Origin of the sequence: Sutcliffiella sp. NPDC057660 (assembly GCF_042800035.1) — a bacterium.
In the GTDB taxonomy this organism is placed as follows: domain Bacteria; phylum Bacillota; class Bacilli; order Bacillales; family Bacillaceae_I; genus Sutcliffiella_A.
Window position 1 is genome coordinate 171988 of record NZ_JBHVHV010000002.1, and the last position, 114681, is coordinate 286668.

Genomic DNA, 114681 nt, shown 5'->3' on the forward strand with positions numbered 1-114681 from the left:
TGATCTGTTTGGAATCAATGGTGAGCGTTAATGCGCCGTTTTGCGGTTTTCTTGTTTCTCCAATGTCCATGGAGGCTTGGAATTTAAGGTGGGAGACCATTCTTTCATAGATGTCGAGTGAAATCTCCTCCTGTTCATAAAGATAATGGTCTACCCTGAACATGAGGGTTGCGGAAGATTCCAAAGGCTTCATGTGGATGTCGGAAACGCGAAGCTTAAGGGCTTGACGAACGAGGTCTTCACACTTTTGTTCAATATTCATTTTTCACCTCGATTATTTTTTTGCGGTACGTTTCTCCTCTCCTAATTTTTTCTTGCTCTTATGATTTCTACAAATCTCGAGCGTTTCCTGCAAGTTTTTTATTTTTTTCAAAAAAAAATACCAGACCGTCTATACGGCCTGGCTTTATTGATTTATTTCAATAGTTTCAGTGATTCACGAATGAAGGCAGGAAGATCGTCAGGTGTTCTGCTTGATACCAACTGCTCATGGCATACGACCACTTCTTCATCATGGAAGTTGGCTCCTGCATTCTTCAGGTCCACTTTAATGGAGGTGTAGCCGGTTATATCCCGCCCCTTTAACGCCTCCGCTGTAATCAGCAGCTGCGGCCCATGGCAGATTGCAAAAACAGGCTTCTGGTCATCCATAAATGCTTTGGCAAACGTAACAAAACGATCATCACCTCTTAAAATATCAGGTGAGAAACCTCCGGGAATAAACAGAGCATCAAATTCATCTGGCGTCACATCGTCAATCCCTGCATCTGATGTCACTTCCGTATCATCAGTTTTACCTGTCAAGGTTTCCCCCTTCGACTTTTCTATCACAGTCAGGCTATGTCCCGCTTCCTTGAAGGCTTTTGCCGGTTCTGTGTATTCCGAGTCCTCGAACATATCCGTCATCACTACCGCAATTTTTTTACTCATATCTATCGACTCCTTCGGCTATTAGTTACATAGATAAAGTACCCGTCCATCATCAGAATAAACTTAGATTTTTACATCGGGCATGAATTGCTCGTACACCGCATCTTTTGTAATAGGATAGATTTCCTGTTTAGCGATCTCATTAATGATCATCTGATTTCGCATCACAACAAATTTTAGAGTAGATAGTTTCCCAGCCGTTTCTTTCGTCATTAATCTCAGCATTTTATTATTACCCTTTTTTTCCTGAATTTCTTACTTTCACAAAAAAAGGACAGAAAAGTTTCTGTCCTAAAAGTATTATGTGCACGAAAGGAGAAGGAAGTTGTACACCATACATTCTATGTGATTTTTTTAGAACTGCTTGGTCATCTATCTTCTATAAAACGCACATTTTTTAAGAGGCCGGTAGAGATAGAGTAACAAGAGTACCTTCGCCTTCCTTGCTTTCAATGGATAAGTGGCCATTATGCTCCTGGATGATTTTATAAGAAATCGTTAATCCGAGGCCCATCCCTTTTTCCTTGGATGTGAAAAAAGCATGTCCAAGAAGCTTCTGGTTTTCCTCACTTATACCCATCCCATTATCGCGAATTTTAATTGTTATATAATCTTCGCTTGTTTCAAGGGAAGATATATCGATTACGCCTCCGTCCGGCATTGCCTCCATCGCATTTTTGATAAGATTGAGGAATACCTGCTTCAACCCATTTATATCACCTTTAACCAGGGTTGACTCGTCAATGTTATTCAAATGAATATGTATATTGTTTTTCAATGATTCATTACTAACTAAATCGATCACATACTGAATCGCATGCGTCAGTGGGAAAATCACCAATCTCTTTGTATGCGGCTTGGAAAGTATCAGCATTTCACTAACGATGTCATTGATTCGATCAATTTCCGACAGAACCAGATTTACATGATCCTTGTTTGTTTTTCCTGATTTCTGGATAAGCTGGATGAACCCTTTTATCGCAGTTAACGGATTTTTTATTTCATGCGCAATACCCGCGGATAATTCCCCTACTACGGACAGTTTTTCCTTAGTTACCAGCAGATGTTCCGCCTTTTTTAAGGAAGAAATGTCTCTCCCGATGGTTACAAGCGCTCTTCTTTTACCATCAGGATAGAATAGAGGAACCTTGATGACATCAAAGGTCTTCAGTTCTCCACAAGGAATCGGAAATGATTCCTCGTCCCTGGTGATTTTACCTTCTTGCCATGTCCGCTCATCCGTTTCTGTGCAATAGGCAAACGCTTCTTTGAAATGAGGAGAATATTCACCAAGTTCCAGATCCGTTTTGCCCTTATAATCGACATTTAGCAGTTCATATAAGGAAAGGCCATATTCATTTGCCAGCAGCCACCTGCCATCTCCATCTTTGAAACAGACAAAGTCCGGCATATTATTGATGAGGGTCAGGAGCTCGTGTTCTTTCTGCTCCAACTGCTTCAGTGCCTCATGTTTTTTTATGATCAAGTATATAAGTACGGCGGTTATGATGATGAATAACCACCCTTTTAACATATTTACATATTCTGCCATAACGAGATTATTATTTTGCCGTAGGCTGTACAGCCAATAATCAGTCAGGGTAACCCAAAGGATTCCAAAAAGTAGATAGATTAATGGCAATAGCCGTAGCCATTTATTTTTCATACAATACCCCTATTATCATAGATAGTCTATTTTTGTCAGGTTCCGCTTCTTCGATTTCAATAAGTGTTTCCTTTATTATAAAGGTTTCCTTTAAAAATAAACACAAAGTCCTTGTTGGGAAAGTAACCCCACAAAACACCGTTTAATTCGACATTTTCATTATACACTTTCCCAAGTGCCATTTTCCATCTTCACATTAAATCGAACCTCCCATGCCAAAAGCCTGGCAGGTTTAGAAGGATTCCTACAGGGTATATATACCATATATAAAAACAGTGATGAAAGGATGAGGATGAACATGATCGAAGACAAAGATGTCAGAGTGGAACGCAGAGAAACAAAAGAAGATAGAGGATTAGTTGCATCCACATTTATCAAATATACCGCATACTTGGTAATTTTCTTTGGTATCATCTGGTTTATCATTTCTTATCTGCTGCCTATGTTCCAATAATATTATTAACTGTAAAGAAAAAGACTGGAAAGGTCCATATGACTTTTCCTGTCTTTTTTGCATATTTAGTAGAATGATTTGCCTACAATCACTAGTAAGATAAACAATACTAAAATTAACACAAAGTTGTTTCCATAACAGCCACTCATCTATCCACACTCCTTCCCGCAAGTGATACTATATACTATGAAAGGCTATTCCTATGTGTATAGACAAGTGTTCTTAGTATCCAACATTTTTACTAGGATAAAATCAAAAAGCACAGGAATTCCCTCGATGGGCCTGCGCTTTTCCCTCTTGACCGTGACTAGTGTGCATGAAACAGCATGGGGGCCATGATAGCGAGAACCGTAGCTGCAACCCCAACAAATAAAAGTAGTACATAGGTGATAAACCTGGCATTATTTTGATAGAGCATGACGCAGAGTAAATAGAGGAAGGCCGATATCGCGATAAATACGAGTGCCTCCACCCTGGTGTCCCATCCATGCTTTTCCAGCTCAAGCTGCAGGAATGTCTGCAAAATAAGGCCGCCAAAAATAAACAGACCTATCCAATAAGCGAGTGTGTTACGTTTCATCCTACTCATTCCTTTATTTTTCTCTATCTCTACTGTACCACACCAGCCAGCCTCAATAGAAGTGATACCCTACACTTATAGTGCCGTTCCTGAAAATTGGGGCATCTGCAATGTAATGGATTTTATTCTTTCTCCATTCAGATCCAGCGCCCATAGCTTGAAATTGGCTTGTCCTTTTGTCCAGCTTTGGTCTTGAATAAAAAGCACCCGATTGGACTGGTGGAAGAATGTCGGTTCTGTAATAAAAGTTCGGAAGCTTGTAACTGGCTCCACCTTATCCCCATTAATATCCATCGTATATAATTCATAGATGGTTTGTGATTTTTTCCGGGGATTCGCACTGCCAGCTGAAAAGGCGATAAGAGACCCGTCAGGAGAAATCCTTCCACTGTAGATAAGATCTGAAATAACACCCTTGTTCGGCTTTACCATTTTTGCTTCCTTCTGTTCGTTATCGTATACAAAGTAGTTTGAAGTCGTTTTCCCTTCTTCTCCTTCATCCACCTGTACAAATCCAATCTTTTTCCCGTCCTCGGTAATGGACAGGCTTCGTTTCTTTAAGCTTTCCGTCTCCGTTAATCGTTCTTTGTTTTCTCCTGTTACCGAAATGGAATATAGGTCCACATTTACAGGGCCTTCCTTTGGACCGACACCTCCACTATTGTAGCTTTTGGCCCCCAGATAGTAGATTTTTTTGTCATCCTCGGAGAAAATGGCGTCAATGATAAGCTCCTTGTTTTCCGAGAGCCTCATGAGCTCACTGCCATCCCTGCTCATGATATACAGCGACTGCTTCAAGTTTTCCGTTGTTTTCTCTTGCGATAAGAATAGAAGTTTCTCTCCATTCCTGGAGTACCTTGGATGAACATGACTTTCATTCTGCCTCGGGTAGGTCAGCTGCACAACTTCAGTGCCATCAAGATTTGCTTGATAAAGTGCTCCATCTCCACTTTGATAGAAAGGAAAAACTATCTTCTCATCATCCGGTGACAAGGTAACGGTATCTCCAAAACCATGGTCGATCGGAATCCAGGATCTAGTAAACCGTTCCGAGAAAAAATACATGAGCACCGATATGATTATGACAAACGCAATGAGAGATATAGTAAATAGCTTCAATGTTTGTTTTTTCAAGAGAATCGCCATCTTTCATTTTTTTCTCTGCCTAGTTTACCCAAAACCATGGAAATCCTTACAAAAAAAATCTTTAACAGAGGTGCCTGTTAAAGATTGTTCCGGTTAATTTGCTATCTTGATAATTTCAGAAAGAATGATTTCCAGTGTATTAGGAGCACTGTCTTTCTCCATATTCCCTACAAGTAACTCTTTTTCATTCTGCAATTCCTGTATTTTGGCCGCTAGGGATGTTTCGGTAAGCTCTTCCTCTAGCAATACTTTGGCAAAGCCTTTTTTCTCAAACGAGTTGGCATTGAGAATCTGATCGCCTCTGCTTGCTGCACGGGAAAGCGGAATAAGAAGCATAGGCTTTCGCAATGCCAGAAATTCAAAAATGGAATTTGCTCCCGCCCTTGAAATAATATACTGGGAGGCAGCCAAAATATCAGGCAGTTCGTTTGAAATATACTCGAACTGCTTATAGCCTTTTATTTGGAGCAGGTTTTCATCGACATTTCCTTTTCCGCAAATATGGACAATTTGAAAATTCCCTGTCAACGAAGGAAGTATCTTTCTTACCGTTTCATTGATTTTCTTCGCACCTAAACTTCCACCCATTATTGTAAGAATCGGTTTTGGCTCATGAAAGCCTAAAAGCGCTTTTCCTTCTGCTGCTCTGCCTTTGAACAACTCTTCACGGATAGGTGACCCGGTGAACAGAACCCGGTCCGACGGAAAATGCTTTAACGTTTCATCAAACGTAACAAACACCTTTGTTGCAAACTTGATTGCAATTTTATTTGCAAGACCAGGTGTGATATCCGATTCATGGATGACAACCGGGATCTTCAGCATCTTCGCAGCGACTACCACCGGAACTGTCACGAAGCCACCCTTGGAAAATACAACCCTCGGTTTCTCTTTTCGCAGTACAAAATAGGCCTCCATTGCCCCTTTCATAATTTTCAATGGATCGGAAAAATTCTTCCAATCAAAATATCTTCTGAGCTTCCCGCTTGAAATGCCGTGAAAAGGGATATTTTCCTTTGTAATGATATCCTCCTCTATGCCTTTTCTAGATCCGATATATGTAATGTCCCAGCCTTTTTCCTTCAGCTTGTTCATAATGGCAATATTGGGGGTAACGTGGCCGGCAGATCCTCCACCAGTAAAAACGATTTTATTTTTTTTCATCCATTCATCATCCTTTTTTACATTCCTCTTAAGTCTCTACCCTATATTATTATCGAAATGCACCAGAAAGGCAAAAATATTTTCAAACATGGAAAAAGCCCAGAAAGCGGTGCTGTCCGCTTTTTAGGCTTTTCTACCTATTTAGTGCTTCGCTTGGGCTGGGTGTGGAAGGTCATGTGATAAGGCAGCTGTTGCAGCGTTTTGGTTACATTATCAAGCCTTTGCTCGATCCTGTGCAGCAGATAGAACGTCACAACAATCGGGAATCCCACTTCACTGATCCACGTCCACCATTGTTCCATATATAAACCTCCTTTCGTTTATTTTACAGTGTTTAACACTTTAAACACCGCTGTTGATTTCCGCACTAGGCTGCGCTTTCCGCGGGGCGTTAGTGGAGCCTCCTCGCCTTCTGTGGGGTATCCACTAAACGCCGCTTCCCGCAGGAGTCTTCGCCTATTGCTCCAATCAACAGCTAGATTCTTAAAAATCCACTCTAGTATTTAACAGTGATACTCATGAAAAAGATTTACACCTTGAGAAATGAAGATATAGTGAGGACATTATGCGTTACCTGTCGCCCCTGTTGATTGGAGTGCAGGGTGTGAGACTCCTCGAAAATGCAAGAATTTTCTTCGTGCGAAGTATCGCTGCCGCAGCCTTCCTTGTCCTGCGGGAGATAGCGGTAGACTTGAGACCCCACAGGCAAGGCCGAGGAGGCTCCAGCACCGCCCCGCGATCGCTGCCACCTGGAACGGAGATCAACAGGTAGTTAAACAGAACGCACAGGATAGCATTTCTGTAAAAGAAAGGGCCTACTGATGTAGACCCTTCCCTTTGGATTATGCTATTTCGATTTCGGTTACGTTACGCTCAATGACTTTTGCCCCAACAGCAGAAACCAGATTCCCGCCACTGGAAGTGAAGACATCGGCTGCAATAATGGAAGCCATCGCAGTTGCCAGCTCTTCACCTGTCACATCTGAACGAGGATCATCGACCGTGATTTTCACGGATTTTTCTTCCTCATTTAAGAAAAATAATTCCAATGTGAACATTCCCATTCCTCCTTTCCATTAGTTTCATAGGGTTACCCTAAGTGTTGAAGCTCGTTACGCTTGACACTTGCAACAGGTGTGTTCTGTAAGCCAGAAATCGCAAATCCAGCTGCCAAAAGACCGTCTGCCGTAGCATCCACCTTGATATTGTTGTAGTTCTTCGTACGATACTGCATCTTGCCGTTCTCATCATCCCCAAGCTCATACACCAGACGCAGTTGGGAATTTTCAATAGTTACTTCCGCCATTTTCTCACCCCCTTTCACCTCTTATATAAAGGGAAAAGAGGAGAAAGTAGCGCCTTCAAAAAAAAAACATAATAAAAAGACTTATTCAGTCAGGGGGAATAAGTCTTCTCCATGGTGCACAATATGCATTTATGATACCGACTGCTTGAACTCCTGCTTCGCCTTTTTCTTCGCGATCTTCAGCAGCCCTGATTCATTGTAGCCCACAATCAGTTTATTTCCGTTCGTTATGATAGGTCTTCTAAGTAGTTTCGGCTCATCGATCATCAGCTTGATTAACTCCGAGAGGGATAACTCATTTACATCTATCCCAAGATCCTTGAATGTCTGACTTCTAGTTGCAAGTATTTCATCAATTCCATCTGTCGTTAAGGAAAGGATTTTCAGCATTTCTTCATAAGACGGCGTTTCTCTGAAAATGTGCTTTTCACGAAAATTGACATTGTTGCTGGTTAGCCACTTTTTTGTCTTACGGCATGATGTACAACTTGGGTAGCTGTAAAATACGATTTCATTCATCACGATTACCTCCCAGTAAATTTTTTCGAACAGAATATATTCTATGTTGCATTTATTGTACATCATTTGTATAACATTTGTATAGTACTTCGTTCAATTAATTTAGATATATTTTTCTCTATAATTTTTGTAAGGTTTGTCCCCCAGTCAGAAAGGCAATACATAATATAGGGATTCCTTGAGAAGACAACCCTATTTGACCGATCGGATCTTTCTAATGGCTGAATAATATCTAGATAGATAGCGAAAAATGTATTTATTATGTAATCGTCACAAACTAGAAACAAACGCTTATTTACAAGTAAAGTATTGGTACATTATAATAAGTAAGTGACAAGCATATGGATAAGTGCGTAAGGAGGGGATACATATGGATCGTATGTACCGTGTAATGGGTTTCTGGACAGGGATATTTGCTGTTATGTTCTACCTTGGACACATGACTCAAACGTCTTTACTATTCTTTGGACAAACGGTATTCTTCATTTTATTAAGTTACTTAAAGCTATCTGAACGTATGTACATTTATATCTTTGGTGCATATTTAACAATTTTCTTCGTCGGCTTTACGTATTGGACAACATTTATGATGGTACCAGGTGCTGAAACTGGCGGACATTAAGCCGTAAGCTCTTTGCCATCACAAAAAGCGATGACCCCTGTCATCGCTTTTTTTCGTTGTCATCGACTATTCCAGTCCATGAACCGTTACTATTCTTTTCATGGATCAGGACATGGAATCCATGGCTCCAGCCTGAATCCAAAATCAAATTTCTTATGGCCCTGTTTCTTTTGCTTTGTTCGGAAAAAGGGTTGGGATCGAAGTTATCCTGCAGGTATTCCAGGATACCTGCTGAGACGAGGAATTCCCCTTGATGTTTTGTGAGAATCGAAAACATGCCCTCGTACGTTAAAGCATGATTCAAAGCATCGAGGTGAATGTGTGCCGTCAAATCCATTTCACTCGGATGAAGAAGCGGGTCTCTGATCATCTTATGCTGATAATAGCCTCTCAAGCTTCCCTCGTAGTGCTCAGGCTGCATCAGCTCTTGGAAGCTATACCCGTAATCCACTGTAATGATGGAGCCCTTGGTAAGGAAGCAGGATAGCTTCTTTGCATAATTCATCATGGCTAAAGGGATTTCCATGCGCTGCCCTTCCTTCAACTCCAGGTCGAAGCAGGTCAGATATTGCTCGATTTCTGGTGAGGACGGACTGTCTGTGCTTTCCATCAGCTCCCCACCATCATCAACACTAACAAATACCTCCAACAGGTGCCCATTCTTTCTTTCCACCACATGAACAGGAAACGCATCAAATAGTTCATTGGAGAAGATGATTCCTTCCATCTGCTTTTCCGGCATTTCATCCAAGGATGAAAAGTAAGAAACACCGCTTTCTCCCGCCAATACCTCTTGTTGACACTCTAAGTGAAATGGACTGGACTCTATCATTCTATAGGAGACCGTATGATAGAACTCCTCATCCAGGAGCTTCACTTCCTCTAACAGCTGCTTGGCAAACCTTCCTGTTCCACCACCTATCTCACAGATAACCGGGGCAAGGGCATTTTGTTTAAAATAACGGACAAATAATCCGGCAAATACCCTGCCATATATATCCGAAACATTACTGGAGGTCAGAAAATCCCCTTTTGCACCCACCTTGTTCTTGTGCTTCATATAATAACCAAACTCAGGGTGGTACAGAACTTCTTTCATATACGTCGCATAGCTGATTTTCCACCCTGAAGAATTTCTTATTTTATCTAGCAGGAAATCCGGAACCATGATTAAAAGCCGTTCAGGAAAGGATTACTGTCCATTTCCCGTTCGATGGTAGTAGTCATTCCATGACCTGAAAGGACTGTCGTCTCCTCAGGCAGCACCAGAAGCTTATCATGTATACTTTTAATCAGCCTGCTGTGATCACCGCCTGGCAGATCTGTTCTTCCGATGCTTCCTGCAAAAAGGGCATCTCCGGCAAAAACCACCTTGCTTGCCTCATGATAAAAACTGACACTTCCTGGTGAATGTCCAGGAGTAAATAACACATCAAGCGTAAAATCGGAAATGACAAGCTTACCTTCAACCCCAATCAATTGATCAGCAGGCTGTGCGGTGATAGCGCCAAGTTGAAAGAACTGCGAGCCGTTCAGGCTTGGATCCATCAACCAGTTTTTCTCTTTCTTATGCAAGTATACAGGAACCTTCCAATGATCGCGGACAGCATCCACTGCTCCGATATGGTCAAAATGTGCATGTGTCAAAAGAATGGCTATCGGCTTCCATCCTTTTTCTTCTATGTATTGGATCAATGCTTCGCCCTCACTCCCAGGGTCGATGACCAAGCATTCTTTTTTTGAATTTATCAATAGGTACGCATTGGTCTGTAATGGCCCAAGCGGCAACTGCATCCATTTCATTTTTTATTCACACCTTTCTTGAAGTATCCTCCCAACTATTTTACACTATAGAAAGAAGCTTGAGAAATGAAAGGATACGTGCCTATGAAGTCGATGTTTGGATTGGAAATACAATGCGCCGATGATACTCCACAATACTTTCAGAATCTTTTGTTGCAAATTAAACACACAGCGAGCATCTTTGATGTGGACGAGAATTTATTGATTACCGACTCCGCGATGGAAGCGAAGCTGGTCAAAAACATGTTGAAAGATCGATGCCTGCTCGAAGAAACCTACATATTATCCTTATTGGAGAATCCTGCTCCATCCTCTCTCTTTACTGACTATGGGTTTGTATCGGAAAAAGAAAACCACTACCTTTATCAGGCTATGACAGCTGCTTTTCATATCAAAAGCGGGAAAGTGGAGGATATCAACATGGCGCTCATTCAAATGGATGAATCAATCATCGCCGTGGAGGAACAATATAAAAAACTGTATTTCATTGATAAAGAAAGCAGGGAATATATCCTTAAGGTCGCAAACGCATATGACATAGAAGTGTCATTTTTGGACCTCGACAAATAGTGGGAAAAGATTTAAAATATAAAAAGAGTGTAATGTCTTATTACATACTTTTTTTATCGCCATTTCGTATAAAAATGAAATGATTCCGAAAGGAGCGTTAACATGCCATTAGTCATTATCTTTGGTCTAGTAACGATATTGTGTTTATTCGCTGTCGTTCGTTCTTTGCGTGAGAAGAACTTCCTAGCACTGCTATTCGCTTTAGGTACAGTTGTTGTATTCGGAGCATTTACGGTAGCTACCCTGATCACATCCGGTTACCCTGTAGCCCACTAATCTAATGAGAGAAAGAGTACTTCGCAAATTTGCGGGGTACTCTTTTTTTTGATAACACACTAATCCCGATCTGAATATACTGAAACTATCTGAAATGTAAATAGAATCAGCGTATAAATTAATGGCATTTTATACAAAATTACAGTAGGAACATGACATTGAATTCTACTTATTCCAGAGAGGGGCGTGAAGGGAGATTGGCGGTAAAAACAGTTTGTGGTATTTGTAATGGGTCCGGTAGGATAAAGCTCGGTTTCCTGCCTATTATGAAAAAATGTTCGAGATGCAATGGGTGCGGTAAATTGAAACGACCTATTTCGTTCTAAAGGGACATTCTCAGTTGATGTGATCTGAAGGTTACATCGCCCCATTTTCTAACAGTAAAACGCCTGGCATTCCTTTTGGAAATCCCAGGCGTTTTTTCTTTAACGTTGTGACCTTTTGGCTGCAACGGCAGCAAGTTTGTCCTGCATTTGGACCTTTTTATCTCGGCGGTCATCGATACGTATATTGGTTGCCACACGATGTAGCCCTTTTTGAAAAGGAGCCTCATGTATTGCCAGGATCACGTTAAAAAGTTCCGGCAAATCCCCTTCAATAATCGTGCTCATCGGAGTCAACTGGTAATTGATTTTACCTTCTTCTTTGTAGCCCTCCAAAATTTCCTGGATCTCGGCCACATAATCACTTACACTCGGTCCTTCTGTTCCAATTGGAATGACGGTTACGTCCACAATTGCCAAAATGATCCCACCATCCTTGTTACGAATATTTAACTAAGTCTATCATCTCTTTTTCTGGAATGAAAATCAACTGTTCCAATTGATAACCGTACAGACAAAATAGCCCGTTTGGAGAAAATTTGATCGGTTTGTTTTCGAGCTTTTCTAACAGAACTTCCTTTTCCCCCTCTACCACATGGAAGGAAATAAATTGGAACGAATCCGAAAGCCCTTCTACAGTTCCTCCACTTGCAGGAATAAAAGTATAAAACAGATTGGAGGAACTGACATATTCATAAAACGGTGTAACATAATTGGAGTACATGGATAATAAGGGTGCCTGGAACTGATGCACATTTTTGAAATTGATTGTATCTAGAAAATTGTATTGTGCCACCAGTTCACTTTCCATGTTACTGGTCATTGTCATCACTAAGTTTGAAAGTGAAGTAAACATTATCACATTCTCCATGAGCTGTTCTGTTTGATCTGTCAGCACATCATATGCAAATAATGGAGCAGTTAAGGATGGTTTATCCTGATCCCAATTTATGTAGCCGACTTTGTTCTCTCCAAGCCATTGAACAAATGGGTTGGCGAAATTCTTCTTTGTCATTTCTTTAGTTGAGACATCCAACAGATATCCCTCAAAGGTCCAGTCTTCATGAAAGGAGGATACAGCGATATGTTTGTTGGTATAAGGGTTCCACGAATACACCAAATCTTGGGAGTCAGGGAATTTCCACTGGGTGACAAGATTTCCGGAAGCATCCACGACACTTATGTGTCCTTCCGTGAAGGATGGGGCAGTTTGGATGACGAACAATTCATAGGTGCTGTTTGCTTCCACAGTCATAATCGGTGTATCTGAGGTATAGAAAAGGGTACTTTCTCCTGATCGGACATTGAAGGTATGGACCTCATACTTTCCTGAGGCCTCCATAATATATAAGACCGTTTCATCATTCAGCCATTCCACTACAGTACTGAACGATTCGAAAGGAGTTTCGATTTGTTGGATATCATCTATTTCGTAAGGAACAGGATTTTCTTTCACCACTCCCTCTGATATTGAAGGGGATTCCACTACTTCCTTTGGTTTCTGAGATGGCTGGCACCCAAATAGAAGACTACATATTACACTTAAATAGAACATTCTTTTTTTCATTCCAGCCCCCCTAAAATTTCCTTTTCTTCTATTACGATTATGAGGCAGGAATAGTTTCAACACAAGTATAAAAAGGGATGAAAAATTAATAATTTTTTTAAAAGAAAAAAACATATCCTCCATATAAGGATACGCTGTCGAAAGATTAAACTATATATAGAGCGAAGCCAGACAAATACCAAACACTTTCAGATAGATGTTTCCAAACTGCGAGAGGGGCAATGGGTTAATCCCCTTTCCAAGCTCAAGGGTAAAGCCAGGCTTTTTAAACTCCTGGATAAACCAATCTTTATAACCTGCATGACTGTCCACATACCGCACGCTTTTATAGTTGCTTACCCGTTCAAACTCCTCGGCCATTCTTTTTGCTTCAACCGGTTCGAATCCTTCATAGCCCCAGTAGAACTCTTCCCCTTGCGTATGAAACGCTACCACCATGTCGAAATTTTCTCTTTTCGTCAATTCCGCCATTGCCACCACTTCCGGTTCCGTCAGTGCATCATCACCTGGGTAATCTCTCGGCGCAGGGGCTTTAGGCTCTTTACGCTCCTTTTCAATCTCCCACTTTGCCGGAAATTGATTATTCAAGTCCACTCCACGAATATTGGCCTTCCACCCTGTAAAATCCGGATAATCCCGATTGATGGCCGCCGCTTCCTGATGATACCGCTCTTCCTCTGATGGTCCCAAAAGTACCAGATCCACTCCATCAGGATTGACCATCGGTACGATAGAAAGAGTCACCTGTTCGAATAATGGATAAACCGGCACCCCTCTCAGCGGCTGGTTATTTGTTAGTGCTAACAGATAATCATTTAGAAAAGTCATAATCACAGAGCTCGTAATCCACTCATTTGCATGAAAGCTCCCATTCCAATGTATTTTCTTTTTCCCTTTACCCAGCTTCAGATGGTAAAGTGGCTTTTCCATGACAGATTGTCCGATAGTGGAACACTCAAGAAAAGGATAAACATCAAGTAAGTGGTTTAAGTCCTCCGTGAATACGTCGGAATCATATTTACGAGTGGAGTCTACGATACGGTCCGTCAATCTTTTCGGGACATCAATCGTATCCCCTACGTTTAACTTGGTAAGATCCTTATTGTGATTCACTAAATAGAGGGCATCTAATCCAATATGAAGACTCCTTGCAAGACTATATGCGGTATCTCCACTTTTGATCTTATACGCTTCCTTTACAAACCCGGCAATCGCAACTACTGAGGCTTGCTGCAGTTTTTCTGCATTCAGCTTTTTATTAGCCTCTGTCAAAAGCCCGAGCCGCACTCCAAATAGCTGACTGTAGTACCAAAGTGTATCTCCTCGCCTCGGATTCACCTTCAATGAAGTGAACCTGTTTTCTATTAATCTGTTTTTACCTTTAACTTGTTTCATCACTGTCCGTCACCATCCGGTCCATGTCGAAATAAACCTATTCGCTAATTTGTTTCTACTACTGTATGAGAGGCTTTCATCCGCTAGAACAGATATTTGGCAACAAGAACGGAATGTTTCATAATCTGCGTATTACTCCTGAAGAGTAAAAAACTCAGAATTAAATCATTCTGGACAAACGAAAAACCCCGACAAAGCGGATGCTTCATCGGGGTTCGATTTACATTATTCTTTTATTTTTGTTTGATCCATTTGAATGGAAGTTCCATCGTAGAATCTCAATAGGTCTCCATAGATAATCTGATCGGAGTATTGAAGTTCTTTTTTGGCTTTCTCCATGTAAGGTTCACATGCTTCCTGATCGACTTCTTCCTCAGACTCTTTATCATAGCAAGCATTTTTCGTGTAAATGACTTCATCTGTCACGAAGCTTCCATCACGGAACACTACAAACTCGCTTCGGTCCTCAGAGAATAAGTCTTCCCCAAACTGGATATCGTTCTTCGTTTCCATACCAAGTAAATGTTTGATTGTAGGCTTAAGGTCGATTTGACCACTTACCGTATCAAATTCCTTCGGATTCTTATCCGTTACACCTGGAATGTGTACAATCATCGGTACACGCTGCAATTGTGCGTTTTCAAATGGACGAATTTCTTTTCCAAGATATTGCGCCATTGCATCATTGTGGTTCTCAGAAATTCCATAATGGTCACCATACATGATGATGACGGAGTTTTCATAAAGTCCAGCCGCTTTCAATTCATCAAAGAAATGCTTGATGGACTGATCCAAATAATTTGCTGTTGGGAAATAGCGGTTCAATGTACGGCTATTAGAATCAAACTCATCAACAAGCTTATCCTCTTCATCCAAGACGAATGGGAAGTGGTTTGTTAATGTGATCATTTTCGCATAGAAAGGTTTATCCATTTCCTTCATATAAGGAACGGACTGCTCAAAGAAATCCTTATCCTTGAGTCCCCAACCAACTGAATTCTCTTCGGATACTTCATAGCTATTCACATCATAGAAATTTTCGTAGCCTAATGCGTCATACATTACGTCACGGTTCCAGAAGCTTTTATTGTTCGCGTGGAACACTACTGGGTTATAGCCTTTTTCCTTTAATACATTCGGTGTAGCAGTATGGTAGTCATTTGTACCATGCGTAAAGAACACTGCTCCACGGCCAACAGGATATAGCGAGTTATCTAAGATGAACTCTGAATCAGATGTTTTACCTTGCCCTGTCTGGTGGAAAAAATTACTAAAGTAATAACTTTGATCTTTAATTTCATTTAAGAATGGTGTAACAGGCTTTCCATTGATTTCTCGGTCAATGACGAAACTCTGAAGGGACTCCATTTTTACAACAATGACGTTTTTACCTTCAGCAATCCCGTAGAAGTTGTCATTTGGAGCTTTATAATTAGCATTGATATAGTTCTGAATTTCTGCCAGTTCACTTCCATCCGCAAGTGCACGTTGCGCGCGTGTCTTGGATTGAAGGACAGCATCATACACGTGGTAATTGTAAGTTCCAAGGTTTTTCACTAGAATTTCACGGTCGAACGTACGTGTCAATAGCTGTGGTCTTTCCGTTTCCGCCAACCCTAGGTTGAACAGGAAAATACCTACAATGGAAAGGAAATACATTTTTCTTACTTTCGGACGCCATGTTGCAAAGCTTACGAATGCAGGAGTCCATTTGGAAAGTACGATAAGAATCACCACATCAAGGAACATAAGCACGTCTGCGGGGTACATCAATCCTGTAATACTTCCACCAAGATCACTCATGTTACCGGATTGGAACAATAGTGGGATCGTGATGAAATCGTTGAAGAATCGATAATATACCGCATTTGCATAAAGTACAAATGAAATGATAAAGCTTGTAATGATTAAATATCGCTTGGCACCCTTTTCACCAAAGAAGAGCGCGATACCGGCTATCAGTAAAATAAAGCTCAATGGGTTGATAAATAGGATAAATTCTTGTTTAACGGATTCAATGGTAATGTTAAATGCTGTTTTATATACAATATAGGTTTTTACCCATAGCAGAACCACTGCAATCAGGATAAAAGGAACTTTTGATTTAAAAGCTTGCTTCATCTTTTTACCTCCTTATAACGAAAGACAGGGAAGCTCTTTTATTTATCTTCTTCATTATCTTTAGAAATTATATCTGTTGTTTTTAAAGAAAAAATGACTACGACATATCTTAAAACTTTTTTAACAAAAAATCAATGGATAATTAATACTGTGAGAAAAAGGGATAGATAGAATAGTAGTATTTAGGCTATTCAACTTACTATATACATAGACGTTGAACAAGCATAAAAGTTTCATCTTTTTCCGAAGTTTATATATTTAGAATTTTCAAACAAAAAAGAAGACTTCCTCAAGAAGCCTTCTTTTGCACGTTATTTCGCTTCTTTCTTTATTAGTTACCCTCTTTTAGAAAGATTTAAACGAAAATGATTTTAAATTTTTGTTTTTGCCAGATAAGCCGCTCCTATTACCCCTGCATCATTCCCCAAGGTTGCCGTCGCAATTTGGACACCAACTTTTGTTCTTGGGAACAGGAATTGATCGAAGTGCTTGCGCAATGGATTTAATAGTGCCTCACCGGCCCGTGATACTCCACCGCCGATTACAATCTTTTCCGGATTCAGCGCATTTGCGAGGTTTGCCAGTACAAGCCCGAGTGGTGCTGTCACCTGATGAACAACCATGGAAGCGACTTCTTCTCCCTCATTAGCAAGTTCAAAGACGACTTTTGCAGTAAGGCCTTCTTCTTTTGCCACTTTGGCAAGCCTGCTTTCCGGATGCTTCTCCACTTGCTCCTTGGCCTTACGAACAATACCTGTTGCAGATGCTATTGTTTCGAGACAACCCGTCTTCCCGCAGTTGCATGGTGCCCCGCCTTCCGGGATGACGGTTATGTGGCCGATTTCTCCGCCGGCCCCATTGATGCCATGGACAATATCACCGTGTGTAATGATGCCTCCACCAACACCAGTTCCCAGGGTTACACAGATAAGATCTTTCGAGCCTTCTCCAGCACCCTTCCACATTTCGCCTATTGCAGCAAGGTTTGCATCGTTATCGACTACCACTGGTAAACCCGTTTCCACTTCCAGCAGGTCTTTCAGGGGATAATTTTCCCACCCGAGGTTTACTGCTTCATAGATTAGCCCTGTTGCCATATTTACCGGACCCGGTGCCCCCATGCCGATTGCTTGAAGCTTGGACTTCGGCTCTTTCAGTTCATCCAATTTTTTATCAATCGCTTTTGCAATATCGGTTGTAATGTTTTTCCCTTTTTCACTGATGTCTGTGACAATTTCCCACTTGTGAACGATTTCACCATATTGGCTGATAAAAGCCATCTTAATTGTTGTTCCACCTAAATCGACGCCAACTAACCATTTGCTCTCCATATTTTCCACCTTTTCTTTATTTTTGTTTGGATATTTCCTGTTTTAGCAACATTATCGCTGTCCCGAAGCTTTGTGCATCCAGGACACCCGAGTGATAGAGCTCTCTTACTTCGTCCTCCATCATCTCCAGGTCCCCGATTTTGTCCCCTGTATAGATGTATGTACCATATCTTTTTAGAAGCTGTCTTATATCTAGAATCGATTTCATATTTCCACCTATTCTCCTTGCGAAAGAAGCGCTTTCTTCTATATAAGTATAAAGGATTCGCTTCGTTCGTCAAGAAATACAAAGATGAGAATGTCATAAAGAAGTTGTTTTTGTATTCCTAAATGTAGCCCGTTGATTTCCACTCCAGACACAAGATTCAACGGGGAAGGATGGGAGCCGTAGGATAAGCGAATGCCTGGAACGGAGACCAACAGGGAGTTTAATGTTGACACTTCATCTTTAGCCAAGCTCTAATCACAAAGCAACAATCTTTACCAAATGAAAGATAACTAAACAAAAAAGCCGCGATAACGGCTTTTTTATCTATCAGGATCTTCAGGATGCAAGATGGTGGGTCTTCTATTCTTTAATGGCATCGGTGCCCTGATCAATACATCCCTCATTCCGCGGTAGTTGAAGGGAATGAATGGCCACATATATGGCACATTGAAAGACTGCATCCGGAGAAGCAGCAGGATGAAAGCCAGCAGACCGATCATGAAGCCAGGTATACCGAATAATGCAGTCAGGATAATCAGGACAATCCGAACCAGTCGATTTGCCAGGCTGAGTTCATAGCTTGGCGTGGAAAAGGTTCCGATTGCAGCAATGGCCAGGTAAAGAATGATCTCAGGTACGAACAATCCCACTTTTACCGCAACATCCCCTATTAATATTGCTGCCACCAGACCGAGCGCCGTTCCGAGCGAGGTTGGTGTATGGATGGCTGCCATCCTCAGCATGTCCATCCCAAGCTCAATGATGAGGATCTGGGCAATCAACGGGACGGTTCCCATTTCTGATGGTCCGATATAGGACAACTGCGGTGGCAGAAGCTCCGGATTCAAGGCAAATAGATACCATAAAGGCAATATGAAAAGGGATGCCCACACAGCAAGAAACCTTACTAGTCTTAGATAAGCACCAACCAATGGCTTGTTGCGGTATTCCTCTGCATGCTGGAGATGATGCCAGAATGTGCAGGGAGTAATGATGACACTTGGAGAACCGTCCACAATAACCAGTACATGTCCTTCATACAGATGGGCCGCTGCAGTATCGGGTCTTTCCGTATAGCGTACGGTCGGATATGGGTTCCAATGTCTACCTCCGACGAATTCTTCTAGTGTTTTTTCTGCCATCGGCAAGCCGTCCGTATCAATCTTCTTTAGAGCATGCTTGATGCGCTCGACAATATGAGGGTCCGCTATCTCCTCCAGATAACAGAGACTGATATCCGTCTTTGACCGGCGGCCCACTTGCAGATATTCCATCCGGAGGGAGCTGTCTCTTACTCTTCGTCGAATGAGTGCACAGTTGAAAATGATGGTCTCGACAAATCCGTCCCTTGATCCCCGGACCACCCTTTCCATATCCGGCTCTTCCGGACCCCTGACAGGATAGGTCCTGGAGTCGATCATAATTACTTCCGGCACACCTTCCACAACAAGTGCTGTCGGTCCGGATAGAACCTGGTCGACCACCTGCTCCAGATCGTCTGTTTTGCCCAATTCTACATAAGGAATATATTTTTGGAGTAATTTATCAAGCGGATGCTCTTCCAGCTCCTCCGGTTCCAAGTCGGAAAGGAATTTCATCAGGAAGAGCATGATGTCATCTTTTCCAAATCCATCTACCAGAAACAGGCCGATTTTTCTGCCTGCATAGTGGAGGTCAAGAAATATCAAATCAAAGCTTTTATCGACAGCCAGTCTATTTTTCAGATAAGCGATATCCTCGTCAAAATTCCCGGTCATCTTTTTTGTGCGTTTGGTCCAAGTCAACGTCTGTTCCTCCTCGCTGCAACTATCTTTTACATTTTTTACTTATTCGAAAAAAAAATACCAAATATTAAAAACTAATTAACTGCTTCTTAATCCGTTCATAAAAAAATAGACAAGCTCATAAGTTGGTAGAAAGTCTATTTTTTGGAGGAGCAAGATGAAAAAACTTTATATAGTAGGAATTGGTCTTTTATTCGGTTTGGCTGCTATTGCCTTCTTGCTTTTCATTTTTCATCAGAAAGCCGTTGAAAGCATTATCTTCTTTCCGATTGACCCAACCATTCAAATAAAAGAAGCAGATACAAGTTTGCATCTACTTAATGAAAAGGATAACGACGAATATGTGGTAAACTGGGAAGTTTCATCAGATACTGGTAAGCCGGTCTATCTTAGACAGGATATTTCTCTGTTATTTGCTGATGGAAGATTAAAAGCCGTCTTATCCGATTGGAAGGATAACAGTAACGAGTTGACACAATATGCCACCTATTCAGGTGAGGACAGCAGTCATTTTGTGGCGCTTACGTTTCATCATGGGGAAATTCATCATAAGGATGAAACGATTACGAGTACCCATAGAATGAGCAAGGACCAGTTATATGTGATCGACTCTTCCTTCAGTCCGCTGCAATCATTCAAGGAAGACGAATCAGAAGAGCAAAGGGAATGGAAAGATGTATTGGACAAAGTGACTGCTCAGCAGCTGGAATACTCTTGGGAAAAGGCTGTTGATTTCTTTGATATTCCTGTACAGAATTATGACTTGTATTCTTTGGAGGAGATAATTGATCTTCAGGAAAAAGGATTGCCGGGAATAGATAATGCCCGTTCAAAAGAGGTAGTCGGGAGGCTTTGGGAGGGATTATACAAGGAGTACTTCCTTGGAATAAAAACAGCGGCCGGAACTACCATTCCACCGATAGATAGCTCCTTGCCACTGATATTGATTTCCAAAGACTATTCGCATTTGCTCGTTTTATTCGAAACGAGAGAAGGAGAATCCGTCAAGCTCATTCAGAATCTAGGGATTGAATGATTTCGGAACGGAGATTTTGATAATTTGCACCATCCTCCTCAATTTCAATGGCACGTTCAATAGAAACGAGCGCTTTTTCTGTTTTCTTCAATTCCAGATAAACCAAAGCCAGATTATAGTGAGCTTCATGGAAGTCCGGCTGTAAGGAAGTAACGGAGACGAGCCGTAACTCTGCCTCTTCCAGCCGCCCTTTTTTAATATCTATAAAGGAAAGATAGAAAAGCACTTCCGGATATTCCTCCTTCTGCTCTTCAAGCGGAAGAAGTATATCATAAGCTTCTTCATACTCCCCGTTTTGAAGTAGCGTTTCTGCTTCGGATATCCTAGTATACGGATTCTCGTTGTTATAGCCGTAATCGAGCATGTAAAAGGTGATGGCGCATGCCAATAGAAGACCTATAACCCTTTGTAGGAGTTTTACATGTTTCGGCAGATGGACAATTGCCGATGCAAGGAATCCACCAACCAGCCCGCCGATATGCCCTGCATTATCAATCCCTGGAATAGCGAATCCTATTGTAAGATTGACCCCTATCAACACCAGGATATTCATCCCCATGGTGCGGAGAAAGAGCTTAGGGTAGGCAATACCGACAAAAAGCAATGCCCCGAAGCAGCCAAAAATTGCACCCGATGCCCCTGCTGAAATGGATGGTGTATAGACAAAACTTGCAAGTGAGCCTGCAAAGCCTGCAAAAAGATAGACAAACAAGAAACGGACATTACCATAGATTCTTTCGACTGCAGTTCCCAGATAATAAAGTGCAAGAGTATTTAGCAGCAGATGAATAATCCCTATATGCAGGAATATAGGTGTAAAAAACCTCCACCACTCCCCTTCAAGAATCAATGGGTTAAATTTCGCCCCATATTTGATGAGTGTCTCGGTATTCTGACTTCCTCCATTCATTTCCAGGAAAAAGAAGACGATCAATTGTATCGCAATAAACAGATAAGTGAATAATGGCTTGCCGAACTGGAATATTTCCTTTTCTTTCTTGATTGCCCGGGCGGATGCATCCAAAACAAGTTGTTTTAAAGGATAAAGAGCTTCCTCCTCTTCATTTTCCACTTCAACCTTTACTTCTTTTCCAATCAGATTGGAAATTCTGTTGCAGGAATGCTCAAAATTCCCTTCATGGACTATAACGCTATTGACCGTGGCATGATTCTTTTCCAGAGGCTCCTGCACCCGGAATTCCCAGTCATCCACTGGGGGATAGGTGGAAACATATATATTGACAGCTGCTAGCTTGCTTTTTCTTAGCTGCTTCCTGAAATTTGCAACCTGGAATACGGTCTTTTCCATATCCCGCTGAAGCCAAGTGCTCCAATCGAGATCATAGCGGTATACTCGTATGATCGGGGCTTGTTTATTTCCCAGTCCCTCCAGCCACACTTCCTTATGGTCGGGGGAGATATGTATGATTCGATATTCATGCGTTACAACCAAGCTATAAAGTAAATGCCAAAACACAAAATCCAGCTTCAACGGCACACCTCCTCATTGATTACCATTTTATATGCTAGGAATTAAAAAGTAAAAATATTAACTACTTATACAAAAAAAGAAGATACCTATATTTATGAAGGCATCTTCCTTTTAGAAGCTTGTTTTTACTATCAGTATATATTATTGTATGTGAAACCTCGAGGTGATTGCCGAGAGAGATTGTGACAATTCATTCAGATGTTTTCCTATGAGATGATTGCCTTCCATCTGCTCGATTTGATTTTCACTGGCAGCTAGCATTTCATCTGAGCTTGCAGAGGTTTCCTGGGAAACGGATAAAAGTCCTTCTGCAGAGTGTTCAAGCTCAGGTAGAATATATTCCAGTTCTTTAAGTTTTCCTTGCATGACCTTCATGTTTTCATTTACTTCGCCAATTTCCTTCATTAGCTCATCAAAAGAGAGCTTTGATGAATTCGCCAGGGTCAAGTTTGATTTCATTTTTGATAGCATTTCGTCAAACTCCTCGGTTGCACTTACTGTTACTTCTTCCATGTGATTGATGGACTGTGTGATTTGCTCTGCAGCGTGGGAGGACTGTTCCGCAAGCTTTCGGATTTCCTGGGCCACAACAGCAAATCCTCTTCCCGCCTCTCCTGCTCTTGCCGCTTCAATGGTGGCATTCAATGCCAAAAGTTTTGTCTGTTCAGACACACCCTGAATAAGCCCCACTAGATTGGATATTGAGGTTGCATAGTTTTTCACATGCCTGATTGTAGTGTTCAACTTATCAAAATCCTTTTCAAAGGTGGCAATCGTGCCGATCAACTCCTTCATAGAATGCTCACCACCCCCTGCGGACCTGTTCATCGTTTTGGAACTGTGGATTACCACATCCATGTTTTCCATTGTCTCTTCAATTTTATACTTCATATCCCTGAAACAGTTCACACTGTCCTCTGAACTGCTTGAAGTCTGTTCTGCGCCTTGCTTTACCAAATGTATGGCAGAGACGAGCTGTTGACTGGATGCAAGGGCATGTTCGGAGGATGATTGTAGCTTTCCACCGGTTTCTTCAAGTTCCACTGTTGTACTCTTTAGTTCATGCACCATACTTCTCATCTGGTCGATCATTGCATTATAGCTTTTATGCAAGGAAAGAATCTCCGGTACTGTCGTGTTTATGTCTGCTGCTCGTTCAAGCTTCCCTTCCCTCACCTGCTTCATTGTTTCTCTAAGTAAGGAGAGGGGTTTGGTCAAGGTTCTGACAAAGAGGAAAATCAATAACGTAAAGATGACCAGACTGATAGCAATGACAATCAAGGTGAAATGAGCCATTTTATCCACTGGTCCCAAATAGGTCTCTGTTGGAATCAGGATTGCATAAGTACCGCCAATTTCCTTCATCGTCCTATATGTAATGGTGTAATCCTTCCCATCCAATTCTTTATGTAAAAGACCGTTCCCGCTTTTCTCCATGTGGGAAATGAGGGAACCTGATAATTCGGGAACCCTTTCCTTACTTACTTCAAAAGGGATGGGTTGCTGTTCTTTTATGTAGAAGAATTCAGAGAGGATTCCGTCTTTCATAAGCTTTTCCTGCTGATCCCTGATATTGATCTGAAGCTGCTGCATAAAATAGTTATCATCACTGACATAGAGGAATTTGAGGTTTTCCGCAATATGCCCCATCAGTTCTGATTCCCTGATAAATCTATTTTCCATCGTCTCCATGGTCATTTCTTTTGCCTTCACATAGGAGCTGATGCCGACCGATAGAATGGATCCTATTAATAACAAAACAACCAGAACAAATAATCGTGTGCCCAAATTTACTTTCTGGAAAGCCAGCTGAAACCAGACTTTCATCTTTTTATGTATTTTTTTTGTGTTTTCCAAGGTGAACCCCCCGTAATATCCAAAATGCTAACAGGATAAATTATACAGTTGGAATATTAATCTATTGTTAAGATAGTGTAAGGTTTCAAAAGTTTACATCAACAAAAAACTACCCACTAAACCACTCCATGTTAAGAGAGGATTGACAGGTAGTCCATCACTTTAATTTCCAGCCTGAATTTTCACCCACGAAAAACCGTTTGCAGGAAGCGATCCCGGACAAAAGGGATGTCCATTCCAAAGGCCACCACAAACCTTCTGATCGGACTTATTCCAAGAATGGAATTCAAGATCCGGTAGCGGTTCTGGTAGATCGCATAAGCTCCTGCTATGATAAAAACTAATCTGATTAAATATCCCATTATCATCCCTCCTGCTATTATGATGCTTCAAATAAAAGAAAAACATGCCTAATATTAGACATGTTTTTCCTCTTAATATTAGATTCTTTTAAACACCGCTGTTGATTTCCGCAAAAGGCTAGATTCTTATTAAATCAGCACTAGACATTAACAGGGCCTAATATCAAAAGACTTTCTCTTTGATGCTAGTAAGCACTTGAACGGAATGATGAAACTGTTCTTTTTCTTTCTCATTCAACTCTATTTCTACCACTTGACGGATACCGTTTCTATTAACGATTGCCGGGACACCTATATAAATATCTTTGCTGTCATACTCCCCTTCCAAGTAAGCAGAGACTGTCAGGATGGAGTTCTCGTTCCGTAGTATCGCTTTTGTCAGACGGACAAGTCCCATGGCAATTCCATAATAGGTGGCACCCTTGCGTTCAATGATCTGGTAGGCAGCATCCCTGACATTTACAAACAGTTCCTCGAGGTCTTCCTCTTTATACTCTTCTTTTTCTTTCATCAATTCAAGGATCGGTTTGCCACCGATGTCCGCCTTACTCCAAACCGGGAGCTCTGTATCTCCATGCTCCCCGATTATGTAGGCATGAACATTTCTGGCGTCGATTTGAAAATAGTCTCCCAGAAGAAATCGAAATCTTGCAGTATCCAATATGGTCCCGGATCCGATTACCCTTTCTTTTGGCAATCCGGAATACTTCCATGTAGCATAGGTAAGGATGTCAACGGGGTTGGTTGCTACAAGGAATATGCCGTCGAATCCATTTTCCATTACCTTATCGACAATACCCTTGAATATTTTGGCATTCTTTTCGACCAAATCCAACCTTGTCTCACCAGGCTTCTGGTTCGCACCTGCACATATCACCACAATATCCGCATCCCTGCAATCCTGATAATCACCATACCATATCTTCGTCGGAGCAGGAGCGAAGGCAAGACCATGATTCAGGTCCATGGCATCTCCTTCCGATTTTCCCTTATTGAGGTCAATTAGGACGAGCTCCTCCGATATATTTTGATTCAGCATTGCAAATGCATAACTTGAACCAACGAATCCCGTACCAATCAAAGCGACTCTACTGATTCCATTTCTCAAACCAATCTCCCCATTTCTTATCAAGGATTAACTATAACTTTATTTTACACCAAATGTTTGTGAAACACTGAGCAATATGTTTCTATAATGTGTCATGTAGGTTTATGAAGCAGCGAGTATCGCGGCCAGAAAAGAAACGCATACGATGGACCCGATATTCACCATGTCATTATTTACAGCTCGATATCCTTTCACCAGTTCCGCTGGCTCTCCACAATGATAATGACTTTCCACGGTCCTTCCACAGAATGAGCATTGATAGGAAGCCTGAATCGAAGCGCCAAGATAGGTATCAACAAAACAGCCAAGTATTCCAAGTAGGGTAATTAGAAAGGCTGTGCCAAGCGATATCTCTGCCCAAAAAATGGAAGACACAGCAGCAATGAGTCCAGCTCCTGCAACAGAAGCTCCCGTTCCCAGAAGACTTATGGCCCCTGAAGTACCCCTGCCCACTCTTCTAAGGGTAAGAATAGAAACAGGATCCTGCTTGCTAAGCGTGCCGATTTCTGATGCCCAGGTATCTGAATTTGCCGCTGCTATCGCTGTTACAAACCCGATCAACCATGCTTCAGAGGGATAGAGTAAGAAGCCCAAACTAAAACCTGCAGGAACCATCCCGTTTGCAAATACTTGAAAGATGTCGCGCCGTGACCCTTTTTCCAGGATTTCATCCACATTTGCCTTGCTCTTCTTTTTATACCTGCTCCACAGACTCGAGGTTACAAAAAAGATACCGATCAATAGAAGCCCATAGCCTTTGAACCCGGCAGCAATCATGATGCCGATGATGCATGTGCCGATTGCGCCTGACCTTGAAAGTGCCTTGGCTTTATACCCCAGCCCGGCAAGCAGGAGGATTCCCGCGAGCAGCACCGCGCTATTCTCCAACAGTACAGTCATAAGTTGTTTCATCCGTCATTATTTTGCTTACAGGAATATCAAATGTTTCATGTTCCAACTCTTCTTTTACCTGTTCATAGAAGGCCAAAGAGACAGTGGTCCCGTTGTAATCTGTTAAAAATCGGTCATAGTAGCCTCCACCAAACCCGATCCGGTAGCCCTTCTTATCAAAGATGAGTCCCGGTACGAGAATGAGATCCATTGTTGATTTTTCACAAGGGATGGTGCGAGTGGGGTCTGGCTCCCTTAACCCAAAGTAGACAGTCTCCAGTTCATCGAATCCTTTCATTAGAAAGAATTCCATGCTTTTATCCTTGGGATGGCATTTTGGAACAGCGACCAGTTTCTTTTCAAGCCAGGCCTGTTCGATAATTGGGATGGTGTCCACTTCCGGAACCCTCGAAACTGTCACCCCCACTATCTGTGCTTTCTTCCATTCAGCCGATGAAAAAAGTGCTTGATGAATTTTTCGGGATTTCTGGTCGTAAGAATCTTTAGCAAGTCCAGACAACCATTTTTTCATTTCTTCCCGCTGTTTTTCTTTGCACATATCAGAAAACGCTCCTTACCATTATCATTTCTCTCTATTAAGAATATAACAAGAAACACGACTTTCTTCTAATGGAGGAGAGAAAAAGATGCAGGATTTACCGTCTATTTTTCCACCACTGAAAAAAGACTGGCATTCCGAAAAAAAAGGTGATATTATAGTAAGGTCTGAATTGAAAGCTTTATATGTTTGGAGGGATAACGATGCGCGTAAACGTAACTTTAGCTTGTACTGAAACTGGTGATCGTAACTATATCACGACTAAAAATAAACGTAACAACCCAGATCGTCTTGAGCTTAAAAAATACAGCCCAAGATTGAAAAAAGTAACTGTACACCGTGAAACAAAATAAGCAGCAGGATTTTCCTGTCTGCTTATTTTTTTTGCCTAAACTTAAGATCCCGCTTTCACCAGCGTTTTGCTCTTGCTGTTTTTTGCGGAGAAGGATGATCCCCTGATATATCGAACATGTGAGCCAACCCACAGCTTTGGCAGGACATCTTCCTCCTGCAGCGAAACCTGCACTTTTCTCTCGAGCATATCATACTGCGCTTGGCGGTAGTCCTCATGGCTTCCAATATCCTTCCAATACCCCTTCGCCTTGAATCCATACAGCCCCATATTGTTTTCCATAAGTTTCGGGAAAAGCTCCTTGCTGAAATCATATTCCCTGTTTTTCTCCATCAGGCAAAGTACAATGGGATCCACAATATAGATACCGGTATTCACCACTCTGCTGAACTCCTGATCCTTCTGCGGCTTTTCCAAAAAACGCTTTATTTTACCATTAAGATCAGTTTGGATGATGCCGAATTTGGCAGGATTTTTCACTTCTTTCATAAAAATGGTAAAAAGTGATTTATTGTGAAGATGGAATACCAATCCATCAATCAGGTCAAAGTCCGTCAGTGCATCCCCGCTTATGACAATAAATGGCTCATCCAGCAGGTGTTCCGCGTTTTTCACACTCCCGGCAGTACCAAGTGGGGCATCCTCCAATACATAAGTAAGATTCACTCCCCATCTCGAGCCGTCCCCGAAATAGTTCATGATTTTGTCCCCAAGGTATTGAAGTGTGACGATGATATCGGAAATGCCATGTTTTTTCAGTAGTTCAATACTATATTCCATAACAGGTTTATTAAGCAAAGGTACGAGTGGCTTTGGCATTCTTCTCGTAAAAGGATGCAGGCGTGTGCCCCTTCCACCGGCCAGTATAACTGCCTTCATACATAATCCCTCCTATTGGACGGAAGAAGTAGTGATGGTGCTTTCGTAGATGTACTCTGTTTCTCGTCTTACATCTTCCCAATCGTATTCTTTCAAAGCTATCTCTCTTGCATTCTCCCCAAGTTTTTTTCCGAGTTCAGGATCCTCCAATAATTTAGCAATCTGACCTGCTAACTGCTCGACGTCTCCGGGATCGAAATACAGCCCCGAGTAATTATCGTCCAGTATGCTTGCAAGGCCACCTGTTCTAGAGGCGACAACAGGCTTTGCTGCAACCATTGCCTCTAGCGCCACTATTCCGAACGGTTCGTAATGGCTCGGTACTACCATCAGATCGCAATACTTTAGCATCGTATTTTTTTCCTGCTCATACAGAAAGCCTACAAAAATAATCGACCTTTCCAATCCCATTCTGATGACCCGTTTACGGTACGTATCCAATAACGGACCTTTCCCTCCTACTACAAATAGACAATCCGGGTAATCCTTCAAAATGATGGCTGCTGCATCTATAAATATATCGAATCCCTTTTCCGGTACCATTCGACCAAGAGCAAGCACGAGGCGCTGATGGGAATACCGCTCCAAGAGCAGCTTGATGTTTTCACTTTCCTCGATTTCTTCCACCTTATTCACACCATTCGGGATAACCGCAAGCTTTTCTTTTCTAAATGCAAATTCACGCTGCAATTCCTTTTCCATATAATCGCTGCAGACAATCACCCTATCCGAATAGGAAATAAGCTCCTCTTCCTGCTTGATCGTCATTTCCTGGAGCAGAGTAGGATATTGCCCGTTCCGTCGTCCTGTTTCAGAAGCATGTATCGTTGTTATGAGCGGAATAGATAGAATATCCTTGATGCTTCTTGCTGCAAGCCCTACCATCCAATCATGCGCATGGATGATCGTAAAACCCGATTCAACGTTCAGTTCCATCGCTTTTTCCACCATATTCATATTGAATCTCGCTACATACAGATGAAAATCATCCAAGGTTTGCTGAAATTCCTTTATTCGATGAACATGGATGCTCTTGATCTTTTCATAATTCGGCGCACCGATAAAGCTCGGTGTCAATACAGACACATCATGCCCATCCGTTGTCAAAGAGTTTGCAAGCTCCCAAACGTGCTTTCCAAGTCCCCCTACCACAGACGGCGGAAATTCCCAGGAAAGCATCAGGATTCTTTGCTTACCGGTCTTTTTTTCTACGCGTATCAAATGATTATGACTCCGGATGGCAGAATAGAATAGGTCCTTCCTATCCACTTGTGGAAAAGTTGCTTCTTTCTTTTTCTGCAGATTGAAGATTGCCTTTTTGTTCATCATTCCTTCTTGAAATAAGGTAAGTTCATTAGTTCTAATTTCAGAAGGAATGACCCATTCCATCCAACTGCTCGCCACAACTTTCCTCATAAACACTTCCAGGAAATCCGGTAATTCCAGCCATTCCACTCCGATTTTGCCCAGGGAAAGGGTAACATTCAAATTGGACGGATGAAAAGTTTCATTTGCAGATGCTAGTAGATCTTCCACTAGTTGTATTGCATGTTTTTCCAGGTATTGATGTGCAACCGTACTCTCATACCACATTCTGGTTGCTGGATTTTTCATCCCTTTTTTATAAAGCTTGATGCCTATCGGTCCGCGATAATTCTCCCATACCGAATAATTCTTAATCTCATCCCATCTTCTTTCATATACAACATCACTCATGGGGTCGAGATAATTTAAATCCCTGGAGAAGCCAGTTTCCCCAAACATCAGATCCTGAAGGACCGTTCCTTCATCCCGAACTTTTGAAATGGCAATCAGTTTTCCGCTTTCCACCAAGCCTTTAAGAAGCAGGTTGGTACTTTCTTCATATAGCGCCAGCAGCTGAGTGAGCTTGTCAGATTGTTCTTTATGGAAGGAGAAGAGCGCCTTCTCGTCAGGGAGGGATGTATTGGCGATCTCCTGTTGAAGGAACGCCGATCTCTTTTGCAGATAGGAGGAGTAACGCCGCATTAGACGTTCATTGGAGAAGTTTTCTAGTAAAGAAGGAGAAAAGGCAACCGTTAACGGCATAGCGAAATCACCTTTGTGACTGTGTAAGAACAATGGAAGATATAAAAGGGTAAGCTGTTCGAAAAAATCGACTTCCGATTGAGAATCCTCCTGTTCCACGGAAGGAAAGTCGGCTTTGATCACCATGGAAAAATATATTTTTTTCATTCTACTTCCCTCCCACATTTTCATAATAGGTGTATGTAGAAAACTGTGAATACCCAGCTTTGCTATCCATCTGAAATGATATCCACCCTGTCTTTTCACAGTTGCAAGCTCTTTGTTTCCCATTGAGTCTTGCGCGTTCTGATTGCAGAATCGGGAAAAATTCTCCTCCAGAACCTAAACCAACCTCGACAATGATTTCATTCAAATCATGTATAATCTGTACTGTTAGACTATTAGAACCTTCTTCTACCACTATATCGAGATACTGCCCATAAAGGCTATTATTCTGAAAGTTTTCCTTCCATCCAATTATTCGGATCGTCACAGGCAAGGACTGATCATTTTTCCCTTTGTACATGTGAACAAAGGACTTGCGCCAGGAGGCGAATTGCCATTGAACAAACAGCATGCCATGTTCATCACATCCAATGTGGAGGAATTCTGTATGGGGTTCAGACATTTTCAACTATTCCTCCTAACGTTCATGGCCCTAGCTTTCTTTCATCATATCATGTGAAAATTCTTTCCCACAACCACCCTTTTTTGTCGTCTTTTCAGTTATTGTGTTAATTTTTCAAAGATTGGTGTAGTTTTTTATGACCGTACCTTAAAAGAATTCACAAATATGTCATATTTAAAAGAGGAAATTGTCGAAGAGGTATGTTGCCATGCTTTTGTGTATGTTATAAAAAAGAGAGAGAAATTTAGATGAGGTGACAACATGTTAATCGCAAGCATTCTACTAATAGCCATCGCTGCCGGGCTAATCGCCCTTTCATTCTTTGTAGGCGACAAATATTCCGAGCTTCAGGAAGAAGTGGAACAACTGTCCTTGGACGTTGTACAGGATAAATACAAGCTTGAAAGAAAGATCAAAGTGTTGGAAGAAGAGCTTCTAATTGGAGCAGCACCCTTACATAATAAGAAAGTCCAAGAAAAGAAAGCTGCCCATCAGGATGTCAGCCAGGAAGATGTAACCATCTCCCTTTTCAAAAAAGGATACACTGCTTCCCAAATCTCCCAATTCACTTCCACTTCCATCGAAAAAGTGGAGAGTGTACTACAGTCTGCAAAACTGAAAGGGAATGCAGTCAATGAAAACTAATTTACGTGCATTTGCAGTTGGAATCATTTTTGCAACAGGAGTAATGGGAGTCGCTTATTCTATTGTCAGCTCTGATACTTTAGGAGAATCGGATGTCAAAGCTTATGCTAAAGAGAACAATATGCATCTATTGACAAACGAAGAATACCAGGAGCTTCTTCCTTCCATTGAAGAAGAGAAGCCTGAAGAACAAAATACTGAACAAAGCCCTCCTGACGAGGAGCAGCAAAAGCCGGAAGACGAAGCCCCAGTGGAAGAGTCAAACGAACCTTTTGATGTAAATATACCGGATGGAATGGCAACCTATGAAGTTTCTGAGCTTTTGGAAGCTGAAGGTGTCATCAAGGACGCAGATGAATTTGATGCGTTCCTGGAAGATCGCGATATTGCCACTCGTGTAAGAGCAGGTACTTTCACAATGAAGAAGAACATGAGCTATGAAGAAGCTGCAGGAGTTCTGATTCGCCAATAATCATAGAAAAACGAGGATGATGCTTGATTGCATGATCCTCGTTTTTTTGTTTCTATCCAATAGTATATAGATGGTTTCTGATTCATTCTCCAAGAAACCAAGGATGTAAAAAAGTCATTACAGGAATGCTTTTTTATTGCTTCACCAATTATTTCACATTCTAAAATTGGCGAGAAAGATGACGGGATTTTGGTTCTTTAGGACCAATCAACGCCACCCCAAGAGGACTGCAACTTTTGCAAAAGAACAATTTGGCCGAGATGATACGTATCGTGCATCATGACACTGCTGAGTAAATGCTCAATAGAGTACCTGTCAGCTGCATATGGAGCTTTTAACTTTTCATCCTCAAGGTCCGCAATGACCGTTTGTAATTTATTCATGACTTCATTAAGGCGTTGCACTGTCTGGGCCCAGCCAATTTCGTCTTCCGGATTCCCCGGATTTCCAAAGGTTTCTTCGTTATCTTCTGCCTTATGCGGATTCTCCGTGCCCTTAATTCGATGGATTACGTCCTCATTCCAAAATATCAAGTGGTTGACAATCTGCCAAATCGAATTGCTGTTTCCCGAACTTGTCCATGCTGCCACATCTGCGGTGACTCCATGAAGTGCCTGATCCACGGATGCAAACCAATTATTCTCATGCCAATGCATGTCGAGTTGTTCTAAGAACATTTTGGTTACAATTTGCATACAATCAATCTCCCTCACTATTTAGAATTAAATAAAATACAAGAGAATATTTGTTTTTCGACTGTGGCCAAATAATGAAAAAATATTCTCAATGACATACTCCATTCCTCTATTTTGAGAATACAACTAATTCATGATTACTATGACTATTCGGCTCACCCAGCTTTTTTTCCTTCATCATGACAAAAAAGCACCCTATTGGGCAGACTTTTTAAGTGTCTACACTTTAGGGTGCATTATATTTTTCTGATTGGCCAATTGGCTAAAACTTCATTAATTTGGAGAGATTATTTTCCTAATTTCAGAAGTCTCAATGAATTGATGATGACGATCAATGTAGCTCCCATATCAGCAAGGATTGCCATCCATAAGGTCAGAAGGCCCGGAATAATCAACAGCAATGCTAAAATCTTCAACCCTAGTGCAAGAAGGATATTTTGCTTGATAATGGCTAGTGCTTTGCGGCTCAGCTTAATGGTATATGGCAGTTTTTCAAGATCATCAGCCATGAGAGCAATGTCTGCCGTTTCCAAAGCAGTATCTGTTCCTGCTCCACCCATCGCAATACCTACCGTTGCAGCCGCTAATGCGGGGGCATCATTTACTCCGTCGCCAATCATCGCAACTTTACCGTATTGAGCGCGAAGTGACTTGATTGCTTCAAGTTTATACTGTGGTAGCAACTCAGCCTTCACTTCGTTAATACCTACCAGTTTCCCGATCGCTTGGCCAGTTGCCTCATTGTCGCCCGTTAACATAATTGTTTTTCTGATTCCGATACTTTGTAGCTGTTCAAGTACCCGTTTACTGCTATCCCGTACCTGATCTGCCACTGCAATCAACCCAATGATGTGTTTACCGGTCCCGACAAGCATGACTGTCTTCCCTTGTGTCTGCAGGTCCCTTACCTGCTCATTGATAGTAGGAGACACATTCATCAACTCAACAAATAGTGATGGACTTCCGATAAAATAAGTCTCATTTTGAATGGATGCATTAGCTCCTTTGCCGGTTATCGATTGGAAGTCTTCTGCCAGGTAGTCAGCTTGAGAAATACCTTGCTGTTCCGCTTTCCTGATAATAGCGGATGCAAGGGGATGCTGCGAGTACTTTTCAATGGCCATGCTTATGCCTAGTATCTCTTTTACTGACTTTTCGTTAAAGGTCAGTATATCGGTAACCTCAGGTGTCCCTTGGGTTAATGTTCCTGTTTTATCAAATGCAATGACATTCAACCGGCCAGCTTCCTCCAAATGAATGCCGCCTTTTATCAAAACCCCCATTTTTGCTGCGTTTCCAATCGCTGTTACAATGGCGACAGGGGTAGAAATGACTAATGCACACGGACATCCAACCACCAATACCGCCAATCCCCGATAGATCCATTCGGACCAATCTCCTCCAAGAAACAAGGGAGGAATCAGGACAATCAAGAGGGCAATGACCATGATTGCAGGAGTGTAGTATTTCGCAAATTTATCAATGAAGGCTTGGGTAGGTGCCCGCTCTGCCTGGGCCTCCTCCACAAGATGGATGATTTTCGCTATCGTGGTGTCTTCCACCCGTTTGGTTACTCTTACTTCAAGCGCCCCTTCTTCATTTAAGGTACCGGCAAAAACTTCATCCCCAGCGGCTTTCAGGACAGGGATCGACTCGCCGGTAATGGTGGATTGGTTAATGGAAGACTGCCCTCTTACCACTTCTCCATCCATGGCAATTTTCTGTCCTGGTTTGATGAGGAGAATATCATTGATCCGAATATCCTCTACATCCAATTCCAACTCCTGCGTCCCTCTTCTAACGATTGCTTTTTTAGGGGCAATATCCAAAAGGGAACGGATTGATTCCCGGGCCTTATCCATGCTATAGCCTTCAAGTGCTTCACTAAGAGCAAACAGGAAAACAACTACCGCCCCTTCGCCCCATTCCCCAATGATGGCTGCACCGATAATGGCAACGGTCATCAGAGTCTTCATATCAAATTCCAGCTTGAACAGATTCCGGATCCCGACTTTAAATAACGGGAATCCACCTACCAAGATGCTAATCCCAAATAAAAGAATGGTTGAAAAATACTCTTCCCCGTACCGATACACGGATATATAGCCTAATAAAAGAAAGAACAGCGAAATCATCGTATTCCGGTTTTCTTTCTTTTGCCAGAAAGGGATTTTCGGCTCCTCCTCCCTTTTCTGCTTCTCGGGTATCACTTTTATTCCATCAAAAGCTCCTGCTGCTTCCAGCTGTTCGACGGACGCGTCCCCGTAAACCGTAATCTTAGAAGCACCAAAATTAAGCTGCACTTCTTTTACCGTCTGGATATCACGGATATTTTTTTCGAATTTAGCCGCACAATTCGTACAGGAAAGTCCCTGCAATCTATATGTCTCTTTGCTATTTTGTAATGCTTTCTCCTCCATGAACTACACCTTCTTTGGAATGTATTAATGCAATGGAAACCAATTGATGAATATGGTCGTCAGCCAATGAATAAAATACGAGCTTGCCTTCCTTGCGAACCTTAGCCAGGTTCATACCTCTCAGCAATCTCAGATGGTGGGAGGCCGTTGCAGTGGAAGACCCTATGATATTCGCCACATCACAAACACATAATTCCTTCTCCAGGGTCAATGCATAAGCAATCTTTATTCTTGTGGAATCGGAGAGTGCCTTGAATAGCAACTCCACTCCACTGACTTCCTCCACCCTATTTTTGAGGATGTCTACTTTCTGCTCGTCATAGCAAAATGTCTCACAAGTATCTTTTTCCATTGTATGAATAAACTTTTCTGTCACGGTTCACCCTCCTATTCAAACGTTCATTTGAATGTTTATTATAGTTTTATCGTATGTGATGGCATGAAAATTGTCAATGATTATTCAAACGAACTTTTGAATAACTAAAAAATATGACACCTTCCCCTTTAGTATCCTGAAGAGGGGAAGATGTCATCCACTTTAACTTTTCTTTAAACCAGGTAAAATAAGAAACCTGACACCGTACTCATACTAATTACAGAAAGAACAAAAGCTGCAACAAGTTTCTTTTTGAAAATCGAGTTCAGCAGGGCTAATTCCGGTAAGCTTGCGCCAGCCGAACTGATAACCAGCGCCATGACAGGACCGAGGGCCATTCCTTTTGCAATCATCATTTGGGAAATCGGAATCATCGTGCTTAAGCGAATATATAATGGTATCCCGATTATCGCTGCAATCGGTACCAGCCACCAATTATCCCCACCGAAATATTGTGTAATAAAGCTCGTTGGAACAGTCCCATGGATGATTGCACCGATAGCAGCTCCGATAATCAGATACGGGTATACTGTTTTCATTAACAAAAGGGTTTCAGAGACCGCTTGTTTGATACTGAATACTTTGTTTTCAGGATTATAGCTTTTCAGGATGACACTTTTCACTTGCTTTTCAAAGCCCAATTTGCCAAGTGTCAAACCTATCACCACAGAAAGAGTGGTGGTGATGATGGTGTAGAATAGCGCGACCTTCCACCCGAGAAATGCAGTCATGATCGTGAGTATTGTAGGATCGAGCACAGGTGAAGCAAAAAGGAAAACCATGACTATTCCAAAGGGAACCTTCTTCTGGAGCAGCGTTACAACAACAGGAATGGTGGAGCAGGAGCAAAATGGTGTAATAAAAGCGAACAGCACTGCAAGGAAAGATCCGAGCCATACATTGGGATGATTCATCCACTTTTCCATTTTGTGATAAGGGATGATCATTTGAACAACGGAAACCAGGAATGTAACCAGAATAAACAATACAGTAAGCTCAAGCGCAATATACAAAAAACTTGAAAGTACTTCTTTCCACATAATAGACACCTCTTCTTTGAATTTATTTATTTGCATTTTGCAAGTATTCGATGTGTTAAAAGCAAGCTTTTCACTTGCTTAGGAGAAAGGTTTGCAGCACATATTACTTTTGCCCATAGCTTCGTTCAGTACTCGCAGGGATCTGATTACCTCGTCTTGTTCTTTTTTATTTAAGTGGGAAAAGACATTCTCCAGGTAATGCTTCATTTGATCGTTGATGCCTTCTTCCACCTGCTTCCCTTTGGTAGTCAAGGATAGATGGTATACTCTTTTGTCTACTGCCGATTGGCTTTTTTCCACGAGTTCCATTTTTTTGAGTGTCTGGATCTGTCTGCTGAAGGTTGTGATGTCCATTCCGATCGTATCCGCCACCTCCTGCATGGAAGGGAGATTCTTTCGTGCAATTTCATAGAGGATATGACTTTGAACCATTGAGATATCCAGGTTGTCGACTGTACAGCAATTTTTGTTCAGCATGCCGAATCGGCGCATGGTGACTTGTAGCATTGCTCTTATATCTTCCATTATTTTCACCTCTTACGTTTATTATAAGATATTATTTGCATTTTGCAAGTATTGTTTTGTTGGTTTTTTGAATATTTTTTTTGCATCTAAATGGGCATGTTTGTTTGAAGATTTTTGTCGAAAAATGCGATTTATCGATATCCCAAGAGTTTTCGTTGATATATGGAAAATTTCATTGATATATAATTATTTTCATTGATATATGGGGCAAATTCGTGGATAAATCCTTATTTTTGTTGATAAACGAACTTTGAGGGACAGCTTATCTAATAACTCCCGAGAACAATAAATTAAAATTACCTATTTTTAATAAAAAATGGAAACTTTTCTATAAATTTTTTCGTATTTATATTAGATAGATGATCAGACTGCTTTAGGTGGGTTGCGTATGGAGAATGATAGCACGAAAACAGAAGTCTTCTCATGGATTAAGTCTCTTATGGCTGTAGTGGTGCTTGTCATTGTATGCCGACAGTTTCTTTTTACACCAGTCACAGTAAATGGTGGTTCCATGAGTCCCACATTCCATCATAATGACCGGGTTATGGTGATGAAAATGAGTGAGATCGAACACTTTGATATGATAGTCTTTAAAGCGCCTACTTCAAGCGATAAGCATATTAAAAGAGTGATCGGGATGGCAGGAGATAGGCTGAAGGTAATGAATGATCAGTTATACATAAATGATGCGCTTGTGGAGGAACCATATTTAAATGAAAACAAGGCGTCTTCGCCTTTTACATTGACCGAGGATTTCGAAGTGGTGGTTCCGGAGGATTGTTTGTTTGTCATGGGTGATAACCGATTGCATAGCGGTGACAGCAGAATGTATGGATTTGTACCGGAGGATGATGTTTTCGGGGAAGTGAAAGTCCGCTTTTACCCTTTAAGCGGGGTCGGCCTGCCTGAATAGGAAAACGAGCAAGACATATTTGTCTATGCTCGTTTTTATTTATTATCTTCTTTATTTTCCAGTCTCAGCAAATGTCTTGATGCGATCGCCAATTTCATCACGTACTCGTTGGAAGAACTTCCATTTTTCTTCTTCTGTTCCTTCCGCTTTAGCCGGGTCATCGAAGCCCCAGTGCACGCGCTCCTTGTTAGGAGGAGTTGCCGGACATACATCAGCTGCATGACCACATAGTGTTACAACAAGATCTGCCTTTTTCAGGATTTCTGGATCGATCGTGTCGGACGTCTGGTTAGTGATATCCACGTCCACTTCATTCATCGCTTTCACAGCACTCGGATTTACACCATGTGCTTCAATACCCGCACTGTAAACATCCCATTCATCGCTCAAATATTTTTTCCCCCAGCCCTCTGCCATTTGGCTGCGGCAAGAGTTACCTGTACATAGGAAGTAGATAGTTTTTTTGGTCATGATGAAAAACTCCTTTAGATTATATTTGATAATTTATTTAAACAGAAAGTCTCTGTTTTTAACCGATAATCAATAGCCAGAAATAAAGGCCAAGCAAGGTAATAAATAGTGTTGGTATGGTTAGGATGATACCCACTTTGAAGTAGTATCCCCAAGAGATCTTCACACCTTTAAGGCTTAATACATGTAGCCATAAAAGAGTTGCAAGGGAACCAATCGGTGTTATCTTTGGACCTAAATCTGATCCGATTACGTTCGCATAGATAAGTGCATCTCGAATGACACCATCTGTCGCTGTATCCTTGATAGCTAAGGCGTCTATCATAACAGTAGGCATATTGTTCATGAAGGACGATAGTATAGCTGCAATAAAGCCCATGGAGATCGTTGCTACAAACAGCCCTTCATCTGCCGCCATCTGGATGAGATCTGTCAGGACATTCGTAAGTCCTGCATTACGAAGACCATATACAACCACATACATACCAATCGAGAAAAATACGATGGCCCATGGTGCCCCTTTGACAATTTCCTTAGTATGAATGGCAGGGCTTCTTCTACTGACGATTAAAAAGAAGACCGCTACTGCTGCTGCTACAAATGAAACTGGAATTCCTGCAAACTCACTGATGAAATATCCAACAAGAAGAACTGCTAAGACAGCCCAGGATAGTTTAAAAAGCTTAAAGTCTTTGATGGCTTCCTCCGGCTTTTTTAACACGGACATGTCATAGTCCTTTGGTATGCTTTTGCGGAAAAACAGGTAAAGAACTGCTACACTCGCACTAAGGGCAAAGAAGTTCGGGACAATCATGTGAGAAGCATACTCCACAAATCCGATGTCAAAGAAATCTGCAGAAACGATATTAACCAGGTTACTTACTACAAGCGGTAAAGAAGTCGTATCTGCAATGAACCCACTCGCCATAATGAATGGCAGGATCATCTTTTCCTTAAAGTTAAGGTTTCTTACCATTGCCAGTACAATCGGAGTCAGGATCAGCGCTGCTCCGTCGTTGGCAAAAAACGCTGCAACTAGAGCTCCAAGCAAGGTAATATAAATGAACATCCTTAATCCGCTTCCTTTTGCGAAACGGGCCATATGAAGTGCGGACCATTCAAAAAAGCCAATCTCATCAAGAATCAAGGAAATGATGATGAGTGCGACAAACGTCAAGGTCGCATTCCAGACAATACCGGTTACATCATATATATCCTGTAGGGAGACAACTCCAACTAGCAACGCCAAGAGTGCTCCAGCGCAAGCTGACCACCCAATGGATAATCCTTTTGGCTGCCAGATGACGAATATTAAAGTAAGTAAAAAAATCGATGATGCCAATATGATTTCAAACAAGCATAAAACCCCCGTCTAATTACAAGTTATTCTAAGTCCTTTTCTCTCCAGCTCCAGCATTTTCTCCTCTAGCTTTGGTACATGCTCCAAAATGGAACTGACCATCTCATAGTGGGCATGGCCGCTATTTAGTGAATACATAATCCACTGGCCCTTTCTGGACTCCTTTACAAGCCCTATGTCCTTGAGCTTCTTCAAGTGCTGACTGATGGAGGGTTGACTCATCTGAAAGATCTCGACAAACTCACAAACGCAGCAGTCATGATCCTGGAGCAATGCCACCATGGATAGCCTTGTTTTGTCCCCTAGCAGTTTAAGGGTTGAAGCCGCCTCTTCCATTTTCAAGACAGTTTGCATAGTTTCACCAACCTTTGGAAAAATAGATATATAATAAATCACTTATATAACAATATGCTTATATAATAAAACACTTATATATTAGTTTCAACCTTTCTATTGTAAAAAAAACGTAAAGATTAATTGCGGAATAAACAGATAGTTGATACACTAAAATTAAGAAAGCGCTTCCAATAAGCATATGACCGGGAAAGGTGATGGCTGTGTGATGATGGATTATCAATACAGACGACGAGCTTTTCAAAACCTGCATGTGGAACAAGAAGAGGCTAAAAACGAAATGAAACAGCATATCAAGAAAAGCAAAACAATGATGGCTTACCTATCTTCATTTTTTTGCTTTTTTCATCACACTTCGTAAAAGGAGCCTTTAAACGCTCCTTTTTATTATGCTCATTTTTATTTTAGAACTACTAAAAAAAGAGTGAGACAATTTCGTCTCACCCTTTCTACACATTAATGCCCCGAGGGAACAGATAATCCGACTCTGTTAACAAGTGCTTCACTTTCTTCATTCAGCCCGATTATCGTAACCTTCTTGCCTAAGCGTTGATATTTTAAGAACGTTTTGGAAATTGCCGTAACGGCTGATTGATCCCATATATGTGTGTTGCTGAAGTCAATCACGATTTCTTCCGGATCGTTCTGATAGTCGAACAAGTCAACAAAATGACTCATTGTTCCAAAAAACATCTGTCCTGTAATTTTGTAGACCATTCTGTCGTTCTCCAGGAGTATAGTTGCTCGGATTTTTGCCATTTTCCAGCCGAAAATCAACGCACTCAACACAACCCCTGCCCCCACACCTTTTGCAAGATCATGCGTATAGACAACAATGGCTACTGTAACAACCATTACAACTGCATCTGCACGCGGTATCTTGTGCAGTTCTCGGATAGACTGCCAATCAAACGTTCCAATGGAAACCATTATCATGACACCAACCAAGGCGGCCATTGGAATTTGGACCACTATGTCACCTAGGACCATGATAAGGAACAATAAGAAAACCCCGGCAACAAATGCTGAAAGCCTTCCTCTTCCGCCTGACTTCACATTGATGACAGATTGCCCGATCATCGCACACCCGGCCATCCCGCCAAAGAATCCAGTGACAACATTCGCGATACCTTGTCCTTTCATCTCACGGTTCTTATTACTCTTTGTATCTGTCATTTCATCTACGATTGTTGCTGTTAACAATGACTCCAATTGACCAACAATCGCCAGTGTAAATGCGTATGGCAAAATGATCATGAAGGTTTCCCATGAAAGCTCCACCATAGGGACATGGAACATTGGTAATGACCTGGTTATTTCCCCCATATCACCAACTGTATTTAATCCGAATCCTCCTCCGAATACTACAACCGCAGTAATGACAACAATTGCAAACAAAGCGGAAGGGATTGCTTTTGTAAAGCGAGGCAAGATATAGATGATTGCCAGTGTTGCTGCAACAAATGCGTACATCACCCATGTTGCATCTACAAACTGCTCTAACTGAGCCATAAAAATTAAAATTGCCAAGGCATTCACAAATCCAATAATTACAGCTTGTGGTAAAAAGGATATAAATTTACCCAGCTTAAATATACCCATCAATATTTGAATGATTCCGGTAAGGACGGTCGCAGCAAATAAATACTCCAGTCCATGGTCTGCCACTAATGTAACCATCAATAGGGCCATTGCTCCGGTTGCCGCAGAAATCATCCCTGGTCTGCCACCTGTGAAAGCGATAACCACGGCAATACAGAAGGATGCATATAGTCCTACCATCGGGTCAACACCCGCAATGATAGAGAATGCAATTGCTTCTGGAATAAGGGCTAAGGCTACGGTCATCCCAGAAAGAATATCCCCACGCACATTACCAAACCATTCTTGTTTTAAAGTTGCTATGTTCATAGCACACCTCTTCCCTGTTATTTAGTTTTTGTGACTTTCTACTCTCAAGAAAGTCGGGTCCGTTTGCAACAGGGAAAATCATAACATATTTTTGAAAAGGTGAAAATCACGACGAAAACGGAAACAAACTAATATATATCTCTCTATCTCTATATTTCTCTCTTTCCCATCATTTTTCGTATATTCTTCAAAAAAAAAGACAAATTTCATTTCCAAAATAAAAGCTCTGTCTATGGAGTTAGACAAAGCTTTCCGTTTCTATTCATTCAATTCATAGTGTCGACCTTTTACAAGATAGAGTATGTTTTCCGAAATATTCGTTGTATGATCTGCCATTCTTTCAATATAACGGCATATGAAGGATAGCTGCGTAATCTGCGGTATCATGTCTGGGTAATCCTTTGTCAGCTTCAACAACTCTCGGATGTTTTCACCATATAGCTCATCAACCCGATCGTCCATCTCAGCAACTTGCTTTGCCAATATGACATCTTCATCATAATAAGCCTTTAATGAAAGTGATAGCATTTCAGTTGCGATATTATGCATTTTGACAATCTTTTCAATCGGGATAAGGTCCTCTGACTTTTCGCCGATACGAATGGTTGACTTTGCGATGTTAACTGCAAAGTCCGCAATCCGTTCCACATCCGTAGAAATTTTAATTGCGACAATGATTCTTCGCAGGTCCACTGCCACCGGCTGTTGTTTTGCGATTAGGAGGATTGCGAAATCATTTATTTCTTCATCAAGACGGTCTGCTTTATAATCATCTTCAATAATCTGAAGCGCTTGATCTATATCCTTGTTAGTAAGGGTATTGATGGACTTTCCTAATGCAATTTCCGCCAAGCTTCCAAGTTCCAATAGCTTATCTCTTAACGTGTTCAAATCTATTTGAAACTGTCCACGAACTGTCATTGTACTCTCCCCTTACCCGAAGCGACCGGTAATATAGTCTTCTGTACGTTTATCAGACGGGTTGGAGAATAGCTTATCCGTTTCGGTGTATTCTACCACTTCCCCGCTCAAGAAAAATGCTGTTCTATCAGAAATACGAGCTGCCTGCTGCATGTTGTGGGTCACGATTACGATACTGTAATCCTTTTTCAGTTCCTGAACCAGCTCTTCCACTTTTAATGTAGAAATCGGGTCAAGTGCTGAGGTTGGTTCGTCCATGAGGATCACGTCCGGCTCAATAGCAAGGCACCGTGCGATACATAGACGCTGCTGTTGTCCGCCGGATAAGCCGTATGCATTTTCGTTTAAACGATCTTTGACCTCATTCCAGATTGCAGCTCCACGCAAGCTTTTTTCCACGATTTCATCAAGGACCTTTTTATTGCGGATTCCATGAATTCTCGGTCCATACGCAATATTATCATAGATGGATTTTGGGAATGGGTTTGGTTTTTGGAATACCATTCCTACATTTGTTCTTAATTCTTCCACTTTATATGATTTGGAGAGGATGTTTTTATCTCTATATAAAATATCACCGGAGATCCTTACACTTGGCACAAGTTCTACCATACGGTTCAACGTTTTGATATAGGTTGATTTACCACATCCGGATGGGCCGATGATAGCTGTTACTTCGTTCTCGTAAATTGGCAGGTTGATGTTTTTCAAAGCCTGATCTTCACCGTACCAAAGGTTTAAATCTTTTGTATGATAAACTATTTTTTTGTCTGTTGGAGTGTTTGCAGTTGAAGAAGTCGCATTCTTCGATTCACGTTCAGGTACCACAACTTGCATGGATGATTCCTCCTCTAAGATTAAAATCTTCTTTGAAATTTATTTCGAATAATAACCGCAATAGAGTTCATGACCAATAAGATGAACAGCAATACGACAATCGTTGCTGCCGCCAGGTTTGCGTATTCTGCCACAAGGGCCGCGTCAATTGTCCAATAGTAGATCTGCATCGGAAGCACCGTAAACTTATCAAAGATTCCTTCTGGAAGTGGAATCAATAATGCAGGGATTCCTAATACAACCAGCGGAGCAGTTTCCCCGATTGCACGGGATAACGCTAAGATGACTCCTGTTAAAATACCCGGTATAGAAGCAGGCAAAACGATATTCTTGATGGTTTGCCATTTCGTGGCACCCATTCCATAGGATGCTTCCCTTAAATATCCAGGTACAGCACGAATTGCTTCCTGACTGGCTACTACTACGATAGGCAGAACCAGTAATGCCATGGTCAATCCACCAGCCAGAACAATGTTTCCAAGACCTGCTGCTCTTACGAAGATGGTCAACCCTAAGATACCAAAAACGATCGAAGGAACTCCGGCAAGGTTAGAAATATTCATCTGTAAAAATCGTTGAAGGCGGCCTTTTTTGGCATACTCTTCTAAATATATCGCTGTCCCTACTCCGAGGAACAAGGTAATTGGTGCAACAACAAGCATGAGCCATAAAGTTCCCATTATTGCTCCCATGATACCAGCTCTATCGGCCATGGTAGATAATTTATTCGTAATAAACTGAAGATCGATCCAACCCATACTTTGTGAGATAACACGGTAGAATAATATGATCAGAACAACAAGACCGATTAATGTGGCAAGTAGGAAAATGGATCTCGCAAAATTGTTTACAGTCAGTCTTGAGTTCATCTTTTTTTGCACTTGTGCTGCATCAACATACTTCATCTTAATATTCCTCCCTATACTTGCGAGAGATATACTGAGCGATCAGGTTCATAATCAAAGTAAATACAAACAAGGTCATCGCTACAGCATACAAACTGTAATATAAAGTTGAACCAGCTGGTGCATCTCCACCGGTTACTTCGACAATATAAGCAGTCATCGTTTGCATTGATTGTGTTACATCAAACGTAAAATTCTTTGTACTTCCACTTGCAATCGTTACAATCATCGTTTCACCGATTGCACGTGATATGGCAAGAACAAAGGAAGCGACAATTCCAGACATGGCAGCAGGAACGACAACCTTCCATGCCACCTCAAGTTTCGTAGATCCAAGAGCTAGCGCTCCCTCTCTCATTGCATTGGGAACTGAGCTCATGGCGTCTTCCGATAAGGAGGCAACCATTGGAATGATCATGATCCCCATTACAATACCCGGACTGAGAATATTTGTTGGTTCCAAACCAGGAATGATTGCTCTTAATAGGGGTGTTACAAAAGTAAAAGCGAAAAAACCATACACGATTGTCGGGATTCCGGCAAGAACCTCCAAAATCGGTTTTAATATTCTTCTGACTTTATCAGAAGCATATTCACTTAAAAATATTGCTGACATTAATCCGATAGGAATTGCTACAACCATTGCGATGAGTGACGAAATGATCGTCCCTGTTAATAATGGCAAGACTCCGAACTGCGCATTTTCACCCAAAGGCTTCAAAACCGTACCTGTAAAGAATTCTAGGAATGGTACTCTTTTAAAGAATTCCACTGTTTCAAATAATAAAGTAAATATAATACCAATAGTAGTAAAAATGGAAATTGTTGCAATCACCAAAAGGAATTTTGGCACAAAAGCCTCAATAAGCCTGTTTGTGTTGAGAGTGGACTTATTCTGTTGAATCATCTCTCTCACATTGATATTTTCTTTCTGATTTGCCAATTTGAAATACCCCTTTCATCCCAAAACAGGGTTCATCCATAGCCTGTTTTAGTGCACATGGGAAGATGAGCAGCATCATAGCTCCCCATCTCCCCGAAAAATTTACTTTAAGCCTTCTAATTCTTCAACAGATTTCTGAATCTCTTCATCAGTTAAAGGAGCAAAACCTGTCTCACTTGCTACTTGTTGTGCATTTTGCATTGTGTAGATTGCATAATCCAGAACCTGAGGCTTTTCTTTCGCCATTCCAACATTCAAGTATGTGAATACTGGACGCGTGAAGTTGGCATAGTCTCCATCTTCAGCAATTGTGTCAAGAGACGGTTCCACCGGTCCGTTACCGAAGTCGACTTTCACTGCTGTTAATTTATCTTTGTTGCTTTCATAATAGCCATATCCGAAAAATCCAATTGCATTTTTATCTTTAGAAACAAGGTCTACTAGAGTGGAGTATTCTTGTTGTAAGTTTGTTCCTTCAGCTAAATCTTTTTCTTCAAGGATGTTTTCCCAGAAGAACTCGTATGTTCCGTGGTTTTCATTTGGTCCATATGTCTTGATTTCTTCATCCGGGAAATCAGAACGAACATCAGACCATTTTTTCTTGTTTCCTTCGGCTAAGAAGATGTCGATAATTTCTTGCTCAGTCAATTCCTGAGCCCAGTCATTTTCTTTATTGATAACGAAAGTTAAACCGTCAAGTGCAACTTTCATTTCTTTAACTTCCATACCTAATTCGTCAGCTTGTGCTGATTCTTCATCTTTAATTTGACGGGAAGCATTGTTGAAGTCTGTACCATCTTCCACCAGGAATTTCTTGAATCCTGCAGATGTACCAGCACGGCTCACTTCAACAGATACACCCTCTTGAGCTTCTGTCATGTATTTTTCAGCCATTACTGACATGAAAGGAAAAACTGTTCCAGATCCATCAATTACTACACTACCTTCAAGTTCTTCTCCACCTTCAGCGGATGTACCCTCTGAAGATCCATTGTTTGAGTTACCGCATGCTGCAGCAAATACTGCTAGTGATGCTACGATCGTAAGTAATAAAAAACGTTTGAAGCTTTTCATTTCTTAATTCCCCCTAAGGTTTTTGTTTTTTGATGTTTCTGTTTATCTAGCCCTACGAGTTTTATAATATAATCAACGTATTAACCACGTATGAACCAAGTGTAAAGGTTTTGTAAATCTCCTCTTTTTTGATGAAATTTGGGGAATAATAGCGATTTTTGTGAGGTATTAGCTATTGAATTCTGGTTTTCTAGGTAGAATGCAATAAAAAAAGCACTCGCAATGAGTGCTTTTTTCAATCTATTCGGTGTCTTCCTGGTTTTGTTCTTCATCTTCTGGTAATGTGCCATCTTCAGTTGTGATGGTGTTCTGCTCTTCTGGGTTATCCAGACCATTCGTCCGCTTCTCCTTGAGTTCGAAATAAGCTTTCATTATTTCGTCTCCGATTTCAGTACTGATTCCTCCAGTTACATTGAAACCGGTGGAAGCATAAGGAACCATGATAGCAAAGGCAAGTTCAGGATTATCGTATGGCGCATAGCCGATCAGATTAAAGTTAAGGGTATCATGCCCTACTTTTTTCCCGCTTGCCAGCGTTTGAACATATCTTGACTCTGCCGTACCGGACTTACCGGCTGGCTTGTATTGCTTCATTTTGGAACCTCTTGCAGTACCCTGTTTTCCATTATACACTCGAATGAAACCATCCTGGACGCGCTTGATTTCCGCATCTGTCATATCTACTCTGTTAAGGATTTCCGGCTTGAATGGCTGCAGGACAGGTCCTAATCCATCCTCTTCAACAGGCTCCCTTACTTCTCTTACCAACTGAGGCTTTACACGGTAGCCTCCGTTGGCGATGGTGGATACATATTGTGCTAATTGAAGTGTGGTATAGTTGTCATACTGACCAATTGATAAATCCAGCAACAAACCTGGCAGAGATTTGTCTCCACCAATTACACCTGTGGATTCATTAGGTAAATCTATTCCAGTATTAACACCTAAACCGAATTGTGCAAAATAGCTTCTTAGCGTATCATACGCTTCTGGTTTTACGTATATTGCTTCCCCTGGCCTGTAATTAGCCCCTGCAATTGCCAGGGCGGTCTTGAACATATACACGTTGGAAGACCTTTCAAGCGCTGTCCAATCATTAATATTCCCCATATTTAAATAGGAACCTTTTTTCAGTCGGTCTGGGCCCAGATATAAAGGGGTATCCAACTGGTAACTTCCCGGCTGTATTACTCCATGCTCAAATCCAGCTAATACAGTTGCTCCTTTTACGGTGGATCCTGGCTCAAATGCTGATTGGAATGTTCCAAGTGCATGGTCGAGCACTTCCGTTTTACCATTCTCATCTTTGACTAACTGTTTTCCTGCAAGGGTTAGAATTTCGCCTGTCTTAGGATCCATGACTACTGCATAGGCACGATCCAGGAATTCAGCCTTTGCAGCAGGGTTTGCTTTTGCTGCAAGCATCTTTTCGACTAAAACTTTTTCAACGATTTGCTGCAGTTCCATATCTATAGAAAGAACGAGGTCTTTTCCTCTCTGTCCTTCAAACACTTTTTCCTGGCGAAGCAGATTACCTGATGAATCTGTTACATTTTTGACTCTCGCCTTTTGTCCTTGTAGTACATTTTCATACTCGGCCTCAATTTGACTCATCCCTACACGGTCATTCCGGCTGTATCCTTTTGCAAGGAATTCCTGCAGACGCTCACTTGGAATCCCACTTTCCGTATCTGACACCCTTCCCAAAATGGAACGCAGCGTGTCACCGAACACATACTGGCGGTCCCAATCCGTCATGATATCGACACCCGGAAGATCCCCGAGACTTTCACTTATGATGGCATATTCTTTTGCTGTTACATCTTGATTTTTTACAATTTGCGGGGTAAGAGGGTAGCCTTTGATCAGTTCACGGAAAATGGCAAGGACTTTCATATCCTCTTCAGATTCTGTAATCTCCTTCAAATGATCTTCAGTAATTCGATCCAATTGAATCTGATAGAGGTCTTGTTCTTCGATTTCTCCGTCTTCCACCTTTTTCATATCGGCATCAGTGATCAATTTCTTTGCTTCTTCAGGATGGGTCAGGATCCAATAATCCTTTTTGTCCCGCTCCTGAATTTCCTTCGTATCAAGCGTGATGACTTCGGATAATTGCCTTGCAATCTCCAACTGCTCCTTGGAAGAGGTGGATTGCATCCTTGTATATGTAATCGCATTTAATGGCGTATTATCCACCACCACGTTATGGTTGCGATCAAATATTTTTCCTCTTGGCGCCAATGTATTTACAGTAACATTCTCTTCTCTATCCACTTCCTTGCGATAGTCCTCTCCAAACACGATCTGGACAAATCCTAAGCGAAGTATTAGGGCAGAAAACAACAAAAATACCACAAAAAACAAAAGATTCAACCTATATGGAACATAATTCTTTTTCTTCTTTTTTTGTTTCTGATTGGTCATACCCTACACCTTTTCATCTGAAATTTTTGCATAAAAAGCAACAGACACCTATTAGTAATCTCCCTAGGTGTCTTTGTCTATCTTTATTGTATAAGAAATCACTTAAAATATCTATTAATAAATGGTACTAAGGCTTAGATTCTCCCTCACCATCCCTCAAAGTTGTCACAATTGGATGCGGTTCCTCTTTTACGACTGGTTTAGTCGGCTCCAATTCAATTTTTCTCACAAAAGGATAAATCATCGCATGACCAGCCCCGATGATACACATGAGGATCGGTATACTTTTTTGCTGATCAAAAAATAGGACAGCTATCAGGAAAAGTATAACGGAAACAGCCCTGCCTCCATTCAGGAAAATCTCGCGGACCACAATATACTCTATGCGCATTTCGCCAGCCTTCCAGCTTCTGCCGATCACGTCATATGTCAGCGAGACGTATGGCACCAATAATAATGGATACGCGATCGCAATCGTCACCGCATAGAAGAGAAGTTTCACATATGTAAGCTCGAATACAAGAAAGAATATCGCCCCGTACAAGATCAGCCCACCAAACAGGATGGCTTTTTTCCTGTGATGCTTCTTGATAAGCCTTGTGGCAAAATAGTAGGCAACAAATGCTACAGCCGAATTCAACAACCCAAAGGTTCCGAGTGCCATTTCACTGTTCGTTGTGATATACACCAATACGGATACAGCAAAAATGAAGGTACCCTCCCTTATTCCTTGAAAGAAATGGGCATTGGTAATATATCGCCAATTGTCATTGTTTCTTCTTTCCTTGATGATCCGTTTCAGTTCGTAGCTTCCCTCTGCCCCTCTTCGCTTAATAAATAAGCTTAAGATGACCGCAGCAGAAAATAGGACCAGGGAAATTGTAAAAATGACCGTGTACCCAGTAAACTTCTCCAAAGTGGAAATGATGTACCCGGCAGCAAACGGCCCTATCATCCCCCCTACAGATGTCAGGATCCCTAAAAAACCGTTGAAAAAATCCCGGGTTTCCGGTTCCGTAATTTCAAATGTAAGGACATTAAAGGCAAGCCAATAGAATCCGTAGCCGATTCCAAGTAAGGAACCGAGCATCAAAAAATAGGTAGATGCCTGATCTCCGATAAAGAGTACAGATAAATAAAAAAGTGCTAAGAATACGACTCCTAAACGTAGCACTATGACTCGGTCGATTTTTTTTGCCCACCTCCCCGCCAGGATAAATGTCAGAGGCTGAAAGATGACCACTGCCAGGTTATAGAAGCCCAAATCGCTGAACTCTCCCGACTGCTTCCACAAGTAAACATTTACAAATGTGTTCGATAAAGCGATGCTTAGTGAATAGAGTCCGCCAATGACCAAGAGCAGCAGCAAGTCTTTATTCACTTCCACATCGCCAATTAACTTTTTTAATGCAACCATATTACCCTCGCTCCTTTATCTACGTTTATTGTGGCTTTATGGGGAGGTAATATGTATTGTTTTTAGGTGTCTTTAGTCATCACTGGAATCTGCTTTGTTATTTATGATGTGCTTTCTACTCGGATTCCTTTTTCAAATAGCCCTTCAATCACCTTATGATGATTTTTTAAATATAACCTCACTTACAGATGAATCAGTTCGTAGTAATCCTTTATTTAAGTTTTCTTGTCCTTTATCGAAGTACCTGTAAAAGAAAAATAAGCGGAGTTTTTCCGCTTAAAAGCAGAAGTGTAGCCTGTTTCGAGGGAAATAAGGGGAGTTTTTCCGCTTATGCACAGAAAAATCACCCATTTTCGAACTTTTCGAGTCATTAGGCGGAATCTCTCCGGCTATTTCGGCCTTTTTTAATAGTAATTACTTTTTAAGCGGAATTGTTCCGTCTAACTATCAGCTATAGTGCTTAACCTGATCCTTTCATCCACTATATTTTCAATCCACTTGCTTAGAAACAAAAAACTCCCGCCCACAATGGACGAGAGTCATCAAACAATAATTATTTCGCTTCGTTATAAAGCTTTCCAACAACATCCCAGTTGATTACATTGTAGAAAGAAGAAATGTAATCCGGACGGCGGTTTTGGTAGTTCAGGTAGTAAGCATGCTCCCAAACGTCAAGACCTAGAATCGGAGTTTTGCCTTCCATTAATGGAGAGTCCTGGTTTGGTGTGCTTGTCACTTCAAGCTCACCGTTGTTTACTACTAACCAAGCCCAGCCAGAGCCGAAACGAGTTGTAGCAGCTTTAGTGAACTCTTCTTTGAAGTTTTCAACGCTACCGAATTTGCTAGTGATGGCATCTGCCAATTCACCAGTTGGAGAAGTTGAGCCGCCTGGAGTCAGGATGTTCCAGAAAAGGCTATGGTTCGCGTGTCCACCACCGTGGTTGCGAACTGCAGTTTGGATTTCTGCAGGAACAGCTTCCATGTTGGAGATCAGCTCTTCCACACTTTTGCCTTGAAGTTCTGCTTTGCCTTCAAGAGCTGCGTTAATACCAGTTACATAAGTATTGTGGTGCTTTGTGTGGTGAATATTCATCGTTTCTTTGTCGATATGAGGCTCCAATGCGTCATAAGCATAAGGTAATTGTGGTAATTCGTATGCCATAATTATCTCCTCCTAATTTGTTATGTAGATATAAATCAGGGTTGGCTCTCCATCCCATGATTCATTATTTTCAGATTACCAAAACTTGTAGAATCTTTCAATTAATCTGCCTTAAACTTGTCACATTTATTTAAATCGATAGTTCCTGTGAGAGTCGATACATGCTCTCATCTATATTATGGGGCAAGGAAAAGACCTCATCAAAGGAATAATCAACGATACGATTTTGTTCCATACCGACTGCGCGTCCACCTTTACCTTCTATCAGCAATTCAACGGCACGTCCTCCAAGTCTGCTCGCGAGCACGCGGTCAAATGCCGTCGGAGTACCGCCTCGCTGAATGTGACCCAATACAGATACGCGTGTTTCAAGGTTTGTTTCCCTTTCAATAAGCTTCGCGAAGTCCATTCCATTGCTTACACCTTCTGCCAGGACGATAATGGTATGCTTTTTGCCGCGCTTTTGTCCGCTTTTGATTCGACCTACGACGTCTTCGAGTTTGAAATCTATTTCCGGAATAATGATTGTTTCCGCTCCTCCGGCCAAGCCCGCCCATAATGCAATATCACCGGCATGGCGTCCCATTACTTCGATAATAAAGGTACGTTCATGCGATGTGGCTGTATCCCTTATTTTATCAATCGCATCAATGACAGTGTGCAAGGCAGTATTAAATCCGATCGTATAATCAGTACCCGCAATATCATTGTCGATGGTTCCTGGCAGTCCGATACATGGGAAGCCGTGTTCAGTCAGTTTCTCTGCACCACGATAGGAACCATCTCCGCCAATGACAACCAGTCCCTCCACACCATGCTTGTTGAGCTGTTCTATTCCTCTAATCTGACCTTCAACCGTTTTGAATTCCTCGCTTCTTGCCGTATAGAGGATGGTCCCGCCACGGTGTATGATATCCCCCACCGACCCGAGCTCCAGCTTCTTGAAATTGCCGCCCATCAGACCAGCATACCCCTGATATATTCCATACACATTTAAATTGTGATAGATTGCTTTCCGCACTACAGCACGGACCGCCGCGTTCATACCAGGTGAATCCCCGCCGCTCGTCAATACCCCGATCGTTTTCATTGTCTTCACTCCCTATAGTTGAACCTATCTTTCCATAACACAAAAGCTTGCTGGTTAAACAAAGATTAGTATATCCATATTAAACCATTCCATGATGGTAAAATGCCAATGTTAAGGTAGCAGAGTGAAATCCAATTTATTTTAAATAAAGAAAAGGAAACAAAGGATCATCACCATTTGGATCAATCCTTTGGCAAGAACACTGCTGAAAAGTCCTACAACAGAACCGAAGCCTATTTTAACCGCGGCCTTCCATTCCTTTTTGTTGAATAGCAGTTCCCCAAGTATTGCCCCCAAAAAAGGGCCGAGAATAATGCCCGCAACCGGTATGACAAATGGGCCAGCCAAAAGACCGATTGTACTTCCCCAAATAGATGCTTTGCTTCCGCCGAACTTTTTGACTCCAAGCAGGTTTGCAAAATAATCGGCAACAAATAGAAGTACAACAAACAAAGAAGTAATGATCCAAAACCAGACATTCAGCTCTTCAAAGGAAAAGAACACCCCATATAATAGAAAGCCTCCTACAATGAATAGCACACTTGGGATGATCGGGTAGATCAATCCTACAAATGAGACTACAAACAGTGCAATAATGATGATCCAATAGACGATATCCATATTCATCCTCCATTCTGATAAAATGCAAGAAAAGCCGGACCCCCTAGAGAGTCCGGCATTTTCTAAGTTACTTTCTATTATAGCGTTTCGTGGTCCTCACCTAAAACTGCTTCTGCAATATTTACGGCATGATCTCCGATTCGCTCTAAGTTGCTCACGATATCCACAAAGACAATACCAGCTTGACCTGTGCACGCACCCTCATTCATACGTAAAATATGCTTTTTACGCAAAGTACGTTCCATTTTATCGATTTGATCTTCCTTCAGTCTTACTTCGTTTGCTAAATCTTTATTATTTGAATTTAGAGCTTCGATTGCTTCTTTTACTGTTGTAACTGTTAAGGCAAACATTTCTTCCAAGTCCGTATCTGCAGATTCAGTCAATTCCACTTTGTTGGCAATCTGGAAATCAACCAGTTCCACGATGTTTTCGAAATGATCTCCGATACGTTCGATATCTCTTACTGTATCCATTAATACGGAATGTTCTTCAGATTCGTTATCGGATAGGGAGCTGGAAGAAAGCTTGACAAGATAATCGGTAATCTTGCGGTCAAGATTATTAATAGCATCCTCGAGTTGGTACGCCTGCTCCGAGTGCCTTGTAGTTCCTGTTTTAAGGTAGTTCTGAGTCTCTTCCAATCCAGCTATAGCAAAACCGCCCATCCGGACAACTTCCTCTTTAGCTTGTCCCAGCGCCAGGGATGGAGACTGTTCAATAAAAATAGGATCCAGGTGCTTCGGTTTATATTCCACTACGCTGTCTTCACCAGGAATAATCTTGGTTACAATCAGCGCCAGCAATCCGATGAATGGAAACTGGATAATTACGTTGGCCACGTTAAATGTACCGTGAGCAAATGCGATCGTCATTTCCGGATTCAGATTCAGTGACTGCTGGAACAAAATGATCAGTTTTTCGAATGGAGTTAATAGTATAAGAACAATTGTAGTACCAATTAAATTGAATAGTACATGGGATAGCGCTGCTCTTCTCGCTGCTACAGATGCACCTATGGCAGCTAATACAGCAGTAATGGTTGTTCCAATGTTGTCACCGAATAGTACGGGTAAAGCGGCATCCAATTTGATAGCTCCTTGCCCAAACAGTTCCTGAAGAATACCAATGGTCGCACTTGAGCTTTGAACCAAAACAGTAAACACTGTTCCAACCACAACACCTAAAATTGGGCTATCACTCATGGATACAGTCAAATCAACAAATGCTTGAAGCTCTCTTAATGGCTTCAACCCGTCACCCATTATGTCCAATCCATAGAATAAGGCACCAAACCCGAATACTATCTGCCCCAAATAATGGAGCTTCTGATTTTTAAAGAAAAATAACAGAATTGCACCAACTGCAATAATAGGAAGGGCATATTCCGAAATTTTAATACCGATGATAAAGGCAGTAACTGTTGTTCCGACATTTGCTCCCATGATGACTCCGATTGCTTGTCTCAGGGTCATAAAGCCTGCACTAACAAGACCCACTGTCAAAGCGGTTGTACCAGAACTTGATTGAATCAGAACTGTGACAATAATACCCGCAAGGACCCCCATGAAAGGGTTGGTTGTAAATCGGTCCAAGATATCTCTCAGCTTGTCTCCGGCTGACTTCTGCAAGCCGTCACCCATATATTTAATACCAAAAAGGAAGATACCAAGACCACCAATAAATTCAAATATCATTTTCTGAACATCCAAATCCAATACTTTCAACCCCTTAATTTATGTACTTATTATCGACAAAAATCAACAAAACCAAGTACAATTATTAACCTAATGTAGAGGGAATGTAAATAGAAAACTTGATAAATTTACATTATCTTTACAAACCGACGCTTGAAATTAACAAAGGATTCTGATACTTCAATAAAATATTGTATACATACCCAAATTAAGGTAACATTAGGATGAAAAATCAATATCACTAAAGGACTGATTCAGTTGAATATTTTCAAGCAATTCATCAAAAGCCTATACTCACCAAAAACGATCGCAAGCTTTCGTTTTCAAGGTATCGGAAAGACAATTCTTTTTGTATTTTTCCTTGTACTCCTTACTTCTATTCCCAAGTTTGTCAATATTGGAACCGATGTAACAAATTTTTATAATAGCGCACAAGAAATATTCGAATCTGATGTTCCCGATTTCTACATAGAAGAGGACAGATTCCACGCTGATGTGCAGGAGCCATTTGTTATGGAAGAAAGCGGAATGACCATCATTTTCGATCCTGAAAATGAACTTTCCTTAAGTGAGATTAAATCATATGAGGAAGTACTTGCTTTCCAACAGAATGAAGCACTTCTTGTATACCAGGGCACAGTCGAATATATTCCCTTCTCGGATTTTCAAGGTGCATATATAGGTAAGAAAGAGGTTGTCGCCTTTTTGGATTCTATGGAAGGAACGCTTCCTGTCTGGATAACCCTCATCATCATTGCAAGCTATGTTTTCTTCAGTGCCACTAAATTTATTCAAGTGACCATACTAGGTCTAATCGGTCTGGTTTTAAAGAATGCGCTTAAACGTACGAACCTGAATTTCCGTCATACATGGATCATGTCCGCTTACGCCGTCACGATACCAAGCGTGTTTTTTGCCATCATGGAAGCTCTCGCCATCCCAGTCCCTGGCGCAGTGTGGCTGAACTTTGGAATTGCGGTATTTGTTCTCTTCCTGGTAATCAAAGAAGTGAAAATCAGAAAAATACAGGAATAACTTTTTTTAACCGCTGGAAATTGTCCAGCGGTTTTTTTGTTCTGTTTTGTCATACCCTCCGGAGACAAGCATATAGTGAACTAACTATATTGCTTTTAGGAGGAACATTCCCATGATTCGACTATTCATTGCAGCCCTTATCTGTGTCACTATCTTCAGCATCTATTATGACTTATCCAAAGGCACCATCCCCATTTCCAATGAACAGCAGGCAACTCAGGTCATGACCTCCCCTTCCTTGACAGAGGAACCGGAAACGGAAGCAGATCACGATGCAACTTACATAGAAGTGGAAATAAAAGCCGGTGATACCGTTCTTACTGTTGCTGAGCGAATCGCCAATAAGCCCATTCCTGTCTCCATCACCCAGCTGGTGGAGGACTTCCAGGTTCTGAATGAAGGAATGGAGCCTGAGAAGATCCAAGTGGGCAAAACATATAAGTTTCCCCTATACTGAAGCTATTAAACACAACACCTGTCATTTCCACTTGTAATAGGTGAAAGCAATTGTTAAAATATGTTGGGAGTTAGTGGATAATACTAGCTTTTTTCCTGGATTAAAGGTAATCTGATGAAGATAGATGTTTTGATCTTAGATCATTCCTAAAAGGAGCGATTCACTCGTGAATGAAATGATACATCGTACTAAAACCCGTCCTGTAAAGGTTGGCAACATTACTATCGGCGGAAGCAATGAACTATTTATCCAAAGTATGACTACAACAAAAACTCATGATGTCGAGGCGACAGTTGCTGAAATCAAGCGCCTGGAAGAAGCCGGCTGTCAGGTAGTCCGGGTAGCAGTTCCTGATGAGCGTGCTGCCAACGCCATTGCGGACATCAAGAGACAAATTAATATACCATTAGTGGCAGACATCCACTTTGACTATAAGCTAGCGTTAAAAGCCATTGAAGGCGGTATAGACAAAATCCGTATCAATCCGGGGAATATTGGACGCCGTGAAAAAGTGGAAGCTGTAGTAAATGCAGCCAAAGCCAAGGGCATTCCGATCCGTATCGGAGTAAATGCAGGTTCCCTCGAGAAACGTATCATTGAAAAATACGGCTACCCTACTGCTGACGGTATGGTGGAAAGCGCACTTCACCACATCAAGATTCTCGAAGACCTGGATTTCCACGATATCATCGTATCCATGAAAGCATCTGATGTGAATCTTGCGATTGAAGCATACGAAAAAGCGGCAAAAGCATTCGACTACCCTCTTCACCTAGGCATCACTGAATCCGGAACATTGTTTGCCGGAACGGTGAAAAGTGCTGCTGGATTGGGAGCCATTCTGAGCAAAGGCATCGGAAACACACTACGTATTTCCCTTAGTGCCGATCCTGTGGAAGAAGTAAAGGTTGCCCGTGAATTGCTGAAATCATTCGGACTTTCCTCCAACGCTGCTACATTGATTTCCTGTCCAACTTGCGGACGTATCGAAATCGACCTGATCAGCATTGCCAATGAAGTGGAAGAATACATTTCCACAATCAAAGCACCAATCAAGGTTGCAGTTCTTGGATGTGCGGTAAATGGTCCAGGTGAAGCACGCGAAGCGGATATCGGAATTGCAGGGGCGCGCGGCGAAGGTCTTCTTTTCCGTAAAGGTGAAATCGTGCGTAAAGTTCCTGAAGCAACAATGGTCGAGGAACTTAAGAAAGAAATCGATAAAATTGCAGAAGAATATTTCGCAAACCAGGAAGCCGAAAAAGCAAAAGCTTGACACTGAAAAGTGCCAAGCTTTTTTTGTTAGGTTTAAAATAGTGGAAGTACAAACAACCCAACAACGATCGATACGATACCGATACCTATCGCCCATGCTCCTAACCCTGCAGCACCACGTTTGCGGGCAATGAAGCCCACAATGATACCAGCAGCACCCATGATGATCGGTAGGAAGAATAATGATAGTATAGAAAGAGCAAGCCCTAGAAACCCAAGGCCTCTGCCGCTCATTCCCATAACATCGCTTCGTTCCTCCTCAAAGACCTCTTCACTTTCCCTGCTTCTATCTGAGCGTAGTACAGGAGGAGCAACCGCAACCTCGGCCGCATTTTCTTCCAAATACAGCTGTTGCGATTTCCCTGCCGCTACGTGAGGATCTTGATAAGCCAATTCTGAATCAAAACGTTCTCGTGCTTCTTCGTTTTTCTCCATTTCATTTGCCATTCGTATCCCTCGCTTTCATAAGAAGTTAGGAGCATTACTTATTATGACCTCCGCCATCGAAAGAATAGATGTTAACTTTTTCCGAAGCAACCCGCCATTTCAATAGCGCAGGGCTAAAGATAAAGTGTCAACTTTAAACACCCTGTTGGTCTCCGTTCCAGGCCTTCGCTTATCCTAAGGCGGCCTCGGGAGCCTCCTCGGCGCTTTGCGCCTGCGGGGTCTCCCTTGACACGCTGCTCCCGCAGGAGTCTCACGCCTTGCACTACAACCAACAGGGGCGGCAGGTAATCCAAAACGTCTCCACAATATTTTCATTTCTCAACGTGTATTTCTTTTAAATGAGGGTCTTTGTAAAAAATGGTGTTGATTTCAGTATCTAGCTGTTGATTGGAGCAATAGGCGAAGACTCCTGCGGGAAGGAAACGTTTTGTGGAGACCCCACAGGCGAAAGCCGAGGAGGCTCACGTTAGTCCCGCGGAAAGCGCAGCCTAGTGCGGAAATCAACAGCGACGTTTCACAGAGCATTACTTTTAAAGGTGAATCTTAGTTCTTACTGTTTTTTGGACAAAATATGTTAAGATGTCTGTATGATGAAAAGCGGGAGGTACCTTATGAGAAAAAGACTTGGCATTGATATAGACGGGACATTGACCTGCCCTACGACCTTTGTTCCATTTATCAATAAAACCTTAAATAAAAATATTACCCTCGAGGATATGACACAATACGATTTGACACCTCTCATGGGATTGACGGAAGAAAGCTTCTGGAAATGGATGGACGAAATGGAGCCTGTCATCTATCAGGATGCCCCATTGGCGATTGGCGCAAAAGAGATTGTCCAAAAGTGGCAGGGGGAATTTGATTTATTTTTTATAAGTGCACGAAGAAGCCATCTATTCGAGATCACCAATAATTGGTTCGCCAAGCAAGAGATTGATTACGATCATTTGGAGCTTTTGGGCACCCATAATAAGATAAGCGCGGTCAAACAGCATAATATTGACCTCTTTTTTGAAGATAAACACGATAACGCAGTGGATATCAGCGAACAATGCCAAATCCCTGTCATTCTCTTTGATACACCCTATAACAGAAATCCGATTCCTGAAAATGTACATAGAGTGAGCAACTGGTTTGAAGCGGAGAAAATAGTAAAAAACCTCCTTCAAACTACCGCTTCCCTAAAATAAGACTTTATACCCATCTTTCGACAATTTTCTTTACAAATTGGATAACATTGTCGATAATTATGATGAAAAAGCCGTACGAAAAGGCAAAATCATTGAAAAGTGATGACGCAAAGCTATGGAGCTAAAGTTCTTTCATGAAAAGAGCCATGCTAGCCAGCTACCGAACACGCACACGAAACAACCTCCGTACGGGCTTAAACGTTAAAGGAGGAACATAATCATGCATAACGAAGAAACATGGTTCACACCTGAAAGAAAAGAAAAGGTATTATACGCTTCCCTTATTGCTTTTTCTATATTTGTTGGTGCTGGAATTACAGTTCTAGTGAACACAGCCATTTAATAATGAAAAAAAGCTGACTTATCTACGCACAAGTGCGTCTGATGAGTCAGCTTTTTTCAATTTCAATCAACCATGTTTTCTCATGGCTTTGATTAATTGATTTTTTATGCTATCAACCAAATCAATCGTATTGATTTCCTGATTTTTCGTGCCCATTTCTTTTGCTGTTTCCAAAATGACAACCAGGTCCTCCTTGTTTAAAGAGGCCTGCTCTACCTTCTCCCTAGACATTGCATACACCCTTATTTTTTCATATATGAGGCTATATTCGCAGAAATTGTTACAATAGACGAATACAATATTAACACGTAAACTTTTTCATCATCGTGCTCATTTCGGTGTATGAAGATAATAAATTTTTAATCATTGTGTAGTTTATCTCTGTAAAAAGCAACAAACCTTACGAAAAGAGCCTTTATGAAAAAGTTCGACTGCTTTCCCGTTTTTTCGAGGGCTAGTATTACATATAAGACTATAGTACCTTTATATGTTGGTTTTGGAGAAAAGGTGAAATCAAAATAGTCTGGGACAAAACTTATAAAAAGCTAGCAAAAGACGAACAATTTAAGTACCGGCTCTAAATACCGCTATTGATTTCCGTACAATCAACAGCTGGAGTAACCTAAAAACTAAACGCATATATGAACACAACATCAAAAAAACGAACCAATTTGATCAAAAAACTCAAATTGGTTCGTTTTTTACTTAGACTAAAACACTTTTGTCCCAGCGTCTTTAGTTTCTAGACACATTCAGGACATTTTCCATAGATCTCAAACTTATGCCCTGTTACATCGTAGCCGTTTAGATTTTCACCAAGATCTCTCATTGGACAGGTTTCGATCTCTTTTGTTTTTCCACAGTCCAGACAAATAAAATGGTGATGATGGTGATTTGTTGAACAGGTAAAGCGGAAATGTTTTTCACCGGACAGTTCCGTACTTTCCAAAATATCAAGTTCCACAAAGAGTGCAAGATTACGGTAGATTGTATCAAAGCTGAGGCCTGGATAGTTATCCTTCATGGCATCCAATACGTCCTTTGCAGTCAAATACTTATCCTCTGCTGCAAACAACTCCAGCATTTCCTGCCTTTTACCTGTATATTTGTACCCCTTATTTTTCATTAAGAGCAAGGCTTGTGAAACATTCATTTACTTTCCTCTCCTTACTTTATTCCAAAGAATTGTAATAATGAGAATCAAGACAGAAATAATGACGATCGTTCCACCAGGAGCAAGGTCCAGGTAAAAAGATGTGGCAAGACCACCTATCACCGCAATTTCCCCAAATAGCACCGACAAAAAAATGGTCTGCTTAAACCCGCGGCTCAGACGCATACTTGCTGCAACTGGCAATGTCATAAGAGATGAAACAAGCAGTATCCCTACAATGCGCATGCTTGCGGCAATAACCAGTGCTACCATGATGATGAAAATCAAATGAAACATTCTGGCATTCACACCTGAAACCTTCGCATGCTCCTCATCGAAGGATAAGACGAAAAATTCTTTATAAAAAAGGATAATGGTTGCAACAACCGCAATCGCTATAACAAAAATGGTCCAAAAGTCCACACTTGTTACTGCACTGACACTACCGAACAGAAAATTGAACAAGTCGGTGTTAAAGCCATCCGCAAGTGAGATGAAAATGACTCCGAGTCCAATCCCGGACGAAAGAATGATAGGTATGGCAAGCTCCTGATAATGCTTATACACACCTCGCAGCTTCTCAATAAAGAGAGCTCCAGTGACGGAAAACGCCATCCCAAAATAAATCGGGCTTAACCCGGTGAAAAGACCAAACCTCTTTTCCACCAGCAGGCTCGCCGCTATCCCTGCTAGCGTCACATGGCTAAGGGCGTCCGCTATCAGGGACAATCTCCTTACTACAACAAAGACACCCAATAACGGCGCTAAAAACCCAATCAATAATCCTGTATAAACCGCATTTCTTAAAAATTCGAATTGCATGAGTGCTGAAATCATTACAAATGCCCTCCATCATGATGGTGATGACTAAGTACATGGACGTCATGACCATAAAACTGAGATAAGTCATGGGAACATAATTTTTCAAAATCATCTGTTAAGCCATGGAAGTGCAGTGTTTTATTCAGGCATGCCACATGTGTAACTTTTTCTGTTATAGTCCCGATATCATGCGTTACCATCACCAAGGTGATTCCCAAATCTTTGTTAAGCTTTTCAAGCATCTGATAGAAATTATGGACATTTTTTGCATCTACGCCTACAGTCGGCTCATCCAATATAAGCAGCTTCGGTTCACTTACGAGGGCTCTGGCGATAAAGATACGCTGCTGCTGGCCGCCTGAAAGATCGCCGATATTTCTATGGGCAAATTCCTCCATACCTACGGCTCTGATTGCATCCAACACTTTCCGGCTATGCTCCTTATTGAAGAAACGAAGCAAACCCACTTTTGAAACGAGACCTGTAGATACCACTTCAAAAACAGTCGCAGGAAAACCTGAATTAAAGCTATTAGCCTTTTGTGAAACAAACCCTATTTTATTCCATTCTCTAAATTTCCGGATGTCCTTGCCAAAAAGCTGAACGGCTCCTTGCTGAGGTTTCAATAAGCCAAGGATACATTTAAGCAGCGTGGATTTTCCGGAACCATTCGGGCCCACCAATCCAAGGAATGCCCCTTGTGGTATCGTAAGATGGATATCCTCCAACACATTCTGCTGTTCATATTTGAAGGAAAGTCCTTTTATTTCTAACACGTTTTCGATAGGTTTCATCTATTTCACACCTTATAAGATAAGAATCATTACGATTTTTCAACAATAGATTAGTATACAGGAGACAAGTAGAAAAGTAAATCTTTTGAACCTGCTACTTTTATTATCCTCCACCCTTTTCAAAGCTAAACAAAAAAGCCTGTAAATCAGGCTTTTTTATGCAGGGGCAGACGATAGCAAAAAGTGGACCCTTCTCCCAGCTTACTATCGATAAAAAGCTCCCCATCGTGATCTTCAATTATTTTTTTGCAAAGTGGAATTCCAAGACCGTTCCCTTTTTCCTTGGTTGTAAAGAATGGCTTTCCAATCCGGTCAAGCACATCCTCAGCCATGCCTTTCCCATTATCCATGACGGTTATTTCATAAAACATATCCATTTTTTTTGCACGCAATAGGAAGAACTTGCTTTTCTGGTTATCCGGATACGCTTCAATCGCATTTCTAAGAAAGTTGAGCATAACCTGCTTGATCATCGCTTCATTCACTACTACCTGGTCTTCCACTTCGTCTATTTCAAAATCAAAATCGATATTATGAAGCAGACATTCAGATTGAAAAATGTAAACAAGTGAACGGAAAATCTGTTGAGGCTGAATCGGCTGTTTTTTAACTTTTTTTCGGGAAACCGACAGGAAATCTTCTATAATGGAGTTCATCCGATTGATTTCGGCCATGATGGTATCATAGTATTTGCTCCAATTGTTCGTAATCTGTGATAACTGAATAAACCCTTTGATTACGGAAAGCGGGTTTCTCAATTCATGTGCCATCCCTGCGGAGATCTGTGAAACCGACTCCATCTGCTGCTTATAAATCAGTAGATTTTCGAATTTTTGCTGGTAAGAGCGGTCATGGATGATAAAAAACACTTTCTCTGTCTGTTCAAAGTAGACACCTTGAATCTGAAAAAGCATTTCATCATCATAACAGATCCTTTCCTTGAAGACCTTATTGAGATAAACTTCTTCGTGGATTTCCATTAGTTTCTGCTTCAAAAAGCTAGGGGTATGAATGCTTGAGAAATCGGCATTTCGGTATGTATCCTCTTCCACATCAAGCTCCAGAACGGTCAGGCAGCGCTTGTTGATATATTCAATGGTAGCCTGCTTGGTAAGAACCAATATGGCTACATCCAGAGAATTTGTAGTGAATTCATTCAATTTAAGTGATTGCTCGATGGAGCCATAATGCAATGGGAGGATGCTCATCACATCATTGCTTTCAATGACAGTCCCAGACAAATAAATGCGGTTCTCCACAAATTTTCCATTGTACACCACTTCTATGTATTTCCCATCTATTCGGTGAAAAAGAATCTTTTTTCGCATTTCCCCATTAGCCATCACCAGTTCTTGAATGTATGTAAAAACTTTATCCCTGTAGCTGCTCGGAAAAGTTATGAAAAACGATCTATCCTCATCCATCAACGAGAAAAATGAGGCAGCATGCTCATTCCACTCCTCAATTGAACCGTTTACATTCAAAATCAAACGCAAATCAGAGCTTAATGCACGAAAAATATCTTGTTCCTTCTGATCTATGATAAAAGACAAGGCGACTCCCCCTTGTTACCTTTAAATATCGTTAAAAATGAATTATTGTTTATCTTTTTTTAATTATACAATAATTTCCTAACTATTGTCATATTATTTCGTAAAGGTAGCACTTTTGTTTATTTTACATAGGCTATCACGGGAGGGATTCTATGAATATTTACCAGCAGATTGTAAACAAGAAGCTGCACAACATTTCACCTGAAGAACTGATGAACTACAGCGCTCAGTACAATATTTCATTGACAACCGATCAGGCAAAGAAGATTTCCGCTCTTTTACAATCAAAAAAAGTGAATGTCTTCAACACATCGGAACGTATCCAGCTGATGAAGGAAGTTGCAAAGATCACCGGCCATGAAACAGCAAAAAAAGTGAATCAATTGTTTATGGAGTTTACAAAATAGCAAAAAGGAGCAAGGGTGTGAATCCCCTGCTCCTTTTCTGCTTTTAGTCATTCAATATTTTCGTCAATATATCTTCCTCGAACACCTTGTTTCTCAGCATTGCAATCTCGTGCTTGTATGGCGGTTTTCTGTCTTTTTTATCTTCTCCGACATAAGGCGTCTCCAGTATTTTCGGGATGGCGGAAAGCTGGTCGTGATGCACGATATAATTCAAAGCATCAAACCCGATGTTCCCAAATCCGATATTCTCATGACGGTCCTTCGCTGCCCCGCGTACATTCTTACTGTCATTGATATGAAGCACCTTGATTCTATCCAGCCCTACTATGTCATCAAACTGCTTCAATACGCCATCAAAGTCATTGACAATATCGTAGCCTGCATCATGAACATGGCAAGTATCAAAGCAGACGGAAATCTTTTCGTTGAGATGGACACCATCGATGATAGCCGCAATTTCTTCAAATGTTCTTCCACACTCCGAACCTTTTCCAGCCATTGTTTCCAGTGCTATTTGAACATTTTGTTCTTTTGTAAGAGCTTCATTGAGTCCCCTTATTATCTGGGAAATACCAATTTCTGCTCCCGCACCAACATGAGCGCCAGGGTGAAGCACAATCTGCTTCGCTCCGATCGCTTCTGTTCTTCTGATTTCTTCCGCTAAAAAGTTCACTCCAAGCTCGAATGTTTCCGGCTTTTCGGAATTTCCAATATTGATGATATATGGGGCATGAACAATGATGTCCTTGATCCCATGGTCCTTCATATGCTGAAGACCTGCTTCAATATTAAGATCTTCTATTTTTTTTCTTCTTGTATTCTGGGGAGCACCCGTATAGACCATAAATACATTCGCCCCATAAGAAGCAGCCTCTTCGCTTGCAGCAAGCAGCATTTTCTTCCCGCTCATCGAAACATGAGAACCGATTAAAAGATTATTTTCCACTACAACATCACCTCTTTAAAAAATCCATCTTTATTTTACCATAATGTTGTCGGGAAAGGTCATATTAGAGCTTGCCTTATCTTTTCTTTAAACGACGTTGTCTTTTCTTGAATTGCTCCACTTCGTACTTATGTTTCTTTTTGTAGCCCGGTTTTACTTTTTCGGACTTTTTAACCGCTGTTTTCGCAGCCACATCTATCTCATTGATTTTCTTTTGACGGTTTTGACGCTTATTACGCGCACCGATTTCTACAAGCTCGCCGCCTTTAAGATCCATCTGTGTAAATGTAATTCCAAGCTTCTCGATTTGAGCCAATGCATTTTCATCCGTCGGTTCATAAAATGTAATTGCTTTTCCGGAATATTCGGCACGGCCAGTACGTCCAACTCGATGTACATAGAAATCCAGATCTGTAGGAATTTCAAAATTGATAACATGACTGACACCATCAATATCGATACCTCTTGCAGCCAAATCTGTAGCAACCACATATTGGTAGTCCAGTTCAGTGATTTGCTTCATCATTTTCTTACGTTCACGTGGATTCAGGTCACCATGGATTCTTCCTACCTTCAAGCCTTGCTCAAGGAGGGAATCCGCCACTTCATCGGCTTTTTTCTTAGTATTCGTAAACACAATTGCCAGGAAAGGATTCATTTGAACAAGTACATCATGCAAAAGAGTCATTTTATTTTTTGATTTAACCGGAATAAGCATGTGATTAATTTTCGTTGCAGTAACTTGTTTCGGTGCTACATGTGTATATTTTGGATTTTCCATATACTTGCGCAGGAACGGTTTTAACTTTTCAGGAATCGTTGCAGAAAATACTAAAATCTGAAGATCCTTTGGCATGGCAGAAGCGATTTTATCTATATCTTCAATAAAGCCCATTTCCAGCATCAAATCCGCTTCATCGACAACGATTGTTTTAGCTGTATAAACCTGTAGTGCTTTTTCACTCATCAGATCCTTGATACGACCTGGAGTCCCCACTACGATTTGAGGCTGCTGCTTCAAGCGGTCGATTGTACGCTGTTTGTCCGTACCGCCTATATAGCAGCGAGCGGTAATTTCTTCATCCGGTGCACAAAACTTTGTCATTTTTAAAACTTCCTGGTAGATCTGGTTGGCTAATTCCCTTGTCGGTGCAGTGATGACAGCTTGCACCTCTTGAACTGATGGGTCAATTTTGCTTAAGATCGGAATCAAATAAGCATGCGTTTTACCAGTACCTGTTTGTGATTGGCCGATTGCGCTTTCTCCATTCAATAAGGATGGAATCATTCTTTCCTGGACCTCAGTCGGTTTTTGAAAACGAAGTTCTTTCACCGCTTCCAATATAAACGGTTTCACTTTGAATTTCTCAAATTGTGTATTCATCTATCTTCCTCCAGCACTTCTAATTTAAAATCATGATTATCTATGTTAATGTTCCATAATTTTCAAAGAGATCATTTTTTGAAGTTTGTCTCATTTTTTACCCAAACTACTATTATAAATGACTTTCTCCGTTTTGGCTACATTACGGTTGTGCCCATTCTTATGGGACGATAAACATTTCAAGTACCAACGGCATAAATTATAAAAGAATAAGCATTTGTCTATACGTAAGAGGTTAATGTCTTTCTATTTTCCCCATTAATCACGCTGATGTATCAAACACACAAGAATTTTTAAGAAAGAAAGGAGGATTACCATGTTTTTTGGACCAAACCGACCGATGCCACCCAATAACGCTTCACCTTTTCAATTCGGAGGTGGTATGCAGCCCTTTGGGCAGATCCAGCCACCAAATATGTCAAATATGCCTAATCCAATGATGATGAGAAACCCATCTCCTTTTATGGGGGGGATGGGAGGAGCTTCCAGGGGACCATTATTTGGTGGTAATTTAGGAGGATCTGGTTTTAGTGGACTTGGATTTGGTGGTTCCGGATTTGGCGGACCTGGATTTGGAGGCGCGAACATGGGCGGTTCCGGCGGAGGGGGCTTGCTTGCCAAGCTTTTTGGCCGAGGAGGAGCAAGGAGCATTGGCGGAATGGGCGGACTGGGTCAACTTGCCAACACTGGTGGTGGCTTAGGTCAGTTAGCTAACAGCGGTGTTCTTCAGCAGCTCGCCAATCCAGGCAACCTGACCGGGATGTTAGGAAACGTTCAAAAGGCCTTGAAGATGGCGGAATCCGTCATGCCGATGGTTCAGCAATATGGGCCTCTAGTTCGAAATGTTCCTGCCATGATCAAACTATATAGCGAATTAAAAAATGTCGAAGTGGATGATGAGGATGAAACAGCCTCTGCAGAGACAACAGATGAAAGCACGGAATCTGATAGCAAAAAAAGTGCGGCTGCCTCATCAAAACCGCGTAGAAAGAAAAAGACAGAAACAGATGCGAAGGAAGTAAAAGAGGCAAAACCTAAAGGGCAACCCGGACCAAAGCTTTATGTTTAGCACTGCCCTTATCTTCCTTTTGTACTATCCCTCCCATTTATATTATAATAAGAGAATAGTAGCGAGAGAGTGTGTATCGTATATCACTCTCTTTATGCTCTTTTCAGTGTATTATATAGTTTACTTATTATATAAAATGAAGTTTATCTCGGTAAAAAATCCAAAAGCCGATTTTTTACAGTCATAAGCACAAAATTTTATGAAAAGAGCCCTATTGATTTATAAGGAGGGTAACATAGTATGGAGATTATTAAGATTGCCCCACGTGGCTATTGCTACGGCGTAGTGGATGCTATGGTTATTGCAAGAAATGCAGCTTTAGACAAAACGTTACCACGTCCAATCTACATTCTTGGTATGATTGTTCATAATAAACATGTTACAGATGCATTTGAAGAAGAAGGAATCATTACACTTGATGGTGCGAACCGAAAAGAGATTCTGGACAAGATTGATCATGGAACCGTCATTTTTACAGCTCATGGTGTTTCCCCGGAAGTGAAAAAGCTTGCCAGGGAAAAAGGCCTGACCACCATCGATGCAACATGTCCGGATGTTACCCGTACACATGACTTGATTCGTGCAAAGGAAGCGGAAGGCTATGATGTCATCTACATCGGTAAAAAAGGCCATCCAGAGCCGGAAGGAGCTGTCGGTGTCGCACCGGACATCGTCCATCTGGTTGAAAACGAAGCCGATGTAGCTGGACTAGACATCCATAATGAAAAAATCATTGTAACGAACCAGACGACAATGAGCCAATGGGACGTTGCTGACATCATGGTAAAGGTGCAGGAAAAATATCCGCATGTGGAACAGCACAAAGAGATATGCCTGGCTACTCAGGTTAGACAGGAGGCAGTTGCCGAGCAGGCTGGAGAAGCGGATGTAACGATTGTGGTCGGTGATCCAAAAAGCAACAACTCCAATCGCCTTGCGCAGGTTTCCCATGAGATAGCCGGCACTCCTGCATACCGTATTTCAGATATCAGCGAATTGAAGGTCCAGTGGCTGATGGATGCGAAAAAAGTGGCTGTGACTGCTGGAGCGTCCACACCAACGCCTATTACAAAAGAAGTCATCACGTTTATCGAAAATTTCGATCCGACGAATGAAGCAACATGGAATACGACGAAAAATGTTCCTTTGCAGAAGATATTGCCTAAGGTTAAGAAAAAGACGGTTTAAATAAGATTGCTGCCGGGATTGGTTCCGGTAGCTTTTTTTGTTTATCAAAAAACAGCCCAACAAGTGTCAGGCTGCCAGTTAACAATCACAATCACATGAACGTAAAAGGATCTGTATTCGATTCCGAGACCACTACTTCCAGCTCCCATTTACAATCAGAAGCGGCAGCCACAAGCTTATCAGCTGTCCCTTTTTTCATAATCTTCTCTGCATAGTGACCGGGATCTACTACATTCAAGCCGATTGCCATCGCATCATGGGCAGTATGAAAATAAAGATCTCCCGTTACATATACATCAGCTCCTGCAAACTTGGCATGGTTGATGTACTTGTTCCCATCGCCACCCACTACAGCGACTTTCTTTACCATAACGTCCGAACCGCCCACTACACGGACATTTTCCACATCAAGCGTACGCTTCACATGCTGTGCAAATTCAGTCAGAGTCATCGGCTCTGCCAGCTTTCCTACTCTTCCTAACCCGAGCGTTTCCCCTTCGTTTTTCAAAGCAAAAATATCATAGGCGACCTCTTCATATGGATGCGCCTTCTTCATCGCATTCAACACTTTTTTCTCGAGTGATACAGGATAGATGGTTTCCACTTTCACTTCCTCGACCTTTTCAAGCGCTCCCTGCTTTCCGATAAAAGGATCTGTTCCTTCCATCGGGAGGAAACGACCTTCCCCTACCGAACTGAAGGAGCAGTGGCTGTAATTGCCGATATGACCAGCTCCGGCTTCCCCCAACGCTGCACGCAAATCTTCTGCATGAGAAACAGGGACAAAAACACTAAGCTTCCGCAACTCCTCCGTCAAGGTTGGCACAAGTACCTTTGAATCAACCAAGCCAATTGCATCAGCGAGCATATCATTTACCCCACCGACTGCAATATCCAGATTCGTATGGGCCACGTATACACTAATATCATGCTTGATACATTTGGTCACAATCCGTCCTGCTGCATTTCCATCCGTTACATGAGGCAACGCACGGAAAATTGGCGGATGGTGTGCGATGATTAGATCTATTTCTTTCGCAATCGCTTCATCAACTACGCTGTCCAAAACATCTAAGGTAATCATCACTTTTTTCACAGGCTTATTCAATGTTCCGATCTGCAAGCCTATCTTATCACCTTCCATCGCATAGCGCTTTGGTGAGAATTGCTCAAACCATTGAATGATTTCATGGCCGTTAGCTGTTTTCAATGCCAAGTTCCTCCTCTACCAGCTTGATCTTCGCTTTCAATTCGGCTTTCTTCTTTTCGTTCGCATCTGTAACAGGAGCTTCTTCAAGCTGACTAACGATTTTCGTCCAGTGCTCTCTTTCGTTCGTCCACTTTCGAACAAAAATGTCATTCTTCTCATTGCTAAGAAATGGTCCCATCAACAGTCCAGCTTCTTTATTATTCAAGTATGGCTTTTCGCTATCGCCACGGTCCGCTACTAGGATCTCATAGATACGTCCTTCATCATCCAGGATCTTTTCCGCAGTGAGCTCCCACCCATTGGACAACAGCCATTCTCTTACCTTCTTTGAACCGATATTCGGCTGAAGGATCAACCTTTGAACACCTGCAAGCTTTTCCTTCCCCTTCTCGAGAATGGTCTGGATAAGCGTACCGCCCATTCCTGCAATCGTAATGCAAGTCACTTCATTCGGGGAAATGACCTCAAGTCCATCCCCTTTTCGCACATCAATTACATGGGAAAGCTCCGTTCTTCTTACCTGGTCCAATGCAGATTGATAGGGACCTTCCACCACTTCCCCAGCAACCGCCCGTTCAATCATCCCTTGCAGATAGGCATAGCACGGGAGGTAGGCATGGTCGGATCCGATGTCTGCCAATATGCTGTTTTTGGGGATATAGGAAGTGACCGCCTCCAGCCGCTTCGATAGTTTTAATTCATTCATCAAAGATCACCACAATTATTATGTATTTTGTTGCAGATACGCTAAGTATAAAAAAAAATCCTTCACAAATGCAAAGGACCTTTTATTTGAAAACATGTTGTAAAGAGTGAAGGATTAATGGCCTCCGCCGTCTTCTTTCGCTTCGCCTTCAGCGCCTTCTTTACCGTAGTTTGCCAACCATTCGGATAAGACTTCTGCTTCCTGTGCGTTAGCTTGGCCAGCTGGCATCGCACCTTGACCATTAATGATAATATTCTTGATTTCTTCTTGATCTAATCTTTCGCCTACATCAACAAGAGCCGGTGCACCTGCTCCCCCTGCAAGGTCATTACCATGACAGCCAATACAAGATTTTGATGCATAGATCTCTTCAGCAGACATATCCGCTGTCGCACCATCTTCACCGTTAGCAATTTTCTCGGCTTGATCTAAACCAATAAAAGAGAATAAGAACATCAATCCCAGTCCTAAAACTGCAATAAATGCAAAAGGAATAAGTGGATTACGATTCATAATTTTCAAACCTCCTTATGTACATGTACGAATGTCGAAACTTATACAAGCACTATCTATTTTACTTTATATTTTACTATAGGAAAAGACCAAAATGCCAACTTCTGTTTTAAATTCACAGTTTAGACAAAAACCTTCATCAGGGATGAAGCAAAAACCTTCATCCAGGATGAAGGTTTCAGGCTGTTGGCAATATATTTAGTTTTCTCTAAAGCACATTCGATATTCTACCTTTTAAAAAGTTTTTCACAAAAATATTTAGCAGCCTAAATGTCTGGCAATTACCATTCTTTGAACTTCCGAGGTTCCTTCGCCAATTTCGAGGAGCTTGCCATCCCTCATGAACCTCTCGACATGATATTCTTTCATATAGCCATATCCGCCGTGCAGCTGGACAGCCTGGTCTGCAATTTCCATACAAACCTCTGAGGCATACAATTTACACATGGAAGCTTCTTTAGAAAAAGGTCTTCCCTGATCTTTCAGCCATGCCGCTTTATAAACCATCGTTCTTGCAAGCTCAAGCTTCATTGCCATGTCTGCAAGCTTGAATTGGTTAACCTGGAAGCTTGATAAGGATCTGCCGAACTGTTTCCGTTCTTTTGAATAAGCGAGCGCTCGCTCAAAAGCGGCCTGAGCTATCCCTACAGCCATTGCACCAATTCCGATGCGTCCACCATCCAGCGTGATCAGGAACTGCCTGAAACCCTCTCCACGCTTCCCAAGCAGGTTCTCTTGCGGAACACGCACGTCTTCAAGGACCAACTCAGTCGTATTGGAAGCATTCAGCCCCATTTTTTCATAATTATCTATAATCTGGAAACCTGGTGCATCCGTTGGGACAATCACAGCAGATATTTCTTTTTCATTGCCATCTCTGCCTGTAATGGCAGTAAGCGCCAAATGCTTTGCATACGATGCATTGGTAATGAAGCATTTATTTCCATTGATGATATAGTCATTTCCATCTTCCACTGCTGTCGTCTGGGTTCCTCCAGCATCAGAGCCTGCGTTCGGTTCTGTCAATCCGAAAGCTCCCAAGGACTCACCTGTGCAGATAGGAACAAGGTATTGGCGTTTCTGTTCTTCCGTCCCAAATAGGTTGATCGGTGCCCCTCCGAGTGAAACGTGGGCGGAGTAGGTAATCCCAGTGGAGCCGCATGCACGGCTGAGTTCCTCTACCACGATGGCAAAACTTACTGTATCTGCTCCAGCTCCCTCGTATTCTTCTGGAAACGGCAGACCCATCATTCCAAGATCAGACAGTTGGCGAAAAACTTCAACCGGAAATTTTTTGTCGCGATCCCTTTGAAGTGCCCCAGGTGCTACCACTTCATCAGAAAACTCCCTAATCGTTTTTCTTATCATTGCTTGTTCGGATGTTAAATCGAAATTCATCATTTTCCCCCCTTGATGTTTAGCAAAAAACCTTTTCCCGTGAACACTGCCTATCAAAAGGAAAAGAAATTTCCATCTACACTTTACATATTGAATACGCTTTCAAATGTATTATAATAGAAAGGAGGGAATATTCTCAACTTTTTAAAATAACAAAATTATATGTAAATTACTTTAATATAATAACTCCCAAGATTAAAAGACCAGTGATAATGGCAGCGACATTCAAGTAGTACCAATTCTTGAGGAAACCGATCACAAACCATCCAACACCTTGAGCACCTACTGCAACTAGCATCTGTGTGGGATGGTAGCCGATCGCTTCCACCAATTTCAAGGATAGGAGAAGCAAGAGCAAAGCGGAGGTAACTATTGGAATATGTATAAAGAAATGTTCTTTCCGAAAAACATAATAGCCAAATAACGATAGCAGAATAAAAAATATTATCGGGAGCATTTGCAAATCAATTGACAATTCAGTAAAATAAATGACAAGAAATGTTATTGGAACGAACAACGGAATAAGGATTGCAAGAAATAAATGAAAAAGATTCTTTTTTGGAACTTTTGCTTGTTTATTGCTCCCCTCTCCCTCGGTATATAGCGCTAGCAGATAGTCACAATAGTGTTCCGGAAGCAAGCGGCTTTCCTTCCAATACTTTATCTCGTGAATGATGGTATCTTTTCTTTGTCTATTCAAAATAAATAACACTCCTCTTGCAGGTGCAGATAACTGAAAATTAAAAATAAATAAAAGAAAAAAAAAGAAATAGTTCACCTTATAAATAAAAGCGAACTATTTCGGGGATTAAATTCTATTCGAGGAAATCCTTTAAGCGTTTGCTGCGGCTTGGGTGTCTCAGCTTTCTAAGTGCTTTCGCTTCAATTTGTCGGATACGCTCTCTTGTAACACCGAATACTTTCCCAACTTCTTCGAGTGTGCGTGTACGTCCGTCATCAAGCCCGAAGCGGAGTCGTAGCACATTCTCTTCACGGTCTGTCAATGTATCCAGTACGTCCTCAAGCTGCTCTTTCAGCAACTCATAGGCAGCATGATCGGATGGGGATGTAGCATCCTGGTCTTCGATGAAATCGCCAAGATGTGAGTCATCCTCTTCACCTATTGGTGTTTCCAAGGAAACTGGCTCTTGTGCAATTTTAAGGATTTCACGTACTTTATCCGGTGTAAGGTCCATATCCTCTGCAATTTCTTCCGGACTTGGTTCACGTCCAAGATCCTGAAGAAGCTGTCTTTGAACACGGATCAACTTGTTGATGGTTTCCACCATGTGTACCGGGATACGGATGGTCCTAGCCTGGTCTGCAATGGCACGGGTGATTGCTTGACGTATCCACCATGTGGCATATGTAGAAAACTTGAACCCTTTTCTGTAATCAAACTTTTCTACCGCTTTAATCAGACCCATGTTACCTTCCTGGATCAAGTCAAGAAACAGCATTCCTCGTCCTACATAACGCTTTGCAATACTAACTACAAGACGCAGGTTCGCTTCAGCAAGACGACGTTTTGCTTCCTCGTCTCCTTCTTCGATCCGGTTTGCCAGGCTGATTTCTTCTTCAGCAGACAACAGGTCCACTCGCCCGATTTCCTTTAAATACATACGGACAGGGTCATTTATTTTCACACCGGGTGGTACAGTCAGGTCATTAAGGTCGAATTCCTCTTCCTTTGCAAGCTGTTGAGTGTTTGGATCATCATCCGATTCCGCTTCCCCGATAATTTCGACCCCTTGCTCCCCAAGGAACTCATAGTACTCATCCATCTGGTCGGACTCCATCTCGAAGCCGGACATTTTTTCAGCTATCTCTTCATAAGTCAGGACTCCACGTTTCTTCCCAACTTCTGTTAGTTGCTCTTTTACTTGATCGATGGTCAATTCTGTTTCCATCTCTTTTGATTGCGCTGATTTTTCAGCCATCAACAGTCCCCTCCTTCCAACATTGAACGCGATAAAGAGGCATATTTATTGTTTTAACTCTTTTTTCAATTGGATAATTTCCATCGCGATTTGTGCAGCAAGCAAAAAGTCGTTTTTAACTTCTGCCTGTTTCTTTTCTTGTTCTTTTTCCTTTATTGTTAACAACTTTGGATAATTAAACACCTGTTTCATGTAATCCCGTAGAACTGCCTCACTTAATTCTTCCTCAAGTGTCAGCATTCCAAGCTCTGAGATTCTTTTCTTCAGCTCCACCTCAGGGATGCGCTCCATGAATACGCTAATATTAGGTTCATATCCTTCCTCATAAAAGGCATATAGATAAGCGGCTATCGCCCGATGCTCTTCCATGATGAAAGCTCCTTCGATGGATGCTTGCACTTTGTCGGAGACCGCTCTATTTTTCAGCATATGTGCCAATAGAAAGCGTTCTGCGTTTTCGTAGGCAGGTTTTAACGTTTTGGAAAAGAGCTTTGGCTGGTTAGATATATTAATTCTATTCTGCTCCCGATAATCCTTTTTTTGGTTAAGAGATTTATACACTTGAAACTGCTGTTGCTTCAGCGCATCAAGGGAGATGGAAAATTCATCTGCCAGCTGGCGTAGATAATGATCCCTCTCTACCGCTTTTGTAAGCATACTGATTTCCTTCAGAACATCTTCTATATACCGGATCTTTTCTCCTTCGTCTTTTAAGTTTCTGCCTCTGCGAAGGTATTGCAACTTAAATGCCATAAACGTTAAACTTGCCCCTATTACATCCTGCTTGAATGACTCAGGCCCTTTTTTGCGGATATAGTCATCAGGGTCTAGTTTATCTGGCATCAATGCGACTCGCACATAACAGCCCTGCTCAATCAGAATCTTAGCCGCACGATATGCAGCCTCAATCCCTGCGTTGTCACCGTCATAGCAGATGATGACACTTTCGACATGACGGCGGATGATCCTTGCCTGATCTTCTGTCAGGGAAGTCCCCATCGTTGCAATGGAATGATGCAATCCTGCACGATCGGCAGCAATGACATCTGCGAACCCCTCAAAGAGTATCACTTGCTCCTGTTTGCGTATGTGTGGTCTTGCCTGATGGAAGTTGTACAGGATTTTGCTTTTATTGAAGAGTGCCGTTTCAGGAGAGTTCAAGTATTTCGGCTCCCCTTTACCCAACACACGTCCAGAAAATGCAATCACGTTTCCTTTATGATCATGTATCGGAAACATGATCCGGTCCCGGAAACGGTCAAAATATTCGGCAGTGTGCTCCTTTTCAATAAGAAGACCCGCTTTTTCAAGAAGCTTTTGATTGTATCCTCTCTTGGTCAAAAACTTCAGGGCGAAATCCCAGCTGTTCAGCGCATATCCAATACCGAACTTTTTCATCATTTCATCGGTAAATTCTCTTCCGCTTAAATAGTCGTAGGCTTCCTGACCCTCTTTTGTATTTAAAAGTAAATGATGGTAAAATTTCTGTAAGAGCAAATGTGCATCCATCATCCATTTTGTTTCTTTTGACTGACCTGAATTGCCGGACAGTTCATTTTCCGGGACTTCCATTTCAATATTCGAGGATTTGGCAAGCTTTTGGGCCGCCTCTACAAAACTGACGCCTTCTATATCCATGATAAAGTTAAAGGCATTACCTCCAGCTCCGCAGCCAAAGCAATGAAATATCTGTTTATCCGGGGAAACTGAAAAGGAAGGTGTGCTTTCTCCATGAAATGGGCACAGGCCAAAATAGTTACGACCTTGTTTCTTTAATTGTACATATTCACCAACTACATCGACTATGTCGGATGATTGTCTAATTTGATCAATGGTCTGTTCAGGAATTCTATAGTTCATAACAACACTCCGTGACTAACTATTCGCTTTCTATTCCCGAATTCCTGCAATATTCGACAAAGTTTTTTTAAATGAATGCACAAAGTTTTCCCGATTCTGTTGAGAAAACGCTTTAGGCCCTTTTGAATAGTTTCCTTTTCTTCGTTCTTTTGCCGATAAAAATCTCATGTGAAGCATCATATCCATTTCGCTCTCTTCGTATTGTTTTCCACGAGGAGATAGAACATAAACGTTCCGCGACACCAACATACTGGCCAGCCCATGATCTTGGGTTACCACCACATCATTTTTTCTTGCATGGTTGAGTATGTAAAGATCTGCAGATTCCTTTTCATCATCCACATATACCCATATACCTTTTATTTCGTTTTTGACTACGTGGGAGTAGGATGCTACAAAGTAAACGTCCAATTGATATGTATGACCGATACTACTGATCTCTTCTTTAACAGGACACGCATCTGCGTCTACCAAAATAATAGGTTGTCGATTATTTTGCATGTTAAATGGTTTCTACATCCCTTCCCAAAAACCTTCTTTTTTCGCTAGTTTTTTTATGGTTGTCGAACGAAACTGTCTCCTCGCTATTGACTTATAGCTAGTTTTAGTTTATTCGATTAACTGGAACTCTAAACCCTATACGGGAATTTTTTTATCACAATTTTTTATTATAATATAAACCTTTTGAATTGACCACTAAAACACATGCGGAAAATTATGTTTTTCCCCCAAGAAAAAGAGCACTTGTAATAAGCGCTCCTTGTTCATATAGTAATTTTTTGGTTGACGTTGAACACCGCTGTTGATTTCCGCGCAAGGCTTCGCTTTCCGCGGGGCCCTGGTGGAGCCTCCTCGGCTGCGCCTGTGGGGTCTCCACTCTAGCGCTGTCTCCCGCAGGAATCTTCGCCTTTCGCTCCAATCAACAGCTATTATTCCTAAAAATTCAACAGGTTCCTCTCACAAAGCGTATTTAGAATAACTTCACTCTGAATTATTTCAACCGGTTGTTGTAGATGTTTGAGATGAGGTTGGCTGTTTCTTCGACGGCTTTGTTGGTGACGTCGATGACTTCACAACCTATTTTATTAACGACTGTCTCGAAAAATGCAAGTTCTTCTTTAATTCTTTCGAGGTTGGCGTAGGCAGCTTTATCGTTTAGTCCGAGTGCTTTTAGGCGTTCTTTTCGGATGTCGTTGAGCTTTTCGGGACTGATTTTTAGGCCGAAGCATTTTTCTGGCGAAACCTTGTACAGCTCTTCCGGCGGATCGACTTCAGGGACGATGGGCACATTCGCTACCTTCAGGCGTTTGTGTGCCAGGTATTGGGATAGAGGGGTCTTGGAGGTTCTGGAAACTCCAACCAATACGATATCCGCTTTGATGATTCCTCTTGGATCACGGCCGTCATCATACTTTACCGCAAACTCCACCGCTTCGATTTTCTTGAAATAATCGTCATCCAGCTGGCGTACCAGTCCTGGTTGATACTTCGGTTTCACTTTATATTCCTGTTCCATCAAGTCCACCAATGGGCCGATGATATCGTATACTGGAACCCCTTCCTTCTGGGCAAGTGAAATCAGGTGTTTTCTCATTTCAGGGACTACAAGTGTGAATGCGATCAGTCCGTGATTTATTTTTGCTATGGAAATTACTTCTGTGATGGTTGCGATATCCTCCACATAAGGTATTCTCTTCAAATGGAAATTCGCTCCATTAAACTGGCTGATTGCCGCCTTCACTGCGAGTTCTGCTGTTTCTCCAACTGAATCTGAAAGAATGTATACCGTTCTCTTTTCCATTATTCTCCTCCAATCTAGATTATTTCGTTATGCGCAAGAGCAACAAGAACCTTGGTAATATTTGTTTTTGTAATTCTTCCTATCACTTCATAGCCTTTATCCGTTTGCTTCACGACTGGAAGAGCATCAATCTGCTTTTCGATTAATTTCTGTGCAACATCGATAATCAGATCCTCTTTAAAACAATAGGTGACATTCGGCATTCTTGTCATGATGATATTAACCGGGATGGAGGTGAGCTCCTGTTTCCCGATGCTTGCACGCAACAGGTCTTTCCTGGAGAGCACTCCAACAATAATAGAAAATTTATCCACCACAAAAAGCGTTCCGACATCCTCTAAAAACATCGTGCAGATTGCGTCATAAACAGAGACGCTCTCATGAACCACGACGGGAATCGATGAATGGTCATGAACCTGTATTTTGTTGATTTTATCGGAAAGAAGTTGTGATCCCGTCTTTCCTGTATAGAAATAGCCCACTCTTGGCCTTGCATCGAGATAGCCTGCCATGGTCAGAATGGCCAGGTCGGGACGCAGTGTTGCCCTCGTCAGGTTAAGTTGATCTGCAATAGCTTCTCCGGTGATAGGTCCTTGGTCTTTTACAATCTGTAAAATATGTTCTTGCCGTTTATTCAGTTCTATTGTCGTTCACCACCTATCAAATCTATTTACGTTTAATGTGACATACTTTATATGTAAATATTATATACTAATTATACTGAAATACGACGGAAATGGAAAGAGGCTGACTAAATATAGTTTGCTATTATTAGTCAGCCTCTTTCTTCAATTTTTTTATTTTATCACAGGATGTTTCGTTTGTCTCAAGATATTACTTCACAATAATGACGTTTATATTTCCAAAAATAGAAATCAATCGAGACAGACTTGCCATTAATGCAAGGCGGTTGCTACGGATTTCTTCCTTATCTGTCATTACCATGATATTGTCGAAGAAGGCGTCAATTGCCGGTTTCAAGGAAGCAAGCTCCTTCCAGACATCCTTATAGTCCTGGGATTCTGATGCCTGTAGTACCTTTGCTTCTTTTTCTTTGAACAAGGAGTAAAGGTGTTGTTCCTCCTGGTCGATGAGGAGTTCTTCTTTTACCTCGTCATTATTAGTGGCTTTTTTGGCGATGTTTCTTACACGGCTCAAGGATTCCATAGTTTCCTTGAAATTTGCATCCGCTTTTGCAGAGTCCAGAACTTCCGCTTTTTTCACGCTTGCACTCATATCATGCAGTGGCAGTTCCAGTATGGCATCCACGATATCGTAGCGGATTCCGAGTTCTGACAGGTTATTCTTTAAGCGCATTTTGAAAAATTGAATCACTTCTGCAGCAGTTTCTTCTTTTGTACGCTTCCCGATGCTCTGTTCTTCATAATAAGTGACAAATTTAGTGATCAGTTCTTCAACGGAAATCTTCCATTTTTTATTGATCAGCGTCTGGATGATCCCGGATGCTTGGCGTCTTAATGCATATGGGTCCTGAGATCCTGTTGGAATGACACCGATGGCAAAGAAGCCGACTATCGTATCCAATTTTTCCGCGATGCTAAGAATCGCACCAACATCAGAACCTGGTGTATCATCATCTGCAGATCGTGGCATATAATGCTCATTTATTGCACGAGCGACTACAGGGTTTTCCCCTTTCGCCTTCGCATATTTCTCACCCATGATCCCTTGCAGTTCCGGGAACTCATACACCATGTGTGAAACAAGATCAAATTTGTAGATGGAGGCTGCACGGCTCACATTCTTCACAGTCTCCTCATCCACCTGAAGGAGATCGGCTAATTGAAGAGCAAAATTGTGTACTCTTTTCACTTTTTCTCCAGTTGTTCCTATTTCTTCATGGAAAACGATTTTATCGAGTCTTCCTACCGCGTCTTCGATGACAAGTTTTTCGTCTTCCTTGGAGAAGAATGCTGCATCTGAAAGCCTAGCACGAAGCACCTTTTCATTTCCTCTTGCTACAATATCCAGGTTTTCGTGGTTTCCGTTTCGGACTGTCACAAAATAAGGAAGTAGCTTTCCGTCTTTGCTTTTCACAGGGAAGTAGCGCTGATGCTCTTTCATGGATGTAATCAACACTTCCTCCGGCAATGAAAGGTATTCAGACTCAAATGTACCGAATAGTGCGGTTGGATATTCAACCAGGTTGTTTACTTCTTCAAGCAGGTCTTCATCCACAGGGATCTCCCAGCCATTTTCCTCTGCAATGATGGACAGCTGCTGTCTGATCGCTTCTTTTCGCTCAAAAGCATTTACAATGACGTAGTTGGAAAGAAGGGCATCCACATAGCTTGCCGCATCCTTCAACTCCACTTGCCCACCTAGGAAACGGTGACCGGTTGACACTCTTCCAGACTTCACATTGGTGATTTGCATCGGGATGATCTCGTCACCGAATAAGGCAACCAGCCATTTGATTGGACGAACATAGCGAAGCTCTTCACTTCCCCAACGCATGTTTTTCGGGAAATGCAGGCCTGTCAGAACAGGAACGATCGTTTCAAGGATCTCTCTTGTTTCCCTTCCTACTACATGTTTTTGAACGTGCGCATATTCCACGCCGTTGATTTCTTTGAAGTAGATATCTTCAACAGTCAGTCCTTGCCCTCTTGTAAAACCTTGCGCAGCTTTGGACCATTCACCGTTCTCATTCTGGGCAACCTTTCTTGCAGGGCCCTTCGCTTCAACCGTAACATCCTCTTGCTTTTCCACCAGGTCTTCTACCAGCAGAGCCAAACGGCGAGGAGTGGAATATACATGCACATAACCGAATTCCAGTTGATTACCCGCCAACCATTCCTTCACTTTCGCTTCCAGCTGGTTCATGGAGTCAGTCACAAAGCGTGCAGGCATTTCTTCAAGTCCGATTTCAATTAAAAAATCCCGTTTACTCATTGGTATTCTCCTCCTTATTCAAAATTGGAAAACCAAGTTTCTCTCTTTCATCATAGAACGTTTTCGCCACTTTTCTTGCGAGGTTCCGAACACGGCCAATATATCCAGTACGCTCTGTTACAGAGATTGCACCTCTGGCATCCAACTGGTTAAAGGTGTGGGAGCATTTCAGAACATAGTCATAGGCCGGGTGCACGAGTCCATGGTCCATTTGACGATGAGCTTCCTTTTCATAGATGTCAAAAAGATTGAACAGCATGTCAGGGTCAGACGTTTCAAAGGTATATTTGGAATGCTCGTATTCCGGTTGAAGGAAGATGTCACGTACCGTAAATCCTTCTGTCCACTCCAGGTCAAAAACATTTTCCTTATCTTGAATATACGAAGCCAAACGCTCGATCCCATATGTGATTTCTACAGATACCGGCTTACATTCCAGGCCGCCTACCTGTTGGAAGTACGTGAATTGAGTGATTTCCATTCCATCCAGCCAAACCTCCCAGCCCAGTCCAGCTGCGCCGAGCGTTGGAGCCTCCCAATTATCTTCCACGAAACGGATATCGTGTTTTAACGGGTCGATCCCAAGCTTCTTAAGGGATTCCAGATAAAGCTCCTGGATATTATCAGGTGAGGGCTTCATGATCACCTGGAATTGATGATGCTGATACAGTCTGTTCGGATTTTCCCCGTATCTACCATCTACCGGTCTACGGGATGGCTCCACATAAGCCACATTCCATGGCTCCGGACCAATACTTCTAAGGAAAGTATAAGGGCTCATCGTACCGGCACCCTTTTCGACATCATAGGCCTGCATCAAAATACAGCCTTGTTCGGACCAATGATTTTGCAGTGTTAAAATCATATTTTGAATGTTCATCTTCATTTCCCTCCAATTCTTATTTTCAAGTTGACCAAGAGAGGAAAATAGAAAAAACCTCCCATCTCTATGCCAACTTTCATCAGCATAGGGACGAGAGGTTTTCCCGCGGTTCCACCCTATTTGTAAAGGACCTGCCCTTTACCACTTTATCCGTATTGCTCCAGAACGCCTTCCCCATCTCTCTAACCCCTAGCTCGCACTATCCTAGGTTCGCTTTAATTAGAGGGCGACAGGTACTATTTTCCTTCAACGCAATCATTATGAACGTAATAGGATAATAAATGATTTTTTTCACAAAGTCAATGTATCACCGCTATTTTTTATCAAAATTTACTTTTAACGTCCCAATCTGCTTAAGGAACCGTTTGGATTTTAACATTATCCCTGAATACGCCTCATAATATTCATCAATGATCAGACGCAGCTCAGCTCTAGTCTCCTCTTTAAGAGACAGATTCCCGATTCGATGCAGATCGTAATAATAAAAGGTTCTTAATAGCCTTAAAGCTGCTGGTGAGGCCTTGATAAGGTATGGATCCTTATGAAAGCAGCGATGACATATAAAGCCTCCTTCCTTGATGGAAAAAGCAAAAGTACCTTCCGCGCTTGCACAGGAGGCACATTTATTCAATTCAGGGGTTATTCCGATCACATCGAGCATTTTCATTTGATAAATGAACGTTAATATCTCTGCATCCATGCCATCATTGATATAGTGTAGGGTCAGATAAAGTAGGTCGTATAGATGAGGGTTGCGGTTTCTTTCTTCTGTAACCCGGTCCATCAGTTCCACCACAAATGAGCAATAGGCGGTCAGGAATATATCTTCCCTTATTGCCCGCATCGACTCCATAATATCCCCCTGCTGCAGGCTTCCAAGACCACTGCCTTTCTGGAATACATAAGTGCCATGTGAAAACAGCTGGGAAACTGCCGTCAACCGGCTGCTCGGTTTATTGGCCCCTCTTGCCATTACACCCACTTTCCCCAATTCCTTTGTATACAAGGTCACAATTTTATTGTTTTCTCCGTAGGCATTTGTTCTGATAACTATCCCTTCACACTTATGTAGCATTTTTCGTACACCATCCCGCACTGATAATCCTGTCTTTATTAATTGTATAGACCTATATGCAAAAAGGCAATCTACAAGGGGTAGATTGCCTTTATCGGGTAGTCATCATCGTCATGAAATTGGTAAGTCTCGATGCGCCAGCTCTTCTGATTGTTCGGGTATATCGACATTCTCCTTTTCAAGCTCTTTAAAAAGAAGATAGGTATCAATATTACCTGTTTCTTTAAACACTTTCCAGGTAAAATCCAACATTGTAAACCCCACCCTTTCTGTAGTAAAGACCAGCATACTTATTCCAATTCCTATATGACTATGATGACCGTTCAAGGGCCAAAACATGTTAGATAAATAATGTAAATTCCCTGCAAAGTTAAGTGCTGCGTATATGCTTGCCTTTTATTTTCCATAAGGTTTGAATAAGCAACTGTTTTTACGATGGCTTTAGATATTAACGGCTCTTGTAACACCGCTGTTGATTTCCGCACTAGGCGCAGCGACCCAAGGGGCGTTAATGGAGCCTCCTCGGCTTCGCCTGTGGGGTCTCCACTAAACGCCGCTTCCCGCAGGAGTCTTCGCCTATTGCTCCAATCAACAGCTAGGCAAATTGGTTTAAATCACCTTGAAGAAAGGATTTTTAATATTCATCCGCATTAAAGCCGAAGTCTCTTAGCTGGGATTGCTTGTTGCGCCAGTCTTTCTGTACTTTTACCCATAGCTCGAGGAACACTTTTGAGCCAAGGAGTGCTTCAATGTCCATTCTTGCTTTTTGTCCCACTTCTTTTAATACCTTACCTTGTTTTCCGATGACGATGCCTTTTTGTGAATCACGTTCCACCACAATCGTTGCCTGAATATCCACGATATCTCCACGCTCGCGCTTTTTCATCGAGTCGATTGCTACAGCTATGCTATGCGGCACTTCTTCCCTCGTGAGATGCAGCACCTTTTCCCGAATTAGTTCTGAAACAATGAATCGTTCAGGATGGTCTGTCACCTGATCAGCTGGGTAGTATTGTGGTCCCTCAGGCAAGAATTGCTTAATCTGCTCAAGTAATGTTTCAACATTATTTCCTTGAAGAGCAGAAATGGGAATGATCTCTTTGAAATCGAATAGAGATTTGTACGTTTCCATTAAAGGAAGCAGTTCGTCAGGGTGCACCTCGTCGATTTTATTTATGACCAAGTATACTGGAGTACTTGTTTCCTTCAGTTTCTCGATAATAAATTCATCGCCTCTACCCAATCCTTCTTTTGCGTTGATCATGAATAGGATGAGATCCACTTCTTTCAGGGTATTCTGCGCTACTTTCATCATGAAATCGCCAAGTTTATGTTTGGGCTTATGGATACCAGGGGTGTCGATGAAGACAATCTGTGCGTCATCCTGTGTATATACACCTTGTATTTTATTTCGGGTCGTTTGAGGTTTGTCGCTCATAATGGCAATTTTTTGTCCAATGACTCTGTTTAAAAATGTCGATTTTCCTACATTCGGTCTGCCAATAATGGAAACAAAACCTGACTTGTATTTTGTATTCGTATTAAACATTTAAATCCTCCGGTGAAAAAGCTCCTGGCAGCAATTCAGCTACAGTCAATTCCTGCACATCACCGTGAAGGTTTGTTAAGATCACTTTCGTTTCAGGTGCACATAATTCAGAGATAACTTGGCGGCATGCTCCACAAGGGGGCACAGGGCGTCGAGTATCAGCGACAACCGCAATTGCGTCAAACTCCTTCTGACCTTCTGAATACGCTTTAAATAATGCCGTACGCTCTGCACAATTGCACATACTGTATGCAGCATTTTCAATATTGCATCCGCGATAGACCTTTCCGTCTTTTCCTAGTAGGGCTGCACCAACTTTAAATTTGGAGTATGGTACATATGCTAATTCTCTTGCTGCTTTTGCTTCTTCGATCAAAGCTTCGATGTTCAATATTGTTCTTCCTTTCTTCTATAAGCTTCAGGGTTCGCGTTACTTTTATTTTACCTTAATTCACGTGTTAAATCACGCTAAAATTAAATAAAAATATAAAAAATTTTAAATTTTCAATCTATTTAACGATAGCCCACAAATAAGGTGAAAATAAGATTATTCCTATTATAACAGAGATAAATGCAAAAACCAGAGCAGCCGAAGCCGCAACATCCTTTGCAATTTTTGCCAAAGGATGATATTCCTCCGTTACAAGGTCCACCACATTCTCTAATGCAGTATTGAGTATTTCAATGACGAGAATACCTCCAATTACGAGAAAAAGGATGAGCCATTCCACTTTGGATATATTCAAGTATAGGGAGAGCGCAATTACGCAAAAAGCTATACCGAGGTGGATTTTGATATTCCTCTCTGTTCGGAGGACAAACACCAATCCACTCCACGCATAGGTAAAGCTCTTTGCGAAAGAGCTCCTATAACCCTTCTTATTCCGCTCTTTTGAGTCCATAGGCATCAAGAATTTCCCTTTGTTTATCGAACATTTCCTTTTCTTCCGCTTCGGTTTCATGGTCGTAGCCCAAAAGATGGAGAAGTCCATGGAGTGCAAGAAAACCAAGCTCCCTTTTCAATGAATGGCCATATTCCTCCGACTGCTCCATTGCTTTTGGAACCGAGATGATTATATCTCCTAGCATTCTTGGTGCATCTTCTTCATAGATGATCTCCATCTCCCCTTCTCCCATTTCTTCCATTGCAAAAGAAATGACATCTGTAGCCTGGTCCTTATTGCGATAATCGCGATTTATTTCCTTTATTCTTTCGTTATCCACAAAAGTAACAGAAAGCTCTGCACCTGGAGTTATATCTTCTTTTTTCGCTGCAAATTGAAGCAGCTGCTCAATATCCTTCCATTGCTCTTCTGATATTTCTTTCGTTTCATCCATCATATCTATTTCCAGCATCATTCATCATCTCCCTTTTTCTTGGTTGCATCCGGATATTCTATTCGAGAATGAAAAATCCCCTGAAGGGTTTCACAGAAAGATTGTCCAACCGTCTCCAGCTCTTTGAAGGTCAAGGAGCAGTCACTATATTGCCCGTCCTGTAATCGATCGCTGATTATCGCTTTTACGATGCTCTCTATCTTATCGGGTGTCGGATTGTTCAAAGACCTTACTGCTGCTTCTATGCTGTCGGCAGTCCCGACAATAGCCGCCTCTTTTGTTGTAGCTTTCGGGCCGGGGTAACGGTATTCCTCTTCCCTGGTATCCTCATTCTTCTCTTTTGCTTTATGGTAGAAGAACTTTAATAAAGTGGTGCCATGATGCTCGGCTGCAATATCCACAATCTCTTTCGGCATATTATGCTCGCGTAATATTTGAGCTCCGTCGGTAGCGTGTGCCACAATGATATTCCTGCTGGTTTGAGGAGGCAGTTTATCATGTGGATTGCTCCGACCCATTTGATTCTCGATAAAATAATGCGGTCTTCTTGTTTTTCCAATGTCATGATAATATGACGCCACCCTTGCCAACAGACCATTTGCCCCCACCGCTTCACATGCAGATTCAGAGAGGTTGGCGACCATGACACTATGGTGATAGGTTCCTGGCGTTTCCATCAATATCTTTCTTAACAAGGGATGATTAGGATTGGACAATTCCAACAGTTTCATGGTGGAAAGCATGCCAAATCCTACTTCAAAAAACGGTAATATCCCTATTGTCAGTACGGCTGAAACGACACCAGATCCAATTGCCATGGTGCTGTGTGTACCTATTTCGAGCCATTGACTGACACCGGACAGATCCCGGTTTGTCAAGAGCATCATGGCAATGACCGTGATCACATTGATCAGGGACACAAATAGCCCTGTCTGGAGAATCGTCAGACGGCGATTATGCTGATTAAGGAACAAGACGGAAGCAATAGCTGAAATGATTAAATAAGCCCCTACCGTATAATTCATTGCACCTGGAACTGTATTAAATATGAGACTTCCACAAATCCCGAAAATAATACCTGAAATGATCGCTATCCTGTCATCTATTAACATCTTTATCAGCATGGCCCCCATTGCAACAGGTGCAATAAAGCCGATTTCCGTTGCATTGAGCGTCTGGAACAAACTGAATATCTTCAGTAATAGAAGCGTAATGGAAAATACGAGCAGATACATGGTCAAGTAGGTGTTTTTACTGTGGATGCTCGTGTCAATTCTCCTGAATAGATAAGCCAAGGCCATCACCATCAATGAAATGATAATTCCAAGCCCAATATATGGGGTAATGGAATTGGATTGATTAACAAGGCCCGCAGCTTCTAGGATCCTGAATTTTTCCCGATCCACAAATTGTCCCGCTTTCACGATAGTATCCCCTTGTGAGATACGCACCGGTTCTACCGAATCTTCGGCTTGTCGTCTTAGATCCTGCGTCAATTCTGAATCATAGATGACATTTGGAATAATGGCCAAATTCGCTAACGAAATTCCGATATTTCGCACATTCATGGGAAGATTTCCATATACTTGCATTTCTTGTACAGCATCATTTTTTGCTTCTTTCACATCAGCTTCAAGGCGAATTTTTTTTGACATCGCATTATTGATAGCAGTAACAGTAGCATTTCTTAATGTTGTTAGATCTGCTTTGTTCATTTTAAGAAGCATCAAGTATTCCTCATTGGAAATTGCTTCTTTCCAATCATCTGTAACTTGTCCCACCAATTTTTCTTTAAGCAAAGAAAGCTTCTCTTCATCCGTAAGTGTAACAGGCTCTGAAACCTGTTCCTCTTCTGCTTCTTCCGTTTCTTCTGTCGTGGTTTCTTCTGGCGGCTTTTCCAAGGCTTGTATCTCTACCTGTACTTCTTCCACCACATCAAATACCTTATGTACACGTTCCGCTTGTTGAATGACTTTTTCACGATCATGAATGTACTGGTCCTCTACAGCATCTGCTTTTTCCCTTTGTAGCATGGCAGTAGCTTCCCTATCCTCAAAATTGTGTGGAGCTACAATGGTTTTATCGGCGTTAGAGAAAATGCTTACATTTATTTCATCCGGTTTGACATTACTGTACATCAGGCCGAACATGATTACTCCAAGTAAACAGTATATGATTATATGGTAGAATTTGAACCCTTTCAGTTGCTGAAAAGATTTCCCCCAATTTAAAGGACGTTTCTTCTTCATACTCTCCCCCCTTTTTAAAAAAGCGTAGCCGGCTCGATCTGGCCCGACAAGCATAAGACAGTTTTCCGTAAGAGGTTGGGTTTTACCTCTGAAGGAAAAATGGCTTATGACCTCGAGGGCCAAGCCGGCGGAGCTAGACAATAGAAAAGCGTAGCCGCCTCGATCTGGCCCGACATGTAACAAGCACTTATCCCTCTTTCAAGCGAAAGAGCCCCATTAGAGGGGCTATTTATTTTCTTCCAATTTTTCATATGCTGAAATAATGCGAGCCACTAGTGGGTGACGGACCACATCCGACTGCTCAAGCTCAATAAATTGTATGCCTGAGGTGTTTTTCAAGATTTCTCTTACCACATTCAACCCGGACTTCATCCCCTTCGGCAGATCCACCTGGGAGATGTCCCCGGTAATCACCATTTTGGATCCGAATCCAAGTCTCGTTAAAAACATTTTCATTTGTGCAGGTGTTGTATTTTGCGCTTCGTCCAGTATGACAAATGCATCATCAAGGGTTCTCCCTCTCATATATGCCAAAGGAGCAATTTCGATTGTTCCCCGTTCAATTAATCGTTGCGTATGTTCCGATCCAAAAACATCATGCAGGGCATCGTACAATGGACGCAGATATGGATCCACCTTTTCCTTCAGATCTCCCGGCAGGAAACCTAGGCTCTCTCCCGCTTCAACAGCTGGACGAGTGAGGATGATACGTTTAACCTGTCCATTTTTCAGGGCCATGACCGCCATTACCACCGCAAGATACGTTTTCCCTGTACCTGCAGGGCCAATCCCGAACACCAAATCCTTTTTCTTAATGGCAGATACATACTGCCTTTGACCCAATGTTTTTACACGGATGGACTTACCCTTAACATTCTTTGTCAATTCCTCTTCATAAAGATCTTGGAAGGAATCCATTTTGCCTTCGCGAGCAAGTTGGATGGCATACACTACATCACGCTCGGAAATCGTAATTCCTTTTCTTATAACAAGCAAAAGGTTCTGCAGGACATTGTCCACCATTTCCACATCAGAAAGTTCTCCTGAAATATTCACGGCCTCTCCTCTTGTTACGATGGAAACCTTCAGTTCTTCTTCAATCCTTTTTAGATGAACATCTTGGTTGCCAAATAGAGCGATTGCTTCATTCGGATTATTTACTTGCTGCTTCATCATCACTAGTTCTTCTGACATTCCTCAGTCTCCTTGAATAATTGGTTCTATTTTTACAATATTTTCAATGACTTGGTAATGAATTGATACTTTCACTTTACCATTCTCCGTTTCATGGTGCAAAACTTTTTCACCAATAATGTTGGCATCTTCAGCTAATTTCTCTTTTAATTCCCTTTTCCCGATCACAAGGGCTTCTTCCACGGCTTCTTCCTCATCATAGATTCTTTCTACCATTTCAGATTCATGAATCGTTTTTCCCATGTAAGAGATAGGAAGCTTCCACTTGAAGAAATAAAAAGGCCGTTTCGCTTCGTATTCTTTTTTCATCTTGTATTCTGGCTCGAAAAATCCCCAAACCGGTATCTGTACATTCCCTATTTCAACATAGTGCTTTTTATAAACTTCCCCGGTGAACACTGGCAAAATAGTCTTTAAAGGTATTGGCACTACGGACATGTACCATGTTTCCCCAAGCACTTCCCCAACAGCCGCAGTCGATTTTTGTTTTCCCTCTTTGCCAATGGTGCCTGAGATGAGCAGTTGGCCTTTTTTCACATGATCATTTCTTTCCACCATTGGTTGTCCTTTTTCAACGAACATGTTGACTACCACCGCTTTTTTGGACGCAACCAGATTCCTTGGAGAAAGGCTCTCTATCTTTTCCGGCTCATTCTTTTCCACAACCTCGAAATGATAGGATGTTCCATTCAGGACAACTCCTATCCATGTAATCTCACTGATTGTATCTGTCAGATCTCGCTGGATGCTCTCCACATCCTTGATAAAGAACTGGAGCTTGCCCTTTTTTACGCCAAGCTTGTTCAATTCCTGCATAATCTTATGCTCTGTTGCAGGGTTTGCGCCCTTTATTTCAATACTCCACACCATATTGGAAAGAACGAAGATGGTCAGCAGGCACAGGAGAATACCTGCGATGATTCCACTATTTCTAAATGAATATTGCAATAGAAAAGGGACGCCCTTTCTTGTCAGAAAACGAAATTTGCATTCCTGATTTTTAATCAGCCTTCTTACTTTTTTGACATCCTTGAGCAGGATATAGCAGGTGTATGCCTCTGCCCCCATTTTTTTCACTTGCCATATTTGAATTCCATTTCTTGTGCAGTCATTGAGGAACCTTTCCACTCCTCTTCCATGAATAATGATTTTGACACTACCTGAAAAAAAGTTCATCCATTGGTTTTTCATGAAAATCCTCCTATATCATTCATTCAAATAGAGTACTTGGCTTATTTTCCCTTCCAGTAGAATCTCTTCCGGAAGGATGGTCCTTATGACAAAAGAATCCCCTTTGACAAGCAGCTGGCCCTGTTTGAGCAGAAGCCTTATCTCCGTGTCGCTGAAGGTAAGCAATCCTCGATGATTTTCAATATATATATGTATTTGTCCGATCATGGTTATGCGGGGCAGATCCATCATGACATCTGCGGGTAGTTCCATATTTTCCTGCATCCAGCTGTTCATTCTCGCGCGAAACTTCTTAAGCATGGAAAAACCCCCTTTCACTCATATGTATGAGAAAAAAGAGGGTTCTATCACTGAATTTGAATGGCAATCAAAAAAATCCCATACCGTTTATAACGGCATGGGATTTCTTTAACCTTTCCTTCTAGAAGCAGCATAATGCTGCGAATAGATAGGGGTATGAGGGTTCCTCGAACGTGGCTGACCGAGGATTTCTGCCCACATGACACCCTCCACCACACGTTTTGGGTTGATTTTATGATTTTTTACTACTCTTCCTTCAGACATCTGCAGCTCCTGCTTTAAGATGGGGCTGTTTTTAGCAATTTCCTGTTGCTTGATGGAAAGCTCCTGGACCTTGTCTTTCATCGCGGATGGAGCAGTTTCTTTTGCTGTGACGACTTGCTCTTTCTTTTTCTCCAAATATGGTGATAGTGTTTCTCTGACCTTCTTTTCCAGTTCTTCCTTTGTTTCATTGAAAATGTCTATATCCCAGTCAAAGCTATCCTGCTTTTTCTCGTGCTTTGCTTCTCCAAGCCCGGTTTCATTGTTAGGATAAGAAGATTGTGTCTGCGCTTCTGTATACTGCCCGGACTGTCTTTGCTGCCGCTGCTGCTGACGCCTTTTTTGTTCCTCTTGTTTCGATTTCTTTCCAAACAGTCCGGTAATGGCACCGATCAGAAGGACCAAAAGCAGCGGGTTACTAAGGAATAATTCAATGATGGTACCCAATGGTCAATCTTCCTCCCTTCCTAAAGGAGCAGGGAAAATGAAGCATTTTCCCCCTATTCGTATATTACTTCTTGTCTCCATCTTCAGGTGTATCATTCAACTTCCCGATAGAATCTCTCATATCCGTATCAGCAGTGATGTTTTTAATGTTCATATAATCCATCACGCCAATATTTCCAGAACGTAATGCTTCTGCCATCGCAAGGGGAACTTCCGCTTCCGCTTCTACTACCTTCGCACGCATTTCCTCTACGCGGGCGCGCATTTCCTGCTCTTGTGCAACGGCCATCGCACGGCGCTCCTCTGCTTTCGCTTGAGCAATTTTCTTATCTGCTTCTGCTTGGTCAGTTTGTAATTCCGCACCAATGTTTTTCCCGATATCAATGTCCGCAATATCAATGGACAGGATCTCAAACGCTGTACCTGCATCCAAACCTTTGGATAATACAGTCTGAGAAATCATATCCGGATTTTCCAGTACTTTTTTATGATTATCAGCAGAACCGATGGTACTAACGATACCCTCACCTACGCGGGCGATAACGGTTTCTTCACCGGCACCCCCTACTAGGCGTTCAATGTTTGCACGAACGGTAATACGAGCTTTCGCCTTCACTTCAATACCATCCATAGCGACACCGGCGATAAATGGTGTTTCGATAACTTTAGGGTTAACGGACATTTGAACTGCTTCGAGTACGTCACGACCTGCCAGATCAATTGCAGCCCCGCGTTCAAAAGGTAATTCAATGTTTGCGCGTTGTGCAGCAATAAGTGCATTAACAACACGATCCACATTTCCTCCTGCTAAATAGTGACTCTCCAATTGGTTTGTTGTTACATCCACGCCTGCTTTATGCGCTTTGATCAAAGGATTAATAACACGGCTTGGGATAACCCTTCTTAATCTCATCCCTACAAGCGTGAAGATACTCACTCTGACTCCTGCAGCCAATGCTGAGATCCAGAGCATAACCGGTACAAATGTCATCAGTACCGCAAAAAATATTATACCTAAAACAACTGCTACTAAAATTATCAATGAAGTTGGATCCATCATTCATTTCCTCCTGTCAAATCTTCTGTGTGTATTTCTCTTACAACAATTCTAGGACCTTCAGCTTTTACAATTCTTACTCGTTTTTTGGAACCGATAAAATTGCCTTCCGTTACAACATCAATACGTTCTTCTTTGATGACGGCTGTCCCTGCAGGTCTTAATGGTGTCAATGTCACACCCTCCTGCCCGACCAGTTCGATACGCGATACATTTGATACATAGCCCTGCTCCGTATTGGTGGAATCCCGGAGGATGATGCGGTCAAAAAGTCGAATCCGCTTTCCGAATACGGTAAAAAGCAATACCATCGCAACAACCGTTACAGCCATGGCAATCAACAATGAAATGGCTGTCTCCACTATATTACCAGTGGCAAAAAAGAAACTTGCTATCACTGCCCCTAATCCCAACACGCCTAATATCCCCCCAGGCACAAAAATCTCGAGCACTATAAATATGACACCGAGTATGAACAATATCATCGTTTCCATTCCGGCCAGACCTGCAACCAGATGCCCATAGAAGAACAGCAACAAGGCACTGATCCCCATCAAACCAGGGATTCCAAACCCGGGAGAGTACAATTCAAGGACAAGCCCCAATGATCCTACAGATAACAGGATCGATACTACAATCGGATTTGTCAGGAAACGTGCCACATTCTCTGCGAATGATACCTCGACATTTACCACTTCCGCATCCTCATACCCTAATGTTTGAAGTAGCTCCTCAAGATTCTTCACAGTCCCTTCCGAGTACTCAACCTCCAATGCCTCTTTTGGTCCCAGCGTCAGCAGTTCCCCTTTTGGAGCACCAAGCTCAGGCAGATCCACTTCGGTATCAGCCATCGCTTTTGCATACAATGGATTTCTTCCACTTGACTCGGCGGCATTTTCCATTTCCTGCAGCCAGTAGGATTGAGACTTTTTATCTGCTGCATTTCCATCTCCGGTTATCACAGCAGCTGCGCCCATGGTAGCTCCAGGCGTCATATAGATTTTATCGGCATACAGTGCGAGATAAGCACCTGCCGACAATGCCCTCGTATCAATAAAAGCAACACTCGGGATAGAGGTGGATTTGAAGCTCTTGGATATGTCACTCGCAGCATCCACCAGTCCACCTGGAGTATGGAGCTTATAAATGATAAGATCCGCACCTGCATCCTCCGCTTCCTCTATCGACCTGTTTATAAAAGCAAGCAGACCGGTTTCTACCGTATCCTCAACTGGAATCACGTAGACAAGCTTTTCTGCACCATCCACAGTTGACGGCGCTATAGGGAAAACAGATAGTATTAAAGCAAGTAAAAAAGCACTAACATAACCTATACGAAGAACCTTTTTCATGATGTCCCCCTCTCCAACCATTCTTCCTTTTTTATCATTAGCCTTGCCTAATAAGTAATACGCACAAACTCCAGCCAGGTTTCATTTTTATGTATTTTTTATTGAAAAAATTTTTTTCGGGAGAAGTTCAGCAAATCAGAAGCAGGGAGGAGAGATTTTGGATGTAAAAATAGCATCTTACATATGTAAGATGCTATTTTAATGTTTTTATGAAAGATGTTGTTGTACAAGTTTGTTAACAAGGCTACCGTCCGCTTTGCCCTTCACTTTAGGCATTAAAGCTCCCATCACTTTACCCATGTCAGCTTTTGAAGTAGCGTTCACATCAGAGATTGTCTGTTGAACAATTGCTGAGACTTCTTCTTCAGATAACTGTTTTGGCATGTAATGTTCAACTATCGCAAGTTCACCTTGTAATTTATGAACCAAGTCTTCACGACCGGCTTTATCAAATTCATGGAGGGAGTCTTTACGTTGCTTTAATTCACGAGACAGTACGGTAAGTTCTTCCTCTTCGGTCAAATCTCTGCCATGCTTGATGGCTTCGTTCTGAATTGCAGACTTAACCATTCTGAGTACGGAAAGCTTCTCTTTGTCCTTATCCTTCATAGCTTGCTTTATATCGGTATTTAAACGCTCGAGAAGACTCATTCTTACACCCTCTTGTTAAAATTTACGCTTTCTAGCAGCCTCAGACTTTTTCTTGCGTTTTACGCTTGGCTTATCATAGAATTCACGCTTTCTTGCTTCTTGCAACGTCCCAGTTTTTGAAACTGTACGTTTGAAACGGCGAAGAGCATCTTCAAGCGATTCGTTTTTACGAACAACTGTTTTTGACATTCTAATTCCCTCCCTCCAGAACAACCACTAACATTTTCAGAAAAAACATGTACCAAACGCAAAAAAATCATGTATGGAACATGTACTTTCCAATTATAATATATTCGTTTGTGCTGGTCAACAATTATAAGGAATTGCTTTTAAACATTCTTCTCTTTACTGTTATCGTGATATAGATTTAAAACACGCGCCTCCTTCCCAGCAATCATATACTGGGATCTCCCCACATAAAGCGGTATCGAAAGCTTTTCCCACTGCGGAAGACCGCTTTCCTGAAAAAGCTCGTCATCTTTATAGAAACCGGTCATCTCTCCTACAAACCAATCATGATCTCCATATGTGCGCTGATCCATCACCTTGCACTCGTAGGCAATATAGGCATGGTCCAGGATTGGTGCTCCTATTGTTCTCCCTTGGGTATAGGGTGCGTTCAATTCCTCCAATTTATCAGTGTTTGCTCCACTTTTTGTTCCAGCAAACTGTATGTAATGAGCATAGGCTTCTGGGACAAAATTGATTGCAAATTCACCAGAGGTTTCTACAAGCTGATGCGTGTATCTCTCTTTGGCAATGGCAACCCCATAAATGGGCGGCTCATAAGAGATATAGCTGTGCCAACCTGCCGCCATGATGTTGATTTTCCCATTGAATTGGGCTGTAACAAGCGCCACCATGCCAGGGTAGCTGTGCATCACTGTTTTTTCCGTCCATTTCCTCATGTACCTAACTCCTTTTTTGTCATTCTTGTCCACCTTTCTCCATATAGTTGAAGAGAGGTGATGGACTTGTTTACTATTATAACGTTGTTTTTTGTTTATTTAGCGATATTTTTATTTGGAATGGCTGTGATGCGCACCGGTCTTCTGAACCTGACGGAGGACAGAACAAAAGGGTTTCTGCAGCATTTTACCGATCATCCTGTCAAAGGCATGATGGTAGGTGCGGTGCTGACGGCATTGCTTCAAAGCAGTTCTGCAGTCATGGTCATCACAGTGGGCCTTGTAGCCGCGGGGTATCTCAGTTTTTATCAGTCCATCGGGATTATGCTTGGAAGCAACATTGGGACGACATTGACTACAGAATTGATCACCCTTGATATTTCAAATTATGTTTTCCCATTTTTGATAATCGGCTTTCTTTTACTTTTCTCCAAAAGGAAGCTTCCGTTCAGTATCGGTTCTTCTATTTTCGGCCTGGGATGCCTGTTTGTCGCAATGGGAGGATTTGAAAGTCTGGCACTACCTCTTTCCCTTTTCCCGAATGTACAGGAATTTCTGTTGCATACGAATGACCAGCATTTAATTGGTGTATTTATCGGGACTGTTATTACGGCACTTATACATTCAAGTTCTGCAACAGTCGGAATCAGCATGAGTTTCTTGAATAATGGCCTCCTGTCTCTGCCAGCTGGGATTGCCATCATGCTTGGAGCCAATATAGGTACATGCATCACTGCCTTCATGGCAAGCATCGGTGGGATAAGAGAAGCAAAGCTCACAGCCTACGCACATATTTGGCTGAATGTTTTCGGTGTTGTGGCTTTCTTTCCATTGATCCCTTTACTGAGTAAGCTTGTGGAATATTTGGCAGTGAGTGCCGACGTTCAGCTTGCCCATTCAAGTGTGATATTTAATATTGTCTGTTCCTTTGTGGCACTGCCGTTCGTGAGGCCTTTTTCGAGGTTTGTGGAGAGGTTGCATAGGTAGAAATCACTTTTTACGGTGAAGAGTTGGTTTGTGTGCTTGTTCAAAGGGGAATTGCAGGGCTGGAAACATCCGGCTTACTCTTATCTTCACATTATTCGGGGTTATTCTCACGTAACTCCGTTTTATCTTCACATAACGCTGAGCTATTCTCACGCAAGTCGGTCCTATTCTCACGCAACTCAAAAATATTCTCAAGCTTCGATTTTCTCAATGAAATGTAGCCGATTCACCTGCACAATTTTCCAAAAGGGACCAATCACACCTAGGTTAAAAAAACAAAAAAGAGCATCCAAACAATCAGGACGCTCTTTCTCATCTATATTAATAGTCGCTATCTGCTGTCAACCCGTTAACGATTGCGATACCGGAGCTTGCTCCGATACGTGTAGCACCAGCTTCGATCATTTCTTTTGCTCCTTGTGCGTCACGAACGCCACCGGAAGCTTTTACTCCGATTTCTGGTCCAACTGTTTTTCTCATTAATGCGATATCAGCAACTGTTGCTCCACCTGTTGAGAAACCTGTAGAAGTTTTCACGAAATCTGCGCCAGCTTTTACAGCAATTTCACACGCTCTTACTTTTTCTTCATCAGTAAGAAGGCAAGCTTCGATGATCACTTTTGTCAGGGCTTTTCCTTTCGCTGCTTCCACAACTGCACGGATGTCTCTTTCCACAAGCTCGTTGTCGCCGTCTTTTAATGCTGAAATGTTGATAACCATGTCCACTTCAGTTGCGCCGTTTTCAATGGCATTCGTTGTTTCAAATGCTTTAACTTCTGGAGTATTCGCTCCTAATGGGAATCCGATAACAGTACAAACATCCACTTCGCTGCCTTTTAGCAATTCTGCAGAGGTTTTTACCCAAGTTGGATTAACGCAAACCGAAGCAAAGTTGTACTCTCTAGCTTCGTTGCATAATTTTATGATTTCTTCTTTTTTAGCGTCTGCTTTTAATAATGTATGATCAATGATTTCTCCAATGTTTGTATGCATATTTCATGCTCCTTTCAATATAAGAGGTCTGACCTCTAACATCACCTTACACATCATAACATGTTTGATTGTTTTTGGCGAGTACAATGATAGTATTTCCTTTAACTTTTTCTCCACAAAAAAAAGTGATTCCATCTTTTCCAATGGAATCACTTCATTTACAATTATGAACTTAGGCGAACCTGCTCTTCTTCCAGACGTGGGGCATCGTCCAGGATACGGACAAATTGCCCTTCGTTATAAGGATAGCCGGCTTTGGTGATTTTCACTTTTACCAACTTGCCGACCATTTCTTCGTTTGCTGGGAATACCACTTTCAGGTAGTTGTCGGTATAGCCTACATACAACCCTTTATCTGGTTCTTCTTTATAGATTTCCTCTGGAATCACTTCCAAAACTTCCTCTTCGAACATGGAAGCATATTCCTTCGCAAGCTGATTGGAAAGTTCGATGAGACGGTGTACGCGTTCATTTTTGACTTCTTCATCCACTTGGTCTGTCATACGAGCTGCAGGAGTCCCTGTACGCTTTGAGTATGGGAACACGTGAAGCTCAGAGAATTTATGCTCTTTGATGAAATTGTATGTTTCCATGAATTCTTCTTCCGACTCACCTGGGAAGCCGACAATTACATCGGAGGTAATCGCGAGTCCAGGTAATGCTTCCTTCAGTCGGTTCAAACGGTCAGCAAAGAATTCCATCGTATATTTACGGCGCATTCTTTTCAAAACCGTATTGGAAGCCGATTGAATTGGAATATGGAGATGGCGCACAATTTTATCGGAATCGTTCAATACTTGTATGACTTCATCGGTAATTTGGCTTGCTTCAATGGAAGAAATGCGGATTCGCTTCAAGCCCTTGACTCTTTTGTCCAGTTCACGAAGGAGCATGGCAAAATTGTAGTCCTTCATGTCTTCACCGTAACCACCTGTGTGGATTCCGGTTAGGACGATTTCCTTGTATCCAGCATCTACCAATTGTTGAGCTTGTGTGATAACTTCCTCTGGATCACGAGAGCGCATCAGACCACGAGCCCATGGAATGATACAAAAAGTGCAGAAGTTGTTGCAGCCCTCCTGGATTTTCAAGGATGCACGGGTACGGTCTGTGAAAGCAGGAACATCTAGCTCCTCGTAAATACGAGCTTTCATGATATTTCCTACTCCGTTGATTGGTTGGCGTTCCTGCTTGAATTGTTCAATATACTCCAGCATTTTCACGCGATCCTGGGTTCCCACCACGATATCTACGCCAGGAATGGCCATGATTTCCGCTGGGGAGGTCTGCGCGTAGCAGCCTGTAACACAGATAACTGCGTCCGGATTTTTTCTGATCGCACGGCGAATGACCTGGCGACTTTTCTTGTCACCTGTATTTGTTACTGTACAGGTATTGATGACATACACATCTGCCGTTCCTTCAAATTCGGTTCTTTCATAATCACTCGCTTTGAATAACTGCCAGATTGCTTCTGTTTCATAATGATTTACTTTACATCCAAGTGTGTGAAAGGCAACAGTTGGCATGTTTTTCACCTCACATTAATTCATTAGTTCAAAATGATACGATATGGCACTGAGTGCATAGAGCGGTGCCGTCTCTGTTCTTAGAATCCTTGGGCCTAATGCGCAGCAGACAAAACCGCATTCGGTAAGTTTATCTATTTCTTTTTCGGATAATCCGCCTTCTGGTCCGAACAGAACCAGTACAGATTCCCCCGCATTCATTTTTCGCAGTGCCTGGGCAAAAGCTGAACGCTCCCCCTCTTTGGCACTTTCTTCATAAGCGACAAGTTTATGATGGTAGTTCTCGCTTTGCTTCAACAGCTCTGTAAATGAAAATGGAGCTTTTACTTCAGGGAGGAACGAGCGATGGGATTGCTCTGCAGCTTCCTTTGCAATCTTGTTCCAGCGCTCCACCTTTTTCTGACCTTTTTTCTCATCCCATTTCACGATGGAACGGGCAGCATTAAAAGGGATAAACATTTCTGCTCCAAGTTCTGTTCCCTTCTGGATGACAAGTTCCAATTTATCCCCTTTGGGCAGCCCGTTCGCAATGGTAACACGAACCGGTAATTCCACTTCAGCACTTATCCATTCTACAATACTGGCCACAACCATATCATTGGTAATTTCAGCAATTTGACAGAGTGCCGTCCTCCTTGTATCAGAGAAGCTGCAGAGTAATTGATCCTCTATATTCATCCGCATCACTCTGACTATATGATGAACATCTTCGCCTGTAATGGTAACGGCTTGGTCTTCTATTTGATTAGAATGGACAAAATAACGCTGCATGGCTATCCCGCTTTCTTATTGTTCTTTTTTCGCAATAAAGGCAACCCAATCTTCCATCATCATCGTTTCTTCAATTTTGAAGCCGGATTTGATCAGTGCATCCTTTACTTCCTGCTTTTTCGTACTGATTATACCCGAAGAAATGAATGTTCCCCCGTTATCCAATACTCTGTACACGTCATCTGTGAATCGGACAATGACTTCGGCAAGGATGTTGGCAACCACCACATTGACAGGCCCTTCCACATTGTTAAGCAGGTTGTTCTGTTTCACGGTTACTCGCGGATGCACTTTATTCAGCTTGATATTGAGCTTGGCAGATTCAACTGCCACTTCATCCAGGTCCAAAGCGAGTACCTGTTGTGCGTCCATCATGGCTGCGGCAATGCTTAGGACACCAGATCCGGTTCCTACATCAATGACCTTGTCGTCAGGGTTCACGGTGCGTTCGATGGCCTGAATGCAAAGGACGGTTGTAGGGTGGGTTCCCGTTCCGAATGCCATACCTGGATCAAGCTCAATGATTTTTTCATCAGAGCTGACAGGCTCATATGTTTCCCATGTTGGAACGATGGTGAATTTCTCGGATATTTTGACAGGGTTATAATATTTTTTCCAGGCTGTCGCCCATTCCTCTTCATTTACTTCGCTGATGGAAATATTGTTGAGTCCAAGGTCGATATCAAATAAGAGCAGATTGTTGATCGCCTCTTTTATCCCCTCTACCGTTTCCCCCAAAAAGCTGTTAACTGGCAGGTAGGCCTTCATGATGACTCCTTCTTCCGGATAATCATCAGGGTTGAGTTGGTATATCTCCCCGAATTTATCTTCTCTTTCCTTCGTGAGATCAAATGGATCCTCGATCACTACTCCACTGGCACCAGCCTCGTGAAGAATATGTGAAATCGGTTCAACTGCTTCATTTGTTGTATGAATACTAATTTCTGACCATTTCATAATACCAACTCCAATCCAACCATTAATGATTATTCTCCCTTAAGCACTCGTTTCACTTTTGCAAAAAAGCCATCTTCATTTTCGTCCGGAGATTGGCCGCTGATTTCAGCAAACTCACGCATCAGCTGTTTTTGCTTTTCTGTAAGTTTTGTAGGAGTAACAACTCGAATCTTTATATGCTGATCGCCTTGTCCGTATCCACGTACATTAGCAATTCCTTTTCCTTTTAAGCGGAAATTCGTACCCGTCTGTGTACCGGCAGGAACTTTCAATTTCACTTTTCCGTGTAGTGTCGGCACCTCTACTTCATCACCAAGTGCAGCTTGTGCAAACGTAATCGGCATTTCGCAGTAAACATCATCTCCATCACGTTCGAAAAATTCATGATTGCGAACATGGAATACAATGTATAGGTCACCAGCAGGTCCACCGTTCACGCCGGCTTCCCCTTTGCCCGCTACACGCAGCTGCTGTCCATCATCGATACCCGCAGGAATTTTCACATGGATGGTATTGCGTTTTTTTACACGGCCTGCACCATGGCAATTTGAACATTTATGAGGAATCGATTTTCCTGTTCCTTTACACACCGAACATGTGCGGCGGTTGACAATACGTCCAAATGGAGTGTTCTGCTCGACACTCTCCTGACCTGTACCACGGCAATTTGAACATGTTTCCACTTTCGTTCCAGGCTTCGCGCCTGTTCCGGAACATGTGTCACAGGATTCCTCCACCGGTATTTCTATGTCGGTTTCCTTTCCGAACGCCGCTTCCTCAAAGTTAAGCGTCATGGTGTATTGAAGATCAGATCCCTGTCTAGGAGCATTCGGATCACGGCGTCTTCTGCCGCCACCTTGACCTCCAAAGAATGTTTCAAAAATATCTTCAAACCCGAAGCCGCCACCGAAATCGGAGCCTCCGCCGAATCCGCCGAATCCCTGGTTAGGGTCTGTATGGCCGAATTGGTCATAGTGCGCTCTCTTCTGATCATCACTTAATACTTCATAGGCTTCCTTGATTTCCTTGAATTTATCTGCTGCATCCGCCTCTTTGTTGATGTCTGGATGGTATTGTTTTGATAATTTGCGGTATGCCTTTTTCAGTTCATCTTTCGACGCGCTTTTACTGACGCCAAGTACTTCATAGTAATCGCGTTTACTCATTAAATACCCACTCCCGATCTATTCACATAAAGGTTATTGTATCACTTTCGAACCTTAAAAAGCAATAAAAGGTTAGACCTTTCCGTCCCTTTTCCTTCACCATTTTTGTGATTTCTTTTTACATGAAAAAGAAAGTCAAAGCCTAGGCTTCGACTTTCTTCTTAATATGTTTTGTCTCTGTTAAACACCCCTGTTGGTTTCCGTTCCAGGCGTTCGCTTATCCATGGCGGCCTCGGGAGCCTCCTCGGCGCTATGCGCCTGCGGGGTCTCCCTTGACACGCTGCTCCCGCAGGAGTCTCACGCCTTGCACTACAACCAACAGGGGGAATCAAAAATTCAACATTGAGAACATAAACAATGTTTCAAAAGTCCGGAGACTTAAGCTTATTTCTTGTCGTCGTTAACTTCTTCGTATTCTGCGTCCACAACGTTGTCGTCCTGGTTTGCAGATCCGCCTTCCGCGCCTTCTGCAGCTTGCTGTGCTTGTGCAGCCTGCTCATAAAGCTTCATGGAAAGCTGTTGTACGATTTCCTGAAGTGCATCTTTCTTTGTGCGAATTTCCGCTAAATCGTTTTTCTCGAATGCAGCTTTCAATTCTTCCTTCGCATCTTCAGCTTTTTTCACTTCTGCTTCTTCCACTTTACCTTCTACTTCTTTCAGTGTTTTTTCAGTAGTGAATACCAGTTGGTCCGCTTCGTTGCGAAGTTCCACTTCTTCCTTGCGTTGCTTATCTGCATCCGCATTTTCTTCCGCTTCTCTTACCATGCGCTGGATCTCATCCTCGGATAGACCGGAAGAAGATTTGATTGTGATTGTTTGCTCTTTGTTTGTGCCTAGGTCTTTCGCACGAACGTTTACGATACCATTTTTATCGATATCAAATGATACTTCGATTTGTGGTACACCACGTGGTGCTGGCGGGATGTCCGTCAATTGGAAACGACCTAGTGTTTTGTTGTCGTTTGCCATCGGGCGCTCCCCTTGAAGCACATGGATATCTACTGCAGTTTGGCTGTCAGCAGCTGTTGAGAATACTTGGGACTTACTTGTTGGAATTGTTGTGTTTCTTTCGATAAGCTTCGTGAATACTCCGCCCATTGTTTCAATTCCTAAAGAAAGTGGTGTTACGTCTAGAAGTACAACGTCTTTAACATCACCAGTCAATACTCCACCTTGGATTGCAGCACCTAGTGCAACAACCTCATCCGGGTTAACACCTTTGTGCGGATCTTTTCCAGTTTCTTTCTTGATTGCATCTTGTACTGCAGGAATACGAGTAGATCCACCTACAAGAATTACTTTATCAAGCTCAGAAGCGGAGATGCCGGCGTCTTGTAGCGCTTGGCGAACAGGACCCATAGTACGTTCCACTAGAGAGGAAGTAATATCGTCAAATTTCGCACGGGATAAGCTCACTTCCAAGTGAAGTGGTCCAGCTTCTCCAGCCGTGATGAATGGTAGGGAGATTTGCGTGCTTGTTACTCCGGAAAGATCTTTTTTCGCTTTTTCAGCAGCATCTTTCAGACGTTGCAACGCCATTTTATCTTTGGAAAGGTCAATGCCGTTTTCTTTTTTGAATTCTGCAACAAGATAGTCGATGATCACTTGGTCAAAGTCATCTCCACCAAGACGGTTGTCACCAGCTGTAGAGCGTACTTCGAACACCCCGTCTCCAAGTTCAAGTACAGAAACGTCGAACGTTCCGCCACCAAGGTCATATACCAGGATAGTCTGATCTTCGTCCATTTTATCTAATCCATATGCCAATGCAGCTGCAGTCGGCTCGTTGATGATACGTTCCACTTCCAAGCCCGCAATTTTACCGGCATCTTTTGTCGCTTGACGCTCAGCATCGTTGAAGTAAGCAGGAACAGTGATAACCGCTTTTGTAACTGTTTCCCCTAAATACTCTTCTGCATAGCCTTTTAAGTGTTGAAGGATGATAGCGGAAACCTCTTGTGGAGAGTACTCTTTCCCTTCCACTTCCACTTTATAGTCTGTCCCCATGTGACGTTTGATGGACATGATCGTGTTAGGGTTTGTGATGGATTGACGCTTTGCCACTTCCCCTACTTGACGCTCCCCATTTTTGAATGCTACAACGGATGGAGTTGTTCTGTTGCCTTCCGGATTTGGAATTACTTTCGGCTCGCCGCCTTCAAGGACAGCAACGCATGAGTTTGTTGTACCTAAGTCAATACCGATAATTTTACTCATCTTGTTTTCCTCCTAATGCTTATATGTAGTTAAACTATTTCAGTTGATTTATTGCTTTACTTTCACCATGGATGGGCGAATGATGCGGTCTTTCAGTTTGTATCCTTTTTGGAACTCTTCTAGGACTGTATTGGATTCGCCTTCGCCTTCCTCCACCTGCATCACTGCCTGGTGTAGATGCGGATCGAATTCCTGGCCTACAGAATAAATAGCTTCAAGGCCTTCATTCTTTAATGCTTCCATCAACTGGCGGTGCACCATTTCCATGCCTTGCAAGAATGTTTTTGTTTTTTCATCCTCAGCTTCCACTTTAAGCGCTCGCTCAAAATTATCCAAAGCAGGAAGTATATCTGTAACAAGATTTTGCGCGCGATATTTTTGCGCAGCCTCCTGGTCAAGTCTTGTTCGACGGCGGAAGTTATCGAAGTCAGCCTGCAGGCGAAGATAACGGTTTTCTGATTCTTCAAGCTTAGCTTCAAGCTCTTCAATCTTCTGCTGCTCAGGTGATACCTCTTCTTGTACAGCTTCTGCAGCTTCCTCGTTCTCTTCTACAGTCACTTCTTCATTTTCAACAGTTGCTTGTTCGTTCTTTTCTACCAATGGTTTCACCTCCTCTAAAGTGTATGGCTCTTTTATTGAAATACGATCGTTAGAAGAGTGTGGCACTTTCAACACCCCTCTAACAATATTTCCATGGTCAGTCCTTTTGATACAGCTTGGAGACGACCAGGGAAAGGTCGGAGCTGACAAGCTGAAGGAGACTGATCACGCGCGAATACTCCATACGTGTAGGTCCAAGTAATGCTATCGTTCCCAATTGTTCCGGACCGATGGAATAGGTTGCGGAAATGATACTGCAGCCTTCCATACCCGGAATGTTGTTTTCGCTGCCGATCTTCACGTGAATGCCTGCCTCTTTCGCCCGAATGTGCTGAGACAGGTCCTTCCCTTGATCGATCAAAAGCATCAGGGAACGGATCTTATTGATATCGTTGAACTCGGGCTGCGTGAGCATATTGGTCTTTCCACCAAAAAATACCCGGTCCTTCTCTTCCATGTACAGAGTGGTACTTAACGATTGCAGGATATTTTCATAATTTCCTATATGAGAGCGCAGGAGAGTGGCCACCTCTTTGTAAAGTTTGTTGATAAGCTCGGATAAAGGGACCCCGACCAGACGCTCGTTTAAAATGTTCACCATTTTTTGAATGTCAGATGCATCCATATTGGCTGGAAATGTTATCATGCGGTTTTCTACATGCCCTGTATCCGTTACAATAATCGCAACTGCCTGCTCATGGTTTATCGGGATGATCTGCAAATTCTTCAGCTTATGATCCCTGACACCAGGTCCAAGGACAATGGATGTATATTTTGTCAGATCGGAAAGTATCTGCGCCGATTTCTGCACGATCTTTTCCATTTCATAGATCTGCTCCCTGAAGATGGATTTTATCTCAAACACATCCTGCTTTGTCAGCCTTTCAGGAGAAAGCAAGTGGTCCACATAATAGCGATACCCTTTTTCTGATGGAACCCTACCTGAAGAGGTATGCGTTTTTTCGATAAAACCCAGTTCCTCCAAATCCGCCATTTCATTTCTGATCGTGGCCGAACTGAAGGATATTTCATCTTTTTTGGAAAGCGTCCTTGAGCCCACAGGTTGTGCAGAACGGATGAAGTCGTCAATAATTACTTGCAACACCAACAACTGTCGTTCTGTAAGCACTCAGCATCACCTCTGTTAGCACTCCTATAAGTCGAGTGCTAATTCTATAAATAAATTACCAAATACCCATTCACATGTCAATCAGATCGCACCAATAAATGCTTGAAAAACTTCATTGCCAAGAAATTTCCCTTTTCTGGTCAGGCGGATATAGTCGCCTTGTATTTCCAGCAGCCCTTTTTTGATGTTTTCATCAATTGGTTCTTTCAGTAACTGAAGTGGATCAGCACCAAATTTTTGTTCAAATCCGAAGATGGATACTCCCTGTATTTTTCGTAATCCAAGGAACATCTCCTCTTCTATCATTTCTTCCCGGGTCACAGTATGCTCTTCTTTAAAGGCGAGCCCCGTTTCCGAAATGGCAGCCATATACTTCTTTAACGGTCCATGATTGGCACGGCGCACTCCTTCTACATACCCATGCGCTCCTGCGCCTATTCCGTAATAGGATGCATTGTCCCAATACGTAATATTGTGTCTGCTCTCATATCCTTTTTTTGCAAAATTGGATATTTCATACTGATGATAGCCGTGCCTTTCCATTTCATTCATTAGCACATCATACATCTGTACCTCTTCCTCCTCGGTGGGAAGGGGAAGTTTTCCTTTGTTCATCAGATTATAAAAGACCGTCTTCGGTTCAATGATCAGGGAGTAGGCTGAGTAATGCTCCATATCAAGCGAGAATGCTGTCCGGAGTGTGTCCTGAAAATCCTCCACCGTCTGGTCAGGCAAGCTGTATATCAAATCCACGCTGATATTGTCAAAACCGGCACTGCGCGCGTGCTCGATCGATTTGAATACATCCTCTTTCCGGTGCGTGCGGCCGATTCGTTTTAAAAGCTCATCGTTAAAGCTTTGGACTCCGAAGCTAAGGCGATTTACCCCCCCTTCTTTCAAAAGGCGAAGCTTCTCTAGAGAAAGATCTCCAGGGTTTGCTTCAAACGTATACTCCATATCCTGCGTCACGGGGAAATTTCGCTGAACGGACTGCAGCAAGTATGCCAACTGCTTTTCATTTAATGCCGTCGGAGTTCCGCCACCAACAAAAATCGTCTCGAGATGATCGGCGGGAAACCGCTCCAATGTATGTTTCATTTCCATATCCATAAACTGCAGATATTCATCCACCGGCTGATTTTTCAGAAAGATTTTATTGAAATCACAGTAATGGCAGATATGATGACAGAATGGTATATGGAGATATGCTGATTTAATCATAAAAATCACACTTCCCTTAATATGTCCCTGCAATATAGCACAGGCAATTCTTTTATGAAAAAATACCGCAGTAGGTCTGCGGTATTTTTCGGCTATTACTATATGTTACTTTTTCTTCGCAGAATCGTCCATTTTCAGAACCGCCATGAAGGCTTCCTGCGGCACTTCCACAGAACCAACCTGCTTCATGCGTTTTTTACCTTCTTTTTGCTTATCCAAAAGCTTACGTTTACGGGAAATGTCTCCACCGTAACATTTTGCCAATACGTTTTTACCCATGGACTTTATCGTCGATCTGGCAATGATCTTTTGACCGACTGCCGCTTGGATCGGAACCTCGAACTGTTGTCTCGGGATCAGCTCTTTTAGTTTCTCCACGATTATTTTCCCTCTGTCATAGGCAGAATCCCTATGCACGATGAAGGAAAGTGCATCGACTTTTTCTCCATTTAGAAGAATATCCATTTTCGATAAAGCGGAAGGCTTGTACCCGATCAGTTCATAATCAAAGGAAGCATAGCCCTTTGTATTCGATTTTAACTGGTCAAAGAAATCATATACGATTTCCGCCAAAGGAATTTCATAAACGATACTCACTCGAATATCATCCAAATACTGCATATCAATAAAATTCCCGCGCTTGTCCTGGCAAAGCTCCATAACCGCTCCAACATATTCATTCGGAACCATGATTGTTGCTTTGACATAAGGCTCCTCGACGCGATCGATCGTTTGCGGGTCAGGAAAATTGGACGGGTTATCAACATTGAACGAGTCTCCATTTGTTAAATGCACCTGATAGATAACGGATGGAGCTGTCGTAATCAAGTCGATATTAAACTCACGCTCAATACGTTCCTGAATGATTTCCATATGAAGCAATCCAAGGAATCCACAACGGAAACCAAAGCCCAGCGCCTGTGAAGTCTCTGGCTCATATTGAAGCGCTGAATCATTCAGCTCCAGCTTTTCCAATGCATCACGAAGATCATTGAACTTCGCGGAGTCAATTGGATAAAGTCCGCAATATACCATCGGGTTCAATTTACGGTACCCTGGAAGAGGCTCTGTTGCACCATTCTTTGCGCTAGTAATGGTGTCACCCACTCGAGTGTCACCTACGTTCTTGATGGCAGCTGTCAAGAACCCAACATCGCCGACCGTCAATTCATCAAGCATCAACGCTTTTGGAGTAAATACACCAACTTCATTGACCTCAAACTCCTTGCCGGTTGCCATCATTCTGATTTTGTCGCCAACCTTGACGGTTCCGTTCACGACGCGAATGTACGCAACTACTCCACGATATGGATCGAATAAGCTGTCAAAGATAAGAGCTTGCAATGGCGCATCGGGATCACCCTGCGGCGCTGGAATCTTTGCCACCGCTTGCTCAAGGATATCCTCAATCCCTATGCCAGCTTTTGCACTTGCCAAAACGGCATCCGATGCATCCAATCCGATTACATCTTCGATTTCCTGGCGAACGCGCTCCGGCTCTGCACTCGGCAAGTCAATTTTATTGATGACCGGCATGATTTCAAGATTGTTATCCAATGCCAAATAAACGTTAGCAAGCGTCTGGGCTTCAATCCCCTGCGCTGCATCCACAACTAAAATGGCTCCTTCACAGGCAGCCAAGCTTCGAGAAACTTCATATGTAAAATCCACATGTCCCGGAGTGTCAATCAGATGGAAAATGTATTGCTCTCCATCCTTCGCTTTATATTTTAACTGCACGGCATTTAATTTAATGGTAATTCCACGCTCACGCTCAAGATCCATCGAATCCAAAAGCTGATTCTTCATTTCCCTTTGCGCCAAAGCGGATGTTTTTTCCAAAATACGATCGGCCAGGGTCGATTTACCATGGTCAATATGGGCGATAATGGAAAAGTTTCTGATTTTTTCTTGTCTTTTTAAACGTTCTTCTCTGTTCATCTCGTTCACTCCTACACTTTCGGCAACGTACACTATTTCTGATTATAACAATAGCGTGGGGAAGATTCAATGGTAATCGGTGAAGGGGGAATTCGCAGGAAGAAGAGGCATGAGATCTTCCTATCGGACTTTTTTTCCGGTCAATCGGACTTTTTTGGAGTTCTATTGAACTTTTTTCCAGGTCTATCGAACTTTTTTCGGTTTCTATTGAACTTTTTTTCAGTTCTATTGAATTTTTACCTATTATTGGAATTTGGATGAGAGACAATGAACCAAAAAAACGGCCCTGCATAGGACCGTCCATTCTACTCACTGACCTGCTCTTCGATGTTATCCGATGCGTCCTTCAACAGCCCTGACATTAGGCTACTCACTCCGTCCGCCAGCTTCTTTCCCATAGAGGAGAAAAAATTGAACGCCTTGATTCCTTCCAGTTTTTCCTGCTTTTCCTTGATATCCTGTGAAGTAATTTCGTTTCCGAGGAATGTGCCATTGTAACCCTCAGTGGTCTCGACGACGTGAAACGCCATGCCATCAGAAGGATCATCATAGCCCTTCATCTTGCGCATGCCCTCATTGGCCTGCTGCATGCCCAAAAGCACTCCAAGAAACAAAACCATTGTAATGAGTCCACTCATGAACAAAAATCTTTTCATCGCACTTTCAGCTCCTTCTTATCCTTTATTGGCGTTCTCCCTCTGGCGTACCATCCACTTTTTCAGCATCCCAATAGATTTCACTGAATACATCCGCAAATATTTCGAGTGTTCTGTTCATCTCTTCAAAAGTATTGTCAACTCCGCCGACTTCTATAAGCAGGGAGTTTGGTGAGAGGTCCTGGTTGTAGAGCCCATTACGTGTTTCTACAACTTTAGGGGCAAATAAACCTTTGCTGAGACCTGGATACTTCTCATTTAATTTCTGATGTATCTTGTTCGCTATTGCTTGATTCTTTTCAAAATTAGGGTTTTTCTTTCCGATTACAAAATATAATTTTGCAAATGATTCACCATTTATTTCGATTGTTGTAGCTGCTCTACGCCCCGAATCCCGATGGATATCTATCAAATAGTTGAGATGCTGATTACTTGCAATCGCTTCTTGCACGATGGGACGTGTAATGTCATAGGACTGTCCGTAAGTCCAATTCTTTTGCTTCAATCCCAAGGCTGTATCTGTTGTATCGATATCAGTCCCGATTCCTCTATCAATCAGTTCTTGTTGAAGTTTTTCACCGAGTTGTGTGACGTTCACTTCCGGATGACTGGCATGATTCGGATTGGTCACACCCTTCAAATATGGGAGAAACGATTCACGTGAATGGGAATGGTAGATGAAGACCGTTCGCTTATCACCAGTAGTTTGAGCAGGAGGTGGAGTGGAGTCATTTTCCTCTTCCACTTCCACGACTGAAGCCTCCCTTTCAGCTAAAAGCACTTCCATCGGTGGTGAAGATTCCATCGGCATATTCGAATAGTTTACCCCTTCACCAGCCACGAGAATTTCACCATCAAAATGTACGAATCCCGGTATTTCATTTCGAATCAAACTCCTCGGGTCATCCAGATTTATGCTGGTTGTCAGCTCAAACAGCGCAGACCCATAATTCGGCTTCTTCGCCTCCTCCGACAGACCCTGTGTAAAATACGCATTGGTATACCCCAAAATATATAAAAGAGATTCTCCGTTCAGTCTTTTGGAAAATTCATTGATAGAGCTCGAGGTGACTCTATATTCCGGTTTAAGTGATGTCATTACACCGGATACCGCAAATACGAGTATGAATCCCAAGATCACTGCTACGATTGCTTTTTTCAAGCTTGTCCCATTAACTGTTACGACGACGTTTGACGAGCGGTAGCCCTTCATGCTTTCACCCTTTCTATGCTAATTGCTACTATGTGTATGCATTAGCGGGAAAGAGTAGAACAAGCTGTCGATTAATGGGTATAGGCCCCTACATTATCCTGGCCCACATGTGCATGCAAGGCGGCATTCAGTCCCTCTGCAATGACATTTGCCATATCACCGATAAAATCATCCACTTCTTTTGGAGTAACCATCAGATTATGGCCAAGTGGAGAGAGCACTTCGTGAATCAATCTTCTTTTTTCTTCATCCGGTAACGTCCCGACAAGACCCAGGAAGTTTTGACGATGCTCATCTGCAGGGAGATCCTCTTCTGTCAGCTTCCTTTTTTCACCGAAGCTCATACCGGCAGGCACCAATGATCTGGAAGGATTATCGCCTTCACGCATTTCTCTTCCAAAATGTTTTAAAATGAAATCAATTGTATCGCTTGCCACAGATACCGCATCGACAACAGTAGGAATGCCAATTGCGATAACCGGGATTCCAAGTGTTTCAAAACTCAGTTCTTTTCTTTTGTTGCCGACTCCTGATCCTGGATGAATGCCTGTATCGGAAATCTGGATTGTTGCATTTACTCGTTCAATGGAGCGGGCAGCCAGTGCATCGATGGCAATGACAAAGTCCGGTTTTGTTTTTTCCACTACCCCGACGATGATGTCACTCGTTTCGATCCCGGTTAACCCCATCACTCCCGGTGTCAGCGCACTTACCGGGCGAAAGCCGTCTTGAACCGATTCCGGCTGAAGGGTGAAAAGGTGTTTTGTAATGAGCAGGTTCTCGCAAGTAAGCGGCCCGAGCGCATCCGGCGTCACATTTTTGTTTCCAAGTCCAACGACGAGACAACTGGCATCCTTTGATATTTTCATTCCATCCAAAAATGCACTGAATTCTTTTGCAAAGACTTTTTCCACCTTCTGCTGCAAATCAGTGTCCTGTTGACGGATCGCCGTTGTCTCCAAGGTCAAATAATTACCGGCTTTTTTTCCTGTCATTTCTGCACCTTTTTCAGAGATGGTTACGGTTGTTATGTTGATTCCGTCAGTCTGGCGTTCTTTAACCACCACCCCTTCGATCGCAGTGGAAGGCTGAGCACCCTTTTGTGCGGTTGTGCTTCCTCCCGTTTGAGAGGTGGTGGATTCCCTTTCCTGTTTCTCGAGCGCCATCTGGTTTGCTTCAATTGCCAAATCTGTTCTTACGCTATATTGACTTAAATCCAATGGTTGATTATTCATAAGGACCTCCAGCATTGCCAAATTTTAGTTTTATTTTTACCTTTTCCCCGCTTTTCATGCATTGATATTCCCTGAGGTTGAATCGCTTTCCATCGACATTTGAACATTATGTTTCAGCGAAGAAACCACTTTCAAGAAAATTACCTTGACTCCCTATTGCATAATCATCATGGATTTGATAGAATATCACTTGTTCTCATAAGTATAGAAATGTCGAGTTTTATATAATCTCGATCGTCGAATTGTATGGAGGTGAAAGATATGCCAAACATTAAATCTGCTATCAAACGTGTAAAAACTAACGATGTACGTCGTGCTCATAACGCTACTATTAAGTCTTCTATGCGTACTGCTGTGAAGAAAGTAGAAGCTTTTGTTGCCAACAACGATGTTGAAGGTGCAAAAACTGCTTACTTAGAAGCTGCGAAGCGTTTAGACAAAGCTGCTCAAAACGGTATCATCCACAAGAATGCAGCAAACCGTCAAAAATCTCGCCTAGCGAAAAAAGTAAACGGCGCTACTGCCTAATGAAAGACGATCCACTTGGGTCGTTTTTTATTTTTCCTTTTTTCTCCAGTGAAGACACCAGTGCCTGGCCCCTCCATCCACTAACCAACCTCTTTCTCCCCCAAACAAAAAAGAGGGGCCTGGCACTAATAAGTACCATCCCCCACAACACCGATCCAAACAACAAAAACAAAACACAACATCCACCCCTCCACCCACCACACAACCTCTCTCTCCTCAAAACAAAAAAAAGAGGGGCCAGGCACTGATAAGTACCATCCCCCTCCTAATCCAATTCGAAGTCAAACAACCCTAAAACTATTTCACCGGTGCCAGCTTCAGCAACAGCATTTCGATTGCCAGTTGCTTGTCCACTTTCCCGCTCTTCATTTCATAATCAGCTTCCGCTAGGTCCTGCATCATACTCATCAGTTCATTTCGTGAAAAGTAGCGGCTTTGTTGCGCTGCCAGCTTCACTCTGTATGGATGCACCCGGAGAATGCCCGCCATTTTCTGTTGGCTGTAGCCTTGTTCACTCAGATCCTTCACCTGATATAACAGCCTGAACTGTGTGGAGATCAGGGCGTGTAACTTGATCGGCTCTTCATTGTTACGGATCAATTCGTAGAAGATTGCCAGTGCCTCATCAATTTTACGATGCACCATTTTCTCGATCAGTTCAAAAATGGTATGCTCAATCGATTTGGCTGCCAGAAGCTTCACTGTCTCCACTGTGATTGTCTGTTCAGCCGCGCCTATATACATCGCCATTTTGTTGATTTCCTGTGCCAATACGGAAAGGTTCACCCCCGCAATTTTCAGCAGTTCCTCCGCTGCATCGTCGGCAAGCACAGCCCCGTTATGCTCCGCCCTCTCCTTCATCCAGGCCATCAGTTCCCTTTCGCCGAGAGGTTGTCCTTCAATGACCTCCGCTAAAGATTTCAACTGCTTCACTATTTTCTTGCGCTCGTCCAGCTTTTCGTAAGGCGCATGAATCACAAGAATGGTGTAAGGTGCTGCCTGCTGTATGTATGACAAAAACCGGTCCGTATTGTGCTCCACCTTACTTTTGCTTTTTTCCCCTGTAAGAAAGAATGGGTTGGTGAGCACCACCACTCTCCGCTCACCCATAAACGGCAGGGTTTCCGCATCTTCTATCGCGATATCCACCGGTTGCTCTTCCATATCATAATAGGACAAATTGAAGTCATGTTCCTCCGGTTCAAGGGCATGATTGATAATGCTGTCCCGCACTTCTTTTAATAAAAAACCTTCTGTACCTAATAATAAGTAGATAGGCGCAAAATGTTTTGCTTTAATTTTTTTCAATGCTTCAAATCCCATAAGATTGCTCCCGTCAGTTTTCGTTCACTATTCTATCGTACATGAGGAAGCGAGGTGCTGACAAGCATAGAAAAGGCAAACAGAAAAAACGTCCATAAAAGT

General features: G+C 42.2%; 120 protein-coding genes, 1 riboswitch and 1 other annotated feature (1 of these 122 only partly in view). Of the genes, 20 read left to right on the forward strand and 100 right to left on the reverse strand.

What is annotated here, in order from left to right; all coding sequences use genetic code 11:
- From comGA to ACFVAD_RS02560, 4 genes are all read right to left on the reverse strand, one after another.
- A protein-coding gene (gene comGA, locus ACFVAD_RS02545; RefSeq protein WP_386635774.1) for a competence type IV pilus ATPase ComGA crosses the window boundary here: on the reverse strand, positions 1-262 show its 5' portion. It extends 806 nt beyond the left edge of the window; 262 of the gene's 1068 nt are visible here — the first part of the coding sequence; it begins with the start codon at positions 260-262; its stop codon lies beyond the left edge, outside the window.
- A 152-nt stretch (positions 263-414) separates the two neighbouring features.
- Positions 415-930 carry a type 1 glutamine amidotransferase domain-containing protein gene (locus ACFVAD_RS02550; protein ID WP_386635776.1) on the reverse strand — a complete coding sequence of 172 codons (516 nt, stop codon included), beginning with the start codon at positions 928-930 and terminating at the stop codon, positions 415-417.
- Positions 931-993: 63 nt separating this feature from the next.
- Positions 994-1155, reverse strand: coding sequence for a hypothetical protein (locus ACFVAD_RS02555; protein ID WP_386635778.1), 162 nt, complete (start codon positions 1153-1155; stop codon positions 994-996).
- Between the two features lie 172 nt (positions 1156-1327).
- Complete coding sequence (locus ACFVAD_RS02560; protein WP_386635780.1) at positions 1328-2596, reverse strand: ATP-binding protein; 1269 nt, start codon at positions 2594-2596, stop codon at positions 1328-1330.
- A 298-nt stretch (positions 2597-2894) separates the two neighbouring features.
- On the opposite strand from ACFVAD_RS02560, the gene ACFVAD_RS02565 reads away from it, so the two are divergent.
- Complete coding sequence (locus tag ACFVAD_RS02565; protein WP_386635782.1) at positions 2895-3050, forward strand: hypothetical protein; 156 nt, start codon at positions 2895-2897, stop codon at positions 3048-3050.
- A gap of 65 nt (positions 3051-3115) precedes the next feature.
- Here the strand turns inward: ACFVAD_RS02565 and ACFVAD_RS02570 are convergent, their stop codons facing one another.
- The 8 genes from ACFVAD_RS02570 to ACFVAD_RS02605 form a co-directional block, all read right to left on the reverse strand.
- Positions 3116-3199, reverse strand: a complete 84-nt coding sequence (locus ACFVAD_RS02570; RefSeq protein WP_224841917.1) for a YjcZ family sporulation protein — start codon at positions 3197-3199, stop codon at positions 3116-3118.
- 158 nt (positions 3200-3357) lie between these two features.
- Positions 3358-3630, reverse strand: coding sequence for a hypothetical protein (locus ACFVAD_RS02575; RefSeq protein ID WP_386635784.1), 273 nt, complete (start codon positions 3628-3630; stop codon positions 3358-3360).
- A gap of 75 nt (positions 3631-3705) precedes the next feature.
- Positions 3706-4764: a TolB family protein gene (locus ACFVAD_RS02580; RefSeq protein WP_386635786.1), complete on the reverse strand. Its 1059-nt coding sequence runs from the start codon at positions 4762-4764 to the stop codon at positions 3706-3708.
- A 105-nt stretch (positions 4765-4869) separates the two neighbouring features.
- The gene (locus ACFVAD_RS02585; RefSeq protein ID WP_386635788.1) at positions 4870-5940 is read right to left on the reverse strand and encodes an undecaprenyldiphospho-muramoylpentapeptide beta-N-acetylglucosaminyltransferase; all 1071 of its coding nucleotides are present in this window, start codon (positions 5938-5940) and stop codon (positions 4870-4872) included.
- A gap of 137 nt (positions 5941-6077) precedes the next feature.
- Positions 6078-6242 (reverse strand): YvrJ family protein, encoded by a 165-nt coding sequence (locus ACFVAD_RS02590; RefSeq protein WP_386635791.1) that lies wholly within the window; start codon positions 6240-6242, stop codon positions 6078-6080.
- A gap of 540 nt (positions 6243-6782) precedes the next feature.
- Positions 6783-6998: a DUF2922 domain-containing protein gene (locus ACFVAD_RS02595; RefSeq protein WP_386635793.1), complete on the reverse strand. Its 216-nt coding sequence runs from the start codon at positions 6996-6998 to the stop codon at positions 6783-6785.
- A 32-nt stretch (positions 6999-7030) separates the two neighbouring features.
- Positions 7031-7246: a DUF1659 domain-containing protein gene (locus ACFVAD_RS02600; protein ID WP_386635795.1), complete on the reverse strand. Its 216-nt coding sequence runs from the start codon at positions 7244-7246 to the stop codon at positions 7031-7033.
- 129 nt (positions 7247-7375) lie between these two features.
- Positions 7376-7765, reverse strand: coding sequence for a Spx/MgsR family RNA polymerase-binding regulatory protein (locus tag ACFVAD_RS02605; RefSeq protein WP_386635797.1), 390 nt, complete (start codon positions 7763-7765; stop codon positions 7376-7378).
- Between the two features lie 370 nt (positions 7766-8135).
- Between ACFVAD_RS02605 and ACFVAD_RS02610 the strand changes: the two genes are divergently transcribed.
- A complete protein-coding gene (locus ACFVAD_RS02610) occupies positions 8136-8387 on the forward strand; it encodes a DUF2626 domain-containing protein (RefSeq protein ID WP_204415750.1) in 252 nt (83 codons plus the stop codon).
- A gap of 40 nt (positions 8388-8427) precedes the next feature.
- On the opposite strand, the gene ACFVAD_RS02615 is transcribed toward ACFVAD_RS02610, so the two are convergent.
- The gene (locus ACFVAD_RS02615) at positions 8428-9555 is read right to left on the reverse strand and encodes a class I SAM-dependent methyltransferase (protein ID WP_386635799.1); all 1128 of its coding nucleotides are present in this window, start codon (positions 9553-9555) and stop codon (positions 8428-8430) included.
- A 2-nt stretch (positions 9556-9557) separates the two neighbouring features.
- Complete coding sequence (locus ACFVAD_RS02620) at positions 9558-10190, reverse strand: MBL fold metallo-hydrolase (protein WP_386635801.1); 633 nt, start codon at positions 10188-10190, stop codon at positions 9558-9560.
- A gap of 84 nt (positions 10191-10274) precedes the next feature.
- On the opposite strand from ACFVAD_RS02620, the gene ACFVAD_RS02625 reads away from it, so the two are divergent.
- Entirely contained in the window at positions 10275-10760 is a 486-nt protein-coding gene (locus tag ACFVAD_RS02625) for a hypothetical protein (RefSeq protein WP_386635803.1), read from the forward strand.
- A gap of 102 nt (positions 10761-10862) precedes the next feature.
- The gene (locus tag ACFVAD_RS02630) at positions 10863-11036 is read left to right on the forward strand and encodes a DUF2759 domain-containing protein (protein WP_386635805.1); all 174 of its coding nucleotides are present in this window, start codon (positions 10863-10865) and stop codon (positions 11034-11036) included.
- Positions 11037-11461: 425 nt separating this feature from the next.
- On the opposite strand, the gene ACFVAD_RS02635 is transcribed toward ACFVAD_RS02630, so the two are convergent.
- From ACFVAD_RS02635 to ACFVAD_RS02665, 7 genes are all read right to left on the reverse strand, one after another.
- Positions 11462-11779: an MTH1187 family thiamine-binding protein gene (locus ACFVAD_RS02635; RefSeq protein WP_386635807.1), complete on the reverse strand. Its 318-nt coding sequence runs from the start codon at positions 11777-11779 to the stop codon at positions 11462-11464.
- A 19-nt stretch (positions 11780-11798) separates the two neighbouring features.
- Positions 11799-12926, reverse strand: coding sequence for a YqgU-like beta propeller domain-containing protein (locus ACFVAD_RS02640; RefSeq protein ID WP_386635809.1), 1128 nt, complete (start codon positions 12924-12926; stop codon positions 11799-11801).
- 150 nt (positions 12927-13076) lie between these two features.
- Positions 13077-14321, reverse strand: a complete 1245-nt coding sequence (locus ACFVAD_RS02645) for a M14 family metallopeptidase (RefSeq protein ID WP_386635811.1) — start codon at positions 14319-14321, stop codon at positions 13077-13079.
- Between the two features lie 225 nt (positions 14322-14546).
- Positions 14547-16442 carry an LTA synthase family protein gene (locus tag ACFVAD_RS02650; protein ID WP_386635813.1) on the reverse strand — a complete coding sequence of 632 codons (1896 nt, stop codon included), beginning with the start codon at positions 16440-16442 and terminating at the stop codon, positions 14547-14549.
- Between the two features lie 371 nt (positions 16443-16813).
- Positions 16814-17773, reverse strand: coding sequence for an ROK family glucokinase (locus ACFVAD_RS02655; RefSeq protein WP_386635815.1), 960 nt, complete (start codon positions 17771-17773; stop codon positions 16814-16816).
- A gap of 16 nt (positions 17774-17789) precedes the next feature.
- Positions 17790-17981 carry a YqgQ family protein gene (locus tag ACFVAD_RS02660; protein WP_386635817.1) on the reverse strand — a complete coding sequence of 64 codons (192 nt, stop codon included), beginning with the start codon at positions 17979-17981 and terminating at the stop codon, positions 17790-17792.
- A 320-nt stretch (positions 17982-18301) separates the two neighbouring features.
- Positions 18302-19738 carry a spore germination protein gene (locus tag ACFVAD_RS02665; protein WP_386636037.1) on the reverse strand — a complete coding sequence of 479 codons (1437 nt, stop codon included), beginning with the start codon at positions 19736-19738 and terminating at the stop codon, positions 18302-18304.
- Between the two features lie 184 nt (positions 19739-19922).
- Between ACFVAD_RS02665 and ACFVAD_RS02670 the strand changes: the two genes are divergently transcribed.
- Positions 19923-20801, forward strand: a complete 879-nt coding sequence (locus ACFVAD_RS02670) for a hypothetical protein (protein WP_386635819.1) — start codon at positions 19923-19925, stop codon at positions 20799-20801.
- On the opposite strand, the gene ACFVAD_RS02675 is transcribed toward ACFVAD_RS02670, so the two are convergent.
- From ACFVAD_RS02675 to ACFVAD_RS02700, 6 genes are all read right to left on the reverse strand, one after another.
- Positions 20776-22293, reverse strand: a complete 1518-nt coding sequence (locus tag ACFVAD_RS02675) for a rhomboid family intramembrane serine protease (protein WP_386635821.1) — start codon at positions 22291-22293, stop codon at positions 20776-20778. The two genes, ACFVAD_RS02670 and ACFVAD_RS02675, sit on opposite strands and share 26 nt — an antisense overlap.
- 141 nt (positions 22294-22434) lie before the next feature.
- Positions 22435-24150 carry a methyl-accepting chemotaxis protein gene (locus ACFVAD_RS02680; protein WP_386635823.1) on the reverse strand — a complete coding sequence of 572 codons (1716 nt, stop codon included), beginning with the start codon at positions 24148-24150 and terminating at the stop codon, positions 22435-22437.
- Between the two features lie 182 nt (positions 24151-24332).
- A complete protein-coding gene (locus ACFVAD_RS02685) occupies positions 24333-24512 on the reverse strand; it encodes a hypothetical protein (protein WP_386635825.1) in 180 nt (59 codons plus the stop codon).
- 163 nt (positions 24513-24675) lie between these two features.
- Positions 24676-25620, reverse strand: a complete 945-nt coding sequence (locus tag ACFVAD_RS02690) for an L-lactate dehydrogenase (RefSeq protein WP_386635827.1) — start codon at positions 25618-25620, stop codon at positions 24676-24678.
- A gap of 102 nt (positions 25621-25722) precedes the next feature.
- Positions 25723-26520 (reverse strand): DUF92 domain-containing protein, encoded by a 798-nt coding sequence (locus tag ACFVAD_RS02695; RefSeq protein WP_386635829.1) that lies wholly within the window; start codon positions 26518-26520, stop codon positions 25723-25725.
- On the reverse strand, positions 26498-27070 hold the full coding sequence (locus tag ACFVAD_RS02700; RefSeq protein ID WP_386635831.1) for a 5-formyltetrahydrofolate cyclo-ligase: 573 nt from the start codon (positions 27068-27070) through the stop codon (positions 26498-26500). Before ACFVAD_RS02700 ends, ACFVAD_RS02695 begins: the two co-directional genes overlap by 23 nt.
- A 203-nt stretch (positions 27071-27273) precedes the next feature.
- Between ACFVAD_RS02700 and rpmG the strand changes: the two genes are divergently transcribed.
- The gene (gene rpmG / locus ACFVAD_RS02705) at positions 27274-27423 is read left to right on the forward strand and encodes a 50S ribosomal protein L33 (RefSeq protein WP_010194590.1); all 150 of its coding nucleotides are present in this window, start codon (positions 27274-27276) and stop codon (positions 27421-27423) included.
- Between the two features lie 41 nt (positions 27424-27464).
- Here the strand turns inward: rpmG and ACFVAD_RS02710 are convergent, their stop codons facing one another.
- Genes ACFVAD_RS02710 through ACFVAD_RS02720 form a run of 3 tightly spaced genes read right to left on the reverse strand, consistent with a single transcriptional unit; the run spans position 27465 to position 30975 of the window.
- Positions 27465-28301 (reverse strand): nucleotidyltransferase family protein, encoded by an 837-nt coding sequence (locus tag ACFVAD_RS02710; protein WP_386635834.1) that lies wholly within the window; start codon positions 28299-28301, stop codon positions 27465-27467.
- A gap of 12 nt (positions 28302-28313) precedes the next feature.
- Positions 28314-30515, reverse strand: a complete 2202-nt coding sequence (locus tag ACFVAD_RS02715; protein ID WP_386635836.1) for a glycosyltransferase family 4 protein — start codon at positions 30513-30515, stop codon at positions 28314-28316.
- A gap of 1 nt (position 30516) precedes the next feature.
- Positions 30517-30975 (reverse strand): hypothetical protein, encoded by a 459-nt coding sequence (locus tag ACFVAD_RS02720; RefSeq protein WP_386635838.1) that lies wholly within the window; start codon positions 30973-30975, stop codon positions 30517-30519.
- Positions 30976-31236: 261 nt separating this feature from the next.
- Here ACFVAD_RS02720 and ACFVAD_RS02725 point away from each other — a divergent pair, with 261 nt between their 5' ends.
- Complete coding sequence (locus ACFVAD_RS02725) at positions 31237-31620, forward strand: hypothetical protein (protein ID WP_204415788.1); 384 nt, start codon at positions 31237-31239, stop codon at positions 31618-31620.
- The gene (locus tag ACFVAD_RS02730; protein ID WP_386635841.1) at positions 31610-32092 is read left to right on the forward strand and encodes a hypothetical protein; all 483 of its coding nucleotides are present in this window, start codon (positions 31610-31612) and stop codon (positions 32090-32092) included. The genes ACFVAD_RS02725 and ACFVAD_RS02730 overlap by 11 nt, the downstream gene beginning before the upstream one ends.
- 197 nt (positions 32093-32289) lie before the next feature.
- Here ACFVAD_RS02730 and ACFVAD_RS02735 read toward each other — a convergent pair whose 3' ends face one another.
- The 5 genes from ACFVAD_RS02735 to ACFVAD_RS02755 form a co-directional block, all read right to left on the reverse strand.
- Entirely contained in the window at positions 32290-32787 is a 498-nt protein-coding gene (locus ACFVAD_RS02735; RefSeq protein ID WP_386635843.1) for a DinB family protein, read from the reverse strand.
- Positions 32788-33074: 287 nt separating this feature from the next.
- Positions 33075-35207, reverse strand: a complete 2133-nt coding sequence (locus ACFVAD_RS02740) for a heavy metal translocating P-type ATPase (RefSeq protein ID WP_386635845.1) — start codon at positions 35205-35207, stop codon at positions 33075-33077.
- Positions 35182-35559: an ArsR/SmtB family transcription factor gene (locus ACFVAD_RS02745; RefSeq protein WP_386636039.1), complete on the reverse strand. Its 378-nt coding sequence runs from the start codon at positions 35557-35559 to the stop codon at positions 35182-35184. The genes ACFVAD_RS02740 and ACFVAD_RS02745 overlap by 26 nt, the downstream gene beginning before the upstream one ends.
- Before the next feature lie 197 nt (positions 35560-35756).
- Complete coding sequence (locus ACFVAD_RS02750; protein ID WP_386635847.1) at positions 35757-36623, reverse strand: permease; 867 nt, start codon at positions 36621-36623, stop codon at positions 35757-35759.
- A gap of 78 nt (positions 36624-36701) precedes the next feature.
- Positions 36702-37148, reverse strand: a complete 447-nt coding sequence (locus tag ACFVAD_RS02755) for a MarR family winged helix-turn-helix transcriptional regulator (RefSeq protein WP_386635849.1) — start codon at positions 37146-37148, stop codon at positions 36702-36704.
- A gap of 388 nt (positions 37149-37536) precedes the next feature.
- Here ACFVAD_RS02755 and lepB point away from each other — a divergent pair, with 388 nt between their 5' ends.
- Positions 37537-38061 carry a signal peptidase I gene (gene lepB / locus ACFVAD_RS02760; RefSeq protein ID WP_386635851.1) on the forward strand — a complete coding sequence of 175 codons (525 nt, stop codon included), beginning with the start codon at positions 37537-37539 and terminating at the stop codon, positions 38059-38061.
- Between the two features lie 51 nt (positions 38062-38112).
- On the opposite strand, the gene arsC is transcribed toward lepB, so the two are convergent.
- The 3 genes from arsC to ACFVAD_RS02775 are packed head-to-tail and all read right to left on the reverse strand — an operon-like array spanning position 38113 to position 40246.
- On the reverse strand, positions 38113-38532 hold the full coding sequence (gene arsC / locus ACFVAD_RS02765) for an arsenate reductase (thioredoxin) (protein ID WP_386635853.1): 420 nt from the start codon (positions 38530-38532) through the stop codon (positions 38113-38115).
- 58 nt (positions 38533-38590) lie between these two features.
- Positions 38591-39889, reverse strand: coding sequence for an arsenic transporter (locus tag ACFVAD_RS02770; protein ID WP_386635855.1), 1299 nt, complete (start codon positions 39887-39889; stop codon positions 38591-38593).
- Between the two features lie 15 nt (positions 39890-39904).
- Positions 39905-40246: an ArsR/SmtB family transcription factor gene (locus ACFVAD_RS02775; RefSeq protein WP_386635857.1), complete on the reverse strand. Its 342-nt coding sequence runs from the start codon at positions 40244-40246 to the stop codon at positions 39905-39907.
- Positions 40247-40451: 205 nt separating this feature from the next.
- On the opposite strand from ACFVAD_RS02775, the gene ACFVAD_RS02780 reads away from it, so the two are divergent.
- A complete protein-coding gene (locus ACFVAD_RS02780; protein WP_386635859.1) occupies positions 40452-40607 on the forward strand; it encodes a hypothetical protein in 156 nt (51 codons plus the stop codon).
- Positions 40608-40702: 95 nt separating this feature from the next.
- Here ACFVAD_RS02780 and ACFVAD_RS02785 read toward each other — a convergent pair whose 3' ends face one another.
- The 12 genes from ACFVAD_RS02785 to ACFVAD_RS02840 form a co-directional block, all read right to left on the reverse strand.
- The gene (locus tag ACFVAD_RS02785; protein WP_386635861.1) at positions 40703-42157 is read right to left on the reverse strand and encodes a SulP family inorganic anion transporter; all 1455 of its coding nucleotides are present in this window, start codon (positions 42155-42157) and stop codon (positions 40703-40705) included.
- 258 nt (positions 42158-42415) lie between these two features.
- The gene (phoU, locus tag ACFVAD_RS02790) at positions 42416-43078 is read right to left on the reverse strand and encodes a phosphate signaling complex protein PhoU (protein ID WP_386635863.1); all 663 of its coding nucleotides are present in this window, start codon (positions 43076-43078) and stop codon (positions 42416-42418) included.
- Positions 43079-43090: 12 nt separating this feature from the next.
- The gene (gene pstB / locus ACFVAD_RS02795; RefSeq protein ID WP_386635865.1) at positions 43091-43915 is read right to left on the reverse strand and encodes a phosphate ABC transporter ATP-binding protein PstB; all 825 of its coding nucleotides are present in this window, start codon (positions 43913-43915) and stop codon (positions 43091-43093) included.
- 20 nt (positions 43916-43935) lie between these two features.
- Positions 43936-44820, reverse strand: coding sequence for a phosphate ABC transporter permease PstA (gene pstA, locus ACFVAD_RS02800; protein ID WP_386635867.1), 885 nt, complete (start codon positions 44818-44820; stop codon positions 43936-43938).
- 1 nt (position 44821) lies between these two features.
- Positions 44822-45727, reverse strand: a complete 906-nt coding sequence (pstC, locus tag ACFVAD_RS02805; protein WP_386636041.1) for a phosphate ABC transporter permease subunit PstC — start codon at positions 45725-45727, stop codon at positions 44822-44824.
- 138 nt (positions 45728-45865) lie between these two features.
- Positions 45866-46837, reverse strand: coding sequence for a PstS family phosphate ABC transporter substrate-binding protein (locus ACFVAD_RS02810; RefSeq protein ID WP_386635869.1), 972 nt, complete (start codon positions 46835-46837; stop codon positions 45866-45868).
- Positions 46838-47077: 240 nt separating this feature from the next.
- Positions 47078-49264: a peptidoglycan D,D-transpeptidase FtsI family protein gene (locus ACFVAD_RS02815; protein WP_386635871.1), complete on the reverse strand. Its 2187-nt coding sequence runs from the start codon at positions 49262-49264 to the stop codon at positions 47078-47080.
- A gap of 127 nt (positions 49265-49391) precedes the next feature.
- Positions 49392-50681 carry an MFS transporter gene (locus tag ACFVAD_RS02820; protein ID WP_386635873.1) on the reverse strand — a complete coding sequence of 430 codons (1290 nt, stop codon included), beginning with the start codon at positions 50679-50681 and terminating at the stop codon, positions 49392-49394.
- Positions 50682-51234: 553 nt separating this feature from the next.
- On the reverse strand, positions 51235-51843 hold the full coding sequence (locus ACFVAD_RS02825) for a superoxide dismutase (protein ID WP_386635875.1): 609 nt from the start codon (positions 51841-51843) through the stop codon (positions 51235-51237).
- A gap of 130 nt (positions 51844-51973) precedes the next feature.
- Positions 51974-52933: a 6-phosphofructokinase gene (gene pfkA / locus ACFVAD_RS02830; RefSeq protein ID WP_386635877.1), complete on the reverse strand. Its 960-nt coding sequence runs from the start codon at positions 52931-52933 to the stop codon at positions 51974-51976.
- Positions 52934-53074: 141 nt separating this feature from the next.
- A complete protein-coding gene (locus ACFVAD_RS02835) occupies positions 53075-53554 on the reverse strand; it encodes a DUF456 domain-containing protein (protein ID WP_386635879.1) in 480 nt (159 codons plus the stop codon).
- Positions 53555-53631: 77 nt separating this feature from the next.
- Positions 53632-55272 (reverse strand): Na/Pi cotransporter family protein, encoded by a 1641-nt coding sequence (locus tag ACFVAD_RS02840; protein ID WP_386635881.1) that lies wholly within the window; start codon positions 55270-55272, stop codon positions 53632-53634.
- 237 nt (positions 55273-55509) lie between these two features.
- Between ACFVAD_RS02840 and ACFVAD_RS02845 the strand changes: the two genes are divergently transcribed.
- From ACFVAD_RS02845 to ispG, 3 genes are all read left to right on the forward strand, one after another.
- A complete protein-coding gene (locus tag ACFVAD_RS02845) occupies positions 55510-56286 on the forward strand; it encodes a DUF1189 domain-containing protein (protein WP_386635883.1) in 777 nt (258 codons plus the stop codon).
- Positions 56287-56398: 112 nt separating this feature from the next.
- The gene (locus ACFVAD_RS02850; RefSeq protein ID WP_386635885.1) at positions 56399-56743 is read left to right on the forward strand and encodes a hypothetical protein; all 345 of its coding nucleotides are present in this window, start codon (positions 56399-56401) and stop codon (positions 56741-56743) included.
- Between the two features lie 175 nt (positions 56744-56918).
- Complete coding sequence (gene ispG / locus ACFVAD_RS02855; protein WP_386636043.1) at positions 56919-58016, forward strand: flavodoxin-dependent (E)-4-hydroxy-3-methylbut-2-enyl-diphosphate synthase; 1098 nt, start codon at positions 56919-56921, stop codon at positions 58014-58016.
- A gap of 32 nt (positions 58017-58048) precedes the next feature.
- Here the strand turns inward: ispG and ACFVAD_RS02860 are convergent, their stop codons facing one another.
- Positions 58049-58462 (reverse strand): hypothetical protein, encoded by a 414-nt coding sequence (locus tag ACFVAD_RS02860; protein WP_386635887.1) that lies wholly within the window; start codon positions 58460-58462, stop codon positions 58049-58051.
- A 611-nt stretch (positions 58463-59073) separates the two neighbouring features.
- On the opposite strand from ACFVAD_RS02860, the gene ACFVAD_RS02865 reads away from it, so the two are divergent.
- Positions 59074-59655, forward strand: a complete 582-nt coding sequence (locus ACFVAD_RS02865) for a 5' nucleotidase, NT5C type (RefSeq protein ID WP_386635889.1) — start codon at positions 59074-59076, stop codon at positions 59653-59655.
- Between the two features lie 72 nt (positions 59656-59727).
- Positions 59728-59820: riboswitch (cyclic di-GMP riboswitch) on the forward strand.
- A 55-nt stretch (positions 59821-59875) separates the two neighbouring features.
- Positions 59876-59998, forward strand: a complete 123-nt coding sequence (locus ACFVAD_RS02870; protein ID WP_386635891.1) for a hypothetical protein — start codon at positions 59876-59878, stop codon at positions 59996-59998.
- 66 nt (positions 59999-60064) lie between these two features.
- On the opposite strand, the gene ACFVAD_RS02875 is transcribed toward ACFVAD_RS02870, so the two are convergent.
- The 5 genes from ACFVAD_RS02875 to ACFVAD_RS02895 all read right to left on the reverse strand — a co-directional run bounded on the left by ACFVAD_RS02875 (position 60065) and on the right by ACFVAD_RS02895 (position 64320).
- Positions 60065-60229 carry a YwzD family small protein gene (locus ACFVAD_RS02875; RefSeq protein WP_386635893.1) on the reverse strand — a complete coding sequence of 55 codons (165 nt, stop codon included), beginning with the start codon at positions 60227-60229 and terminating at the stop codon, positions 60065-60067.
- A gap of 511 nt (positions 60230-60740) precedes the next feature.
- Complete coding sequence (gene zur / locus ACFVAD_RS02880) at positions 60741-61151, reverse strand: zinc uptake transcriptional repressor Zur (protein WP_386635895.1); 411 nt, start codon at positions 61149-61151, stop codon at positions 60741-60743.
- On the reverse strand, positions 61152-61988 hold the full coding sequence (locus ACFVAD_RS02885) for a metal ABC transporter permease (protein WP_386635897.1): 837 nt from the start codon (positions 61986-61988) through the stop codon (positions 61152-61154).
- Positions 61988-62758 (reverse strand): metal ABC transporter ATP-binding protein, encoded by a 771-nt coding sequence (locus tag ACFVAD_RS02890; RefSeq protein ID WP_386636045.1) that lies wholly within the window; start codon positions 62756-62758, stop codon positions 61988-61990. The genes ACFVAD_RS02885 and ACFVAD_RS02890 overlap by 1 nt, the downstream gene beginning before the upstream one ends.
- Positions 62759-62913: 155 nt before the next feature.
- Entirely contained in the window at positions 62914-64320 is a 1407-nt protein-coding gene (locus tag ACFVAD_RS02895) for an ATP-binding protein (RefSeq protein WP_386635899.1), read from the reverse strand.
- 152 nt (positions 64321-64472) lie between these two features.
- On the opposite strand from ACFVAD_RS02895, the gene ACFVAD_RS02900 reads away from it, so the two are divergent.
- Positions 64473-64727 carry a DUF2624 domain-containing protein gene (locus tag ACFVAD_RS02900; RefSeq protein ID WP_386635901.1) on the forward strand — a complete coding sequence of 85 codons (255 nt, stop codon included), beginning with the start codon at positions 64473-64475 and terminating at the stop codon, positions 64725-64727.
- 43 nt (positions 64728-64770) lie between these two features.
- Here ACFVAD_RS02900 and ACFVAD_RS02905 read toward each other — a convergent pair whose 3' ends face one another.
- On the reverse strand, positions 64771-65673 hold the full coding sequence (locus ACFVAD_RS02905; RefSeq protein ID WP_386635903.1) for a deoxyribonuclease IV: 903 nt from the start codon (positions 65671-65673) through the stop codon (positions 64771-64773).
- A 76-nt stretch (positions 65674-65749) separates the two neighbouring features.
- A complete protein-coding gene (locus ACFVAD_RS02910) occupies positions 65750-67057 on the reverse strand; it encodes a DEAD/DEAH box helicase (protein ID WP_386635905.1) in 1308 nt (435 codons plus the stop codon).
- A 316-nt stretch (positions 67058-67373) separates the two neighbouring features.
- Here ACFVAD_RS02910 and vrrA point away from each other — a divergent pair, with 316 nt between their 5' ends.
- Positions 67374-68126 (forward strand): VrrA/YqfQ family protein, encoded by a 753-nt coding sequence (gene vrrA / locus ACFVAD_RS02915; RefSeq protein WP_386635907.1) that lies wholly within the window; start codon positions 67374-67376, stop codon positions 68124-68126.
- A gap of 240 nt (positions 68127-68366) precedes the next feature.
- Positions 68367-69314 carry a 4-hydroxy-3-methylbut-2-enyl diphosphate reductase gene (locus ACFVAD_RS02920; protein ID WP_386635909.1) on the forward strand — a complete coding sequence of 316 codons (948 nt, stop codon included), beginning with the start codon at positions 68367-68369 and terminating at the stop codon, positions 69312-69314.
- A gap of 91 nt (positions 69315-69405) precedes the next feature.
- Here ACFVAD_RS02920 and ACFVAD_RS02925 read toward each other — a convergent pair whose 3' ends face one another.
- The 28 genes from ACFVAD_RS02925 to ACFVAD_RS03060 form a co-directional block, all read right to left on the reverse strand.
- Positions 69406-70524 carry a Nif3-like dinuclear metal center hexameric protein gene (locus tag ACFVAD_RS02925; protein ID WP_386635911.1) on the reverse strand — a complete coding sequence of 373 codons (1119 nt, stop codon included), beginning with the start codon at positions 70522-70524 and terminating at the stop codon, positions 69406-69408.
- The gene (locus ACFVAD_RS02930; RefSeq protein WP_386635913.1) at positions 70511-71230 is read right to left on the reverse strand and encodes a tRNA (adenine(22)-N(1))-methyltransferase; all 720 of its coding nucleotides are present in this window, start codon (positions 71228-71230) and stop codon (positions 70511-70513) included. The genes ACFVAD_RS02925 and ACFVAD_RS02930 overlap by 14 nt, the downstream gene beginning before the upstream one ends.
- Before the next feature lie 114 nt (positions 71231-71344).
- Complete coding sequence (gene cccA, locus ACFVAD_RS02935) at positions 71345-71743, reverse strand: cytochrome c550 (protein WP_386635915.1); 399 nt, start codon at positions 71741-71743, stop codon at positions 71345-71347.
- 258 nt (positions 71744-72001) lie between these two features.
- Entirely contained in the window at positions 72002-73141 is a 1140-nt protein-coding gene (locus ACFVAD_RS02940; protein WP_386636047.1) for an acyl-CoA dehydrogenase family protein, read from the reverse strand.
- A 169-nt stretch (positions 73142-73310) separates the two neighbouring features.
- Positions 73311-73841: a hypothetical protein gene (locus ACFVAD_RS02945; protein ID WP_386635917.1), complete on the reverse strand. Its 531-nt coding sequence runs from the start codon at positions 73839-73841 to the stop codon at positions 73311-73313.
- A 115-nt stretch (positions 73842-73956) separates the two neighbouring features.
- Entirely contained in the window at positions 73957-75081 is a 1125-nt protein-coding gene (gene rpoD, locus ACFVAD_RS02950) for an RNA polymerase sigma factor RpoD (protein ID WP_204415861.1), read from the reverse strand.
- 45 nt (positions 75082-75126) lie between these two features.
- The gene (dnaG, locus tag ACFVAD_RS02955; protein ID WP_386635920.1) at positions 75127-76941 is read right to left on the reverse strand and encodes a DNA primase; all 1815 of its coding nucleotides are present in this window, start codon (positions 76939-76941) and stop codon (positions 75127-75129) included.
- Positions 76942-76971: 30 nt separating this feature from the next.
- On the reverse strand, positions 76972-77442 hold the full coding sequence (locus ACFVAD_RS02960) for a YaiI/YqxD family protein (RefSeq protein WP_386635922.1): 471 nt from the start codon (positions 77440-77442) through the stop codon (positions 76972-76974).
- Positions 77443-77932: 490 nt separating this feature from the next.
- A complete protein-coding gene (locus tag ACFVAD_RS02965; protein ID WP_386635924.1) occupies positions 77933-78742 on the reverse strand; it encodes a pyruvate, water dikinase regulatory protein in 810 nt (269 codons plus the stop codon).
- A gap of 14 nt (positions 78743-78756) precedes the next feature.
- Complete coding sequence (gene ccpN / locus ACFVAD_RS02970; protein WP_204416449.1) at positions 78757-79386, reverse strand: transcriptional regulator CcpN; 630 nt, start codon at positions 79384-79386, stop codon at positions 78757-78759.
- Positions 79387-79576: 190 nt separating this feature from the next.
- On the reverse strand, positions 79577-81658 hold the full coding sequence (glyS, locus tag ACFVAD_RS02975; RefSeq protein WP_386635926.1) for a glycine--tRNA ligase subunit beta: 2082 nt from the start codon (positions 81656-81658) through the stop codon (positions 79577-79579).
- Positions 81651-82538: a glycine--tRNA ligase subunit alpha gene (gene glyQ, locus ACFVAD_RS02980; protein ID WP_224838459.1), complete on the reverse strand. Its 888-nt coding sequence runs from the start codon at positions 82536-82538 to the stop codon at positions 81651-81653. The genes glyS and glyQ overlap by 8 nt, the downstream gene beginning before the upstream one ends.
- Positions 82539-82624: 86 nt before the next feature.
- Positions 82625-82800: a binding site (T-box leader), on the reverse strand.
- Between the two features lie 54 nt (positions 82801-82854).
- On the reverse strand, positions 82855-83616 hold the full coding sequence (gene recO, locus ACFVAD_RS02985; RefSeq protein ID WP_386635929.1) for a DNA repair protein RecO: 762 nt from the start codon (positions 83614-83616) through the stop codon (positions 82855-82857).
- Positions 83617-83727: 111 nt separating this feature from the next.
- A complete protein-coding gene (locus ACFVAD_RS02990) occupies positions 83728-83868 on the reverse strand; it encodes a YqzL family protein (RefSeq protein WP_078379660.1) in 141 nt (46 codons plus the stop codon).
- A 382-nt stretch (positions 83869-84250) separates the two neighbouring features.
- Entirely contained in the window at positions 84251-85165 is a 915-nt protein-coding gene (era, locus tag ACFVAD_RS02995) for a GTPase Era (RefSeq protein WP_386635931.1), read from the reverse strand.
- Positions 85158-85556: a cytidine deaminase gene (locus ACFVAD_RS03000; protein ID WP_386635933.1), complete on the reverse strand. Its 399-nt coding sequence runs from the start codon at positions 85554-85556 to the stop codon at positions 85158-85160. Before ACFVAD_RS03000 ends, era begins: the two co-directional genes overlap by 8 nt.
- A gap of 118 nt (positions 85557-85674) precedes the next feature.
- Positions 85675-86073 (reverse strand): diacylglycerol kinase family protein, encoded by a 399-nt coding sequence (locus ACFVAD_RS03005; protein ID WP_386635935.1) that lies wholly within the window; start codon positions 86071-86073, stop codon positions 85675-85677.
- Positions 86045-86524 carry an rRNA maturation RNase YbeY gene (gene ybeY, locus ACFVAD_RS03010; RefSeq protein WP_386635937.1) on the reverse strand — a complete coding sequence of 160 codons (480 nt, stop codon included), beginning with the start codon at positions 86522-86524 and terminating at the stop codon, positions 86045-86047. Before ybeY ends, ACFVAD_RS03005 begins: the two co-directional genes overlap by 29 nt.
- On the reverse strand, positions 86521-88752 hold the full coding sequence (locus tag ACFVAD_RS03015; RefSeq protein ID WP_386635939.1) for an HD family phosphohydrolase: 2232 nt from the start codon (positions 88750-88752) through the stop codon (positions 86521-86523). The genes ybeY and ACFVAD_RS03015 overlap by 4 nt, the downstream gene beginning before the upstream one ends.
- Positions 88753-88977: 225 nt before the next feature.
- Positions 88978-89946 (reverse strand): PhoH family protein, encoded by a 969-nt coding sequence (locus ACFVAD_RS03020; protein ID WP_386635941.1) that lies wholly within the window; start codon positions 89944-89946, stop codon positions 88978-88980.
- A 3-nt stretch (positions 89947-89949) separates the two neighbouring features.
- Entirely contained in the window at positions 89950-91137 is a 1188-nt protein-coding gene (gene yqfD / locus ACFVAD_RS03025; protein WP_386635943.1) for a sporulation protein YqfD, read from the reverse strand.
- A 15-nt stretch (positions 91138-91152) separates the two neighbouring features.
- Entirely contained in the window at positions 91153-91437 is a 285-nt protein-coding gene (gene yqfC, locus ACFVAD_RS03030; RefSeq protein WP_204415902.1) for a sporulation protein YqfC, read from the reverse strand.
- A gap of 108 nt (positions 91438-91545) precedes the next feature.
- Positions 91546-92145, reverse strand: coding sequence for a hypothetical protein (locus tag ACFVAD_RS03035; RefSeq protein ID WP_386635945.1), 600 nt, complete (start codon positions 92143-92145; stop codon positions 91546-91548).
- Between the two features lie 64 nt (positions 92146-92209).
- Complete coding sequence (gene floA / locus ACFVAD_RS03040; RefSeq protein WP_204416453.1) at positions 92210-93202, reverse strand: flotillin-like protein FloA; 993 nt, start codon at positions 93200-93202, stop codon at positions 92210-92212.
- Complete coding sequence (locus ACFVAD_RS03045; RefSeq protein WP_386635947.1) at positions 93202-94554, reverse strand: NfeD family protein; 1353 nt, start codon at positions 94552-94554, stop codon at positions 93202-93204. Before ACFVAD_RS03045 ends, floA begins: the two co-directional genes overlap by 1 nt.
- 207 nt (positions 94555-94761) lie before the next feature.
- Entirely contained in the window at positions 94762-95205 is a 444-nt protein-coding gene (locus ACFVAD_RS03050; RefSeq protein ID WP_386635949.1) for a GatB/YqeY domain-containing protein, read from the reverse strand.
- A 15-nt stretch (positions 95206-95220) separates the two neighbouring features.
- On the reverse strand, positions 95221-95394 hold the full coding sequence (gene rpsU / locus ACFVAD_RS03055; protein ID WP_047969380.1) for a 30S ribosomal protein S21: 174 nt from the start codon (positions 95392-95394) through the stop codon (positions 95221-95223).
- A 140-nt stretch (positions 95395-95534) separates the two neighbouring features.
- Entirely contained in the window at positions 95535-96113 is a 579-nt protein-coding gene (locus ACFVAD_RS03060) for a flavin reductase family protein (protein ID WP_386635952.1), read from the reverse strand.
- 60 nt (positions 96114-96173) lie between these two features.
- On the opposite strand from ACFVAD_RS03060, the gene ACFVAD_RS03065 reads away from it, so the two are divergent.
- The gene (locus tag ACFVAD_RS03065; RefSeq protein WP_386635954.1) at positions 96174-97100 is read left to right on the forward strand and encodes a Na/Pi symporter; all 927 of its coding nucleotides are present in this window, start codon (positions 96174-96176) and stop codon (positions 97098-97100) included.
- A 321-nt stretch (positions 97101-97421) separates the two neighbouring features.
- Here ACFVAD_RS03065 and deoC read toward each other — a convergent pair whose 3' ends face one another.
- The 13 genes from deoC to gpr all read right to left on the reverse strand — a co-directional run bounded on the left by deoC (position 97422) and on the right by gpr (position 112728).
- Positions 97422-98093 carry a deoxyribose-phosphate aldolase gene (gene deoC / locus ACFVAD_RS03070; protein ID WP_386635956.1) on the reverse strand — a complete coding sequence of 224 codons (672 nt, stop codon included), beginning with the start codon at positions 98091-98093 and terminating at the stop codon, positions 97422-97424.
- 164 nt (positions 98094-98257) lie between these two features.
- Complete coding sequence (mtaB, locus tag ACFVAD_RS03075; RefSeq protein ID WP_386635958.1) at positions 98258-99622, reverse strand: tRNA (N(6)-L-threonylcarbamoyladenosine(37)-C(2))-methylthiotransferase MtaB; 1365 nt, start codon at positions 99620-99622, stop codon at positions 98258-98260.
- Between the two features lie 15 nt (positions 99623-99637).
- Positions 99638-100393, reverse strand: a complete 756-nt coding sequence (locus tag ACFVAD_RS03080; protein ID WP_386635960.1) for a 16S rRNA (uracil(1498)-N(3))-methyltransferase — start codon at positions 100391-100393, stop codon at positions 99638-99640.
- A gap of 15 nt (positions 100394-100408) precedes the next feature.
- Positions 100409-101350 (reverse strand): 50S ribosomal protein L11 methyltransferase, encoded by a 942-nt coding sequence (prmA, locus tag ACFVAD_RS03085; protein WP_386635962.1) that lies wholly within the window; start codon positions 101348-101350, stop codon positions 100409-100411.
- Positions 101351-101379: 29 nt separating this feature from the next.
- Complete coding sequence (dnaJ, locus tag ACFVAD_RS03090; RefSeq protein ID WP_386635964.1) at positions 101380-102516, reverse strand: molecular chaperone DnaJ; 1137 nt, start codon at positions 102514-102516, stop codon at positions 101380-101382.
- 384 nt (positions 102517-102900) lie between these two features.
- On the reverse strand, positions 102901-104733 hold the full coding sequence (gene dnaK, locus ACFVAD_RS03095; RefSeq protein ID WP_386635967.1) for a molecular chaperone DnaK: 1833 nt from the start codon (positions 104731-104733) through the stop codon (positions 102901-102903).
- Between the two features lie 48 nt (positions 104734-104781).
- A complete protein-coding gene (gene grpE / locus ACFVAD_RS03100; protein ID WP_386635969.1) occupies positions 104782-105333 on the reverse strand; it encodes a nucleotide exchange factor GrpE in 552 nt (183 codons plus the stop codon).
- Positions 105334-105430: 97 nt separating this feature from the next.
- Complete coding sequence (gene hrcA / locus ACFVAD_RS03105) at positions 105431-106462, reverse strand: heat-inducible transcriptional repressor HrcA (protein ID WP_386635971.1); 1032 nt, start codon at positions 106460-106462, stop codon at positions 105431-105433.
- 81 nt (positions 106463-106543) lie between these two features.
- Positions 106544-107683: a radical SAM family heme chaperone HemW gene (gene hemW / locus ACFVAD_RS03110; protein ID WP_386635973.1), complete on the reverse strand. Its 1140-nt coding sequence runs from the start codon at positions 107681-107683 to the stop codon at positions 106544-106546.
- A 105-nt stretch (positions 107684-107788) separates the two neighbouring features.
- The gene (gene lepA / locus ACFVAD_RS03115) at positions 107789-109624 is read right to left on the reverse strand and encodes a translation elongation factor 4 (RefSeq protein ID WP_386635976.1); all 1836 of its coding nucleotides are present in this window, start codon (positions 109622-109624) and stop codon (positions 107789-107791) included.
- 305 nt (positions 109625-109929) lie between these two features.
- Positions 109930-110280: a DUF3679 domain-containing protein gene (locus ACFVAD_RS03120; protein WP_386635978.1), complete on the reverse strand. Its 351-nt coding sequence runs from the start codon at positions 110278-110280 to the stop codon at positions 109930-109932.
- Positions 110281-110305: 25 nt separating this feature from the next.
- Positions 110306-111493, reverse strand: coding sequence for a stage II sporulation protein P (gene spoIIP / locus ACFVAD_RS03125; RefSeq protein ID WP_386635981.1), 1188 nt, complete (start codon positions 111491-111493; stop codon positions 110306-110308).
- 71 nt (positions 111494-111564) lie between these two features.
- Positions 111565-112728 carry a GPR endopeptidase gene (gene gpr / locus ACFVAD_RS03130; protein ID WP_386635983.1) on the reverse strand — a complete coding sequence of 388 codons (1164 nt, stop codon included), beginning with the start codon at positions 112726-112728 and terminating at the stop codon, positions 111565-111567.
- Between the two features lie 261 nt (positions 112729-112989).
- Between gpr and rpsT the strand changes: the two genes are divergently transcribed.
- Positions 112990-113256 carry a 30S ribosomal protein S20 gene (gene rpsT / locus ACFVAD_RS03135; RefSeq protein WP_010196181.1) on the forward strand — a complete coding sequence of 89 codons (267 nt, stop codon included), beginning with the start codon at positions 112990-112992 and terminating at the stop codon, positions 113254-113256.
- Between the two features lie 297 nt (positions 113257-113553).
- On the opposite strand, the gene holA is transcribed toward rpsT, so the two are convergent.
- On the reverse strand, positions 113554-114579 hold the full coding sequence (gene holA, locus ACFVAD_RS03140) for a DNA polymerase III subunit delta (protein WP_386635986.1): 1026 nt from the start codon (positions 114577-114579) through the stop codon (positions 113554-113556).
- Positions 114580-114681: the final 102 nt, after the last annotated feature.

Coding starts and splice junctions, on each gene's coding strand:
- ACFVAD_RS02730 (WP_386635841.1), top strand. CDS start 31,610: ATGAAAACTAATTTACGTGCATTTGCAGTTGGAATCATTTTTGCAACA.
- ACFVAD_RS03045 (WP_386635947.1), bottom strand. CDS start 94,554: ATGAAAAAGGTTCTTCGTATAGGTTATGTTAGTGCTTTTTTACTTGCT.
- dnaK (WP_386635967.1), bottom strand. CDS start 104,733: ATGAGTAAAATTATCGGTATTGACTTAGGTACAACAAACTCATGCGTT.
- ACFVAD_RS02835 (WP_386635879.1), bottom strand. CDS start 53,554: ATGGATATCGTCTATTGGATCATCATTATTGCACTGTTTGTAGTCTCA.
- glyQ (WP_224838459.1), bottom strand. CDS start 82,538: ATGAACATTCAAAATATGATTTTAACACTGCAAAATCATTGGTCCGAA.
- holA (WP_386635986.1), bottom strand. CDS start 114,579: ATGGGATTTGAAGCATTGAAAAAAATTAAAGCAAAACATTTTGCGCCT.
- ACFVAD_RS02620 (WP_386635801.1), bottom strand. CDS start 10,190: ATGAAATGGATGCAGTTGCCGCTTGGGCCATTACAGACCAATGCGTAC.
- ACFVAD_RS02590 (WP_386635791.1), bottom strand. CDS start 6,242: ATGGAACAATGGTGGACGTGGATCAGTGAAGTGGGATTCCCGATTGTT.
- recO (WP_386635929.1), bottom strand. CDS start 83,616: ATGCTACATAAGTGTGAAGGGATAGTTATCAGAACAAATGCCTACGGA.
- ACFVAD_RS02625 (WP_386635803.1), top strand. CDS start 10,275: ATGAAGTCGATGTTTGGATTGGAAATACAATGCGCCGATGATACTCCA.
- ACFVAD_RS02615 (WP_386635799.1), bottom strand. CDS start 9,555: ATGGTTCCGGATTTCCTGCTAGATAAAATAAGAAATTCTTCAGGGTGG.
- ybeY (WP_386635937.1), bottom strand. CDS start 86,524: ATGATGCTGGAAATAGATATGATGGATGAAACGAAAGAAATATCAGAA.
- ACFVAD_RS02715 (WP_386635836.1), bottom strand. CDS start 30,515: ATGAAAAAAATATATTTTTCCATGGTGATCAAAGCCGACTTTCCTTCC.
- ACFVAD_RS02565 (WP_386635782.1), top strand. CDS start 2,895: ATGATCGAAGACAAAGATGTCAGAGTGGAACGCAGAGAAACAAAAGAA.
- ACFVAD_RS02960 (WP_386635922.1), bottom strand. CDS start 77,442: ATGCAAAATAATCGACAACCTATTATTTTGGTAGACGCAGATGCGTGT.
- ACFVAD_RS02660 (WP_386635817.1), bottom strand. CDS start 17,981: ATGAAATCGATTCTAGATATAAGACAGCTTCTAAAAAGATATGGTACA.
- ACFVAD_RS02820 (WP_386635873.1), bottom strand. CDS start 50,681: ATGGTTGCATTAAAAAAGTTAATTGGCGATGTGGAAGTGAATAAAGAC.
- ACFVAD_RS02600 (WP_386635795.1), bottom strand. CDS start 7,246: ATGGCGGAAGTAACTATTGAAAATTCCCAACTGCGTCTGGTGTATGAG.
- ACFVAD_RS02570 (WP_224841917.1), bottom strand. CDS start 3,199: ATGAGTGGCTGTTATGGAAACAACTTTGTGTTAATTTTAGTATTGTTT.
- ACFVAD_RS02695 (WP_386635829.1), bottom strand. CDS start 26,520: ATGACTGTACTGTTGGAGAATAGCGCGGTGCTGCTCGCGGGAATCCTC.
- ACFVAD_RS02700 (WP_386635831.1), bottom strand. CDS start 27,070: ATGTGCAAAGAAAAACAGCGGGAAGAAATGAAAAAATGGTTGTCTGGA.
- ACFVAD_RS03080 (WP_386635960.1), bottom strand. CDS start 100,393: ATGCAGCGTTATTTTGTCCATTCTAATCAAATAGAAGACCAAGCCGTT.
- ACFVAD_RS02630 (WP_386635805.1), top strand. CDS start 10,863: ATGCCATTAGTCATTATCTTTGGTCTAGTAACGATATTGTGTTTATTC.
- ACFVAD_RS02745 (WP_386636039.1), bottom strand. CDS start 35,559: ATGGAAAAAGATACTTGTGAGACATTTTGCTATGACGAGCAGAAAGTA.
- ACFVAD_RS02930 (WP_386635913.1), bottom strand. CDS start 71,230: ATGAATGAATTAAAACTATCGAAGCGGCTGGAGGCGGTCACTTCCTAT.
- ACFVAD_RS03120 (WP_386635978.1), bottom strand. CDS start 110,280: ATGAAAAGATTTTTGTTCATGAGTGGACTCATTACAATGGTTTTGTTT.
- pfkA (WP_386635877.1), bottom strand. CDS start 52,933: ATGAAAACGATCGGGGTATTGACGAGCGGCGGGGATTCACCTGGTATG.
- rpmG (WP_010194590.1), top strand. CDS start 27,274: ATGCGCGTAAACGTAACTTTAGCTTGTACTGAAACTGGTGATCGTAAC.
- yqfD (WP_386635943.1), bottom strand. CDS start 91,137: ATGAAAAACCAATGGATGAACTTTTTTTCAGGTAGTGTCAAAATCATT.
- ACFVAD_RS02755 (WP_386635849.1), bottom strand. CDS start 37,148: ATGGAAGATATAAGAGCAATGCTACAAGTCACCATGCGCCGATTCGGC.
- ACFVAD_RS02870 (WP_386635891.1), top strand. CDS start 59,876: ATGCATAACGAAGAAACATGGTTCACACCTGAAAGAAAAGAAAAGGTA.
- ACFVAD_RS02650 (WP_386635813.1), bottom strand. CDS start 16,442: ATGAAGCAAGCTTTTAAATCAAAAGTTCCTTTTATCCTGATTGCAGTG.
- ACFVAD_RS02920 (WP_386635909.1), top strand. CDS start 68,367: ATGGAGATTATTAAGATTGCCCCACGTGGCTATTGCTACGGCGTAGTG.
- ACFVAD_RS02725 (WP_204415788.1), top strand. CDS start 31,237: ATGTTAATCGCAAGCATTCTACTAATAGCCATCGCTGCCGGGCTAATC.
- pstC (WP_386636041.1), bottom strand. CDS start 45,727: ATGATTCAACAGAATAAGTCCACTCTCAACACAAACAGGCTTATTGAG.
- ACFVAD_RS02685 (WP_386635825.1), bottom strand. CDS start 24,512: ATGGGATATTTAATCAGATTAGTTTTTATCATAGCAGGAGCTTATGCG.
- ACFVAD_RS02990 (WP_078379660.1), bottom strand. CDS start 83,868: ATGTTGGATTTTACCTGGAAAGTGTTTAAAGAAACAGGTAATATTGAT.
- ACFVAD_RS02885 (WP_386635897.1), bottom strand. CDS start 61,988: ATGATTTCAGCACTCATGCAATTCGAATTTTTAAGAAATGCGGTTTAT.
- ACFVAD_RS03015 (WP_386635939.1), bottom strand. CDS start 88,752: ATGAAGAAGAAACGTCCTTTAAATTGGGGGAAATCTTTTCAGCAACTG.
- dnaJ (WP_386635964.1), bottom strand. CDS start 102,516: ATGAGTAAACGCGATTACTATGAAGTACTTGGCGTCAGTAAAAGCGCG.
- ACFVAD_RS02775 (WP_386635857.1), bottom strand. CDS start 40,246: ATGCAAACTGTCTTGAAAATGGAAGAGGCGGCTTCAACCCTTAAACTG.
- spoIIP (WP_386635981.1), bottom strand. CDS start 111,493: ATGAAGGGCTACCGCTCGTCAAACGTCGTCGTAACAGTTAATGGGACA.
- ACFVAD_RS02645 (WP_386635811.1), bottom strand. CDS start 14,321: ATGAAACAAGTTAAAGGTAAAAACAGATTAATAGAAAACAGGTTCACT.
- ACFVAD_RS03065 (WP_386635954.1), top strand. CDS start 96,174: ATGGACTTGTTTACTATTATAACGTTGTTTTTTGTTTATTTAGCGATA.
- phoU (WP_386635863.1), bottom strand. CDS start 43,078: ATGACAGTTCGTGGACAGTTTCAAATAGATTTGAACACGTTAAGAGAT.
- ACFVAD_RS02550 (WP_386635776.1), bottom strand. CDS start 930: ATGAGTAAAAAAATTGCGGTAGTGATGACGGATATGTTCGAGGACTCG.
- prmA (WP_386635962.1), bottom strand. CDS start 101,350: ATGAAATGGTCAGAAATTAGTATTCATACAACAAATGAAGCAGTTGAA.
- ACFVAD_RS02720 (WP_386635838.1), bottom strand. CDS start 30,975: ATGTCTGAACCCCATACAGAATTCCTCCACATTGGATGTGATGAACAT.
- deoC (WP_386635956.1), bottom strand. CDS start 98,093: ATGCATACAAACATTGGAGAAATCATTGATCATACATTATTAAAAGCA.
- ACFVAD_RS02610 (WP_204415750.1), top strand. CDS start 8,136: ATGGATCGTATGTACCGTGTAATGGGTTTCTGGACAGGGATATTTGCT.
- ACFVAD_RS02850 (WP_386635885.1), top strand. CDS start 56,399: ATGATTCGACTATTCATTGCAGCCCTTATCTGTGTCACTATCTTCAGC.
- rpoD (WP_204415861.1), bottom strand. CDS start 75,081: ATGGCTGAAAAATCAGCGCAATCAAAAGAGATGGAAACAGAATTGACC.
- ACFVAD_RS02865 (WP_386635889.1), top strand. CDS start 59,074: ATGAGAAAAAGACTTGGCATTGATATAGACGGGACATTGACCTGCCCT.
- ACFVAD_RS02605 (WP_386635797.1), bottom strand. CDS start 7,765: ATGAATGAAATCGTATTTTACAGCTACCCAAGTTGTACATCATGCCGT.
- rpsU (WP_047969380.1), bottom strand. CDS start 95,394: ATGTCAAAAACAGTTGTTCGTAAAAACGAATCGCTTGAAGATGCTCTT.
- ACFVAD_RS02710 (WP_386635834.1), bottom strand. CDS start 28,301: ATGAAGGCAGTTATACTGGCCGGTGGAAGGGGCACACGCCTGCATCCT.
- cccA (WP_386635915.1), bottom strand. CDS start 71,743: ATGAATCGTAATCCACTTATTCCTTTTGCATTTATTGCAGTTTTAGGA.
- ACFVAD_RS02940 (WP_386636047.1), bottom strand. CDS start 73,141: ATGAATTTCGATTTAACATCCGAACAAGCAATGATAAGAAAAACGATT.
- ACFVAD_RS02665 (WP_386636037.1), bottom strand. CDS start 19,738: ATGACCGGGAATTTTGACGAGGATATCGCTTATCTGAAAAATAGACTG.
- ACFVAD_RS03005 (WP_386635935.1), bottom strand. CDS start 86,073: ATGCCTATGGACTCAAAAGAGCGGAATAAGAAGGGTTATAGGAGCTCT.
- vrrA (WP_386635907.1), top strand. CDS start 67,374: ATGTTTTTTGGACCAAACCGACCGATGCCACCCAATAACGCTTCACCT.
- ACFVAD_RS02560 (WP_386635780.1), bottom strand. CDS start 2,596: ATGAAAAATAAATGGCTACGGCTATTGCCATTAATCTATCTACTTTTT.
- ACFVAD_RS02900 (WP_386635901.1), top strand. CDS start 64,473: ATGAATATTTACCAGCAGATTGTAAACAAGAAGCTGCACAACATTTCA.
- ispG (WP_386636043.1), top strand. CDS start 56,919: ATGATACATCGTACTAAAACCCGTCCTGTAAAGGTTGGCAACATTACT.
- pstB (WP_386635865.1), bottom strand. CDS start 43,915: ATGCAAGTTGTGGTACCTGAACGTGAATCGAAGAATGCGACTTCTTCA.
- ACFVAD_RS02585 (WP_386635788.1), bottom strand. CDS start 5,940: ATGAAAAAAAATAAAATCGTTTTTACTGGTGGAGGATCTGCCGGCCAC.
- hemW (WP_386635973.1), bottom strand. CDS start 107,683: ATGATTAAATCAGCATATCTCCATATACCATTCTGTCATCATATCTGC.
- ACFVAD_RS03050 (WP_386635949.1), bottom strand. CDS start 95,205: ATGAGTCTTCTCGAGCGTTTAAATACCGATATAAAGCAAGCTATGAAG.
- ACFVAD_RS02810 (WP_386635869.1), bottom strand. CDS start 46,837: ATGAAAAGCTTCAAACGTTTTTTATTACTTACGATCGTAGCATCACTA.
- ACFVAD_RS02910 (WP_386635905.1), bottom strand. CDS start 67,057: ATGAATACACAATTTGAGAAATTCAAAGTGAAACCGTTTATATTGGAA.
- mtaB (WP_386635958.1), bottom strand. CDS start 99,622: ATGCCAACTGTTGCCTTTCACACACTTGGATGTAAAGTAAATCATTAT.
- era (WP_386635931.1), bottom strand. CDS start 85,165: ATGTTTAATACGAATACAAAATACAAGTCAGGTTTTGTTTCCATTATT.
- ACFVAD_RS02875 (WP_386635893.1), bottom strand. CDS start 60,229: ATGTCTAGGGAGAAGGTAGAGCAGGCCTCTTTAAACAAGGAGGACCTG.
- ACFVAD_RS02640 (WP_386635809.1), bottom strand. CDS start 12,926: ATGAAAAAAAGAATGTTCTATTTAAGTGTAATATGTAGTCTTCTATTT.
- lepB (WP_386635851.1), top strand. CDS start 37,537: ATGGAGAATGATAGCACGAAAACAGAAGTCTTCTCATGGATTAAGTCT.
- yqfC (WP_204415902.1), bottom strand. CDS start 91,437: ATGCTTAAGAAGTTTCGCGCGAGAATGAACAGCTGGATGCAGGAAAAT.
- ACFVAD_RS03060 (WP_386635952.1), bottom strand. CDS start 96,113: ATGAGGAAATGGACGGAAAAAACAGTGATGCACAGCTACCCTGGCATG.
- glyS (WP_386635926.1), bottom strand. CDS start 81,658: ATGAGTAAACGGGATTTTTTAATTGAAATCGGACTTGAAGAAATGCCT.
- ACFVAD_RS02575 (WP_386635784.1), bottom strand. CDS start 3,630: ATGAAACGTAACACACTCGCTTATTGGATAGGTCTGTTTATTTTTGGC.
- ACFVAD_RS02825 (WP_386635875.1), bottom strand. CDS start 51,843: ATGGCATACGAATTACCACAATTACCTTATGCTTATGACGCATTGGAG.
- ACFVAD_RS02555 (WP_386635778.1), bottom strand. CDS start 1,155: ATGCTGAGATTAATGACGAAAGAAACGGCTGGGAAACTATCTACTCTA.
- arsC (WP_386635853.1), bottom strand. CDS start 38,532: ATGACCAAAAAAACTATCTACTTCCTATGTACAGGTAACTCTTGCCGC.
- zur (WP_386635895.1), bottom strand. CDS start 61,151: ATGAATGTTTCACAAGCCTTGCTCTTAATGAAAAATAAGGGGTACAAA.
- gpr (WP_386635983.1), bottom strand. CDS start 112,728: ATGAATAATCAACCATTGGATTTAAGTCAATATAGCGTAAGAACAGAT.
- pstA (WP_386635867.1), bottom strand. CDS start 44,820: ATGAAGTATGTTGATGCAGCACAAGTGCAAAAAAAGATGAACTCAAGA.
- floA (WP_204416453.1), bottom strand. CDS start 93,202: ATGGATCCAACTTCATTGATAATTTTAGTAGCAGTTGTTTTAGGTATA.
- rpsT (WP_010196181.1), top strand. CDS start 112,990: ATGCCAAACATTAAATCTGCTATCAAACGTGTAAAAACTAACGATGTA.
- ACFVAD_RS02735 (WP_386635843.1), bottom strand. CDS start 32,787: ATGCAAATTGTAACCAAAATGTTCTTAGAACAACTCGACATGCATTGG.
- dnaG (WP_386635920.1), bottom strand. CDS start 76,941: ATGAACTATAGAATTCCTGAACAGACCATTGATCAAATTAGACAATCA.
- ACFVAD_RS02750 (WP_386635847.1), bottom strand. CDS start 36,623: ATGTGGAAAGAAGTACTTTCAAGTTTTTTGTATATTGCGCTTGAGCTT.
- ACFVAD_RS02655 (WP_386635815.1), bottom strand. CDS start 17,773: ATGGAGAGCAAATGGTTAGTTGGCGTCGATTTAGGTGGAACAACAATT.
- ACFVAD_RS02595 (WP_386635793.1), bottom strand. CDS start 6,998: ATGTTCACATTGGAATTATTTTTCTTAAATGAGGAAGAAAAATCCGTG.
- ACFVAD_RS02740 (WP_386635845.1), bottom strand. CDS start 35,207: ATGGAGGAGAAAGCATTACAAAATAGCAAAGAGACATATAGATTGCAG.
- ACFVAD_RS02860 (WP_386635887.1), bottom strand. CDS start 58,462: ATGGCAAATGAAATGGAGAAAAACGAAGAAGCACGAGAACGTTTTGAT.
- ACFVAD_RS03020 (WP_386635941.1), bottom strand. CDS start 89,946: ATGTCAGAAGAACTAGTGATGATGAAGCAGCAAGTAAATAATCCGAAT.
- ACFVAD_RS02785 (WP_386635861.1), bottom strand. CDS start 42,157: ATGAACATAGCAACTTTAAAACAAGAATGGTTTGGTAATGTGCGTGGG.
- ACFVAD_RS02965 (WP_386635924.1), bottom strand. CDS start 78,742: ATGGAAAAGAGAACGGTATACATTCTTTCAGATTCAGTTGGAGAAACA.
- ACFVAD_RS02670 (WP_386635819.1), top strand. CDS start 19,923: ATGAAAAAACTTTATATAGTAGGAATTGGTCTTTTATTCGGTTTGGCT.
- lepA (WP_386635976.1), bottom strand. CDS start 109,624: ATGAACAGAGAAGAACGTTTAAAAAGACAAGAAAAAATCAGAAACTTT.
- ACFVAD_RS02815 (WP_386635871.1), bottom strand. CDS start 49,264: ATGACCAATCAGAAACAAAAAAAGAAGAAAAAGAATTATGTTCCATAT.